Raw genomic sequence first — 115,343 nt, forward strand, 5'->3', positions numbered from 1 at the left:
GAGACTTGAACTCTCACACCTTGCGGCGCCAGAACCTAAATCTGGTGCGTCTACCAATTCCGCCACTTCCGCAACTTATTCTGTAGTTATCAAGGTAATTGGTAAAAACCTAAATAACGTTGTTCATGGTGGCTACGACGGGATTCGAACCTGTGACCCCATCATTATGAGTGATGTGCTCTAACCAGCTGAGCTACGTAGCCAAAACCATATTTTTTGTTCTCAACGCTTTGTTGCCTTGTCGTTGGGAACGGCGCGCATTATGCGAAGTTGAGTGAGATCCGTCAACAGTTTTTTTTAATAAATTTCGGAAAAAACCTCGTTCGCTTCCTTTTTAAACAAAGAGGCGTGTTTATGATCTAAAACTGGAAATAAATTAGCTTGCAGTTGCGTAATTTATTTTTGTTCATTTACTTAAGGTATTAAAAAAGCCAGCTTAACAGCTGGCTTTTAGTGTAAATGAAGTGTTTAGAATTCATTCATTTAATTAAACATTGAAGCGGAAGTGTACAACATCGCCATCTTTTACGATGTAGTCTTTACCTTCTAGACGCCATTTACCTGCGTCTTTTGCGCCATTTTCACCATTGAATTGGATGAAATCGTCGTAACCGACTACTTCTGCACGAATAAAGCCTTTCTCGAAGTCAGTGTGGATCTTACCTGCCGCCTGAGGCGCAGTTGCACCAACAGGGATTGTCCAAGCACGTACTTCTTTAACACCTGCTGTGAAGTAGGTGTGTAGAGTCAGTAGTTCGTAACCAGAGCGAATTACACGGTTCAGGCCCGGCTCTTCGATCCCCATATCTGCTAGGAATTCTTCGCGATCTTCATCTTCTAGTTCAGATAGTTCAGATTCGATAGCTGCACATACAGGTACAACGACATTGTTTTCTTTTTCTGCGAACTCACGAACCGCATCTAGATATGGGTTATTTTCGAAGCCATCTTCGTTTACGTTTGCAATGTACATAGTTGGCTTCAGTGTTAGGAAGTTTAGGTAGCCGATTGCTGCTAACTCTTCTTTAGATAGCTCAACTGTGCGTGCCATGCCGCCTTCAGTTAGTACTGGTAACAGTTTTTCTAGTACGGTTAGTTCAAATTTTGCGTCTTTATCGCCGCCTTTTGCCTTCTTCGCGTTACGTTGAATCGCTCGCTCACAAGAATCAAGGTCAGCCATTGCAAGTTCAAGGTTGATCACTTCGATATCTTCGATAGGTGAAACTTTACCTGAAACGTGAACAATGTTTTCGTTTTCAAAACAGCGTACAACGTGGCCAATCGCGTCTGTTTCACGGATGTTAGCTAGGAATTTGTTACCTAAACCTTCACCACGTGATGCACCAGCAACAAGACCAGCGATGTCCACGAACTCCATCGTCGTTGGAAGAACTCTCTGTGGGTTAACGATCTTAGCTAGTGCGTCTAGACGTAGATCTGGCACAGGAACCACACCAGTGTTTGGTTCAATGGTACAGAACGGGAAGTTTGCTGCTTCGATACCCGCTTTAGTTAGTGCGTTGAACAGAGTTGATTTACCTACGTTAGGTAGACCAACGATGCCACATTTAAAACCCATGATAGTAACCTTATTCAGCTTTGAACGTGTGGAGGCGATTTTGTGCTTTAGATAGGCCATCCTTAATCAGGATATCTAGACAACGAACAGCCTCATCAGCTGCTGCATCTAAAAGCTCTTGCTCTTTAGCTGGCGCTTTACCTAATACAAAACCCGCCACTTTATCTTTGTGTCCCGGATGACCAATGCCAATACGAAGACGATAAAAATCTTTGTTATTGCCCAGTTTGCTAATGGTGTCACGCAGACCGTTGTGTCCACCGTGACCCCCACCTTTTTTAAACTTAGCGACACCTGGCGGTAAGTCTAGCTCGTCATGAGCAACCATGATCTCTTCAGGTTTAATTTGATAAAATTTCGCAAGCGCTGCGATCGATTTACCTGATAGATTCATGAAGGTGGTTGGGATAAGCAAACGGAGATCCTGGCCATTGACCATAATGCGTCCTGTTAGACCAAAAAACTTTGGTTCGTTCTTCAGTGTAACGTTGTGAACGTGTGCTAATTCTTCTACAACCCAAGCGCCCGCATTGTGACGAGTTCTGGCGTATTCTGGTCCTGGATTAGCAAGACCAACAAGAAGTTTGATTTGTTGACTCAAGGTTAGGATCTCTCTGGAATCTCAAAAAGCGCAGTATGATAGCACAGAAAACTCGCGGTGGGCGACCAAGGGATTTTCTAGTTATCAGTACAAATAAAAAAACACCCCAAAGAGGGGTGCTTTTGAAATCAGTGTAACTGAAATGTTCGTATTAGTTGAACATTGCAGAGATTGACTCTTCGTTGCTGATACGACGAATCGCTTCAGCCAGCATGCGAGATAGGCTTAGTGTTGTCACTTTACCTGTTGCAGCCATCTCTTTAGACAGAGAGATAGAGTCAGTTACGATAACTTGGTCAAGAACTGAGTTCTTGATGTTATCCGCAGCGTTGCCTGAGAATACTGCGTGAGTAGCGTAAGCGAATACACGCTTAGCACCGCGCTCTTTTAGTGCTTCAGCTGCTTTACATAGTGTGCCACCTGTGTCGATCATGTCATCAACGATCACACAGTCACGACCTTCAACATCACCGATTAGGTTCATTACTTCAGAAACGTTTGCACGTGGACGACGCTTATCTACGATTGCGATGTCGATGTCGCCTAGTGCTTTTGCTGTTGCACGAGCACGAACAACGCCACCTAGGTCAGGAGATACCACTACAGGGTTATCTAGACCGCGAGCCTGCATATCTTCAAGTAGCACTGGCGTGCCGAAGATGTTGTCTACAGGTACATCGAAGAAGCCTTGAATTTGCTCTGCGTGTAGGTCGATAGTTAGAACGCGGTCAACACCAACGTTAGATAGGAAATCAGCAACAACTTTTGCAGTAATTGGCACACGCGCAGAACGTACACGACGGTCTTGGCGAGCGTAGCCGAAGTAAGGGATAACTGCAGTGATACGGCCTGCTGAAGCACGGCGCATTGCATCAATCATAACAACCAATTCCATTAGGTTGTCGTTAGTCGGTGCACAAGTGGATTGAATGATGAAAACATCGCTACCACGAACATTCTCATTGATTTGAACTGCAACTTCGCCATCAGAAAAGCGAGAAACAGATGCATCACCAAGAGAGATGTAAAGACGATCAGCAATACGTTGGGCTAGTTCAGGTGTTGCGTTACCAGCAAATAGCTTCATATCAGGCACGGTGGAAACCTCGGGTTTGCGTCCAGTTTAAATAGGTCGGTGTGAGGCTGATTGGTATTCAGCCAAAGTCTCTTTTAATGGCGAAATATTGCGCCCTTGAGCGATAAATGCCGAGACTTTATCAGAGAGTTGTGCAAGGATAGTTTCTGCTTCAGATTTGCTCGAAAATTCAGCAAAAACGCAAGATCCTGTCCCCGTCAATCTTGACGGCGCGTATTGTAGCAGCCAAGAAAGTTGCTTATCAACCTCTGGGTAGAGCATTCGTACAATTTTTTCGCAATCGTTTACGCTTGGCGTATTTAAAAGTGTTTCTAGATCTCGTTTTGGGGTGTTTCGCGTCAGATCTGGATGACAAAAAACGTCGACGGTTGCAATAGATACATTCGGTCTGACGACTAAATACCACTTTTCTTCGGGATAAGCAGGAGAGAGTTTTTCACCAACACCTTCAGCAAAAGCTGCAAATCCGCGCACAAATACGGGCACGTCTGCGCCTAGTTTTAAACCTATTTCAGCCAGTTCGTCGTCAGTTAGATTCAGTTGCCATAAGTAATTCAGTGCCACTAATGCTGTAGCTGCATTCGATGAGCCCCCACCAATGCCTCCACCCATAGGCAGCACTTTCTGTAGCTCAATATGCGCGCCAAAAGGGCAGTTTGAGTAAGTTTGAAGCGCGGTTGCTGCTTTCCAAATTAAATTGTCTTGAAGGGGCACACCTTCTATGTCTGGAGAAATCGTAATATCACCAGAATGGTTCGCTTGAATGGTGAGCTCATCGCCGTGATCGACGAATTGGAATAAGGTTTGTAACTCGTGGTAGCCATTCTCTGTACGGCCGTTGATATATAGAAAGAGATTCAATTTCGCTGGTGATGGCCAGCGTGTTGAAAGTTCAATCATTGGGTGATGTTCCATTTTGTGATCACTAGATTTATTTTGACATCAGCTGTGGTGAGTTTCAGCTTATTTGGCAGAGGGAGAGACTGTTCATGCCATTGAACGTCGCCATATCGTTGATAAGCAATACTCCAATCATTTAAACCAATTTGTTTGTTTAACGCTTGCAGTGTATTGGTTGGAGACAGTTGGAATTTGTCGGCATCGGTCGGTAGACCTAATAGCCAGTCAGGCATGTGATCGACGGGCATCATCAACCCTGTAAGACGGTAAATCAGCTGATTAGCACTGCGAGAAGAAAGGACCTGATCATCGTAAGTTTCTACTGTGGCGCCTTGTGGGGTGATGGTGAGCTTTAATGCCGTTTGTCCGAGAATCGTTGTTAAACGCAACTGGCTTAGTGCTGAAGAATGTTTCCAGTAGAAGTTTAAATTTTGTCTTTGGTCTGGGCCAATATAACCAAGTTTCCCCGTTGCTTGAAAATCTTGGATGGTTTCGAGTCGCTGCTCATGAGCTTGCCATTCAACGCTGGTAACACTTTCAGGAACGGACGAACAACCAGCGAGCAGTAAGCTCGACAAGAAAAAAAGAATAAAGGAGCGTAACGTCATGTTTGATGGCTTATTAATCAGTTTCATCGGGAATCGCTCACAACTATAGCATTGAAAAGTCGCACTTAGGAAAACAAATCCGGCTTACCCTTTCAATAAATGCGTGCTTACAGTAAAATTCTGGACCTATTTTATAACCTATCCCAGAGATACCACGTTAGATGTCCTTGCTTGCTATTGGAATTAATCACAATACAGCGTCTGTCGACTTGCGAGAGAAGGTGGCGTTTGGTCCGGATAAACTCGGCCCTGCACTCGAGCAACTTAGAGAGCACGAAGCGGTTAACGGCAGTGTGATTGTTTCAACCTGTAACCGAACTGAGTTGTACTGCGATGTTAAGCAAGGAGCGCGAAACAAGTTGATCGATTGGCTTGCTCAATTTCATCAAGTGAGCCGCGAAGATTTAATGCCGAGTTTGTATGTTCATGAAGAACAAGCTGCAATAAAGCATTTGATGCGCGTATCGTGCGGTCTTGACTCTCTGGTGTTGGGTGAGCCTCAAATTTTGGGGCAGGTAAAGCAAGCATTTTCTGACTCGCGAGATCATCAAGCTGTCGATGCCTCGATTGATAAACTGTTTCAAAAGACGTTCTCAGTCGCCAAACGGGTAAGAACAGAGACAGATATTGGTGGTAATGCCGTGTCCGTGGCTTATGCGGCATGTACACTGGCAAAACATATTTTTGAGTCGTTATCAGATTCAACCGTGCTTTTAGTTGGTGCGGGCGAGACGATTGAATTGGTCGCGAAGCATTTAGCGTCCAACGGTTGCACAAAAATGATTGTCGCGAACCGCACTAAAGAGCGCGCGCAAGGCTTAGCGGACCAATTTGGCGCAGAAGTGATCAGTTTGAACGAAATTCCTGAACATTTGGCGAAAGCGGACATTGTGATTAGCTCAACGGCGAGCCCATTGCCTATTATTGGCAAAGGTATGGTCGAAACGGCTCTAAAGCAGCGCCGACATCAACCTATCTTGTTAGTAGATATTGCGGTGCCGCGAGATGTAGAGTCGGAAGTCGGTGAACTGAACGACGCATATCTGTATTCTGTTGATGACTTGCAATCTATCATCGACAGCAACATTGAGCAGCGTAAAGTCGAAGCGATTCAAGCTGAAGCGATTGTTAGTGAAGAAAGCGCTGCATTTATGACATGGTTGCGTTCACTGCAAGCCGTCGATAGTATTCGCGACTATCGCAAATCAGCCAACGAAATTCGTGAAGAGTTACTGAGCAAAAGTTTGCAATCTTTAGCGGCAGGCGCAGATCCGGAGAAAGTGCTGCGCGAGCTGAGTAATAAACTCACCAACAAACTGATTCACGCTCCAACTCGCGCATTGCAAAGTGCAGCAGAGCAAGGCGAACCAGCAAAATTAACGATTATCCGCCAAACACTTGGCTTGGATGATCTATAACTCACGCTTTTTATTAAGAAAACGACACTATGAAAGCCTCTATTCTGACTAAGCTAGAAACGCTAGTAGAACGTTACGAAGAAGTTCAACATCTTCTTGGTGATCCTGATGTAATTGGAAATCAGGACAAATTCCGTGCTCTATCAAGAGAGTACTCTCAGCTAGAAGAAGTAACCAAGTGCTTCCAAGCTTATCAACAAGCACAAGAAGATCTTGTCGCCGCTGAAGAGATGGCAAACGAAGACGACGAAGAAATGCGTGAAATGGCGCAAGAAGAAATCAAAGAAGCGAAAGCGACGATTGAGCGTCTTACTGATGAGTTACAGATTCTTCTTCTGCCAAAAGATCCGAACGATGATCGTAACTGTTTCCTAGAAATTCGTGCAGGTGCGGGTGGCGACGAAGCGGGTATCTTCGCGGGTGATCTATTCCGTATGTACAGCAAGTACGCAGAAAAGCGTGGCTGGCGCATCGAAGTCATGTCTTCAAACGAGGCAGAGCACGGTGGTTACAAAGAGATGATCGCGAAAGTAAGCGGCGACGGTGCATACGGCGTGTTGAAATTTGAGTCAGGCGGTCACCGTGTACAGCGTGTTCCTGCAACTGAATCTCAAGGCCGTGTGCATACTTCTGCTTGTACAGTAGCAGTAATGGCGGAAATCCCTGAAGCGGATCTGCCTGAAATCAAAGCAGCAGACCTGAAAATCGATACGTTCCGTGCATCTGGCGCGGGTGGTCAGCACGTTAACACCACGGATTCTGCAATTCGTATTACCCACTTACCAACGGGTACGGTAGTAGAGTGTCAGGATGAGCGTTCACAGCACAAGAACAAAGCGAAAGCAATGGCGGTTCTTGCTGCTCGTATCGTTCAAGCGGAAGAAGAGCGTCGTGCCGCAGAAGTGTCTGATACACGTCGTAACCTTCTAGGTTCTGGTGACCGTAGTGACCGTATTCGTACATACAACTACCCACAAGGTCGTGTGTCTGATCACCGTATCAACCTGACCATCTATCGTTTGAACGAAGTGATGGAAGGTGACCTGCAGAGCTTGATTGATCCTGTGATTCAAGAGCACCAAGCAGACCAACTTGCGGCGCTCGCAGAGAACGGCTAATCGATGAGCCAAGTTCAATCGATTGAGCAAGCACTGAAAAGTGCGACGGCGAAACTGGCAGAAGGCGGCAAAGAGTCGCCTTCTCTCGATGCAGCTGTACTCCTTTGCCATGTCCTTGGCAAACCACGAACTTACCTGCTGACCTGGCCAGAAAAAGCATTAGAAGCAGAGCAAAAATCTCAGTTTGACGCTCTACTTGAACGACGTTTAACTGGTGAACCCGTCGCTTATATTATTGGTGAGCGAGAGTTTTGGTCTTTACCATTCAAAGTTTCTCCCTCTACCTTGATCCCAAGACCGGATACAGAACGTTTGGTCGAAGTTGCACTCGATAAGACCTACGAGCAGACTGGGCCTATTTTAGATCTTGGAACGGGGACGGGAGCTATCGCCATCGCGCTTGCATCTGAAATGCCAAAGCGTCAAGTGATGGGCGTAGACCTTAAGCAAGAAGCGAAAGCACTTGCAGAGTACAATGCTGAGCAGCTAAACATCAAAAATGTGACCTTTGCTCAAGGCAGTTGGTTTGAGCCTATTACAGAAGGTACGAAGTTTGCTTTAATTGTCTCCAACCCGCCATATATTGATGAAAAAGATCCACATTTATCCCAAGGCGATGTGCGCTTTGAGCCAAAATCTGCATTAGTTGCTAAAGAGAATGGCTTAGCTGATATTCGTCATATCTCGGATCTTGCTCGTCAGTATCTTGAAGTGGGCGGTTGGCTGGCATTTGAACATGGTTATGATCAAGGTGAGGCGGTGCGTGAGATAATGCGTGGCTTTGGTTACCAACAGGTCGCTACGGAAAAAGATTATGGCGGTAACGATCGAGTAACACTTGGTTGTCTGGCCAGTTAATCATGGAAGTCAGCAAACACTAACTAAAAAGAGAAGAAAAATGTACGTAGCTCTAAAACACATACACTTAGTGACGATCGCTCTCAGCGCGACGCTACTATCGATCCGATTCGTGTTAATGATGATGAACTCACCGAAGCGAAATAATCGCTTTTTGAAAGTGTTTCCCCACATCGTTGATACTGCATTGCTAGTGTCAGGTATCGCGCTTATTTTCATTACGGGTTTCATCCCGTTTACCGATGCCGCACCGTGGTTAACAAACAAAATCACCTGCGTACTGGCGTACATTGCGCTTGGATTCTTCTCATTGAAACTTGCGAAAAACAACCTACTGAAGATATTTGGCTTTTTCGGCGCATTAGGTTGGTTGGTCATGGCTGCAAACATTGCTGTGTCTAAGAGCCCTACGTTATTTGGATAGACGTCATGTTAGAGTTTTTTGACGAAGATTTTGACAATATACCGTTGGTGGAAGGTGCGCTTGAGCTAAACAAAGCGATTAACCCAGAAACCAAAGTACATTGGGCGAAACAAGAGTTAGAGCGTCTTTACAAAGATGCAGAAGCCACGCTTGTTCATGAAACCGATGAAGAGCAACGATTTGATGCATTCCTACGACTGTTTTTCCACGAGTGGGGGTTCAAAGGCGACGAGCAGGAATACTTTATTTCGGACAACAGCTTCATCGATAAAGTGTTGGAGCGCAGAAAAGGTATTCCTGTGAGCTTAGGTTCGATTTTGTTATACCTAGGCAAAAAGCTGGGGTTCCCGTTGAAGGGAGTTACTTTCCCTACTCAGTTCCTGTTAAAAGTCGATTGGATGCATAAGAAGCCAGACTACATCAACCCATTTAATGGTGAGTATGTAGGTGAAAGGATTCTTCAAGCTTGGCTTATTGGCCAGGAAGGACCGTTAGCTCAGCTAAAGCCTGAACATTTTGAGGAAGCTGACAACCCAACAATTATTGGTCGCTGGTTGGCATTGATTAAAAGTGCGATGTTGCGTGAAGAGCATTATACGCTGGCATTACGTTGTACAAATCTTGCTCTAACATTTGTGCCAGATGACCCATACGAAATTCGTGACCGTGGTTTTATTTTCCAACAGCTAGAGTGCCCTCAAGTAGCGGTATCAGATTTTCAGTACTTTATTGACCAATGCCCTGACGATCCGGCTTCCGAGCTACTAAAATCACAAGTTAATGTGATGAGTGAAACGCACGTCACACTTCACTAATTTTATCGATGTGCCGAACGGTGGCGTATCGTGGACAGAAAAAGAGAATCAAAATGGAACAGAAAATCGTTAATATCGGCGACATTCAGGTTGCTAACGACAAGCCATTCACCCTATTTGCAGGTATGAACGTTCTTGAGTCTCGTGATCTTGCGATGCAGATCTGTGAGCACTACGTAAAAGTAACGGAAAAACTTGGTATTCCTTACGTATTTAAGGCGTCGTTTGACAAAGCAAACCGCAGTTCTGTTCATTCATACCGTGGTCCAGGTCTGGAAGAAGGTATGAAAATCTTTCAGGAGCTGAAAGACACTTTTGGTGTAAAGATCATCACGGACGTTCACACTGAAGCGCAAGCTCAACCTGTCGCTGACGTGGTAGACGTTATTCAGCTTCCTGCATTCCTAGCTCGTCAAACTGACCTTGTTGAAGCTATGGCCAAAACAGGTGCGGTTATCAACGTGAAGAAACCTCAATTTATGAGCCCAGGTCAAGTGGGTAACATCGTTGAGAAGTTCGCAGAATGCGGTAACGACAAGATCATCCTATGTGAGCGCGGTTCTTGCCACGGTTACGATAACCTAGTTGTAGACATGCTTGGTTTTGGTGTGATGAAAAATGCTTCGAAAGGTAGCCCAATCATCTTTGACGTAACGCACTCACTACAAATGCGTGACCCATCAGGCGCAGCATCTGGCGGTCGTCGTGAGCAGACAGTTGAGCTTGCTAAAGCGGGTCTAGCGACAGGCATCGCAGGTCTATTTATCGAAGCGCACCCAAACCCAGACCAAGCGCGTTGTGATGGCCCATCTGCACTGCCTCTAGACAAGTTAGAGCCATTCTTAGCACAAATGAAATCGCTTGATGATCTGATCAAGAGCTTTGCAGATATCGATATCAAGTAAACGCCAGATGACTGGTGGTAACAAATACTATAGCCAACCGAGTGTTGGCTATTTTTTTATCTGAAAAGCCGTGAATTCTCAAACTTGTTACTGATGAATTTGTTATTGCTAAACAATGCATCATAATTATTAAATCAATGTGTTAGGGTGCACGTGGTTTTCAAATAGATCCAATGCTTAAAATGTGCATCAGTAATCCCAATAAGAAAAAGGTAAATAAATGAATCAGCGTCTGATGATCAAAACTGTTTTGAGTGCCGCTATCTTGGCCTCGTTAGCTGGGTGTGCTACGCAACCTGCACCAGAATGGAATGCCGATACAACCTATAAATTGACCGTATTGCACACTAACGATCATCATGGTCGCTTTTGGCAAAATCGATACGGTGAATATGGCATGGCGGCGCGTAAAACGTTAATCGATGATTTGCGCGAAGAAATACAGGCTGAGGGGGGGAGCGTGTTATTGCTTTCTGGTGGTGACATCAACACAGGAGTACCTGAGTCTGATTTACAAGATGCCGAGCCGGATTTCAAAGGCATGAGCAAAATTGGTTACGATGCGATGGCTCTAGGTAATCATGAGTTTGATAATCCATTGGACGTGCTATTCAAGCAGCAAGAGTGGGCAAACTTTCCGATGTTGTCTGCCAATATTTACGATAAAAATACTGGCAAGCGTTTATTCCAACCATACGCGATGTTTAAAAAGCAGGGCATTAAAATTGCGGTCATTGGTCTTACAACCGAAGACACTGCGAAACTTGGCAACCCTGAATTCATTGAACAAATTGACTTCCGTGACCCGAAAGAAGAAGCCAAGGAGTTGATTGCAGAACTGAAAGAGACAGAGTATCCAGATCTGATTTTTGCTGTCACGCATATGGGACACTATGAAAATGGTAATAGAGGCATCAATGCTCCTGGCGATGTGGCGTTAGCTCGTTATTTGAATGACGGCGATCTCGACATGATCGTTGGAGGACACTCACAAGAACCTGTGTGCATGGAAGGTCCAAACGTTATCAAAAAGAACTTTAAACCAGGTGATGAATGTCAGCCCGATAAACAAAATGGTACCTTTATTGTTCAGGCACATGAGTGGGGGAAATATGTGGGACGCGCCGATTACGAGTTTCGTAATGGCGAACTCTCGATGGTGAGCTACGATCTAATCCCTGTAAACTTGAAAAAGAAAGTTAAAGTTGATGGTCAGTCGCAACGAGTCTTGATCCAAGAAGAGATTAAACAAGACGAAATGATGCTTGAGTTTCTTCGTCCTTATCAAGAAAAAGGTCAGGGCAAACTAAACGTGAAGATTGCAGAATCTAACGGTAAGCTTGAGGGTGACCGCAATGTGGTTCGTTACCAGCAAACAAACTTAGGCCGATTAATTGCAACGGCTCACATGGAACGTGCGAAAGCAGATTTCGCCGTAATGAATTCTGGTGGTGTTCGAGATTCGATTGCTGCGGGTGATATTACTTATAAAGACGTGCTCACTGTTCAGCCATTTGGCAATATGGTTTCTTACGTTGATATGACGGGTAAAGAGGTATTAGATTATCTAAATGTCGTTGCAACTAAGCCTGTTGACTCTGGGGCTTATGCACAGTTTGCCGGCATTGCGATGAGTATCAATAATGGTGAGGTAACCAATGTGTTCATTGGTAATAAGCAACTTCGCTTAGATGGTAATTACCGCTTTACCGTACCAAGCTATAATGCTGCTGGTGGAGATGGTTACCCTAAAATCGACGATCATCCAGGGTATGTAAATACAGGTTTTACCGATGCTGAGGTTCTGAAGGATTATTTAGAAACACACAGCCCTATTGATGTTAATGAGTATGCCCCTTCAGGTGAAATCACGTATTTAGTTGATACGGCGATTGATCAGTAACCCAACAGAGAAAAAGCGATTGACTCAAACTCGCTGATATCATTAACTAAAAGCGCAGATCCAATTCAGTCTGCGCTTTTTGTTTTTATGAGGAGAATCTTGATGACTCCGGCCATTAATCTTGCGAAAAAGAAAAAAATTCCACACACGATTCATCAGTATGAGCATGACCCTAGAGCCGATAGTTATGGCTTGGAGGCTGCTGAAGTACTGGGGCAGGATCCGAAAACAGTATTTAAAACCTTGCTGTTCTGCTTGAACGGGGAGCCAAAGAACCTTGCGGTTGCGATTATCCCTGTTGATCAAAAGCTGAACCTAAAACTGGCGGCGAAAGCAGCGAAGGGCAAGAAGGCCGATATGGCTGATCCGGAAATCGCGCAAAAGACCACAGGTTATGTCGTTGGTGGAATTAGCCCACTAGGGCAGAAGAAAGCCTTACCTACTTTTTTGCACGAAAGCGCATTAGAGCAAGACACAATCTGTGTGAGTGCTGGTAAACGTGGTTTAGAAATTGAGTTAGCCCCGAGAGATTTGCTGAGCTTAACTCGCGGTCAGTTTGCACCTCTTTGTTTGTAAACTCATGACAAATAAAAAGGACGCTCATGAGCGTCCTTTTTTGATCTTGCCTGTCAGTGAAGCGTTACTTCTTCAGACTCAATGTACCACCAGTGCGTTTAGCTGGTTTACTTGGTTTCGCGGCATTTGGGTTCATGTAATGCTGCTTAGGCTTACTCGGTGATTGAGGCTTGTTTGCTGAATGCGTATTGCTCGATGCATCTGGTTTACGGTGTGATTTACCATGCTCGCCTTGCGGTCTGCTGCGTTCACCTTGTGGTTTCGCTTTGTAATGTTCTTTAGCTGGACGTCCGCCTTCATCATCACGCTGACGACGCTTTTGTTGACCTTTTTTCGAGTTTGGTGCATGACGGAATTCATCAGCATTGTTACCACGGAAAGTTCGTGTCTTCTGGTTACGACGAGCAGTAGAATCTTGGTTTTCTTCACGGCTATCAAACAGCTTCGCGTCGGTCGCTTTACGAATGTTGCGACCTCTAGAGTCTGTTTTTGATGCTTCTTCTGTACCTACCGAGCCTTCACACATTGCTAGGATCTCTGCCACTTCTTCGTCACTTAGATAACGCCATTTCCCATTGGGAATACCATCAAGAGAGATATTCATGATGCGTACGCGACGCAGCTTGAATACTTCATAGCCCAGCGCTTCACACATGCGACGGATCTGACGGTTAAGTCCTTGAGTGAGCACAATACGGAAAGAGAATTTAGTTTCTTTCGTTACCTTACAAGGTAGGGTGACTGTGTCGAGAATCTTAACGCCACTCGACATCTGTTTGAGAAACTCGCCTGTAATTGGCTTGTCCACGCGTACGACGTACTCTTTTTCGTGGCTGTTGCCTGCGCGAAGGATTTTGTTCACGATGTCGCCATCGTTGGTCAAAAAGATCAGACCATCAGAGGGTTTGTCTAAGCGGCCGATCGGAAAGATACGTTTTTGGTGGCCGATGAAATCAACGATGTTTCCGGGGACGTCTCTCTCAGTTGTACAGGTGATGCCTGTTGGTTTATTGAGAGCGATATAAATCGGCTTCTCTTTTGCTGCCACTGGCTTACCATCCACACAAACATCATCACCAGGTAGCACTTTTGTCCCCATTTCAGGTTTGTTGCCATTAATGGTGACACGGCCTTGCTCAATCAGTCTGTCTGCTTCACGGCGTGAGCAAAACCCCGTTTCACTGATGAATTTATTTAATCGTTTAGCGTTGTCTTGTGACATTTTTGTCTCCTAACGTTTCACAACGGCGAATGAAGCTCCCTTCCTTTAAGGGGAAGGAAGAATAAGGGCGGGCATTCTAGCATTAGGGTGAAATTTAGCCTAACCGTTTTTGGTGACGTTCGCGGGTTTCTAATTTCTTTTCCGCACTTTTTCTAAGTAGGACGTAAACGGCTCCAGTTCCACCGTGAAAGCGTTGCGCACTATGGATGCATTGGACTTCCTTTATTTGTCGTAGCCAACTGCTAACAAAGCTTTTCATCATTGCAGGTGGATTTGAGCGTTCTCCTCGGCCGTGGACAATAACGACCGTTCGTATGTCCATTGATAGGCACTGTTTTAAAAACTTTACGACTTCATCACGTGCTTCTTTCAATGTTTTACGGTGCAAATCCAAGCGAGCTTGGATTGGATACTTACCAAGGCGAAGTTTGCGGTAAACCCCGTCCTGTACACCATCACGTTTGAACTCAACAAAGTCCTCTGGCTTGAGCATTTCAGCGTGATCAAGTGATAGGTATTCTGGGTCATCTTCCGTTAACCAGATTGCTGCTTCGCGTTTTGCGAGCTGTGCTTCTGTTACTTGGTGTACTTTTTTGTGTTCGGTGGTGTCTTGAGTGATTGGCTTTACATCGCCCATCATCTGTTGAAATAGATCAAAATCGTCGTCGTGAGACATAGCAGTAATCTCATTAAGAACAGGGAAGAATAATAGGATTATATCAATGAGTGGTGCATTGAGATCAAATAAAAAACCGGAGTAGGCAAGTAACCGACTCCGGTGCAAAGCGTTTCTAGAGCTAAGCGAGATCTAGTGAGGAGATTTGTCGTTCATGATCTTGTATATGAAGAAACCGCCGTAAAATAACATCAGACCAATTGCCCCAAAAATTACTATCATTGACGATAGACCCACTGCATTACCAAATAGGAGATCAAGCCAAAAGTCCATACGTTTCCTCCAAGATGTTCCCGACAGGAATAAACTAAATGGCGGTGTCTTGTTGCACACTGATCTGGATCAATTATGTTGCTAAGGTTAATAAACTGTATTTTGTTGTGAGTTATCAGTCACATTTTACGTGCTAGTGTTCAGTTATTCATCAAACGAATTAAGACCTAAGGTTTTTTTGTAAAAAGCACTTGCGCCACAGTTCAGAATCCGTAATATACGCACTCGTTGACGGGGACAATTCCTCAGTTAAACATATCGGTGAATAGCGCAGCTTGGTAGCGCATCTGGTTTGGGACCAGAGGGTCGGGGGTTCGAATCCCTCTTCACCGACCATATTGAGAAAAAGGCTCTACAGAAATGTAGAGCCTTTTTCGTATTTGGTGATATTTATTTGGAACCAGAGGATCGGGGTCTGGAATGCCAGGCCTCTGGAAGCTCGGTCGCGTCGAATCCCTACTTCACCGACCACTTTTAGAAAGCCTGCTCAATGAGCAGGCTTTCGTCGTTTTTAGCGCTAGTAATTTTAGACTTCAATAGTATCGAATCAAATTGGGGTTCGCCTGATGTTCGAATATGGCACTTCACCGACACGTATTGAGAGGAAGGCTCTACAGAAATGTAGGGCCTTTTCATTTTTTAGAGTGAGTAAATTTATTACTTGATGTCACACGAGATAGTATTGATAGGAGTTTCAGAAGTAGTGAAGCAGACATAAGCGGTCTTTGGGTGATTTGGACCAATCTTGACGTAACCCGCTTTTAAATCGTCTTCATCAAACGTTACTGAGTGAGATTTGCTTGTATTTCCATCATAGTAAACCGCTTCAAAGCCTTGGTTCATCATATGTGCAACGCGATTTCGAGTGTGGGCTGTTGAAAACGTGATGTTCGCGCAACGCATCATTGGTTTTTCGGTAATAAGAAATTGACCACTCTCTTTATCTAAAACACCGCCTTTTACTTCCGGAGTTATATCAATAGCTTGAAAAGCTTCTACGTTGCATGGCGGTTTAGCATAAGACAGCGAAGAAGTGAGCATAATTCCAATCGTGTATAGGAATAAATATTTAAATTTCATATGAGTTGTTTTGTATCCACTTAGCTTAACGGCGTTTTATAAGAAAGTTTGAATGAATTTTAAATGGTTGTATTTAAATAATTGTATTTAAATGGCATTTTTCAAACAATCACTAGATATCACAATTTGCTTGGCGCGTCTTACCCAGTGGTTTGATGTTAAATCCCCGATTTTTAAGCAGTTCAATCAGGTTATCTTTACCTACTAAATGCAAGCCACCAACAACAACGGTGTAACGACCCGCTTGCTGAGGTAGAACACTGCCAGTGTCGAGTTTTTTAGCCCAATCTCGATTACGCTCGTATAAAAAGGCTTGGTTAAACTCTTCTGTTGTATGATCGGTCAAAGAGGCTTCGACCAACATGCTACCATCACCGCTCTTCCAACTCTCTATCAAGCATTGAACCAACTCTTCTCCGCCATCATATTCTTCAATTGACGAGAGAAGTATCTCTTTACCGCCTTCTGATTGACCTGCGATTAAATCGATTTGGAATTGCACGGACTCCAGTGGAATGACCGGGATTTGCTTTTTATCAGCGAGTCCTATTAAGTGCATGTCGACCCCTTTATCAGAGACATACCCCAGTTTGTTGACTAAAGCGAGTTGGATGGTGAATGCAGCCATCCAAGGTGGGGAATTTAGGAGTTGAGTTTCTGGCAAACCTAAATCTTGGGCAATTTCAATTAAGTGGCGACGTTGAGCTCTGTCTAAAACATCTTTAGAAAGAATGGTTGTTTGTGGGTAAACCAAGCCTTCAGAATTCCTGACGTCTGCTTCAATAATCAACCCTGCGCTTTGGCTTAAGTGCTGGATGACCGTTCTAGGGAGTGGGTACATCGTTTTATCCCCCACATGTACCGAGCCAATAATCATAAGTTCGGTTTCCCCTTTTTTCGCTAACCAATGCTGTGGCTCTGCATAAGAGGAAAAAGGAGTCAAAGTAACAAGTAGAGATGATATGAGCGTCAAGAGACGAAACATAGAGTGGCCCTCAGATAAGATACCTTTAAACTTTATACGCAAAATAGCGTGAGGTTAAGTGCAATTTCTCCAGTGGTGTATTCGACAAAATCGTCATTTCTAAAAATATTGACGAGTTTTGACGACGAATAAATGAGAGTCACTTCACGAAAGGTAAATAGGTAATTCGCTTACTAATGGTTCACAAAATAATTAGGCGTGATCCAAATCTTACAAAATCAGTCGTAACTCATGAATATAAGTGACCTAGATCGCAGCAAACTCGTCAAAACAAGTTGTTCGATTTTGACGTGTATTGTAACTCCATGAAAATTAGGTTTTTATTGTTGTTGCTGAGTGTCATTTTTTGAACTGGATCACTTCCTATTTCTATTTATTTTACGCTTAGAAATAACAGGTTGTATGTTGAATGTAACGGTTAGGTACCTCGCATTTGAGGGGCCGAGATTTTTATCATTGTCGTTTTGAACCACTGACTTTTTTGGGGAAGTAAGATGTTTAAACCTAGTCTGATTGCTGTTTCTGTTATCACTACATTAGCAGGTTGCTCTGCGCTGAAAAGCTCTGAACAACAAGTTGTAAATTCGTTGGCTAATAATCTTGATATTCAATACCAAGTGTTGACTAACCACGGTGCAAACGAAGGTCTTGCTTGTCAGGACTTAGGGGCTGAGTGGGCGTCTTGTAACAAGGTAAACATGACGCTGGTTAACCAAGGTGAAGCGGTTGACTCAAAAGATTGGGCTATTTACTTCCACAGCATTCGTCTGATTCTGGATGTTGAAAACGAACAGTTCAAAATCTCTCGCGTAACGGGTGATCTACACAAACTAGAACCAACAGATAAGTTTGATGGGTTTGCTGCGGGTGAAGAGGTTGTGCTTCCTCTTGTTGCTGAATACTGGCAGCTATTTGAAACTGACTTCATGCCAGGCGCTTTCGTTGCTGCACCAAATGCAGAGCCTAAGATGATCGCTTCTCTTAACACAGAAGACGTTGCATCTTTCGTGACTGGCCTTGAGGGTAACAACCTAAAACGTACGCCAGATGACAACAACGTATTTGCGAGCGCTGTGTCTCGTTTCGAGAAGAACGAAGATCTAGCAAAACAAGACGTATCAACCACGTTACTACCAACGCCAATGTCTGTTGAAGCAGGTAAAGGTACGGTAGATATCGCGGCGGGTATTGCGCTGCCTAAAGACGCATTCGATGCGACTCAATACGCAGCAATTCAAGGTCGTGCAGAAGTGGTAGGTGTGGATGTTCGTGGTGATCTTCCTGTAAGCATCACTGTTGTTCCTGCAGACTTCACCGGTGAATTGGCAAAATCTGGTGCTTACGAAATGAGCATCAAAGGCGACGGTATTGCGATTAAAGCGTTTGACCAAACAGGTGCTTTCTACGCAGTACAATCTATCTTTGGCCTGGTAGATAGCCAAAATGCTGATTCTCTACCACAACTGTCTATTAAAGATGCGCCGCGTTTTGATTACCGTGGTGTGATGGTGGACGTGGCTCGTAACTTCCACTCTAAAGACGCGATTCTTGCAACGCTTGACCAAATGGCCGCGTACAAGATGAACAAACTACACCTTCACCTAACGGATGATGAAGGCTGGCGTTTAGAAATCCCGGGTCTGCCAGAGCTGACTGAAGTGGGTGCTAACCGTTGTTTCGATTTGGAAGAGAAAAGCTGTTTACTGCCTCAGCTTGGCTCAGGTGCAACGACAGACAACTTTGGTTCTGGCTTCTTCAGCAAAGCAGACTACGTGGACATCTTGAAGTACGCGAAAGCGCGTAACATCGAAGTGATTCCTGAAATCGATATGCCAGCACACGCTCGTGCAGCAGTGGTATCAATGGAAGCACGTTACGACCGTCTAATGGAAGAAGGTAAAGAAGCAGAAGCGAACGAGTATCGCCTGATGGATCCTCAAGATACATCGAACGTAACGACGGTTCAGTTCTACAACAAGCAAAGCTTCATCAACCCATGTATGGAATCTTCAACTCGCTTTGTTGATAAAGTGATTTCAGAAGTAGCAGCAATGCACCAAGAAGCGGGCACGCCGCTAACAACATGGCACTTTGGTGGTGACGAAGCGAAGAACATCAAGCTAGGCGCTGGTCTGCAAGACATCAACGCAGAAGACAAAGTAAGCTGGAAGGGTAACATTGATTTGTCTAAGCAAGACAAGCCATTCGCACAGTCACCACAATGTCAGGCGTTAATTGCAGACGGTACGGTAAGCGATTTTGCTCATCTACCAAGCCACTTTGCAGAAGAAGTGTCGAAGATGGTGGCAGAGAAAGGCATTCCAAACTTCCAAGCTTGGCAAGATGGCCTTAAGTACAGTGAAGGTGAGAAAGCGTTCGCAACAGAAAACACGCGTGTTAACTTCTGGGACGTTCTTTACTGGGGTGGCACATCATCAGTGTACGAATGGTCTAAGAAAGGTTACGACGTTATCGTTTCTAACCCAGACTACGTATACATGGACATGCCGTACGAAGTTGACCCGAAAGAGCGTGGTTACTACTGGGCGACGCGTGCAACAGATACTCGTAAGATGTTTGGTTTTGCACCAGAGAACATGCCTCAGAACGCAGAAACCTCTGTAGACCGCGATGGTAACGGCTTCACTGGTAAAGGTGAAATCGAAGCGAAACCTTTCTATGGTCTATCAGCACAGCTGTGGTCTGAGACAGTACGTAACGACGAGCAATACGAGTACATGGTATTCCCTCGCGTACTAGCAGCCGCTGAGCGTGCATGGCACCGTGCTGATTGGGAAAACGACTACAAAGTGGGTGTTGAATACTCGCAAAACTCTAACCTAGTAGACAAAGTCGCGCTAAACCAAGACTACAACCGCTTTGCGAACGTACTTGGCCAACGTGAACTGGCTAAGCTAGAAAAATCAGGTATCGACTACCGCCTGCCTGTACCAGGTGCGAAAGTAGAAGATGGCAAGCTAGCAATGAACGTTCAGTTCCCAGGGGTGACGCTTCAATACTCTCTAGACGGCAAGAACTGGCTAACTTACGCAGATAATGCTCGTCCAAATGTGAAAGGTGAAGTGTTTATCCGTTCCGTGTCAGCAACCGGTGAGAAAGCAAGTCGAGTGACCAGCGTGAAATAACTCAATTCTTGTAAGTTAATTTTTTGGCAAAGCCTCAACATCATGTTGGGGCTTTCTTTATTTTTTAAGGAAATTAAGCGTGATCGATGTCTAATTATTTTTCATTGATAAATAAGTTTTGGGTTGTAATGGTCAAGGTTATTGTGAACTGGATCGACTTAATCTGCTAAATATCAATAAATTATCTGTTTACGATCACACTTCTATTTTTTGAATAATTTTATAAAAATACGATAAGTGCCTGTATTTTCCATGTTTTTATCAGGGTTGTTGAGCGTCGGTTTGAACAAGATCACTTTTTAAAATGTTTTATTTTCCATCGCGAATTAATTGAAACAATATTGCGAACGCCAAGGAGGCACATTCCAAAGTTTGCGATAAAAGGGAAGAGATGCCCTCTAAAACTATCGCATAACGTGAATAAATAAAGGCAGTAATTATGAAAAACATTTTTGCACTGAGTGCTCTTTCTCTCGCTTTCGCTTCTAGCGCTTTTGCTGGTTCTTCTTACGTAACAGGTAATGTTCAATTCCACGATGATGGTCGAATTCATGGTTCGGACGTTACGTCTACACTGGAAGCTGGTCATACTTTTGATAACCAATTCGGCGGCTTTACGGTTTACACCGAATTTGATGGTATTCAGTTGGGTAAACTGGAAACAGAAAACGGTGGCGCAGGTAACACAACACCAGCAATCACTGTGGGTGGTGAGCAGTCATTTAATATTACCGATCATTTATGGGTTGCCGCTGGTTACCAACACCTGTTCTCTGCTGGCGAGAATGTACAGTACCGTCCATTGGTTAAGATCGGTTACAACTTCGATAACGGCATCTCCTTAAGTAACCGTACTCGTGCGCACATTGATGCGACAGACGCAGATGCGGATACAGATTACCGCATGGACAACCGCATCGGTTACGTGATGAATGAGGATGTGACGCTAAGCTACAACAACGTCTACATGATTGAAGCGGAAACCATGGACCACGAGCTTCGTGCAACGTGGACTCGTAAAGGTGTTCAACCTTACTTTGAGTTCCGTAGTCAAGCACACGGTGCAGAAAACGCGAGTGGTGACAGCCTAGTGAATAACGCTTTTGTATTTGGTGCCTCTTACGGCTTCTAATTTTATATTTGTCTTAACTGTCCATTAAGAAAAAGCCCAGCGGTTTATCTCGCTGGGCTTTGTTTTTATTTTCAGCCCTAAACCACCTACTTCAGTAGGTGGTTATCATCCGCTTCGGCTTTGCCTGTAAAACTACTCATGCTAAATGCATCTTTGATTTTTCCAGAAGTCAAAGAGGACGAATAACATGAGTAGATACAATCAAGCTTCCCACGTACATTTAGTTGTAAAGGTTCCACCAAAGCTTTCGATATCCAAGTTGATGGGGGTATTGAAAGGCAAAATAGCCTTAAAGCTATTTAGCAAGTTTCCTCACCTTAGGAAGAACAGGCTTTGGGGTAATCACTTTTGGCAAAGAGGCTATTTTGTCGATAGTGTTGGAATCAATGAAGAAATAATACGCCGATATGTAAGACATCAAGAGAAACAAGAGCGAGTAGAGCAGCAGCAATTGGCGCTGGACTAAACAAAGGCCCCCTTTTAGGGGGCTCACACAAAGCCACCTTCTTTAGAAGGTGGTAATTTACTGGTCGTTGCCTTCGTGGTGGCTATATTCGAACACTTGGCCTTTTTCGTTAAAGGCGTAAACGGTGTAGCTGTCTTTTTTGTCGCCATATTCCATACCAGGGGAGCCCATTGGCATGCCCGGTACTGATAAGCCTTTTGCGTTACGTGGTGGATTTTTCAAAAACGCTTTAATGTCTTCGGCTGGAATGTGACCTTCAAACAGATAGCCGTTGATCTCTGCCGTGTGGCAAGAGTAAAGCTGTTCATTCTTGATGCCTAGATCGCGTTTGATGGCGTTCATGTCATCGTGCAATTTTTCTTCGACCGTAAAGCCGTTCTCTTCCATGTGTTTTGTCCATTCTCCACAACAGCCACAGTATGGCGATTTATGGTTAATGACATCGGCTGCCAATACGTTGGCGGACACGGTCGCAAGCATTGCAAAGGTCAATAGTTTCAACTTCATAATACCCTCAAAAAGAAGTGGTTATTTTACTGAAAACAGTCGTAGTCGATTTGCATTACTAACGACAGTAATTGAAGACAGTGCCATTGCCGCTCCTGCGACAACAGGACTGAGCAAAAATCCAAACGCTGGGTAAAGCACGCCAGCGGCAACTGGAATACCCAACGAGTTGTAAACAAAGGCACCAAATAGGTTTTGCTTCATGTTTTTAAGTGTAGCGCGAGAGAGTTCAATCGCATGTACTACCGCCATTGGTGACGTGTTCAGGATGGTCATTTGCGAACTTTCAATGGCGACATCACTGCCGCTACCCATGGCAATACCTAGGTTGGATAACGCGAGAGCAGGGGCGTCGTTAATGCCATCCCCCACCATTGCCACGACATGTCCTTGAGATTGAAGTTGCTCAATGTGCTGAGCTTTCTCATCTGGCATTACTTGGGCAATCACTTCATCAATACCAAGTTCTTGGCCGATAGCATTGGCAACGTGTTGGTTATCGCCCGTCAGCATTACCGTTTTGATGCCTTGCGATTTTAATGCAGAGAGCGCTTGCTTCGCATCTGATTTGATCGGGTCGGCAATGGCGATCAGACCGATCAGTTCGCCGTTCAATGCCACAGCTACCGGAGTCCACGCATTTTTTGCGCATTCATCGATGGCAGGTTTTAGTGCGCTGGTCTCGACGTTCTCTGCTTGCATAAATTGAAGCGAACCAATGAGCAGCGGTTTATCTTGATACGTCGCCAAAATGCCGCGTCCGCGAACGTTCTCAAACTTGTCTAATGAGACGTCTTTTGCGTCGTGTCGTTTGGCGTAATCACATACCGCTTTTGCCAGTGGGTGCTCAGACTGACGCTCTGCCGCATACGCTAAAGCCAATAGATCTTCTTGGCTGGTGGCGTGAGTAAACACTTGCTGAACGCTAGGTTTACCTTGGGTAAGTGTGCCAGTTTTGTCGAACACAACCGTGTCGACTTTGCTTGCCAATTGCAGGGCGTCGGCGTCTTTGATCAGAATGCCGAGCTCTGCGGCTTTACCCACTCCCACCGTGACAGAAAGTGGGGTTGCTAAGCCTAGGGCGCAAGGGCAGGCGATGATCAGGACGGTTGTGGTGACCACCAGCATATAACTCGCTTTTGGCTCTGGGCCAACGGCAAACCAAACGAGCGCGGCCAGTATTGCTATACCAACAACGACAGGGACAAACACCGATGAAATCTGGTCTGCCAGTTTCGCGATGGCTGGCTTACTGCTTTGCGCTGTGCGCACCATGCGGATGATACGAGCCAGCATGGTATTTGCGCCAATGCCCGTTGCCTCAATGACTAATCCACCATCGGTGTTTAATGTCCCGGCAGACACTTGAGCCTCTTGCGCTTTTAATACTGGTACTGGTTCACCAGTGAGCATCGACTCATCAATGTATGATTCACCTTGAATCACAACACCATCAACAGGCACTTTCTCGCCTGGTTTGATACGCAGTTTCATGCCTAACGTGATTTGCTCAACCGCGATTTGTTGGTCGCCTTGTTCCGTAATTACCGTAGCTTGCTGAGGTTGCAGGTTAATCAACGCTTGTAAGGAACGTGTTGTGTTTGCTTTGGCTTTTGCTTCTATATAGTGCCCAAGAGAAATTAAGCCGATGATCATTGCACTCGCTTCAAAGTACACGTGGCGTGAAGCAAGAGGGAACCAGTCTGGGAAAATCACCACAAGCATCGAATAGAACCACGCTGCGCCAGTACCGAGCGCGACTAACGTGTCCATGGTGGCGCGCTTGTGAGTAGCTGCTAACCAAGCGTTACTGAAGAAGTGTTTCCCTGCTGTGGCAAGAAGGAGTAAACATACGATACCGATCGCGCCCCAAGCTAATTGGTCGTTGGTGTTGCGAATCATCATATTGCCGCCAGCTACGCCCCAAATCATTAAAGGGGCACCGACGACAAGGCCAGCAATAGCATCCAGTTTAAAGCGTTTTTGTTGCTGACGTTGTTGCTGTGCTTGCTTTTCTTGCTGGGTTGCGGCGTCTTGTAGGATCTCTGCTTGGTAACCGGCTTGTTTTACCGATTCAACAATTGCGTTAAGGAGGTCATCAGAGTCTTGGCTTGCGAATACTAGTGCGCTTTGTTCTGCAAGGTTGACCTGTGCTTTCTCAACGCCTTCTACGTTAGTAAGTGCTTTCTCTACTGAAGATACGCAACTCGCACACGTCATGCCTTGAATCAGCATTTGCAATTGAATACTCGCTGGTGGCACCTGCGTATCTTTAATATTGCTTTGCTTTTCTACCGGCTCGGTCTCTGGTGAGCTTTCGTTCTCTACTTCAACAGAATCAAGGTTGGCGGTATAGCCGAGTGTTGCTATTAAGTCGATCACTTGTTGCTCGGAGAGGAGGGTACGAATCTCTAAGTGCGTTGTTGAAGCCTCAAAAGAAATAACGTCTTGATTAGATTCTAATAAAGATGAAAGTTTTTTGACGCAACCGCCACAGCTTAAGCCTGAAAGGTTTAGTTCGTAGTGATTTCCTGCTTGGTAACCAAGAGATTCAATCGACGAGACGAGCTCTTTAAGAGAAGACTCGGTTTTGACCTCTACTTGCGTCGGGGACAAATTGAGGATCTCCACATCGTGATTCGCATGTAAAGCATTCTCAACTTTTCTCGCACAGCCCATGCAGTTGAGCCCTGATAAAGGTATAACTAACTGATACATAATCTGCACCTCAATAGTAGTGATGCTATGAGCTTAAACCTTCCTGCAAGGGTAAGGTCAATACCCATTTGCTACTCACAACAATTTCGTCAAAATCTCTCGAATCCCACAAGTGCACGGTCATTTTACTTGCGAGTGATCTCAAGGTTTTTTCTCTTTGAATATAAAGTTCCGTTAAAACACCTAAAAGATGAATGAAGTCGCTCACGTTTTTTAGATGCTCTCAATGTCAGTTCAGTGTCAAAACGTACTTTTAACGTTTTTTATTTTTTATATTTGATGTTAACTAATTGTTTTTTATTGATTTATTTTATTTTTTATCTTCTCATTTTGAAGTCGCTCAGATTGCTGTAGGGAAAGTTTTTTAGTGCGAAAAAAGTTTGTCATATTTGCCCCGTCCAAACACTGTTTCAAGTTCCTGCCATGTCCTAGTTAGTGAATTTGAAAATGGAAAAAACTAAAAATATAGGGGTTTATAATGTCTTACCTAAAGAAAAGCCTACTTGCCACGGCAATTACCGGCATGATGTTCAGTGGTGTTGCATTTGCTGATGGTGCAAACAGTGACGCAGCAAAAGAGTTTCTAACCAAAGATTCATTTTCTTATGAAGTTTACGGGATCATCGCGATGCAGGCCGCGTACCGCGATTACGATTCTGGCAGCAAAGCAACGGACGATGACTTGGGTGGCATGCAGCTAAACAACGAATCTCGTATCGGTTTCCGTGGTAAGAAACAATTTGCTAACTTCGACCCTACTTTTATTTGGCAAATCGAAGGCGGTTATGTAGACCCTAGCTTTGGTGGCGAGGGCGCAGGTCTTGGTGAACGTGACACATTCGTCGGTTTTGAAAGTGCATCTTGGGGGCAAATTCGCCTGGGTCGCGTTTTGACACCTATGTACGAATTGGTTGACTGGCCAGCATCTAACCCTGGCCTGGGCGATGTATACGACTGGGGTGGTGCTATTGGTGGCGCCAAGTACCAAGACCGTCAATCAAACACTATCCGCTGGGACTCTCCAATGTTTGCTGACAAATTCTCCCTAGATATCGCAGCTGGTGCAGGTGATAAAGCAGGTCTAGGTGAAGGGGATGACTACTGGGGTGGTATCGCTGCACACTACAAAATTGGTCCTATCCAGTTAGATGCGGCATATGAAGGTAACCGTAATATCAAGATGGAAAGCCAAACGTGGGAAAACAACACGTACTTGGTAGGGGCACAAGGCTGGTTTGATAACGGAATCTCTTTCTTCGCGCAATACAAATACATGGAGGCGGACGCAAGCAATGGTGTGAGTGAAAAGCAAGATGCAATGTCTGCCGCTATCATGTACACCACGGGTGATTGGCAATACAAACTGGCTTACGCCGCTAACTTTGATCTAGAGCGTGATGGTAAGAAAATTAACGATACAGCGGATGATGTGTTATCAGCACAAGTTATGTATTTCGTAGACCCATCGGCAGTGCTGTACGTACGTGCTCGTACTCTAGACTTTGGCGACGGTGCGTCTCAATTAGATAAACCAACAGAAGCACGTTGGAAGTCTGCTGACTACGACGAGTTCTCTGTAGGTGTTGAATACTACTTCTAACTAAAGAAGCAGCTAAAAGGGCGGAAACGCCCTTTTTATCTTGATACTTATTCAAATAAGCCTTTGAAATGACTGGCCTGTAAATTTTAGAGGCTTATCTAAATTGGTATAAAGTGAGAAACCATGATGAAAAAAACAACGACACTTCTCGGACTTTGCGCAATGCTTTCGGCGCCAGCTTTTGCTGCTCAACTCACTCTGCAATCTGAATTAGTTCCTCGCGTTCTCAACGGCGAGTTCGTCTACCCTGAGTGGATATCCAAGAACAACAGCATCGAGTTAAAGGATGGGGAAAACCAATTGGCGGTAACGGTTGGACAAATCGTATTTGAAGATGGAAAGCGCCGTAAATTCGATTCGCAGCCGCTGGTATTAGAGTTTGATGCAGAAAAAGACACCGAGCTTTCTCTGACTTATCAAACATTCCGTACTATTGAAGAGGCGAGAGCCTTCGAACTCGATCCTAAAGTGGTATTGAAAGACAAAAACGGAAAAGAAGTGGCATTCTCTATGGTTCAACTTCGTAAAGGTGGTTTGCAAGGTTTTCGTGATTATGAACGAGAAGTTGCCGACTATAATAACGCAATGAATAAAGAATCGACTAAGGCAAGCATTGCGTCTTCTCCAGCGGAAACCAAAACAATCAAAGCATCGTTTAATGAATTGAGCCGTGAAGAGCAGCAAGAATTTATGCAATGGGCAATGCGTAACCTGAAGTAATTTTGTCTTGTGCTTTAACAGTAAATAGTAGGGCTGTGCCTTTTTGGTTCTGCCCTGTTTTTATTTCTGTTGTCAAACCGATTGTAGAATTGACTTACGGTGGTAAAATGTCGCCACTTTTATCCTTGACATTACAACGAGAGATCTCTCGTTGCTCATTACCCCTAAGGAACTCAAATGACGGTTAAAACTCGTTTTGCTCCTAGCCCAACTGGCTATCTACACGTTGGTGGTGCGCGTACTGCACTTTACTCTTGGCTATACGCTAAAAACCAAGGTGGTGAATTCGTTCTACGTATCGAAGATACAGACCTTGAGCGTAACTCTCAGGAAGCGGTTGATGCAATTCTTGAAGGCATGGAATGGCTAGGCTTGGAGTGGGATGAAGGTCCTTACTACCAAACTCAACGTTTTGACCGTTACAACGAAATGGTTGATAAGCTTCTTGCTGAAGACAAAGCTTACAAATGTTACGCGTCTAAAGAGCTGCTAGATGAAATCCGTGCAGAGCAAGAAGCAAATAAAGAAATGCCTCGCTACGATGCTAACCATCCAAAAATCAAAGCAGCAAACGAAGCGGCAAAAGATGGCGATCCATGTGTTATCCGTTTCCGTAACCCGAAAGAAGGCAGCGTAGTATTTGATGATCAAATCCGTGGTCGCATTGAAATCCGCAACGATCAAATGGATGACCTAATCATTCGTCGTACAGACGGTTCACCTACTTACAACTTCTGTGTAGTAGTGGATGACTGGGACATGGGTATCACTCACGTTGTTCGTGGCGAAGACCACATCAACAACACGCCTCGTCAAATCAACATCTACGAAGCACTAGGTGCGCCAGTACCTACATTTGCACACTGTGCAATGATCCTGGGTGATGACGGCGCGAAACTGTCTAAACGTCACGGCGCTGTATCAGTCATGCAATACCGCGATATGGGCTACCTGCCTGCGGCACTAAACAACTACCTAGTGCGCCTTGGTTGGTCTCATGGGGACCAAGAAATCTTCTCTCAAGAAGAGATGATCAATCTATTTAGCCTAAACGCAGTATCTAAGTCAGCGTCTGCTTTTAACACTGACAAACTGCAATGGTTGAACAACCACTACATCAAGAACTCAGATCCTGCGTACGTTGCTGAGCATCTACAATGGCATCTAGATCAACAAAAACTAGACGTAACGAATGGTCCTGCTATCACTGACGTGATCAAGCTAGTGGGTGAGCGTTGCAACACACTAGTTGAGCTAGCTGAGCAAATCCGTTACTTCTATGAAGATTTCTCTGAGTTTGAAGCGGGCGCAGCGAAGAAACACCTACGTGGCGTGGCTAAAGAGCCTCTAGAACTTGCATTAGCGAAAGTGGAAGCACTAACTGAGTGGACGACAGCGAACATCAAAGATGGCGTTATCGCAGCAGTATGTGAAGAGTTGGAAATCGGCATGGGCAAAATCGGTATGCCATTACGTGTTGCTGTAACAGGAGGCGGTCAGTCTCCTTCTGTCGATGCAGTAATGGAGCTGGTTGGAAAAGAGCGTTGTATTGCTCGCATTAAGATGGCGCTTGAGTTCATTGCTGAGCGTGAAGCAAACGCATAATTGCTTTGAACTGAACGTTCTTTTGAATAAATAGTCACAAAGCCGCGGTGAGCAACCGCGGCTTTTTTGTATCTTCAATTTAGATAACGAGAAACTTTCTCTCATATTGGTGAATGAAGAGATGGTTTCACCTGTAATTTACCTCAATATGGATAAGATTTTTTAATCCAAATATCGTTGGCATGAATAAAAAACGAGCGATTATATATCAAATATCTGATTGATTTTTATCCATGTTCCTTAAAGTTCCATTGTGTTTGTCTCATTTTTAAGAAAAACCTTTGCTTTAGCTATGTTGTTTCAAAAAATAAAGCAAACGTTTGCGTCGTGATTGCGTGGGGATTTTTTTGCTTAAGATCACATGTTTTCGAGATTTTTGATGACAATAAATTGACAGAATTGGGATTTTTCTCGCGATTTCTTAGCGTTATAGTTCATCCCGTCAGCGATACCGAGATGGCGATATGTATCACTGAACAGGAAATATACGTAAGTTGCTTCCATAAAAAAAATGCATGTGCATAAAAAGAAGCTGACTAAGTATCTCACTCAAGGAATGAATAAAAAGAATTGAAATACAACGTCAGTCAGACGGCGCATTTCGGCATCTAACAAAAGAACTTCTTTAGAGGAATCAATAATGAAAAAATTAGCAGCGGTAATTTCAGCGTCTCTACTTATGGCTTCAGCAGCACAAGCAGAAGTATACGTTGGTGGTAAGATGGGTAAGTCATGGATGGAAGACGCGTGTGTAGCGGGCCAGGCTTGTGACAAAGACGATTCTACTCTTGGCGCTTTTGTTGGTTACGAAATGAATAAATACTTCGCAGTAGAAGCGGGTTTCGACAACATCGGTGATTTTAACCAAACTTCTTTCGGTGGCCACGTAGAAGCGATCACTCTTGCTCCTAAATTTAGCCTACCAATCACTGAAGACATCGCACTTTACGGTAAAGTGGGTGGCGCTTACGTAATGTTTGATGGCAAAGATGATTACTCTTACCTAGGCGCGGCTGGTCTTGAATTCAACCTAAGCCAAAACGTAACAGCTCGTGCGGAATACCAAACACTAACTGACATCAGCAACGATGTAACTCGTGCGACAGGTAACACTGCAACACTAGGTGTTTCTTTCAAATTCGGCGGCAACGATGAGCCAGTAATCGTAGAAGAGCCAGTTGTTGTTGAAGAAGTGGTTGTAGAAGAAGTGGTAGAAGAGCCAGTTGTAGTTACGAAAACATTCGAAACTCAAACAATTGGTACAGGTAGCTTCGATCTAAACAGCACAACTCTAAAACCAGAGAGCGCTGCAAAACTTGATAACCTAGTTGCTTTCCTAAACGAGCACCCACAAGCGAACGTTGAAGTTGTAGGTTACACAGATACGTCTGGTCCAGCAGCTTACAACCTAAAAGTTTCTGAAAAACGTGCTGAGTCTGTTGCTAACGCACTCGTTGAAAAAGGTATTGATTCATCACGTATCCAAGCTCGTGGCGAAGGTGAAAACAACCCAATCGCTTCAAACGACACTCGTGAAGGTCGTCAACAAAACCGTCGCGTAGAAGTCGTTGTTCCAGAATTTGAATACCAAGTTCAGCAATAAGCTCCTATTCGACCGTAGTATAGAAGACTGAAGCTGAAAGCCCCAAAGAGTTCGCTCTTTGGGGCTTTTTATTTCTCTTCAAAAAACTGACTGAAATGTTCAAAGTGGCCAGGTATTACTTAAGATCAATGCTGTTTAAACGCCCCATAAATGTCAGGATCTCCAAGTTATCTTTATGTGCTTCTAACAACGCTTTTTTGGTTTGCATGTAGGCGGCAAGTTTGCCGTACTTACTAATAGAGCGAACCACCGTTTTATATTTATACTCACCGTCATCATTGAACTCTCGCCACTTGGCGATGTAACACGTATCTCGGTTGTCAGGGTTTTCAAGAGTAGGGTTAGGCTTGTGAACGATTTTAGGCTCAACGCTATGTGGAAGCCTAGTCATTAGGTAAGGGTCTTTCAAAAGACGTCGCCAGAATTTGCCCCACATTTGCCGGCCTAACTCGTTTCTCAGCTTAATGGCTTTTTGTAAGCCTTTCTTTTCTCCAATACGAACAAATCCTACCGAGCGGTGTAGTACCGTATCCTCGGGGGTATGGATATGTATCTTAAAGGCTGTCTTGCCTTTAGAAATAAAGCGGTGTCCAGTGTTAGTTATTAAATTGCTTTTAGACATAGTGCTAACTAATAATTTTATTAATAGCTAAAAGGGTAAGCAAAACTCATAGATAATTAAAGTAATAAAGTACAAAACTGTAAATAGGGCTTGTTGAAATGATTTCAAGGGGAAGAAGTCAGATCAGTAGAAGGGTTTATCCCGTAACCGAAACACCCGATCCGATCATATTGATTACTGGGAAGATTATCTAACACGGTGTACTAGGGGGAGCAGTGCGAGGCTTGAAATTGAAGATACAAAAAAGCCTTAGCTCAAGTGGGAGCTAAGGCTATGATATGGCGCCCCCAGTAGGATTCGAACCTACGACCTGTCCCTTAGGAGGGGACTGCGCTATCCAGCTGTGCCATGGGGGCGTAATACCAATAGTTGCAGTTCATTGCACTGTTTTACTGAGTTCAAATCTAGCAATCTACCAGATCTGTATCAGCATCACGTTGAACGATTCGCTACGGTCATTGGTATAATCAAATAAGATGCGCTGCCTATGATATTCAAAAGTGAGCATATCTCAAGACTTAATGTTTGCTTTTATAGGATCTTGTTCATTACGTCGCCAATTTGAACGCTAGATGCTAAATTTGGCTGATCAATCGTCAGTTCCGCTTCGTGTTCGTATATGCGTGATACCGTTAATGTAATTTCGCTTTGCGAGACTTTGTTTCTTGGCAATCCATTTTGGTCGATAAACGACGCGGTGTGCCAAAGCTGCAATTTGTCTCCCTCTTTTACGCCGTGCATACGGCCGAGATCCATCGTTACGGTATTACCGAAGACTGCCACAACCTCTGGCAGTGTAATTTTGCAAGATAGCTCCGACTCCAGATCCAACATAATATTGCGACTAACGCGAAGCATCATCTCGCCATAGGTCGATGCCCAAAAACGTGCACTACGAGTGTCCACTTGACTCGTCTTAGCAAATGGCCAACGCGCGACCTCACGGTAGGCTTTGTTGAAGATTTCATGGCCAGTTTTACCATCAAATACTTTCATTTCTAACGCAAACTGACGATTGATGATGTCATCTTGCAATAGTTGAGATTCGACCGTTGCAGTGAGATCGGTAATGACCCCTCCAATGATGTATTGTGCGCCATTGTCTTGCGCGATCATTTGAGTGCGAGCAGGATAGTTGCTGCTTATTGAGTAGTCCGTTGTACCAACAGACACAAAGCTGCGTGAGGTTTGATCAAGTTGACGGTTCACTACGTGGCTAAAATCGTCACCAACTTGATAAATTTGTCCCATCACTGCTTGTTGTGGTGATGCGACCTCAATATTGCCGACCAGCATTGTCTTTTTGTATTGATCGGTGTGGCAACCCGTTGCCGATGGATAAATATCAACGCGGATTTTTACCTCGACTTTACCGCGACGTTTGCGTTCAGACTCGACCAAAATGTAACGGACTTCATGATTGGTAAACTGGTATTCGTTGCGGCTTTCTTCTAATAGCGGCATCAAGTTGCTAATACTGCCAATATCTGCGCCCGAAAAATTGACGGCTTTGAACAGCGCGTCTTCCAACGCATGGAGCCTTGCCGTCTCTTCTGAAGAAACGATGGTGGCAACGCCTGTGACTTCATACCAAGATGCCATTACCTTAAAAGGCACAAGCATCGCTAAAGTGATTGAAAACAGACTGTTTAATATTTTTTTCATTGGTTACAACCGTTCGGGTATAAATATTGCTTTAACAAATTCAGTGAAGTTTGGTGGGTTTTTCTTCGTTAGGCAAACAAAGAAAAGCAAAGACTGTTCCAATATTCACTTTCTTGGAAAGGAATTAATAAAGAACGGTATCACCTAAGATTATCTGGAGAATCAAACCATGAAAAAGTGGCTTGTCGCCGCATCGATGATGACGCTTCTGACATCGTGCGCGTACTCACCGATTTACAACGGTAAAGAACCGTACTCGGGAAGCCAGTTCATGCTGATGGATAGTCCGCGTCATACGATGGACTTTTTCATTGAGAGCATGACAGAAGACCTGATGGTTTCTAATGTGGCAGTATCAGCGCGGACACCGATTGCGATTACCTCGTTTGTTGATCTACAAAATATGGATGCAACAAACTGGTTAGGTAACTCGGTCTCTGAAGGTTTTATCCATCAGTTTCAGCGCCGAGGGTTTAAAGTGGTTGATTTCAAAACTACGGGCTCTATTCAAGTGACGCAGCAGGGCGATTTTGCTTTAAGTCGTGATTGGCAAGATTTAGCTCAAGAGCAGCAAATTCAGTATGTACTGACCGGAACGATGCTGCGCCAAGAGGGCGGAGTGCTTGTCAATGCACGCGTGGTTGGCATGCAAAGCCGTGTAGTTGTAGCGACAGCGCAAGGTTTCCTTCCGGCTGACCGTATTGGGCGTGACTTAGATACGTTAAATAGCATCCGCACACAAGATGGTGTGTTGATTCGTTCTGACCCTACCATTCGTCAGCCGTACACTGTGATTCTCCGTCCATAGGATAGAAGCATGAAGAAGTTATTATTTATTGTTGCCACACTGATATTGGTGGGGTGTCAGCCATTACAACAGATGCGTCAAGATGAAATCTTAGTGGCGGTGGGTTACGCCAGCGTCAGTGAGCAAACAGGTCGCACAGTTGAAGAAAAGCGTGTACGAGCAATGCGCGCATCAAAAATTGATGCTTATCGTGAGCTAGCAGAGCAAGTTTATGGCATGCGTGTTAGTGGACGTGCAGAGCTGCAAGACCAGCGTTTGGGTATTGAGAGCACCACTGGTGCCGTCGATGGTGTAATTCGTGGTGCAGAAGTTGTGCGTAGTTATCTTGTTGAAGACAGTTATGTGACTGAGCTGCGTCTGGATATCCGTAAGATGGATAAGCTACGTGATTATGGAGAAGTTCAGCAGGTGCCTGAGAAGCGTCAGCAAACCTTGTTTTAAACCATTTCACTAGACAGATAATCTTTTTGAGCGGCTTATTGGTAACAATGAGTCGCTTTTTTATATCTACGTGAGCGCGGGAATTGAGGGTAGGAGTGACGTTTAAGCTTTTATATTGGTGCCAAGCGTCGAGATGGTGTGGGTTTTTCCGCCCGCATTGTAGGTCATGCCAACTTTGCCATGAGTTCGCTGAAGCATGTTGTTGAGTTTATTGAAGCTCAGCTGTGCGCGACTAAGCGATTCGCCATTTACTTGGTTAACTTGTTGACAGTCTAGGACGATCGATTGGATTTGAGCAACAACCTGACTTAGGTGCTCATCTTCAGTAAGTTGATTGACGTGCGGGTGAGAGGCGATTCGCTGATCAGTTGTTCTGAGCTGATCAATGAGCGTCATCTTCTGTTTGGCAATGTTCTCAATCTCGGTAGAGACACGCGCCGTGATTGCTTGTGTTTCTTGGCGTAAAACAGCGGAAAGTGCCTTAGCATTTTCTAGCTGGAAATTAACGAGATCGACTAATGCTGCCATAAAATACTTACCTTCGGCCTAAGTCAGTTAGCTTTTGCCTTGCAATTCGTTTTCAAACTTAATCATGTTGTCAGCCAATTTTTCAGGATCGACTTTGTATGAACCGTTTGTGATAGCTTCTTTGATTGCTGCAACTTTGGCGCTGTCATATGCCGGAGAAGCTGTCATATCCTTCTGGAGTTTACTGACGGCTTTACTTTGCTGGCTGAGTGATACTGCGTCTTGTTGCGCTGGCGCCTTTTTTGATTCTGTCGTGCTGGTAGCATTGGAATCGTTACGTGCAGGTGCGCGACTTGTTGTCGTCATCATTTGCCCTGAACGTATATTATCTATACCTGCCATGTTTAACCTTTGCCTTGTATCGTAATACTGGTATCCAGACTATCGACCAGCGCAAAAATAACTTTAGTCATTTTTTGCATTTTTATTGATCAGTTTAAACACGCTACCAGTGGGTATTAAAAATTAACAGTGATTTCCGCAATGTCAGTCACTATGCCTTCTATTATACGTTGTGACTTATCATTTTTCACTCTTACTTGATCGCCAGCTGAACCATCCTGCAATGCTGTGCCTTGCGTTGTGATCGTCATGCCAGAATTCACCGCTTTGATAATGACCTTTTCATTTCGGCATACCACACAAACATCATTTCTCTCTACGACATCGCCTAAACGAACATTACGCTTTAGCTTTGCCCCAACCACTTGATCGTAGCTAGAAAATCCATCTTTACGAAAGCGCTGTAGCTCGATCATGGAAGTGGTAACATCCGATGCGCTGACGATTTCTCCTCTCCCTAATGTTCGTGTCGCGACGATCATTGGTACTGATACCGAGATCCTCACAGGGACATAGACTTTCCAGTCATCCGGTTGGCATTCCACTAACACATTGATGTTACTTCTCGTGCTGCTGGTGGAAGAGGCAGATGTATCTAACGGAACAGGGCAATCCGTTGCTTTTATTCTCGAGTCGATCTCTGCCGCATTAACAGATAGCTCGCCACCATCAGGCTGATCAACCGTAGCAAGAATATGTTGTTCTGCTGCTGTTTTTATTTGCTCGATCTGATTATCTGAAGCTGAATGAACAAAAAAGCTAAACATACTGAGCAAAATGCCGATAGACTTAGCGTACTTTGTAATTAGCGCTCTACATATTGTCATAGTCAATGGTGTCGAAGTGAAAGTGAAATACGCCATACTGTCTCCCTGGTATCGTGCTTGCCAGTGGTAGAGTATCATTTAAAAACAAAAAGTTTGAGATGGAGATGAGCATATGACGGGGATTCTTGACTCGGTGAATCAGCGTACGCAACTCGTCGGTCAGAACCGATTGGAATTATTGACCTTTCGACTGATGGGCCGACAGCGCTACGGCATTAACGTATTCAAAGTGAAAGAAGTACTACAGTGCCCTAAGCTGACTTCAATGCCAAATCTACACCCTCTGGTTAAAGGTATCGCTCATATCCGCGGCCATACCGTGTCCGTTATTGATTTGAGCCTGGCAATTGGTGGCCGCCCAACCACTGATTTAGATAAATGTTTTGTTGTTATTGCAGAATTTAACCGTACGATCCAAGCATTTTTGGTATCATCGGTTGAGCGTATTATCAATATGCATTGGGAAGCGATTTTGCCACCGCCAGACGGCGCAGGTAAAGCGCACTACTTGACTGCCGTGACAAACATTGACAATGAGCTGGTTGAAATCCTTGACGTTGAAAAAATCCTGGCAGAAATTGCGCCAGTTGATGAAACGATGGATTCCGCTATTGGCGAAGAAATCGCACAAGCAGAACAAGAAAAGCCTATTGTACGCCGCATACTGATTGCTGATGACTCGACGGTCGCGCGTAAACAGGTAGAGCGTGCGATTACATCCATCGGTTTTGAGGTCGTATCTGTCAAAGACGGCAAAGAAGCGTACAATAAGTTGATTGAAATGGCTCAAGAAGGCAATATCTACGATCAAATTTCGTTGGTTATTTCCGATATTGAAATGCCAGAAATGGACGGCTATACCTTAACGGCTGAAATTCGCAGACATGCCGATTTGAAAGACCTTTATGTTATCCTCCATTCTTCATTAAGTGGTGTATTCAACCAAGCTATGGTTGAGCGTGTAGGTGCCAACACCTTCATTGCGAAATTTAACCCAGATGAGTTGGGTAACGCGGTTAAATCTGCATTAACACAATAAAAGAGACATTAATGACTGCTATTACAATCAGTGATCAAGAGTATCGTGACTTTAGCCGTTTTCTAGAATCGCAATGTGGCATCGTGTTAGGTGATAGCAAGCAATACCTCGTGCGTAGCCGACTGAGTCCTTTAGTGACGAAGTTTAAGCTCGCATCGTTATCAGATTTGCTACGTGATGTTGTTACAGGGCGTAATCGAGAATTACGAGTCGCCGCTGTGGATGCGATGACGACTAACGAAACCTTGTGGTTTCGAGATACTTATCCGTTCACGGTTTTAGCTGACAAATTATTGCCAGAAGTAGCGGCAAGCAAGCGCCCAATTAAGATCTGGTCTGCTGCCAGTTCATCGGGCCAAGAACCGTATTCTATTGCAATGACGATCCTGGAAACGCAACAGCGCAAGCCGGGCTTGTTACCAAACGTGTCCATTACAGCCACAGATATTTCGGCAAGTATGCTCGAGATGTGTCGTGCAGGGGTGTACGACAACTTGGCTTTGGGTCGCGGGCTTTCACCAGAACGTCGTCGCACCTTCTTTGAAAATGCGGACGGTGGTCGCATGAAAGTCAAAGATAACGTCAAGCGTTTAGTGAACTTTCGTCCACAAAACTTGATGGACAGTTACGCACTGATGGGTAAGTTCGACATCATTTTCTGTCGTAACGTATTGATTTACTTTTCTCCAGAAATGAAGTCTAAAGTGCTTAACCAAATGGCGAGCAGTTTAAACCCTGGTGGCTACTTGCTGTTAGGGGCATCAGAGTCGCTAACTGGTCTGACTGATAAATTTGAAATGGTGCGCTGTAATCCGGGCATCATTTACAAGCTTAAATAGCGGTATCTCTTCATTGATAGAAAAGCCTGACTTCGTGTCAGGCTTTTTTGTTTGTTACCTTTCTGCGCCGAGCGTTTCATGTATCACTCAATTAGTTGAAGCGCGTTTTTGCCTTGTGCCCTCAACACGGTGTATCTTTATTAAGTGAACAAAGTGATACGACATGACATTCCAGTTACTTTGGCTCACTTATTGCTATTTCAATTCACGGTAACCACTAGGTTGGTGTAATGCTTTAGGTTTTGGCATGCTAATTGCTTTTTGGTTATCAATCACGGTCAGTTCTTAATTGTAGAGGCAAACATGGCTATATCTTTTGACAATGCACTAGGCATCCACCAGCACACGGTGGGCGTACGTGAGCGCAATGCAGAGGTGATTTCCACCAACATCGCACAAGCAAACACGCCTGGTTACAAAGCAAGAGGTTTAGACTTTGCGAAGGAATTGCAAGCGGCAACATCTGGGGCAAGCATTGGTCTTAGTCGCACAGATGGTCGGCATATTCCTGCCACTACAACGTTGGTTGGGGACAAGTTATATCGTCTTCCTACGCAACCAGATACGGGAGATGGCAACACGGTAGACTTGGATTTAGAGCGTAACTTGTTTATGCAAAACCAAATCAGACACCAAGCATCACTCGACTTTCTAGGCAGCAAATTCAAGAACTTAACCAAAGCAATCAAAGGGGAATAATTTAGATGAGCTTATTTAACGTTTTCAATGTGACAGGTTCCGCAATGAGCGCTGAATCCGTTCGTCTGAATACTACCTCAAGCAACTTGGCAAACGCCGACAGTGTCAGTAGCTCTGCGAAAGACACTTACAAAGCGCGTCATGCAGTGTTTGGTGCAGAGTTAAGTAACGCCATGCGTGGCGGTGATACGGTGCCAGTGAAAGTGATGGGTATTGTAGAAAGTGATAAACCGCTGAGTGCGGAGTACAACCCAGACCATCCCCTTGCAAACGAAGAAGGCTACATCTACAAGCCTAACGTCAATGTAATGGAAGAAATGGCAAACATGATTTCAGCTTCTCGTGCATACCAAACTAATGTACAGGTCGCTGATTCTAGTAAACAAATGCTGCTGCGTACGCTGCAGATGGGTCAATAAGGATAAGGGGGTAGCGTATGGCCGGAATTAACAACGTTGGTCAAAGCGGCTTGTCCTATATCGACCAGCTTAAAAGTCTACAAGAGAGTAACAAGAAAGCGGAAGAGAGCACGGGTAAGCAGGACCTAAAACAGGAAGACTTCTTATCATTGCTCACGAAGCAACTGTCTCAGCAAGACCCTTTTAAGCCGGTAAGTAATGACCAGATGATTGCGCAAATGGCTTCATTTGCGACCGTTGATGGCATTGGCAAGATGAACACTCAGTTTGAGAGTTTGAATTCGTCAATGACATCAAATCAAGCGTTACAAGCTTCCTCTTTGGTAGGGCGTGACGTATTGGTCCCAGGAGCAGCAGGTGTGAAGCAGGACGACGCGCCAATGGCGGCAATGGTTAAGCTTTCACAATCTATCGATAATCTGTTTGTTCGTGTAGAGGATGAAGCTGGCCAACTGGTTCGTACCTTTGAGGTAGGGGCGAAACCAGCCGGCGACACGCGTGTGCTTTGGGACGGTAAAGATGAAAGCGGAAATCCACTGCCAGCTGGCAAATACAAAGTGAAAGCGTCTGGCTTAGTTGAAGGGGAGTCGCAAGAGTTCCCAGTATCGACGTATGCCAACGTAAACAGCGTATTGCTTGGCAAAGGTGACGGAAACGTATTACTCAATCTGGCTGGTTTTGAATCGCCAGTTCGACTTGCAGAAGTATTGGAAGTCGGCAAAGCGTAGTCATAGCTCGCTAGATTAGGAGATTTTGGAATGTCATATGTATCTTTAAGCGGTTTGTCCGCCGCCCAACTGGATTTGAATACCACCAGTAACAACATTGCGAACGCCAACACTTACGGCTTTAAAGAGTCCCGTGCTGAGTTTGCTGATGTCTACTCTAACTCTTTATTTACTAACGCAAAAACCACACCGGGTGGTGGTGCGCAAGCAAGCCAAGTGGCACAGCAGTTCCATGAAGGCTCTAGCATTTACACCAACAACCCAATGGATTTGCGTGTTTCGGGGACAGGTTTTTTCGCTGTAGCGAAAGAGCGTCTAACTCCACAACAGAATGAACTGACACGTAATGGTGCATTTCACTTAAATAAAGAAAACTACATGGTGACCGCGAACGACGAGTTCTTATTAGGTTACCAAGTGGACCCAAGCTCTGGTGAGGTTTCTTCATACGAGCCACAACCCATCAATATTCCTGCTGAATTTGGTAAGCCAAAACAAACAGCAAACATTGAAGTGGGTGTGAACTTGCCAGCGAACGGCGATTTGAAAGATCCAACGCAGTTTGATTTTTCAGACCCAGATACATACAACCGTTCAACCTCTTCGACAATTTATGACTCGATGGGTCAGTCTTACAAGCTAACGACGTATTACTTGAAAGATCAGACTCAGCCAAATACATGGAACACTTACTACACCGTGACAGATAAAGAAGGTGAAAAGCCTTTAAATGTTGCGGCTGGTGATGCGCAAACGCCAACAGGTCATGTGGGGCATACCATGAAGTTCAACAACGATGGTACGTTGGCGAGCTTGAACAATGGTCAGCCAATCACTTCTGTTGCTCTGGGTGATCCGGCGACGAACACGACACCAGTCGATATGAATGGTGCCGATCCTGCGCAGACGCTTAACTTCGGCTTAGGCTCAGCAACACAGTTTGCGGCTCCGTTCGAACTGACTAAGTTTGACGAAGACGGTGCAACAACGGGCTTCCTAACCAAAGTTGACTTCGATGAAAACGGCAGCGTATTGGGAACTTACTCAAACGGTGAAAACGTTACATTGGGTCGTGTTGCTCTCGTACGTGTTCCAAACGAGCAAGGTCTGGATAAGAAAGGCGGCACTCAATGGGATTCAACGCAGTTCTCTGGTGACAAGATCTGGGGTGAATCAAACAAAGGCTCTTTCGGTACTATCAACAACGGTATGCTAGAGCAATCAAACATTGATATGACTCAGGAGCTGGTGGATCTGATCTCTGCTCAGCGTAACTTCCAAGCAAACTCACGTTCGCTAGAAGTACACAACCAACTACAACAGAATATCTTACAGATCCGCTAGAGCACTAGCTGGGTCATTCGATACTCTGCTTGAGTAAGCAATGGCGTGTGATTGCTTCTTAGTAATTACCGCTTTGTTCACTTTCATCATGACATTCATCTGATGCTTAGCCTGAATACACCTCACTCAGGCTAAGCATGCTTTGATCTACGATTTGCCGCTGTTGCCGCCGTATGGATCAAAACCTTGCCTCTCGTTACAGTTTTCTGCCTCTATTGACCTCTTTTCATTGTTGATTCTTAATTCAAAGTATTGATTTATAAGTTTGTTTTTGTTTTGGCATAACTATTGCTTTTACTCCGTGTACAGAGAGATTTTTTGGAGTAATTTATGGATCGCGCACTGTTTCTCGCAATGAGTGGCGCCAAGCAAAATATGCAGGCACTACAATTGCGCGCTAATAACTTGGCTAACGTAAGCACGACCGGATTTCGGGCTGATTTAGCACAGGCTCGCTCAATGCAGGCTTATGGTGAAGGCCATCCTTCACGTGTATTCAGCATGACAGAGCGTCCAGGGCATAACTTTGCTCAAGGTAGCGTGATTACAACAGGGCGTGATCTGGATGTGACGATTGAAGGCAGCGGTTGGATATCGGTACTCGATCACACAGGGAAAGAAGGGTTGACCCGTAACGGCAACCTAAAAGTCGATCAAAATGGCATGCTTACCAACGCAAGTGGTCATTTGGTGCTGGGTGAAAACGACGCGCCGATTACTTTGCCTATCCCTCTCTCCAAAATTGAAATCGGTCGGGATGGCACCATCTCTGTACTTCCTCAAGGTGCCCCGGCAGAAGAATTCCAAGCGGTTGATCGCATTAAGCTTGTTAAGCCTAATGATCAAAGCTTGTTTAAAGACACCAATGGCTTATTTCGCCATAAAACTCCAAACCAACCTTACGAAGCAGACGCGACTGTGAGTCTCCAGACGGGAGCGATAGAAGGCAGTAACGTGAATGCCGTAGGTGAAATGACCGCATTGATTGACTTACAACGTCAGTTTGAAATGCAAGTCAAGATGATGAGCACAGCTGAAGAAATGGATAAATCTTCAGATTCACTGCTTCGTATGAGTTAACAGAGTTAGAGGTTCACTATGCATCCAGCACTATGGGTAAGTAAAACAGGTCTAGACGCCCAACAAACCAACATTGCCACGATTTCGAACAACTTGGCGAACGCCTCTACTGTCGGCTACAAAAAGAGCCGTGCAGTATTCGAAGATTTGTTCTATCAGAACATCAACCAGCCTGGCGGCCAGTCATCTCAGAACACGGAACTGCCAAGTGGCTTGATGCTAGGTGCGGGTTCTAAAGTGGTTGCGACGCAAAAAGTGCACACGCACGGTAATGCACAGACAACGACCAACGCACTGGACATGATGGTGGAAGGCGACGGTTTTTTCCAAGTGACATTGCCGGACGGCAACATCGGTTATACCCGTAACGGTCAGTTCACGCTAAATGGTGAAGGCACGTTAGTCACGTCGGGTTCTGGCTACCCTGTAGAGCCTGAAATTGTGATTCCAGAAGATGCGATTTCTATTACTGTCGGTACGGATGGTGAAGTGTCGGTTCGCGTCCGAGGTCAGCAAGACAACCAAGTCGTTGGTCAGCTAACCATTACAGACTTTGTTAACCCGGGTGGCCTAGAGCCAATTGGTCAGAACCTTTACTTACCAACGGGTGCCAGTGGCGATCCACAAGAGGGTGTTCCTGGTTTGGACGGTTTGGGGGAAATTCGTCAATCCATGCTGGAAGCGTCCAACGTGAATGTAACAGAAGAGTTGGTCAATATGATCGAAGCCCAGCGCGTTTACGAAATGAACTCAAAAGTGATCTCGTCAGTCGATAAGATGATGAGCTTCGTTAACCAGCAATTGTAACGATTAAGAGCAAGATTTGAGGAGCTCACGATGAAACGTATTTGCCTACTCGCTTTGATTGCTACGATGTCGGGCTGTGCCATGTTGGAACCGATTGAAACGGATGAAGTGACACAAGCAACCACTGTGGTCGACGCAGTAGAAGGTGATAAATCGAAAGAAGAGAGCAGCGGTATTGTAGATACTTTACGTGGTAGAAGCGATCCGGTTGCTGGCGACCCTGCTTGGGCTCCAATTCATCCGAAAAACAAACCTGAGCATTACGCTGCTGCAACAGGTTCGTTGTTTAGCGCCGAGCACATTACCGATCTCTACGACGATTCTAAACCACGTGGTATTGGCGACATTATTACCGTAACACTTGATGAGACAACCAGTGCGACGAAAAGCGCAAATGCCGATTTATCGAAAACCAATGAAGCGCAAATGGACCCGCTTCAAGTGGGCGGAGAAGAGCTGAAAATTGGCGGAAAATATAATTTCTCTTATGACTTAAACAACTCCAACTCATTTGCAGGTGACTCTTCTGCAAAGCAGAGCAACAGCATCAGTGGTTACATCACTGTTGAGGTGATCGAAGTACTGGCAAACGGCAACCTCGTGATCCGCGGTGAGAAGTGGATGACGCTAAATACGGGTGATGAGTACATACGTTTAAGTGGCACTATTCGTCCGGATGATATTAATTTCGACAACACCATTGCATCAAATCGTGTTTCTAACGCAAGAATTCAATACTCAGGGACTGGTTTGCAACAAGATATGCAAGAGCCAGGCTTCTTGGCACGATTCTTTAATGTAGCGCTATAACAGGCCGTGCTGACGGCAATTTGACTGCAAGAGATAAGTAAGCATGAAAAAACTCCTTTTAGTACTGATGAGCGTTGCTCTGTTTTCTACCGTAGCCCAAGCCGCACGTATCAAAGACGTCGCGCAAGTGGCAGGTGTACGAAGCAACCAACTCGTGGGTTATGGTTTGGTTTCAGGCTTACCTGGTACGGGTGAAGCGAACCCGTTTACAGAGCAAAGTTTCGCCGCCATGCTGCAAAACTTCGGCATTCAGATGCCGCCGGGCACAAAGCCAAAAATTAAAAACGTTGCCGCAGTCATGGTTACGGCAGAGTTGCCGCCTTTCTCTAAACCGGGTCAGCAAGTGGACGTGACTGTCTCTTCCATCGGAAGTGCTAAAAGTTTGCGTGGTGGTACGCTACTACAAACGTTCCTCAAAGGTCTCGACGGTCAAGTTTACGCGGTTGCTCAAGGTAACTTAGTGGTGAGCGGCTTCAGTGCTGAAGGCGCTGACGGTTCTAAAATCGTAGGTAACAATCCAACCGTTGGTCTTATCTCTAGTGGTGCGACAGTAGAGCGAGAAATTCCAAACCCATTTGGTCGTGGTGATTACATCACGTTCAACTTGCTTGAGTCAGATTTCACAACGGCTCAACGTATGGCGGATGCTGTAAACAACTTCCTTGGCCCACAAATGGCGAGCGCTGTTGACGCGACATCAGTGCGCGTGCGTGCTCCTCGTGACGTCAGCCAGCGTGTTGCGTTCTTATCGGCAATCGAAAACCTAGAGTTCGACCCAGCAGATGGTGCAGCCAAAATCATCGTTAACTCTCGCACGGGCACCATCGTAGTTGGTAAGCATGTGCGTCTTAAACCAGCAGCAGTAACGCACGGCGGCATGACGGTTGCGATCAAAGAAAACCTGAATGTTAGCCAACCTAACGGCTTTTCTGGTGGGCAAACCGTAGTCGTACCAGACTCGGATATCGAAGTCAGCGAAGAGCAAGGCAAAATGTTTAAGTTCGAACCAGGCTTAACGTTGGATGATTTGGTCCGTGCCGTGAACCAAGTCGGGGCTGCGCCTTCGGACTTGATGGCAATTTTACAAGCATTGAAGCAAGCTGGTGCCATTGAAGGCCAGTTGATCATCATTTAATGGTTAGGAGGTAGGTATAATGAACAATCCTAACGACATTGGTTTTATCCATGACATCAGTTCTCTGGATACTCTGCGTCAAAAAGCAGTGAAAGAGGGAAAAGATGGCGAGCAAGAAGCATTGCATGCGGCTGCTCGTCAGTTCGAATCGATCTTCACCTCCATGATGTTGAAATCCATGCGTGAAGCCAATGAGGGCTTTGAGTCCAACATGATGAACAGCCAAAACGAGAAGTTCTACCGACAAATGTTGGATGAACAGATGGCGAGTGAATTGAGTTCGTCTGGTTCAATGGGACTGGCCGATATGATTGTTAAGCAATTAACGGCTGGGCAAGGGAACGACAAAAAAGAAACGGCTATGCGTGATGCGGCAAACAATGCTGCGGAATATCGTCGTGTTGACCCGAAAAAAGCGCGCGAGATTGAACAGCGCTTGATTGAGTCTGGTCAGCTATCTCGACCAAGCAATGAACCCATTCGATTCGATTCACCAGAATCCTTTGTTAACTCGATGAAGCCATACGCGGAGAAAGCTGCGAAAGCCTTAGGTGTCGAGCCATCTCTGCTACTTGCGCAAGCCGCTTTGGAAACGGGGTGGGGACAAAAGGTCGTGAAGAACGCGCGTGGCAGCAGCAACAACTTATTTAATATCAAAGCAGATCGAAGCTGGCAGGGTGACAAAGTGACGACTCAAACTTTAGAGTTCCACGATAACACGCCAGTGAAAGAGACGGCAGCGTTTCGCTCCTACTCAAGTTACGAAGACAGCTTTAATGACTTTGTACGATTTTTGAATGACAACCCACGTTACGAGACAGCATTGCAGCAACGCGGGAATTCAGAGTTGTTTATTCGCGGTATCCACAGTGCGGGTTACGCGACCGATCCGAATTACGCAGATAAAGTCCTGCAGGTGAAGGATAAAATCGAAAGTATGTAATGTCTCTGCGACAATTTATGACGTTCTCGAAGGCTTGCCATAGTGCAAGCCTTCACTTTATCTGAACATCTACGCCTTTCTATCACTTGGCACATCTTTTGCTTTTAATGTGTCTAGGTGATCGGTTTTGCCGACTTATATTTCGTTTTCGGGGGCATGTATGGCGTCAGATCTTCTGAATGTAGGTACTCAAAGTGTGCTTACTGCTCAGAGACAATTAAACACCACTGGTCATAACATTTCTAATGTTAATACAGAGGGTTATAGCCGTCAGTCTGTTATCCAAGGCACGAATGATCCGCGCATGTTTGGTGGTTCTACCTACGGCATGGGTGTGCATGTGGAAAATGTTCGCCGCTCGTGGGATCAGTTTGCCGTGAATGAACTGAACCTGTCGTCGACCAACAATGCCAACAAAACGGATACCCAAGACAATCTTGATATGCTCTCTAGCATGTTGAGTTCAGTGGCATCGAAGAAAATTCCCGAGAACCTGAATGAGTGGTTCGATGCGGTAAAAACCATGGCAGATACCCCGAACGATTTAGGGGCACGAAAAGTGGTATTGGAAAAGGCGAAAATCTTCTCTGATACATTAAATGATTTCCACGAAACCGTGCGAATGCAATCTGATGTCACCAATAAAAAATTGGATATGGGCATTGAGCGCGTTAACCAACTTGCGTTGGAAATTCGCGATATTCATCGACTGATGATGCGTACTCCCGGTCCACATAATGACCTGATGGATCAGCATGAAAAGCTGGTTACTGAGCTGTCAGAGTACACCAAAGTTACCGTAACCCCACGCAAAAATGCGGAAGGGTTTAATGTTCATATCGGCAATGGACACACTCTTGTTTCTGGCACGGAAGCAAGCCAGCTCAAAATGATCGATGGCTATCCGGATGTTCATCAAAGACGATTAGCAATGGTGGAAGGGAATGGCATTAAAGCGATCAAGTCTGATGATATGGATGGCAAAATCGGCGCTTTACTTGAAATGCGCGACAAACACATCCCACAACTGCAAGATGAAATGGGCCGTTTAGCGACGGGCTTTTCCTACAAAATTAATCAGCTGCAATCTCAAGGTCTGGATCTCAACGGTAAGATAGGTAAAGACGTATTTACCGACGTGAACTCTGAGCTAGTGGCAAAATCTCGAGTTTTTGCTGCGCCTGACTCCCAAGCTGATGTTGCGGTTTACATCGAGGACATTTCCGCGATCAAAGGTGGTGAATATTCGCTGCGTTATGATGGCGATCAATACAGCGTGACAACACCGAAAGGTGAGCAAATGTCGTTGAACATCGACCGTTCGGATTCGTCATTTGTTCTGGATGGTATGAAAGTGCAAATTGGTGAAGGCCTTGCCGCCGGTGAGCGCGTATTGCTCCGCCCAACGAGAAGTGGTGCAGCCATCATAAAGATGGAAACCAATGATGCAAAAGCTATTGCCGCACAAAGTTATGAAGCCTCAACCACTTTTGCACAAGGTAACGCCAAGTTTAAAATTCGTGAGGCGGGGGATGTTAAAGAGTTTGAGGTTACCGTACAACCAGCCGACGAGAAGCATGATAAGCCGTGGTTAAAGATCACGGATAACAAGGGTAATTTACTATCGGACAAATACTCATACCCGTTAGATGAAGATAACCCGATGATTGAAATCTCAGTGCCGAAAAGCCATCCGCTGTATAAAAACGGCGATGCAACCGTGTTTGAGTTGAGCGAAGGCGCACTGATGAATGATAAATTCACCGCAAACTTGGTGCCTTCTGAAGGTGGTAACGGCAACTTGAGAAAAATGCAGAAGATCCAAACAGACAAGATGATGGATGGAAAATCCAGTACCTTGATCGATGTTTATCATAACCTCAATACTGAAGTTGGACTGAAATCTTCTACAGCAAACCGTTTAGCCTCCGTCGCTCGTTTAGAGCATGAAGCGGCGCAAGAGCGCGTTGCTTCTATTTCTGGCGTTAACCTCGATGAAGAAGCGGCCAACATGATGAAGTTTCAACAAGCGTACATGGCTTCATCACGTGTGATGCAAGCGGCGAATGATACCTTCAATACCATTTTACAACTGAGGTAAGGAGAAGAGATAAGTGCTAACCCGAATTTCTAGTTTCCATAACTATCAGTCCGTACAAAATGATCTGCGTCGTCAAGAGAATAAGGTTCACCACAACCAAGAGCAACTTGCTTCAGGGAAAAAGTTACTGAAACCTAGTGACGACCCCCTCGCTGCGCATTACATCCAAAACATTAGTCAGCAACAAGAACAGCTACAACAATATCTTAGCTCGATAGTGTTGGTGCGTAATCGTCTAGAAAACCACGAAGTTAATATCGCCAATGCGGAGAATTTTGCCGACGAGTCGAAGCGCTTAACGATGGAGATGATTAACGGTGCCTTTTCTGCTGAAGACCGACAAGCAAAGAAGCGTGAGCTAGAAGAGATTGCGAACAACTTCCTTAACTTGGTGAACTCGCAAGATGAATCTGGTAACTACGTGTTTGCTGGCACTAAGCCAAAAAGCCAACCATTTTATCGCGATAAAGATGGTAGCGTGCAATACGCTGGGGACGATTATCAGCGCAAAATGAAAGTCTCCAGCATGCTTGAGATGCCAATGAACGATCCCGGCAGCAAGCTGTTTATGGAGATACCTAACCCATTTGGCGACTATCAGCCGAATTACGATCTACAAAACGGCTCTGAGCTGTTGCTAAACAAAGCTACTAACGTTGACGCTAAGGATGATGCGGCGTATCGCGTGACATTTGTCGATATGAACAACGGCAAATTTGGTTACCAATTAGAGCGTAACGGCAAAGTAGTGGATGCCGATGAGTTTTCACCAGAGAAAGGGATTGAATACAAAGGCCTGAAAGTGCACGTAAAAGGCCAAATTACGCCTGGTGACAGCATTGAGATCGAAAAGCGGGCAGAGTTCAGCATTTTCGATACCTTCAAGGATGCAATGGCATGGTCAGACAAATCGGTTTCGGATACGTCGGCGACTGCTAAATTGCACCAAATGACAGAAGAATTCCACGCTGCTTTTATCCATTTGAATAAAGCGCGTACAGATGCCGGTGCTCGATTGAGTACGCTGGATATCCAAGAGCAAAATCATGAAGACTTTAATTTGTCTCTGGCAAAAGCGAAGAGCAACTTTGAGGACTTGGATTACTCCAAAGCCGTGATCGAGTTCAGTGAAAACTCGCGAGCGTTACAGGCATCGCAACAAGCATTCGGTAAGACCAAAGATCTAACGTTGTTTAACTACATCTAGTATGACACTCATACACATTGTCTGATTTTGATGCCTTATGTGCAAAGCCTTAAGCGCGATAAGTCGACGTAACCTGAGAGTCTGAGATGTCATGCGGCACGATTTTACCCAAAGCGGCAATGATGCGGGAGGCAAGTCGGGCGGCAACAGGGCAGCGTTCAATACCCTTGGGCTAAGATGAGTCTGACAAACCGGAAATAGCTTAATGATAAAGCTAACTTATTGTTTATTTGATTCTTTTAAAAGTAGTTAAATAATTTACGCAAGTTGGCACACAAATTGTATTGAAAATATCAGAACAGATTTAGAGATTCTAAACCCTGCGTTTAAGGCAGATTTAGCAAGTAACTTTTACGGTCAGTGCTTATCCAAATGAGAGTAAAGCTGGCCGCTTCGCAAAAGCTTGCGAACTCAACAGGAGAGCAAAATGGCTGTAACAGTTAGTACTAACGTCTCCGCGATGACCGCGCAGCGTTACCTAAACAAAGCGACTGATGAATTAAACACGTCGATGGAGCGCTTATCTTCAGGACATAAGATTAACAGTGCAAAAGATGATGCGGCAGGTCTACAGATCTCTAACCGCTTAACTGCACAGTCTCGTGGCCTAGATGTCGCAATGCGTAACGCGAACGATGGTATCTCGATTGCACAAACCGCTGAAGGTGCGATGAATGAGGCAACCTCTGTCATGCAACGAATGCGTGACCTTGCGATTCAATCATCGAACGGTACTAACTCTCCAGCTGAGCGTCAGGCGATCAACGAAGAGTCAATGGCATTGATTGACGAGCTAAACCGTATTGCAGAAACCACTTCATTTGGTGGTCGTCGTCTATTGAACGGCTCATTCGGTGAAGCAGCATTCCAGATTGGTGCGAGCTCAGGTGAAGCCATGATCATGGGACTCACCAGCATTCGTGCGGACGATACTCGCATGGGCGGTGTGACCTTCTTATCTGAGAACGGTAAAGATAAAAACTGGAGCGTTGACCCAGCTAAATCTGACTTGAAGATCACGCTACCAGGTATGGGTGAAGACGAAGACGGCAATGTTGATGATCTAGAAATCAACATTAATGCCAAAGCGGGCGACGACATCGAAGAGCTTGCCACTTACATTAATGGTCAGTCTGATATGATTAATGCGTCTGTAAGTGAAGATGGCAAGCTGCAAGTTTTTGTCGCGCACCCAAACGTTCAGGGCGAGATTTCCATTTCTGGTGGATTAGCATCTGAGCTTGGCCTGAGTGATGAACCTATCAGAACGTCAGTACAAGATATTGATATGACCACGGTACAAGGTTCTCAAAACGCGATTTCTGTGCTGGATTCGGCACTGAAATACGTAGACTCGCAACGTGCAGACTTAGGTGCGAAGCAAAACCGTTTGAGTCACAGCATCAACAACTTGGCGAATATCCAAGAAAACGTTGACGCATCGAACAGCCGAATTAAAGATACAGATTTTGCGAAAGAAACCACGCAAATGACCAAAGCACAAATTTTGCAACAAGCAGGTACATCGATTCTTGCTCAAGCGAAACAGTTGCCAAACTCTGCAATGTCACTATTGCAGTAGTTTACTTAGCCTGTACTCAATACATTCAGACGTGGATGGGAATGCAGGCTTTTGGCAAGCAACTTTACAATAGAATGAGCGGCTCTCTCATCTCTCACCTGCCAATCATTTTCAATGTAAAGTTGCACTCGGTATGCCGGAAATGTGTTCATTTCTCTTGATCTCCACATAGGCTCTGGCGACCAACCTAGCCCCAGTTCTCTCAAAGGAAAAGGGGCTTTTTCTTTTCTAGTTTTCACGTCTATCGTCTGCGAACTTACCTTTAATTGTTTCCTTTTGCTGGTTTTCTATACAATTTAGCCCTCTCGGCTCGATTTGTGGAAACTTGAGCACTTTTTCTTACTTTTCTTCAATTTTATTAGCTAAATCTCGCAATGTTATTTTTTTAAACTTTTTTCTAAAGCTTCTGAATTTGGTGTCGTTAATAGAGGTAACTTTGAGAGAACTACTTGGTTTTCCGAGACGTCGGAAGCCGCTACACCGGAAAATCAATTGGAGAAATCACCATGGCAGTGAATGTAAACACTAACGTATCAGCGATGACCGCTCAGCGTTACCTAAACAACGCAAACTCAGCTCAACAAACTTCTATGGAGCGTTTGTCTTCGGGTTTCAAAATCAACAGCGCAAAAGATGACGCTGCGGGTCTGCAAATCTCGAACCGTTTGAACGTACAAAGCCGTGGTTTGGATGTAGCGGTTCGCAACGCGAACGACGGTATCTCGATTGCACAAACTGCTGAAGGTGCAATGAATGAGACCACTAACATTCTTCAACGTATGCGTGACTTGTCTCTGCAATCAGCAAACGGTTCAAACTCGAAAGCAGAACGTGTTGCGATTCAAGAAGAAGTGACCGCACTCAACGACGAACTAAACCGCATCGCAGAAACAACCTCTTTCGGTGGTAACAAGCTGCTAAACGGTACCCACGGCGCGAAATCGTTCCAAATCGGTGCGGATAACGGCGAAGCGGTAATGCTTGAGCTAAAAGACATGCGCTCAGACAACAAAATGATGGGCGGTGTAAGCTACCAAGCAGAAAGCGGTAAAGGTAAAGATTGGAACGTTGCCCAAGGCAAGAATGACCTAAAAATCAACCTAACGGACAGCTACGGCCAAGAGCAAGAAATCAACATCAGCGCAAAAGCGGGTGACGATATCGAAGAGCTTGCGACTTACATTAACGGCCAAACTGACCTAGTGAAAGCCTCAGTAGACCAAGACGGTAAACTGCAAATCTTCGCTGGCAACAACAAAGTTGAGGGCGAGGTCGAGTTTTCAGGCGGTCTATCTGGTGAACTAGGCTTAGGCGAAGGCAAAAAAGTAACAGTAGATACTATCGACGTAACCTCAGTTGGTGGCGCACAAGAATCTGTTGCTATCATCGATGCGGCACTGAAATACGTAGACAGCCACCGCGCAGAGCTAGGTGCATTCCAGAACCGTTTCAACCACGCAATCAGCAACTTGGACAACATTAACGAGAACGTGAATGCGTCGAAGAGCCGTATCAAAGATACAGATTTCGCGAAAGAAACGACGGCAATGACCAAATCACAAATTCTATCGCAAGCGTCAAGCTCAATCCTTGCGCAAGCGAAACAAGCGCCTAACTCAGCGCTAAGTCTGCTAGGTTAATCAATTAAACAAAGCAAGAAACCAAAGCCAGGCTCATCCCTGGCTTTTTGCTTATTGGCTATAACGATTCAGATGTGTCCTGACATTATGTTCGATAAGGCATTCATATCGATTAGATGATCTCTTTAAATTCCAATGTTTCTGCGATGGTGGCGCAGAGACACCTGAGTCAAGCAGCTGCGCAAAATGTTGAGTCACAACGCAACCTAACTTCGGGGTTTCGAATCAACTCGGCGAGCGATGATGCGGCAGGTTTACAGATATCGAATACTCTCCATGTACAAACGAGAGGGCTTGATGTCGCCTTAAGAAATGCGCACGACGCTTTTTCTGTTGCTCAAACAGCGGAGGGAGCATTGCACGAAAGCAGTGACATATTGCAACGCTTACGCTCTCTGGGGCTTCAAGCAGCAAACGGCAGTTATGACTCAAGTGATCGGCAAAGTATTCAATATGAGGTCGTAGCGCTGCAAGATGAGCTTGATCGTGTCGCGATCACGACAACATTTGCGGATAAAAACCTGTTTGATGGATCTTACGGTTCACAAAGTTTCCATATTGGCGCGAACGCTAATTCAATCTCTTTGACGTTACGTAACATGCGTAGCCATATCCCAGAGATGGGAGGGCAGCATTATGTTGGTGATGCGGTCGATAAAGATTGGCGAGTCACTAAAGATAACCAAACCCTAAAAGTCGAATACCAAGACAGTAAAGGGCAAACCCAAACGGAATCGATTGGACTCAAATTGGGTGACCGTATAGAACAGGTCGCCACTTACATCAATGCTCAACAATCGATAGTGAATGCTTCAGTAACGGAAAACAACGAACTGCAATTCTTCGCTTCTACGATGAAGGCGCCAGAGGGTGTGGTTCTCGAAGGGAGTTTAGCGGATGAGCTTGATGTGAGCGCTGGTCAATTAGTCACAATGGATGACATTGATATGTCGACGGCAGGTAAGGCTCAGCTTTCAGTTGGAGTGATTGATGCAGCAATTAAGTACGTTGATTCGCACCGAAGTGAAATTGGCAGCTTTCAGAACCGTGTAAACGGCTCGATGGATAACTTAAATACTGTGAATCGGAGTGTTACAGAGTCCAAGAGTCGAATAAGAGATACAGACTTCGCAAGAGAATCTACAGAAATGGTGCGTTCTCAAGTGCTCCAAGATGCGACAACTGCATTACTCGCTCAAGCGAAGCAAAGGCCGAGCTCAGCACTAGGCTTGCTCAGTTGAACGTGTTTCAGCGATGCACATCGCTCAGAAAAAAGTCAGATAATAAAAAACGCTGCCATTGGCAGCGTTTTTTTCGTGTTCGATTAAGTAAAAATTACTTAGTTACACGTAGAACTGGAGTTTCACCAACAGTTACAGAACCAGAAAGCTTGTTTAGCTCTTTGATTTCGTCCATGTTAGAGATAACAACTGGAGTTAGCGTTGACTTCGCTTTCTCTTCTAGAAGAGCTAGATCGAATTCAATTACAGTGTCGCCAGCTTTAACAGTTTGACCTTCTTCAGCGATACGCGTGAAGCCTTCGCCTTTTAGTTCAACTGTGTCGATACCGAAGTGAACGAAAAGCTCAACACCGTCGTCAGACTCGATAGAGAACGCGTGATTAGTTTCGAAGATCTTACCGATAGTACCGTTTACAGGAGCTACCATTTTGTTGCCTGCTGGCTTGATAGCAATACCGTCACCAACGATTTTCTCAGCGAAAACAACATCTGGCACGTCTTCGATGTTTACAATCTCACCAGAAAGTGGCGCGATGATTTCGATAGCACCAGCGTCAGCGCTGTCATCAGATACAAGCTTCTTAAGTTTGTCAAACAGACCCATTGTGTCATGCTCCTAAGGTTTGGTTTTATTCTGTCGAATTATAGTATACCAATATAGCTCATTAGACGACTTTTTTCGCCGTCTAATGGCCATTAAGTATTGAATTACTTGGTACTACCGATTACTGAGCTTTCTCAGCAATAAACTTTTCTACCACGGCTTCGATTTCTTCTGCTGTCGGTAGAGAAAGGGCTTCTTCAGCCATTGCTTTCACTTCTGCGAAGTTAGAGTTACGAACTACTTTCTTCACTTTAGGGATTGAAATGCCGCTCATTGAGAACTCGTCCAGACCCATACCTAGAAGTAGAAGTGTTGCACGCTCGTCACCTGCAAGTTCACCACACATACCAGTCCATTTACCTTCTGCGTGAGAAGCGTCGATAACTTGCTTGATCACTGTAAGTACAGCTGGTGATAGTGGGTTGTATAGGTGAGAAATCATCTCGTTACCACGGTCAACCGCTAGCGTGTACTGAGTTAGGTCGTTTGTACCGATAGAGAAGAAAGACACTTCCTTCGCTAAGTGGTGTGCGATCGCAGCAGCAGCAGGAGTTTCAACCATAACACCGATTTCGATGTTTTCGTCGAACGCGTGGCCTTCAGCGCGTAGCTCTTCTTTGTACTCTTCGATCGCTTTCTTAAGCTCACGGATTTCTTCGACAGAGATGATCATTGGGAACATGATACGCAGTTTGCCGTGTGCAGAAGCACGTAGAATGCCACGTAGCTGATCACGAAGGATTTCACGACGATCTAGACTGATACGTACAGCGCGCCAGCCTAGGAATGGGTTCATCTCTTTTGGAAGATCCATGTATGGGAGATCTTTATCGCCGCCGATATCCATAGTACGGATGATCACAGCTTGACCGTTCATTGCTTCCGCAACTTCTTTGTACGCTTGGTACTGTTCTTCTTCAGTTGGTAGCGCAGTACGGTCCATAAATAGGAATTCAGTACGGTACAGACCAACACCTTCACCGCCGTTACGAAGGATACCGTCACAATCTTTCACTGTACCGATGTTACCGCAAACTTCTACACGGTGACCGTCAGTCGTTTCTGCGTGTAGGTCTTTCAGTTTCGCTAGCTCTTCTTTTTCAGCTAGGAATGCTGCTTTAACCGCTTTCGCTTCTTCTAGCTCAGCTTCTGATGGGTTGACAACAATCTTGTTGTTCATTGCGTCAAGAATCAGCATGTCGCCATTCTTAACTTTCTTCGTGATGTCGTTAGTACCAACGATAGCTGGAAGCTCAAGTGAGCGAGCCATGATTGAAGTGTGAGATGTACGACCGCCGATGTCACAAGCAAAACCAAGCACGTAGTCTAGGTTAATTTGTGCAGTTTCAGATGGCGTTAGGTCGTAAGCAACAAGAATTACTTCTTCGTTGATATCGCTAAGCGAAACAATGTTGATGCCTAGTGCGTTCTTAACAAAACGAGAACCGATATCGCGGATGTCAGTTGCACGCTCTTTTAAGTATTCGTCGTCTAGAGACTCAAGAGCACATGCTTGCTCTTCGATCACTGAGTGGATAGCGTGATCAGCAGTCATCTTGTCGTTTTTGATAAGTGCTAGGATTTCCTCTTCTAGCTCTTCGTCTTCAAGAAGCATGATGTGACCTTCAAAGATCGCTTCTTTTTCTTCGCCAAACGTTTCAAGCGCTTTTTGCTTGATAGTTTCTAGCTGAGCTGCAGATTTGTTACGAGCGTCAAAGAAACGCTGAACTTCAGCTTCTACTTGATCGTCAGAAATAGTGTTTGTGTTTAGGACAATTTCATCTTCTTGAAGTAGTAGTGCTTTACCGATTGCAATACCAGGAGATGCTAGGATGCCTGAAATCATAGCCTTACCTTAAGTTTGGTCAACTTTATAAAACGGGAGAATAATGGGTGCGCTAACGAATAGTTTTAGCTTAGTTTTGAGCCTATTTCCAACGAAGCCATTTTGCTTTCACAAAATGGCTTCTGGAGTAGGAGACCGGATTAGTGTAGTTGGTCCATTAGAGCAACTAGGTGGTCAACTGCTTGCTGAGCTTGTGGGCCTTCAGCAGAAATAGTAACTTGAGTACCTTTCACTAGGCCTAGTGTTTGTAGTTTGAACAGGCTCTTAGCGCTAGCGCTTTTACCGTTAGAAGTCACAGTGATGTCTGCGTCGAATGCTTTTGCTTCTTTAACAAACTGTGCAGCTGGACGAGTGTGAAGGCCGTTTTCTGCTGTGATTTCTACTTGCTTCTCGTACATGTGATATACCCCAATAAATGTATTTTTTTGTTAGTTTGTGACCAGATTTTAGCTTAACTGCTTTACATCTTGTGCGCTAGCACGGGAAGAGTTCAAAGCGCGTCAGTTCTGATACTAGTCAAAAGTTTGGTAACTACGCAACTGTTTGCGTGCGTAATCACTTTGAAACCTTTTTGTGTTCTGCTTCTTTATTTTGAAGCTAGAAATAAAACACCCTGATATTACCAAAGGTAGGGCAGGGATCAACAAAAAAGCCCCTAAACGGGGCTTTTTTAAACTAAAAATTGATTTGAACACATATTATTGTTGGTTCTCTTTTTCGGTAAAGATACCTGCAAAGAGTGCTGTACTTAGGTAACGCTCACCGGAACTTGGCAAGACAGTTACAATTGTTTTTCCTTCAAATTCAGGTAGTTCCGCAAGTCGGTTCGCTGCAACAACCGCTGCACCAGATGAGATACCAGCTAGGATACCTTCCTCTTCCATTAGGCGACGAGCCATCTCAATCGCTTCTTCTGAGGTAACTTGCTCAACACGGTCAATAATGTCTAAATCGAGGTTACCAGGGATGAAACCAGCACCGATACCTTGAATTTTGTGTGGGGCAGGCTGGATTTCTTCGCCAGCAAGTGCTTGTGCAATAACCGGAGACTCTGCTGGCTCAACTGCAACAGAAGTGATGGCTTTGCCTTTTTCACCTTTGATGTAACGGCTAGTACCTGTAATAGTACCGCCCGTACCAACACCAGCAACGAATACGTCGATTTCACCGTCTGTCGCTTCCCAAATCTCAGGGCCCGTAGTCTTTTCGTGGATTTCTGGGTTCGCTGGGTTGTCAAATTGTTGAAGAAGTAGGTACTTCTCAGGGTTGCTTGCTACGATTTCTTCTGCTTTAGCAATCGCCCCTTTCATGCCTTTCGCCGCTTCAGTCAGCTCAAGGTTCGCGCCTAGTGCTTTTAGTAGCTTACGGCGTTCTAGGCTCATTGATTCAGGCATGGTCAATGTTAGCTTGTAACCGCGAGCAGCCGCTACGAATGCTAGAGCAACACCAGTGTTACCACTGGTAGGTTCTACAAGCTCTACACCTGGCTTAAGAAGGCCCGCTTTCTCTGCTTCCCAAATCATGTTTGCACCGATACGGCACTTAACACTGAAGCTAGGGTTACGCGCTTCAATTTTTGCGAGAACTTTGCCTTTACTTACTTTGTTTAGACGAACGAGAGGTGTATTACCAATAGTAAGAGAGTTATCTTCGTAGATTTTGCTCATAGTGATGTTCCTTCATTACACGTTGTGTGAATATGGATAGAAGAATATGCGGTATGAAAAAAAGGGAAAAGGATTAAAAAGTTATATCTTATTAGGTTGGCCCAGAACTTGATAAAAGAAAAGGGAAAAGCTGGCGCTGATCCCTTTCCTTAATCTCTAATCGACTATCGTTGGTGCTTAAACTCCGCGACCCACATAGCGGTTGCACCACATATTGCTACAGGCATGACAATGAGGTTCAAAATTGGGATCGTCGTAAACACAGACACCAATACCCCAAAGCCATAGGCCTTACCTTGCTTTTGTTTCAATTTGTAACGCATGTCGTTAAATGGGATTTTATGGTTATCAAACGGGTAGTCACAATATTGAATCGCGAGCATCCAGGCGGTAAAGATAAACCATAAAAATGGGCCTACTGTTTGTCCAAGGGCAGGGATGAGCAATAATAGGAATAGGCCTATTGCTTTAGGTAAAATGTAAAGGAGCTTTCTCCACTCACGAGCTAAAACGCGAGGAACATCTTTCAGGACGGCAGTGAAACCATCATCATTTACTTTTTGTCCCGTTAAGTACTCTTCCACTTTTTCAGCCAAGAGGCCATTGAATGGCGCGGCGATAAAGTTCGCGAGCGTGCTGAAAAAATAGGAGAAGGTAGCGAGTATCGTCAGAGCGAGTAAAGGCCAAAGAATGTAAGTTAACCAGGATAAAAACTCAGGCAGCTGCCCAATCCAGCCTTCTATCCATATATTAAGGTTTGAAAATAGATAGAAGATGGCACCACCTACAAGCAAGATATTTGCAAGTAGAGGTAAGATGACAAAGCGCCTGATTTTAGGGGCAAGTGCCAATTGTATCCCGTATAGAAAATAACCGAACCCGGTTCTCTGCTGATTGTTTTGCTTCATGTCTATTTTGGCTTCGTGTAAATGAAAACTCATTGTACCTGTGAGGACTTTTCTTTCAATGCCCTGACAAATGACGTCTTGTTAAGTGGAATCGTGGCAAGAATCACAACAAAAAACGGAACTTCTTGCATTAAGTTGTTCTAAATCTACATATAGTTTTGGTAAAGTAAACGTATCATTCAGATTTATTGCACTTGGGTTGCTGCTCAAGGAACTGCGAGTAGTAAAAACAAGTATATTGAGAGTAAATAATGCAGGAATTGCGATTCGTACTCATTGTTGTTGGCGCATTAGCCATCGCGGCATTACTGTTTCATGGTTTATGGAGCAGTAAAAAAGAAGGCAAAGCAAAGTTTGGTAACAAGCCACTTGGTAAGCTGGATGTTGACCAAGAAGACAAAAATGATCTTGTTGAGAAAGAACGAGACTTCGCTCCCGCTCCTGAAGATGACTTTGAGATCATTCGCAAAGATCGCAAAGAACCAGATTTTGGGATGGCGAATTCTTTCGACAACAAGTTTGAATCTGACCCGTTATTCGGTGGCCCATCTGAAGTCAAACAGACGCAGCAAGAGCCGGATGACATCCCTTCATTTGTTGCAGAAAAAGATAAAGAAGAGGACGTTGAGCCTGTTGTTCAAGCAACAGTAGCTGAAGAGCCATTCCAGCCCGCTGTGGAAGAAGACGCTATTCCCGCCGCGTTTGATATTACGGAGAAAGAACAGCAAGTCGAAACGGTTAGTGAGCCTGTCGTTGCAGAGCCTAAGGAAGAGCCAAAGCTAGAACCTGAAATGCAAGTGATTGTATTGAATGTGCACTGTGCTGGTGAAGAGCCATTTGTTGGTACTGCTTTATTTGAAAGTATGCAACAAAACGGTCTAATTTATGGCGAGATGGATATTTTCCACCGTCATGTCGACTTGTCCGGTAACGGCAAAGTGCTGTTTAGCGTCGCTAATATGATGCACCCTGGTACGTTTGAACATGCTGATCCTGCTGAGTTTACAACGAAGGGTATTTCATTCTTCATGACATTGCCTTGTTATGGCGAGGCTGAACAGAACTTCAACTTAATGCTCCGAACTGCGCAGCAAATTGCTGATGATTTAGGTGGTAACGTACTTGATGACCAGCGCAACTTAATGACGCCAGATCGTTTAGCATCTTATCGACGTCAAATAGTTGAGTTTAATGCCGCTAACGCATAATCTTAACAGCAAATAATAATAGGGCTCCGGATGGAGCCCTTTTTCTTGGATTTCCCAACCTCACCGATTGAAAATACACGGGGCTTTACTATGTCTGAATCAGTACTTCAGCGACTAGAAGAACTAAAAGAGTCGTTGCATTACCACGCTGTGCGTTACTACGTGGAAGATAACCCAGAGATCCCTGATGCCGAGTACGACCGTTTAATGCGAGAGTTACTGGATATTGAATCTGAGAACCCTGACTTAATAACCGTAGACTCGCCAAGCCAACGTGTCGGTGGACAGCCTCTCTCTGCGTTTAGCCAAGTGACACATGAAGTACCGATGCTTTCGCTTGATAACGCGTTTGATGATAGTGAACTCGATAGTTTCCACAAGCGCGCACAAGAGCGCGTGGGCAGCCAGAGTGTGAAAGAATACTGTTGTGAGCCTAAATTGGATGGACTCGCCGTAAGTTTGTTATATGAGAATGGCGTGTTAGTTCAGGCGGCCACTCGAGGCGATGGTACTACGGGTGAAAACATCACAGAGAATGTGCGTACGATTAAAGCTATTCCTTTAAAACTCAGGGGTAATGACTGGCCAAATCGTCTTGAAGTTCGTGGTGAAGTCTTTATGCCGAAAGCTGGGTTTGAAAAGCTCAATGAATTAGCAAGGAAGAAAGGCGAGAAAATCTTTGTGAATCCACGTAACGCTGCGGCAGGTAGCTTACGACAATTGGATTCACGTATTACGGCTTCTCGTCCGCTTAGCTTCTATGCATACAGTGTAGGCGTGGTGCAAGGCGCAGAATTGGCAGCAAGTCATTACGAACGCTTTTTGCAAATCAAATCTTGGGGACTGCCAATGTGTCCGGAAACTAAGCGAGTTGAAAGCTTGGCGGATGTAAAAGCTTACTACCAAGATATATTGCAGCGTCGTGATGCCCTCCCTTATGAGATCGATGGTGTCGTTATTAAAATTGACGATATTGCCGTGCAAGAGCGTCTGGGGTTTGTTGCTCGCGCTCCACGTTGGGCGATTGCCTACAAATTTCCAGCACAGGAAGAAATGACGACACTGAATGAAGTGGAGTTCCAAGTCGGTCGCACTGGTGCGATTACACCTGTTGCTAAGCTAGAGCCTGTATTTGTTGGCGGGGTAACGGTAAGTAATGCGACGCTTCATAACGCAGATGAGATAGAACGTCTACAGGTCAAGATTGGTGATCACGTTGTGATCCGCCGTGCTGGCGATGTTATTCCGCAAGTCGTATCTGTCATCAAAGAGCGTCGACCAGAAACAGCTCGAGATATTGTTTTCCCAACTCAGTGTCCTGTTTGTGGTTCGCATGTTGAGCGGATCGAAGGAGAAGCGGTAACACGTTGTATGGGGGGCTTAGTTTGCCAAGCCCAACGCAAACAAGCGCTAAAACACTTTGTTTCTCGTAAAGCGTTAGACGTTGACGGTTTAGGCGATAAAGTGATCGAGCAGCTTGTTGATCGTGAGATGGTGAAAACTCCTGCTGACTTGTTTAAGTTATCAGCGGGGATTTTAACCGTACTAGATCGCATGGGGCCAAAGTCTGCGCAGAATATTGTGAATGCGTTAGAAAAATCCAAAGAGACAACTTTACCCCGGTTTTTGTATTCACTGGGGATCCGTGAAGTTGGCGAGGCAACCGCAGCAAACTTAGCAATGCACTTTAAAACGTTGGGAGCGATCCAAAATGCTACCGAAGAGCAGTTGATTGAAGTGCAAGACATCGGTGCTGTGGTTGCTCAACATATTACGACTTTCTTTAGTGAAGAACAGAACCAAGCGGTGGTTAAAGATTTGCTTGAACAAGGAATTCATTGGCCAGAGATTAATACTACTGAGCAGGTGGGGGAATTACCATTAGAAGGTAAAACAGTAGTATTAACGGGAACACTTTCTCAACTGGGGCGTACAGAAGCCAAAGAAGCCCTCCAAGCACTGGGGGCTAAAGTGACGGGTAGTGTTTCTAAGAAAACCGATATTTTGTTTGCTGGTGAAAATGCAGGTTCGAAGCTCGCAAAGGCACAAGAACTGGGTATCGAAATTAAAACAGAACAAGACTTACTCGAACTGATGAATTAAGTCTTCTCAAAAAAGCTAAAAAATAACTAAAAGCCCCGTATGGTAAGCATGCGGGGCTTTTTCTTGTTCACAATTAAGTGTTTTTTTATTGAGTAATTGATGCCTTTGTTCTTTTCAGTGATCAAGATCGAACCTTGGGTTATTGGTTTTTTTGGCTTTTTAGTCTGCGAGTGACTTCAAGTTGATACTTTTAAGTTAAATTTAAATGTTTGATTTTAAATGATATTTTATTGCGTTGTGTTGGTGTTGTTAAAAATAAGATCTGGATCAATAAGTTATATGGAACTTTGGAGTGGCTCATATTTTTTTAGAAAAAAAATAAGTTCCATTTGGATGTTTTTAGCTGCGAAGTTAGTCTTAATCACGTGGATACACGGTGTGTATGCAGGAACTAAAAAAAAGCCAAATTAGAAATAATGAGGTTTGATCAGGAATTTACTTCTCTCCTTCGGCGGCCAACTAAAGGTGAGATAGAAAAATACAGCTATATCCATTTTTAGGAGTTTTTCCATGGACAAATTTTTTAAGGTTTCAGCGTTAACCGCAGCAATGTTTGGTGTTGTTGCTGTCGCTCCAGCTACAGCGTCTACTGAAAGTGCAGCAGGTGGCGAGTACGTAGAGAAAGTGAACGAATTTATGCAAGACTCAAGTCTGAATGCATTATTCATAGTTGATACTCGTTCACGAACTCGTACAACAGGTAAGCCCGGCGGTGAAAATGGTGACCGTTGGAGTCGTCTAAACTACTCTTCTTACAACGCAATTTTAGACTTCACTTCTGGCTACCACGATGGTTGGGTGGGCGCAGATGTTGCGGCTTACTACTCTGGCGATCTTTACAACGATAGTCTTTACAATTCAAACGAAGGCTACCTATGTAACGAAATCTCAACTTGTAACAACCTAGACTGGGGTGCAGGTGATGGTCAGCAGCTTAAAGTTTACAAAGCAGCGCTGAAATTCAAAGCAAACGAAAACTTTAATGCTCGTTTCGGTATGTTACAGGCTGGTGGTAACGGTACAATCGGTAACGTTTGGAGCTTTGTACCTGGTACTTACCGTGGTTTCGAACTAAACGCTAAACTTGGGGATTTCAACCTAAGCTACTTTGGCGCAGACCAATTTACAGCACCTTGGCTGCTTCACGAAGATGATTACGCACCAGCGCTTTGGTCTGACACGTCATGGAGCTACCTACACTCTCTAGGCCTAAATGGTAACCTAACTGACAGCCTGTTTATGCAACTTGGCCTAGGCCAAGCAACTGGCGTTCAATATGCAAATGGTGTTGACTGGGGTGCAGGTCAAGTGACTAGCTACCACAACGAGACTGATAACACATCTTACAAAGCGTATTTGAAGTACACAGTGAGCGATCGTACAACTCTAGCATTTGATTTCTACGGTGTTGATGACGATGTGAAATACGATGGTCTAGGTTTCCACACTGGTCTATCTTTGAATCAATCTTTCGGTAAGCTAGCTTGGATGTCTGAGTTGCGCTACACAGACACAGATAACCGTGCGGACTTCGTTCCTCGTACTATTCATACATATGGTATGAACAATGGTACTTGGTCTCAGTGGTGGGACGCGCTATCTGACTGGAACAAAGCGGGTGAGCTAGCATGGTACAACCGTCTATCTTACAATCAAGGTAACGGCTGGAACTACTACCTAGGCTTTGGTTACGGTACTGGCGCTGACTCTGCAGCAAGCGGAGCATCAGGTGACTGGGATTACGAAAGCGAATACGCAGTTAACGCAACAGTATCTTACTCACTACAAAGTGGTGCGCTTAAAGGTTCTACCATTCGTTTACACGGTACAATCCTAGAACGTGATGAGTACGCAGGTGCTGGCGATGCGGATGAAACAGACTTACGTCTACAAGTTCTTATCCCTTACAGCTTCCACTAATACTTAATGAGATAATAAAAGGAGCCGCTAGGCTCCTTTTCTATTTCACTTCTCGGCCGTCGTATATTTTGCAATATAACGGTGGCAACATATGTACATTACCGTTTGGCAACTCACACTTTATCTCTGGACCTAACGTACGACCACCGGATGCACCATTAGCATGAGTGGTTAACGGAATTATGGCAAAAGATATTACTAATAGACCAGATAAAAATCTCATAATAATCACCTTAATATAAACTTTAAATATCTACGTGCTTGTATAAACCGTGACTACGCAGAAAGGCAAGGTTGAATAGGGCTCTTATATCAAACTAAGCTCTTACTTCTTTACTATTCCCATTCCCCACCTCTAAATCGACACATTTCACTTGGAATATTCGTAACGTCGCCACTTGGCATCTTACATTCGACTATAGGTCCCAAATTAGTTGTACCGCCGTTTCCGTTGTTGTAGGCAAAGGAAGAAAAAGAAAAAATACCGCACAACATTAAAAAGAGAAGCTTATTCATAGTACATCCTCTTACTTACCAAATAAAAAGCACTCAACTTAAATGCTTATGCGTTAAGTATGTATCCGAGGATAAAAAGATCAAAAAATAATTCAATAAAGTTTTATTTTTTAAAATAAATTTAGATCGATAATTTACCTATATATATTTCTATCTTATTGATTGTCGTGTGTTGAATAATTAAATAATAGGAAATGTGAGGTAGGGTATTAATAATATTACTAATACTTATTTTTTTCTCGATTTTAATTAAGGTAATGAAATGAAAGCAGTTGTTTAGATTAAAGTAATGGAGCATGATTTGCCCCATTACTTTGGCATAAATTAATTAGAATCAGGCTCAATGATTAAAATAATACCTTCAACATCGGTGATTCTTACGCGGGTACCGGCTGGAAGTGCTTGATCCGATTGTGCGGACCATGTGGTATCGGCTACCTTGATGCGATTGAGCCCGACGGAAAAGTCTTCTTCAAGGATAAGAGTACGCCCAATTAACTGCTTGTACTTTTGGTTCAGATCTCTTTCTTGGTCTTCTTGCTTGTCTTTAGACCATTGTCGTCGCCACCAAAGCCAGGTGGTGATTAAGCTGAAGCTTGCAAAGCAAAGCCATTGCAATTGCCAGCTCATTGGCAAAACGGTCATGATTGCTCCAACGATAAGTGCAGACATCCCGAGCCAGAGAAAATACCCTGCGGTACCAAGTAGCTCAACTGCTAAAAGAGCAAAGCCAAACGCTAGCCAATGCCAGAAAGAGATACCTTCCAACAAACTAAAAAAGTCCATAAATTATTCTTTATCTTGCTGTTTAAACATTTCTGCTATCCCTGCAACCGAGCCCATTAGTCCGGTTGCTTCTAATGGAAGCATAATGATTTTACCATTTTCGGCTTGACCAATGCTCTTGATCGCTTCGGTATAACCCTGTGCAATGAAGTAATTGACGGCTTGCATGTCACCTTTTGCAATGGCTTCGGAAACCATGTAAGTCGCTTTTGCTTCTGCTTGTGCGGCACGCTCACGTGCTTCTGCATGGAGAATAGCAGACTGCTTTTCGCCTTCAGCTTTTAATATCTCTGATTGTTTATGACCTTCGGCCTTTAATATCTCAGCTTGGCGAACCCCTTCTGCTTCAAGAATTTCCGCACGCTTATTACGCTCGGCTTTCATTTGCGCATTCATTGCAGCGGTCAGATCGGCTGGTGGCTGGACATCTTTAATCTCAATTCGTGTGACTTTTACGCCCCAAGGGTTTGTTGCTTGGTCAACAATCGCCAACAGCTTAGAGTTGATCATGTCGCGTTGGCTCAGCATTTCGTCCAGTTCCATTGAACCTAAAACGGTACGAATGTTGGTAAGGGTCAAGTTTCTAATAGCGTGTTCTAAGTCGTTGACTTCATAAGCCGCTTTGGCAGCATCGATCACTTGAACAAATCCGACAGCGTCAATAACCACGTTAGCGTTATCTTTTGAAATGACCTCTTGCGCAGGAATATCGAGAACGCGCTCCATCATATTTACTTTTTGACCAACTTTATCAACGAATGGAATGATCAAGTTTAAACCCGGCTTTAATGTGTGGGTGTAGCGTCCGAAGCGTTCAACTGTCCAGTTGTTTCCTTGCGGAACCGTTTTAATGGCTGAAGATAAGATAACGACAGCAAGAACGACGAAAATACCGATGGTGATCAGTGAATCAATTGGCATGAGTTATTCCCTTAAGTGCATAATGTTCGATCCATTTTTACCTATTTATAGACAATAGACAATTGAAGTTCTGAGACCTTTGAGAGGTTATTGGTTTTTTATATGACAAAGGCCGGAAACACCGGCCTTTGTCATTGCATGGTTTTACTCTCGCTATTTCGCGGGGTATTCAATCCAACTTGAACCATCAAGAGAAACATAATACTTCCCTTGTACTTCAATCACAGTAGAGCCTGAGTTCTGCGCGACAATTCGTGTTTCTGGTAGGTTCTCTGTCAATATTGAAGGGCTAAACGTCTTACTTTGATAAATGTTTTTATCCAGGATATTCGAAACGAGCTGCGACAATGCCAGATAGCTAGATGGCTCGCTTACGTGTTCGGTGTCGCCCTGACGCTGAATTCCTTCTCCGAAGATTTTAATTCCTACCGGTGTATGAATGATTGTCGGTGCAGGAATTTCTCGCATACCTGAAATTTGCATGCGGTCTCCTCGCATACCACCACCATGTTCTGGTACCAAAGCGACAACGATGTTGCGTTTTGAGGACTCTAAGGTTTTAAAGAACGCGTGGAGGTCATCAAGCAAATTCTTAAGGCGCATTTTGTAGCTAGCAATAGATGTGCTTGAGTTCGTATTGATGATCCTGTTGCCATCATGTAGTGAAATTGAGTTGTAGAGTGCCACGACTTTGTCGTCACTACTGTTAAGTCTTTGCTGCCACCAGTTATCCAATACTTGCTTATCGCGGAAGATCGAAGAGCCATCAAAAGATTTTTGGTAAGGAGTTAAGCCTTCTTGAGACATAAGAGCCCCTTGTAAGTCGCCGTCTTTTTTGATCAATTCAAGGAAGCTATCAAAGACACCATTGTGGTTCATCAGTAAATTTTCTGTGAAGCCTAGTTCTTTCAAACTTTCGAACAAGTAGCACTGCTTTGATGGTGCTGGCTGGAACAGTTGACTGTGTTCTTGTTGACCACAATTGGCTCGTAGCAGACGAATGACAGCAGGCCCACTGTATGACGTAGCGGAGCTAAAATTGTCGAACATGATGTCAAACTCTTTGAACAGAGGATGATCAGCCAGTCCTGCAATTTCGATGTCATCCCACGCGACCGAACAAATACTCAAGAACAGCAAATCAAAAGGAGCATCCATTGCGCTGTTGGTATCGAATGTCACATGTCGGGAAGCTTCTTTAGAAAAGAAATCTGCAGTTAACGTGTTGAGACTGGCATCATTAATTTCCGTTATTTGAGGTTGTTTGCTAGCAGTAACCTCGGTTGTTGGCTGTTGTTGGGCTACTTCTGCAGCCACTGTTGTCTGAGGTTCAGTCGTCATAGGAATACTTATATAGACCATCGCAATAACCACAAAGACTGAAACCCTAACAAACTTGCTCAAAATAAAGTACGCACCACACAAAGCGAGCAATCCGAGTATTGCTTGGAATGATAAAAATCGTCCCAAAAGCTCGACCAGATAACTCGATTCAAACTGCATTAACTGTCCCGCTTGAGCCCAAAGACGGTTTAGAGGAGGTAGGTAAGAATCGTAATGCAAGAGCCACGCTGCGGCGACAAATGAAACGATATGGCGCACCGCATTTAGGCTTTTCATCGAGATAGGAAGCAGGATGAAGATCAACAGCGCAAAGTTTTCCATTGGATGGAAATCGATGATTCCTTGAAAATAGAGCGCTGTTTTTGCGATAAAGTAAATGTTCCACCAGCCCAATCCTATAGTGAGGGGGGTAGAGTCATGAGAATGCGATGTCATTACTTAAGCTTCTTGGTGTTAGTGGCTGATGTATCTAGCTCAAAATAGCGCGAGCGTTTTAAGTGTTTGTGGTAAAAGCGTCGGGTAGCGTTTACTAGGTCACGTAGAAAGTATCCTAGGAGTAGGCCAATACCTGAACTGATACACACGGTCAGTAAAAAATCGTTAATATTCATGAACGTTCCTTGAGCTCAATGGTTTTTTTCACAGCAAACAAAGGAGGAACATCAACCATAGAATTAATGGTGTTATGGAACATTTTCCTCTCTGTCGCCAGAGCTGAAACGTCGTCGGATATGACGGCTTCATCTTGAACGATGAATTTTAACTCTGTTTCGATATCTAATTGAGTATCAAACGTGTGAGTTGAGTGAAATAAGTCTCTCACTGGGAACTCAAATATATTGTTGAGTGCAATGTCAATATCGCTATGTCGAATAGCACTGAACAAGACATACAGAGCTTTGTTGCAGGCTGTCACAACGTCGCCATCTCTTCGAATATGGCAAAGACGTAAACATTCCTCTCCCGTCATGCCTGGTAATAAGTTCAGCTTGATAAGCGCAAAGTTCACATTTGAGTGTGTTGAGTGGGAAATGACGTCAATACAGTATTGGCTAAAGTCCTGGTTTTGTAAGTAGCCTTTGCTACCAAACTTAAGGTCATACTTTAAGAGCGCCTCTAAACTGTCAGGAATTGGACGCGTAAGCATCTGGCCTTGAATTGCTTCAACCTGAGTCATAAAGCGCATTGGGGGGATTTGCGCGTGAGAAATGAAGTTTGCCCCCGAGCGAAGTAAGAACTTTTCATCTGCATATCTCAGACATTGTTGGGTCTCCCTGACAATAATCTTTAGCTGACGGCCATACGCGGACCTTAAACGGTAGCAATCTAACGCGATCTGTTGAACTTCGCTTTGGTTATCACAGCTGAAAACAATAGTTGAAGAGCGAGGGTTGTTTAACATCGCTATGAGCTCTTGATTACTCTCAGCCATACTCATCCCTTTTGGGGCTTTCTCGCTTTCTCTGAAGGCTCCTCTGCTGATATATATTCTATCACTATCCGATTTGTCTTCCTGTATGGCACGAGGCTGATGCGTTTCGTAAGACGTTGCTTTTAGCTTCTTATCTTTAGTGTTAGAGAGAAGGTATTCGTCTTGGGAAATTACACCGTGTTTATTGGACCAAAAATCCACAAGATAGCAGTAGCGAGCATCATCTAATGATGTCATGGTCGCCAAACCGGCGATGTATCTATTATGAGAAATAAGAATGGGTTTTAATATTGAAGTCGTCAGATGCCCATATATACAAACACTAATAGTGAGTTTTTTATTATTTGCTAGTTCATTTAAGTTTCGTAGGAAAATACTTACAAAATAATCATCACTTGATGATAGTAGTGAATCTGGAACTACTAATATATATGTGGAGAGTTTCTTTATATTTGTTTGGCGAATGTCTTTCACAAGATTTATAGCGTTCGGCGCTTTATTTGTGAATTTGTTGCTAAGAAAGAAACACTGTTCAATATGGAGTGTGGATAACTCATTGAATTTGCATAAGGCTTCATCATTCAATGCAGACAAAAAAGTTTCCTTGTCTGTAAAGCTTGTAAGTGAAGTGTTGTTATTTTCTGGTAGCGTACTGAACAAATAATCAATGATCATTTGCTTATGTGTAAACAAGTTTACATAAACAGAACTTATCTCTTTTTCAGAAGTAATAGCGGATAACCCGGAGATTGCTGACATCAAAAGGCCTTATATTCAATAGTTTACTGTCATTGTGCGTTGTGGCTTACAATCCGCTGTATGCTAATCGTTACAATGTTAACTTTTCTTGGCGACAAGAAAATGACGCCAAGATATTAAACGAAATTGATCAAAAATTAAAATAGTTATAGCATTGCTTCATATGATGTTTATAAGTTTAAATTCAATAATTTTCAAGCCTATGATTTTGCTGTAAATTATTTATTTCACTTATATGTCGTAAATGGATAATTACAATTCACCTTCATAACCCCTGTTTCTGAAGTCAAACATCATTTAGGGATTTATTAATTATGTGAACTAATAAACAGCCCTGTTCACATTCATTAGCATTCTGTAAATATGAGACGCATAGTTCGATGCGTCAATTTTTTAACAATGGAATTTATACTGCAAAGAGTAATTGGCGGGATTGCCATTACCGCAGTTTAAACACCGTTATATTGTGAAAAAAATGTTGTGACTGAGTCTGCAAAAGATATTAATTCGATCTACTCTTCTTATAACTTAACTCAACATAAGTATATTGAAACAACAGAAAACGAGTCTTACGTGCAAGCTAAAAATAAGTGGTTGGTCTTTCAAGCCAACGGTGCTCGTAATGCTCTGTTTCAAGTGCGTATTAAGCAGACAGGTTTAGAGACTGAAGCGATATGAAACGCCTTCTTTTTGTTAGTTTAAAAGGTGGTTGTGGCTCAACGACCGTCGCTGCGAACTTGGCACAAGCATTAGTTAAGATAAACAAACAGGTACTGGCCATTGAGGTGGTGCCTAACAGTTTACTGCAAACTCATCTTGGCTTGCCGCAGGAAGAGAAAGATGGCTGGGCGAAACAACTTCTTTCAGATAAACCTTGGACCCAGGCTGGTTATGAAAGCCCACAAGGTGCACTTTTTTTACCGTTTGGCCATCTGAATTCTGAGCAGTTAAAAGCGTTTTTTAACGAGCGTTCTCACTACCTGTCAATGCTAGGTGAAATGACGTTGCAAGTGAGCGAAAACCGTGGTGAGCAGTGGCTGCTTTTTCACGCCGACTTAGCAGAGCTTACTGATCCTGAAGTGCGATCTTTTGTCGACTCAATGGATATGATTGTGGTGGTGGTAACGGCAGACGCCCTGAGTTATCTCACTCTTCAATCTTGGCTACAACATGAAGAGCTATCGAGATTGCTTCGCTCTGACAAATTACGTTTTTTGGTGAATAAGTATCAGCCAGAAACCGAAATTGGTCGTGATTTCATGTTGGTGCTGAAAAAGGAACTTAGCGAATCCTTGATTCCTGTTTCGATTCATCGAGATACGGCATTGCTTGAATGTGTGGCAAACCTGACGACCGTTCAACACTATTCGCCATCGAGCCAAGCCGCAAAAGATTTTCAGTCTTTTGCTTTTTGGTGTGTATCAGCGTTATCAAGCGCTCAGGACCAAAGCTAATTTATGCGAAGTCTTAATCTGATTTTCCAACGTTGGGTAGTGGACCAATTCAGACTGCAGAAGAACGCTTACGAGCAAGCCTGGAATTGCAAAACAAACTGGGTTGGTGAGTGTGCTTTGTCTTTTTGGTTTTCATTGAGTTTTGTATTTTTAAAGCCGGCTATTTCGGGTGTTCCCTCATGGAAACTGCCTTTGGTTTACTATCCAAACGTTAATTTTGCTGCGCCAAGATGGTTTGATCCTGTACGTTTTATTATCCAAAGCGTGTGGTTGCTTTGCTTCAAGCAAAACGTAAATACAGCATGGTCCAAAAAAACCAGCAGCTTAGCGATGACTTTAGCCGAACAAATTCGCAATGCGTTCTACTTGCCATTTGAATTGGTTGCAAAAAGCGTCCGCTGGTTAGAACAGACAGCGAACAACATCAAAGATCCACAAGTTCGAGAGCGTATTAAAGCAAGTAAGTCAGCGATGGCGTTGAACTACACCTTGCTGTTTTTCGTGGTGTTAATCGCTTTGCTGTGTTTTACGGTGCCATTTGGTTATCAGGCTCAGACTGTCTTTGTGTTGTTACTCTGGGCATTAGCGATGATGGTTCGTCGCATGCCGGGTCGTTTTCCTACCATGCTTTTGATCATCTTGTCGGTTACGGCCTCATGTCGATACTTGTGGTGGCGTTATTCGTCTACCCTGAACTGGGACGATCCTGTTGCTTTGTTTCTAGGGGGCGTTTTACTTCTAGCTGAGACGTATTCTTGGATTGTGCTGATGCTTGGCTATTTCCAAAATATCTGGCCATTGAATCGCAAACCAGTATCGATGCCACCGGATCAGTCAACTTGGCCAACTATTGACTTGATGATCCCTACTTACAACGAAGATCTTGATGTCGTGAAAGCGACGGTTTATGCCTCGTTAGGTGTCGATTGGCCGAAAGACAAACTCAACATCCACATTCTGGATGACGGCAAGCGTGATAGCTTCCGAGATTTCGCCAAAAGTGTAGGGGTGAACTACATCCGCCGCCCAACGAATGAACATGCGAAAGCCGGTAACATTAACTATGCGTTGAAGCAGACCAGCGGTGAGTTTGTTGCGATTTTTGACTGTGACCATATTCCTACACGAGCATTTTTTCAGCTCACAATGGGGATGTTCCTGAAAGATCCAAAGTTGGCGCTTATTCAGACGCCGCACCATTTTTTCTCACCGGATCCTTTTGAGCGTAACTTATCGAACTTTCGTAACGTGCCAAACGAAGGCAACTTGTTTTACGGCCTGATTCAAGATGGTAACGACTTATGGGATGCGACTTTCTTCTGTGGCTCGTGCGCTATTTTACGTCGAGAGCCTTTAGAGGAAGTCGGTGGTATTGCAGTCGAAACTGTGACGGAAGATGCGCACACGTCTCTGCGCATGCACCGTTTAGGCTATCGTTCTGCATATCTTAAGCAGCCGATTTCTGCTGGTTTGGCGACAGAAACATTGTCTGCACATGTTGGGCAACGCATTCGTTGGGCTCGCGGGATGGCGCAGATATTTAGGGTAGATAATCCATTGACTGGAAAGGGGCTTAAGCTCTCTCAACGGCTTTGTTACGTCAATGCCATGCTGCACTTTCTATCTGGTATCCCAAGGATTGTATTCCTGATCGCACCATTGGCTTATTTGTTGCTGCATTCCTACGTGATTTATGCGCCAGCGCTGGCGATCATTTTGTACGTATTGCCCCATATGATCCACGCGAGCATGACCAACTCTCGTATGCAGGGTGACTACCGTTATTCGTTCTGGGGTGAGGTATACGAAACCGTGCTTGCTTGGTATATCGCAAGGCCAACAACGGTGGCTTTGTTTGCACCCCATAAAGGGACATTCAACGTAACGGCAAAAGGCGGTTTGGTTGAAAAATCTCACTACGATTGGGTGATCTCCCGACCATATTTGGTTTTGGTTGCACTCAACATTCTGGGCTTTGCTGTAGGGATTTACCGAATGGGGTGGGGGCCTCAAGACGAAATCGGTACAGTTATCGTGAACCTCGTTTGGACGATGTACAACTTGTTGATTTTAGGTGCTGCTGTCGCCGTTGCGGTAGAAGCCAAACAAGTGCGAAAAGATCACCGAGTAGAGGTAGCGACTCCTGTCGCGGTAAGGCTTCACTCAGGACACTTGATTCAAGCGCAGATGAAGGATTTCTCTTTGGGTGGCGTGCGCATTGAAATAGACGGAGTCGATGAACCAACCTGTGCGTACCTACTTGGCCAAACCTTAGAAGTGATCCTCAATCGCGGTGGTCAAGAATTCGTGTTCCCGATGACGGTTGCCTATGCTCATAAGGGGATATTTGGTTTACAACTCAACGAATTGTCTCATCAACAACAAATCCAATACGTCCAATGTACATTTGCACGTGCAGATACGTGGGCGAAATGGCAACAAGGTTATCAATCAGATAAGCCTCTATCGAGTATGCAGGCTGTACTGCAAGTCGGCTTTAATGGATACAAACGCTTGCTGCAACATTGTCCTAAGTTTGTTCAGGCCAGTGTGGATGCACTTTTATTTTGTATCGAATTTATTTGGTCACTAAGACCTCGTTATGTCCCAATCAGGACCTCAAGTCATGCTAAATAATAAAAAACTAACGGCGTTGACGACGGCTATCACTCTCATGTGTATGTCGGGCAGTCTCGCGGCACAAGAAGTAAGTCAGCAACAACCAACGCCTTTGGCACAGCAAGATGCTGAAAATTCGACCGTATTTAAGCGTGTCATTCCATTTAGTCAATTGGGTTACAGTGGTTCAATTGCTATTCAAGGTAGTGAGGCCAGTGCTTATATTGGTTTCGGTTCGCGACTCGATGAGGTGGTGTCTAAAGCCACGTTGTACTTTGACATCACACCTTCACCAGCGTTGCTCTCTTTGGTTTCTCACGTCAAAGTGTATTTGAACAATGAGCTTATGGGAGTGGCGTCAATCGTCGATGGTCAGCAAGGTAAAAAATTGAGCTTATCGATGCCGCTGGATACTCGTTACTTCAGTAACTACAACCAAATTCGCTTTGAGTTGATTGGGAATACTCAGAAAGAGTGTGCCAATCCAAATGACTCGAGCATTTGGGCTGAGATCAGCCAAAGCAGTCGAATTGAAATGTTCGCCCAAAAGACAATGCTGGAAAGTGACTTGAGCTTGTTGCCAGCGCCGTTTTTTGATGTCCGTGATTTCAGCCAGTTAAATCTGCCTGTCGTTATGGGCGGCAAATACGATCTGGATGATGTCAAAGCTGCCGGTGTCTTGAGCTCTTACTTTGGTGCTCTTGCGGGTTGGCGTGGCGCTCAATTCCCTTTTAGTGTCGACACGTTACCTAAGCGCAACGCCATTGTCTTTGTTACTAATGACAACAAACCTGAGTTTCTGAGAGATTTTCCAGACACGGATGGGCCTCGTCTTCAAGTCATCACTCACCCAACTGACCCGTACGTGAAGCTTCTTCTAGTGATAGGCCGTGACAGTAAGGATCTTAACGTTGCGGTGCAAGGTTTGGCGTTGGGAAACCAACTTCTTACTGGGCCAATCGCGAAGATTAATGAAGTCAAACAAATCAAACCACGAGTCCCGTACGATGCGCCAAACTGGGTGAGTACGGCTCGTCCCGTTGCATTATCTGAATTAGTCGAACAAAAAAGCATGTTGCAAGTGGAAGGTCGAACGCCTCCTCCAATCAATGTGAGTTTGCGCTTACCACCCGATCTCTTTACCTGGCAGAGCCGTGGTATACCGATGGATCTTAACTATAGGTATTCGCCACCAGCTGCGGATCATTCTGGTTCTCGCCTGACTTTGAGCATCAATGACCAGTTCATTGAGGCGTTTAACTTAACCACAAAAGGCCAAGGTGGTGAGTCTAACCGTGTGCGTGTTCCTCTGTTAGATGACAGTATTCTGAGTGGTGATGCGCTTGTTCGTATTCCGGCCTTTAAAGTTGGCAGTAAAAACCAAATCGAGTTTGAGTTTGGCTTTGCGTCGGTGACTGATGGGCAATGTCAGGTGACGCAACCAAGTAAGCAATACGCGGTCATTGATGGTGACTCTACGGTTGATTTTAGTGGTTTCCCTCACTACATCGAAATGCCAAATATGCGCGCTTTTGCTACTTCTGGCTTCCCTTACACGCGCATGGCCGATTTGTCAGAAACTGCGATTGTTGTTCCAGAGAGAGCACCAAAAGAAGTGTTGCAGACCTTCTTAAACGTCATGGGGTCGTTAGGAAGTGATTCTGGGTACCCAGGTATTCAGGTGCTTTTGACAGATAAATGGCATGCTGAGCAACTAAAAAATAAAGACATCCTGACGATTGGTGTTGTGGATGCACTAGAAGAAGCCGCTAATAACCCTGACCAAGTTAACTTAGTGGTTAAAGAAGGTCAGAGACAAATTCGCCTGCCAAGCAAAAATGAAAAGCAGCTCGGAATGAACTGGATGAGTCCAAGTGATGCTCGTCAAGTCGCCGCAGATTATGTTTCTGTCGAGGCGGAAGGCTCTTTTGCTGCTATTTATGGTGCAGAATCGCCATTTACGAAAAAACGCAGTGTCATTTCTATTATGGCGGCTCACCCGTCAGATTTTGCGTCGGTTGATCGCGCGTTGGCTGACTCCGGTAAAGTGGAGCACATGTTTGGCTCGGTGGTGACGTTGAGAAATAACGAAGTAGCAAGCTACAACGTGGGTTCGCACTACTATGTCGGTAAGCTTCCTGTGTGGCAGCTCGTTTGGTATCACTTCTCTAATCACCCAGTCATCGTTGCGTGCTTTGCCGCCTTGCTAGTGGTGATCGTAACCATTGTGCTTTGGCGCGTATTACGTCAAGTCGCGTCTAGACGTTTAGAAAAAACTGAGGAAGAGGAATAATGAAAAAACTCATCTCATTCCTTATGTTGTTCGTGTCTCCTTACTTGTGGGCTAACACCTGCGAGTGGCCACAATGGGAAACATTTAAGTCTGTATACATGGAGCAAGGCCGAGTCGTTGATGGCAGTGACGAGCGTATGATTACAACCTCGGAAGGTCAATCTTACGCATTGTTTTTTGCCTTGGTTGCCAATGACCCTAAAACCTTCGATCAGGTTTTAAAATGGACTCAATCACATTTAGCTGGTGGGGACTTGACGGCAAGGCTTCCTGCTTGGTTGTGGGGAAGAAAAGAAAATGGTCAGTTCGGAGTGTTGGATTCTAACCCAGCGTCAGATTCTGATTTGTGGATAGCTTACTCTCTTGTTGAGGCGGGGAGATTATGGAATAACTACTACTATCAGACCCTTGGACATCTGATCGCGAGTCGTATTTTACGTGAAGAAACCGTCAACATAGCGGGAGTTGGAACGGTATTGTTGCCAGCTCCAACGGGCTTTGATGCCGACGGCCAGTACCGTGTGAATCCGAGTTATGTTCCGTTACAACTGATTGCTCGTATGCAGTCGCTGTACCCGCAATACAACTGGGACTCAATGTATAAGGCAAGTGTTCACATGCTAGAGAAAACGATGCCAGCAGGCTTTAGCCCAGACTGGGCAGTATTGAGAAATGGTCGTTATAGCTCAGATGTGGTTACAGGGTCGATGGGCAGTTACAACGCCATCCGCACTTATCTTTGGGCGGGTATGCTAAATGACCGAGTTTCAGAAAAAGCAGTATTAGTACAAAAAATGCAGCCGTTTGTCGCGGCAACCAAAGCCCTTGGTGCGCCAGCGAGAGAAGTAAATACTGAAACGGGTAAATATACCCAAGCAGGAAGCGCAGGTTTTTCTGCTGCGGCTCTTCCGTTACTCTCGGCTTCTGGTGAATCTACGCTGTTGGAGACGCAGTTTCGTCGTGCTCAAAATGAACTTGTGGTGGACAAAAACGATCATTATTACGACAACGTATTAAGTCTATTTGGGCTTGGTTGGCATGAAGAACGTTACCGTTTTGGTGTGCAAGGTGAATTGCTTCCTGTATGGAGCGAGAGATGTCAGTAACAGGACGCGTGTTATGGTGGATTCCACTGGTTGCTTTGGCGGCTGGTGGCGTCGGCACTGTGCATGCAGAAAGCTTTAGCTCAACACCTCTGACAAAGTCGCAGCTCGCACAGGTCTACAAGCCTATCGAGCTGGTTCAATTTTCCACATCATTAGCACGAGTTGACTCGGTTGAGTGGTTGGTTGAGCAGCTAAAACTGGCGGATGCGATTGGCCGAGATGATATTGTCGAGAGTACTCTGGAGAGGCTGTTCGCGATTGAAGAAAGCAATCCAACGGGGCTTTTCTATCAAGCGAATATGTATCTGAAACGTAAGCAGCCAGAATTAGCAAAACTGGTATTTGAGCGCTTAATCAGACAGGCGCCTCATTCGACTCAAGCGAAAAACTTGTCATCGATTATGGCTATTCAGGGAGAGAAAAGAGCGGATTATCAGCGCGCTCAGTTGCTTGCAAAATCTGGTCGTTACGATGAAGCGATTCAAGCTTACAAAGCCCTTTTCCCAAATGGAATGCCATCACCAGCGTTACAACTAGAGTTCCTACAGTTGCAAAGTAATTTGCCTGGCAGTTGGAGCTCGGTAAAACAGGGACTGGAACGTATAAATGCAAATTATCCTAGTGTTCCGTCTTTTCAACTCGCGTTAGCCAACCACATTCGCAAAGAGAATCCTGCCGATCCATGGATTCTCGATACCTATAAAAAGTTAGCGCTTGCTCCTTCGGTTGGAACAAATGCGGCAACGTCGTGGTTGCGTGCATTGGATCAATTGCCTATTTCAGATCAAGTTGTTCAGCAATATGCCATCTTAGCTAGCTACTACCCGTCTGACATGGAGATACAAAGAGCGAATCAAAGCGCGAAAGATCGCTGGAAAAAGGAAAAGGAACTACGCAAAGACCCCACTTATCTCGCCAAGCTCAAAGGGTTAGCGTTGCTCGAGGAAGATAAAACCGACCAAGCAGAAGCTCAGCTGCGTTATGCGTTGACGACTCGTCCGCAAGATCCTGAATTGCTTGGTGCTATGGGTAAGGTTTATCTACGTAGAGGGCAGCAACAAAAAGCGCTCGGATACTTTAAACAGGCTCAGCACTTAGATCATAATCCTGACTCGGCCTCAAAATGGGCAGCGCTAATCGAGACTTCTCAATATTGGGCGTATCTTGATCAAGGTGACGCCTTGGTCGAAAAAGGCCAGTTTAAGCAAGCAGAAAGCGCTTATCAAAAAGCGATTCAAGTAGATAAATCCCAACCTTATGCTTATTCATCATTAGGCTCTTTGTATCTGGTACAAGAAAATTATGCCGCGGCAGAGAAGGTTTTCAAACAAGCTTTGCAACTGGATAGCAGCAATAGCTCTGCATTGCGTGGTCGCTTAGATGTTCGTATTCAGCAGCAAGATTGGTCTGGCGCGGAAGCACTCGCGCGCAGTTACTCAGCCCCACAGCAGAAAGTGGTCGCTGAAAAAATAGCGAGCATCAAGTCGGAAGTTATTTTGACTCGTCTGCGGATCGCAATCGCTCAAAATGATCAGGCAACGATGAAAGCGTCCGTAGAGGAATTGATTGCGCTACAGCCAACCTCCCCATGGTTAAGGCTTGATATTGCTGACGTGGTTCATTCAATGGGCGACAAAGTACGCGCGGATACGCTGATGTCCGATTGGGCTACATCTAGTAATGACCCTGAAATGAAATTTGCTTACGCGCTTTATCTCGCGCAGGACTTCAACGTGAATGAGGCCATCGCTGAGCTAGAGAGTATCGCACAACATGATATGACAGACGCAATGCAGCGCAATTTAACCCGCTTGAAGCTTGATGCTCAGTTGAGAGACATTCAAACGCGTTACTTAGCTTCTCCCGAATCAGTAATGGCGACATTACGTGCGCTAGAGTCGGATTATCAAGGTCAAATTCAACCGCTCGCTCGTCTAGTGAGTGCGTGGTTAGACATTGATGAAGTTAAGGAAGCTGAGAGGATTTTCCAAAACATTTCGCTTTCAGAAGATTGGTCAACCGATGACAAACTGGCTTACGGCAGCATGATGGTAAGCTTGAATCACTTTGAAGATTTTGATCGTTGGTACGCGGACTTAGCATTAAATTCCGCAACACAAGATTTAAGTGCTTCGGAAGCATTACAGCTTGATGAACTCAAAACCCGTCGACTGTTGAGTCAAGCGGATCTGATGCTGGTTAATCAACAGCCTAAGCTTGCGTTGGATTTGTATGAACAAGTTTCTTTAAAGCCTGAGCCATTTAAAACTCAAGCAGAAATTGGCATGTTGCAAGCCAGTGCTTTGACTGGATATGAAGCGACGTATCACGACATGCACCTCATTTTGAATAAAAAGCGCGATAGCTTAACTGCGGCACAGTTGATGACAGTGGCCGCGGTGTTTAATCAACAAGGCTATCGAAATGACGCTAATGCGCTAAATCAGTTGTTGGATGCGATGCCTGATGCTGACGCATTAGCATTTCGCAATAGCATGTCTATAGCAATGGAAAATCAACAGTGGGCGTTAGCTGAAACACGCGCCTATCAAGCCTTAAATCGTGACCGAATGGATAAAAATCGTGAACCTGAAGAGGCGAAAAAAGAACCCCTAAGCTTACGCGAGCTATATGATACTGCTGACGACTACTGGTTGACTCGTAACGTCAAATCGGACATCGATAAACTGCATGATCGGAGTGATGGGCATGTCATGATTGGCTGGGATTACAGTGCACGAGATGGCCGTAATACTTCGAATCAAGTGCCCATAGAAGCCCGAATCCCGATAGAGAGCTGGGATGGGCACCTATTGCTAAAAGCCGATTATGTTTCTATCGATTCAGGTCAGTTGGACTATTATGAAAAAACCACCGATTCTGACAGCACTTCGTTCCAAAATGACGCATCAGGTATGGCATTTGGAGTGGGCTGGCAGGCTGAAGATTGGTTGGTCGATATCGGCACGACACCAATTGGTTTCGACCATACCACATGGGTTGGTGGTGTGCGCATCAATGGGGACCTGGGTGAGTTCGGTTGGACGGCAGAAGCTTCGCGTCGCCCAGAGACCAGTAGCGCGCTTTCTTATGCTGGAATGTCTGTCCCTAGCGGCACGACTGACCCTCAAGGGACTAAATGGGGCGGAGTTGCTCGTACTGGTGTGAAGTTGAGCTCAAGTTGGGACATTGGTGGCCCTTACGGTTTTTGGAGTAGCTTGCAGTATCATGTTTTGACTGGTGAAAAGGTTGAGGACAACACTCGTTTAGGCGTGCTAGGTGGAGCGTACTACAAGTTAATTGCAACGGATGACCAGCGTTTAAGTATAGGTACGAACTTAATGTACCTTGATTACGACAAAAATCTGGGTGAGTACACGCTAGGTCACGGTGGCTACTACAGCCCGCAAAGTTACTTCTCGGTGTCTTTACCTATCAACTTTTATGGCCGATACAACAGTTCTTGGTCATATCAATTGAGTGCATCCGTCTCTAACTCTTGGACTAAGGAAGACGCGCCATACTTATCGACAGTAGCGGAGTCAGACAAAGGTGGTGGTTTTGGTACGTCGTTGCAAGCGGCGGTGGAAAAGCGAGTCAGCAAACGTTGGTATCTTGGTGCGTTAGTCGATGTACAACGTTCTGAGTTTTATACACCAAACCATTTCATGCTTTATGCCAAGTACACCTTTAATGATCGTTGGCAACCAATAGAGTATCCGCCAGCAGCACCAACGTTGTATAGCGACTTCTAACAAAAAACAAAGGCCGGAAATCCCGGCCTTTGTTGTCTTATTCCTAGAAGAATGCGGCGCTTAGTACAAAATTGAGTAAAGCTGGCGACGATATTTGCTTGCTAATGCGTTACCTTGACCTAGCGCACTGAGAATATCCATAAAAGTCTTCTTCACGTCACCGTCTTGGGCGCCCAAGTCTTTTTTAAGAATATTCCACAGCAGTTCCAACGCTTCTTCATCCCGACCAACTTGGTTGTATTGTACCGCCAATTCACAAGCGAGTTCGAAGTTTGCCATGTCTGCTGCGTATGCTTGTTCTAGTCGCTGTAACTCAGGGCTATCTGCAGCCTGCAAATGCAGCTCGAGCTTGGCTATTAGGCTCTTGTAGTAGTTATCTTGATACTCGAGAGGGATAGCGTTCAGTAGTTCTTGGGCAATATCAAATTGTTTGGTTTCTAGCAAACAATCAGCCATCGCGAGTTTCACATCACCACGCTCTTGCAGCTCTGGCGGCAAAGTGTGGATGATGCTCAAAGCCTGAGCATGCTCACCTTGCTGAAGAAGTTCACTGACTTGTTTTAATAGTTGTTCATCTGGGCTTGGCAAATGCTTTTGTAGCATGGTAGCAATGGCATCAATTGGCTGGGGGCCTCCCAGACCATCGACGGCTTGACCATTTATAAACAGCGCGATAGTTGGCAATACTTGCACGCCAAATTGAGACGCTAAAGCGGGCTGATCTTCACAATTTAGTAGAGCAAGCGTAAATGCACCGTTGTACTGTTGAGCAAGAGATTGCAACTCAGGGAGTATCTGTGCGCTTTCTGGCTGAGCGTTGGCCCAAAAGTGGATCAAAACGGGCGTGTTCATTGATCCTTCAAGCGTTTCGCGAAAGTTCTGTTCTGTTATCTCAACGATAAATGGGGATTGCATCAGAGTATCCTTGCCTTGTGTCTTGTCGTTGATATTCGATATGGAGTTGATTTAGGTGAAATTCAAGCGACATTCACCATCAATAATGAATCATTCTATTTTGAGAAAACGTGAGGTAATAGAGTGAGGTTATTGCTGCTCAGGTGTTAGATAAAAAGAAAACGCTGCCGAAGCAGCGCAATTCTAATGCTATTTGTTAGTGCGGTATCAAAATAGGATGAACATGGTCAACACTACACCCACACTAAGCCAGTTAAGCTGATTTAATGTCATTGTTGCCTCGCAGTAGTATAAACATTGCTACAAAACGTAATGGGTGGCGATACCAAATCTAAGCAACTCAATCACTTTGGGCGAAAGAATCCCCGCTGAATTGCGTAGAAATTGATTCGTTTAGTTGAGGTTTTTTTAACCTACATGTTCATAATGACATCACATTGTTACGGTGAAATTACATTTCGACAAAACTTTTTTATGCAGCCTGTCGCAAAATTTTATCAAGTACACGGGTTGGTAATAGTCTTTTCAAGACTGCGAATAATTTAGTCGGTGTAGTAATTCGATAACGAATTTTCGGTGAAACGCTAGTTAATGCATGAAGAACTGGTGCGATGCAAGACTCTGCAGGCAAAACAAATCGATTATTAGACTTGTCGTTGTTGAGTCGCTCTCTTTGTCCTTCATAAGCATGACGATGGGGGCTAGATTCAATATCAACCCACTTCTCAAAGGCTCGTAATGCATTGTTTCTAAATTGAGTTTCGATCGGTCCTGGTTCTATCAATGCCACTTTGATATTCGTATCCGCAAGCTCTAGCCTAAGCGTATCTGTCCAGCCTTCTAAGGCAAATTTTGATGCATTATAGGCACCACGGTATTTCATTGCGGCAAAACCAAGAACAGAGCTGTTTTGTATGATGCGTCCTTCGCCTTGCTGGCGCATATGAGGAAGCACTTCTCTGACCAACTGGTGCCAACCAAAAAAGTTGGTCTGAAATTGATCTTGAAGAGCATCGGTGGGTAAGTCTTCCAGTGCTCCGGGCTGACCATAGGCACCATTATTGAACACTGCGTAAAGCTTACCTTCTGCTAATTCTAGCGCTTGCATCACGCCCGAAGAAATGCTTTCTGGGCTATTTAGGTCTAGATTGATGCAGGTTAGCCCTTCATTAATTAGGCGCTGGACATCTTGTTCTTTCCTGCAAGATGCAATGACATTAAATCCCTTGTTTTGTAGGGCGTGAGCACACACGTAACCGATGCCGGTTGAACAACCCGTAATAAGAATCGACTTTTTCATAATTTAATTTAAGACTCAGAAGCATTGATTGGAGCCATCATTCATCAGCTCCGGTCATGAAGCAAGTGCTTGAGTGCTGGCTCTATTCTGGAGTAGCTAAATTTAAAGCCCAGTTCGGTGAGTTTTTTGGGTTTGGCTCTCATGCTATCAAACAATAAGCAGGAAGATTCTCCCATTAGGAGTTCCATCGCCCATTTAGGCGTGAACAAGATATGCGGACGTTTTAGCGTTTTAGCTAGTGTGCCGCTGAATATACGATTAGTCACAGGATGGGGGGCGCACATATTGAATGCACCGTGGGCATGTGGTGTTTCAAGCAAGTACATGATGGCGCGGACCATATCTAGGATGTGAATCCAAGGCATGTACTGATTACCGTTCCCAAGTGGGCCGCCTACGCCAAGCTTGTAAGGTAATAGCATCTTTGCCAACGCACCACCATTAAGGCCGAGTACCACGCCAGTTCTCATTAGACAAACCCGAGTTTGCTCCGACTCTGCGCGCTTGGCTATTTGCTCCCACTTTGCACAAACCTCGTGAGGAAAGTCGTCGCTATTAACATGTAAGCACTCATCAAACGGATGGTCTTGTTGATCACCATAGTAGCCAACTGCCGAGCCACTAATAAAAACAGAGGGAGGTTCGGTACTTGCGTGGATCAGCTCAACAATTTGTTCGGTAATTTTCCAACGACTTTTGCAGATTTTTTCTTTTTGCTCGCTGGTCCACCTTTTATCCGCAATAGGCTCACCTGCAAGATTAATGACGGCATCAACGTGATTGAGATCGGCGAACGACTCGAGCGAGTCAAGGTATTCGATATTACCCAGATCAGCATGCTGTAGGCGTTGTTTTGCTCGCTCTGGAGAGCGTGTAAGTAGCATAACCTGGTGAGTTGATAGCAGCTTGAGCAACTCCGAGCCAATAAACCCAGTGCCACCTGTGAGTAATATCTTCATGTTATCTCTTTGAATGTACACGTATTAGAACATTATAGTCGTTTTGTGCTTAGCTTGATCATCTCAACACCATTATTTCTGGGATAGTGACAAGCTGGCAGAGATACTATTAACTTCACATATTATAAAATATGTAACTAAATGTTATAGATGGCGCTGGTGCATTCACGGTAGAAGAGTGAAATCTATGCCAGACTAGAAGTTATCGCTCATTGGAACGAGCGTAATCAGTTTGCACAATCAAGGAGGATAGGCATGGAAGCATTCGTTGCGCTTTTTCGAGCGCTCCTCAATAGTGCTCGTGACTTATTACCCATCATCATTGTTATCACTTTTTTCCAATTAGTCGTTTTGCAAGAGCCGCTGCCCAACCTGGTCTCCATTCTTTTTGGCTTGTTGCTTGTCGTTTTAGGATTAACCTTTTTTATCTTTGGCCTAGAACTTGGTCTTTTTCCTATCGGAGAGAGTATGGCTCAAGCCTTTGCAAAAAAAGGCAGCGTGTTTTGGTTATTAGTCTTTGCGTTTTGTTTGGGGTTTGGCACCACGATAGCTGAACCTGCATTGACCGCGGTAGCGGAAGAAGCCTCAGAAGTTGCGGCAGAGGGCGGAATGATCGCTAACTCAGAGCAGTCCATGCAGGATTACGGAGAAGGACTTCGAGTAACAGTAGCTCTCTCAGTGGGGATAGCCATCGTTATCGGCGTTTTGCGTATCTTAAAAGGGTGGCCGATTCATTACATGATCATTGGTGGCTATGTAGGCGTTGTAATACTGACGTGGTTTGCACCTGAAGCCATTATTGGTGTTGCTTACGATTCCGGAGGTGTAACCACGTCCACCATAACAGTACCTCTGGTCACTGCACTGGGCGTCGGTTTAGCGTCTTCTATTAAAGGGCGTAACCCTATGGTGGATGGCTTTGGTTTAATCGCTTTTGCCTCGCTGTTACCGATGATGTTTGTGATGGTTTACGGAATGGTCGTAACATGATTTCAATTGATCATTTCCTAGACACTTTATTATCGACCGTTCGAGACGTCGTTCCCATCGCCAGCATTATTTTTGGTTTTCAGTTAGCGGTGTTAAGGCGTCCTGTTAGCAACCTTAAGAAAGTTTTGCTTGGGTTCGTTTATGTGATTTTCGGGCTAGCTCTTTTTTTACTTGGATTAGAAATGGCGTTGTTTCCACTTGGGGAGACGATGGCTGTGCAATTAACGGCGCCGGAGTTTTTACAAGAGTTCAAAGTATCGGTAGGGAAAGCCTTAATGTGGGTCGACTATTATTGGGTTTACACCTTCGCCTTTTTTATAGGCTTTAGTACCACGATTGCAGAGCCTTCTTTAATCGCTGTAGCGATAAAAGCAAACCAAGTCTCTGGAGGCAGTATCAGTATTAACGGCTTGCGCGTAGCCGTTGCGTTTGGGGTGGCAATTGGTATTGCATTAGGGAGTTACCGGATTGTCGTGGGCGATCCCATTCATTATTACATCATCGCGGGTTACATCGTCGTTGTGATTCAAACGTTTTACGCTCCTAAGCTTATTGTTCCACTCGCCTACGATTCTGGAGGCGTAACAACTTCTACCGTCACTGTCCCACTTGTAACTGCATTAGGGTTAGGGCTTGCTTCGACCGTCCCTGGAAGAAACCCAATGATTGATGGCTTTGGCTTGATCGCGTTTGCCAGTCTATTTCCTATGATCTCTGTGATGGGCTATGCGCAAATAACCCAGTGGCTGAATAAAAACGTCTCGGAGGAAGAAGAAAATGCGCTTTAAATTGATACTTGCGTTTGTTGAAGACAGCAAAACAGACAAGGTGTTGGACGCTGCACGCGATGCTGGTGCGACCGGTGCAACAGTGATTAACAATGCTCGCGGGCAAGGTTTAAATCAAAAGCGAACGTTTTTTGGTTTAACGCTAGAAGTGCAAAAAGATGTGCTGCTGTTTGTGGTCGAGGAACATCTATCTCGACACATATTAGAGACCATTAATGAGGTTGGTGAATTTGACAGAGAGTCGGGACAGGGGATTGCTGTTCAGATCGATATTGAAGATGCAGTCGGTGTCGCGCATCAAGTCGAGACATTGAGCAAAGTAGTCGAGGATGAATTATGAGTGATCAAACGATAATTAGAGTTCGAGATGTTATGGCGGCAACGTATGTAATGGTTGATGGACTGATGACCGTATACGAAGGCATAACGCTAGCGAAAAAATACCAAGTCAAAGCGCTGGTGGTGAAAAAGCGAGATGATAATGATGAATATGGCATCGTGTTGATGAATGATATCGCCAAAAAGGTGCTGGCGAATAATCGTTCTCCTCAGCGCACAAATATTTATGAAATCATGACCAAGCCCGCTTTGTGTGTCGAACCAGATATGAACGTAAAATATTGTGCACGTTTGTTTGAGCGATTTGGCATAAGCAGAGCGCCGGTCATTGAAAGTGGCGAGGTCATTGGGATGGTGAGTTATAACAATATTGTCATCAACGGTATGGTGCGAGAAGAAGTGTAATAGGTTGATATAAATGAAAAATCAACGAATTTTTTCTCAAGTCAGCGACTGTTACAAAGAACTAAAATATTTAATATATGTTAGGTTGCATATGTGTTAATTCACCATTATTCTTTGCGCCCTAAGCCTAATGTCGAGGAATCTGTATCATGCCTTTAGTCTCTTGCCCCGTGTGTGAGAAACAAATCTCAAAACGCGCTCATGCATGTCCAGGATGCGGAGAGCCCGATCCGCTGCACCATCTAGCCAAATCAAAATTTATGTCGATGGTGTTTTGGATACTGGTGTTGGTTGGAACAGCGTATGCAGCATGGTTCTATGTTTTGCCTATGGTCATTGAATCATTGCGCTATCAGTAGTATTCAAACCGTCGTAGGTTGAGCTGCTAAAAAAATGCCGTAGAATGACCTCATACTTTTTGAGGAGACAATGTCGTGAAACTATTTTTTGCCTCAGACCTGCATGGCTCTTTGCCAGCAACTAAAGAAACCATTGAGCTATTTCTGGCCTCTGGTGCGCACCACATGATTTTGCTAGGAGATACGCTAAACCATGGGCCGCGAAACCCTATTCCGGAAGGCTACAACCCTCCACAGGTAGCAGACTTATTGAACCAATACAGTGATCAAATTATTTCTGTACGTGGCAACTGTGATAGTGAAGTGGACCAAATGCTATTGAAGTTTCCAATGATGATGGATTACTCATGGGTGCTACTTGAATCTGGCAAGAGAATCTTTTTGACTCATGGTCACTTGTACAACTCTGAAAAACGGCCGCCACTGCGCGAAGGTGATATCATCGCCCACGGGCATACACATGTTCCCGTCGCAGAGATGCAAGATGGAGCCATTATATTCAACCCAGGCTCGATGACATTCCCACGTAATGGCTTACCGAGAAGCTTTGGTACTCTAGAAGACAATAAGCTAACGGTAAAAACGCCAGAAGGCGAAGTATTAGCACAAACCATGATTTAACGGTTTTACTAAGTAAAAAAATAGGGAGCGAATTGCTCCCTATTTTGTGTCTGAATGTCCTAAATCGCGTTCTGGGTCGATAATGTCTCTAACGCGCTGTTTTAGCACCTTGGCTTCAGGAAAGCCGCTGTGTTTTTTCCGTTCCCAAATTTGCTGGCCATTACAGAAAATTTCGAAGCGACCACCTGTGTCTGGGTGTAAGCTGATTGTTTCTATTTCTTCACTAAAAGTATGCAGTAATTCTTGTGATAGCCAAGTTGAACGCAACATCCAGTTGCACTGGCGGCAGTAATAAATATCAATGATTGCTTTATCCATGAAACTTTCCTTTTAATCTTTTTAAACCAGCAACTTGATGCCCACGGCAAACGTGAGAATTTCGAATGCAACTTTAATCACTCTGTTACTGTATCGAGTCGCGGCCCATGCGCCTAAACTGCCGCCTAGAAATGAGCTTAACAATAAAACAGGCATCCAAGCCCAGTGAATAGAGGCCCCTGCCTGTACGACGGCAATGCCTCCAATGCCATTCCAAAACAGGCCGACACAAATCATGGTGTAAGCAACGGCTTGTTTGTAGTCGTAACCAAACCAGCGCACCAAAAATAGTGTCACGAGCAAACCAGAACCTGCGGTAAGAGATCCGTTAATGATGCCGATAGACAGTAAGCCAATTCCACCAATAACCCAACCAATAGGATGACGGTTGCGTATTACTTCAGCTTGGCCTAGCGATGTCTTAAACCGCGAGTAGATACCCAGCGCTAGGATCATCGTGCCGAGCATCTTTTCCGCGATACCATCAGGGATCTGTACAATTAAGTTAGCCCCTAAAATCACGCCAATACTGCCGGACAAGATAAGATAGAGCGCGATTTTCCATTTAATAGTGCCTGATCTCAAATGCGTGCTTGCTGCGCCTAAGCCTAAAGCGACCGAAGCCACCTTATGTGTGCCTAGCGCAACGGAGAACGGTAAGCCGAGAAAGATGAGTAAAGGGAATTGAAGCAAGCCTGCTCCGCCACCAGAAAGTGAAGCCAGCGTGTTGGCGATTAGTGAACCGAAAAAAAGGGTAAGGGTATCTAGCCAATCCATAAGCAAAACAAAGGGGGCGTCTTGCCCCCTTATCATCCAATCAAAATTAGTTTTTAAACAGTACCGAAGAACCGTGGTTCAAGCTAGTGAGCAATAGTGTTTTTTCGTTCACGACGTCAATACGACGACTTTGCTCCGCATCTAGCTTAAAAATTTGAGTAATTAAACGTAGCTGTGCTTCGGAAAAGTCTTTTGATTGAGAAGATGAAATATCTTTAAACTCCGAAGGCGAGACCAACAAATAGTTGTCACTTACTTCCCAGCGGCCTTTTTCCGAGATATTTATCGTTGATTCTGCGGTTGAACCTTGAGCGAATAGTTTTATATTTGCTACGCGAATATAGTCACCATTAGGGAGATATTTCACGTTTGATTCAACATTAACTCGGCGTAGTGGGCCGACAGTATCGTCAGGCAAGCTGTCTGTAATGACTGTCACCATGGTCGACTGCCATTCGTTTGCTGTGAGGAGCTGCTCCACTTTTAGGTCACTTCCCCAATACAACCAACTACTGAAAAGAACGGATACGGCCAAAACCGCAGATGCTAATTTAATCTTCATATTGGCCTCCTTTATTTGCAGATGTCTGTTGGATCGTTTTGACCTGCGAAAATACGCAGTGTTACGTTCTCGTAAGAGTGGTTACTGTCATGAATATAGTTCAGAATCAGCTGGTTATTTTGTCCACCAGTGGCAATCACTTCAACTGGCAACGAGTCTTCTGCATGGTGCTTCACGTAGCGCTCAATGCATTGCTCTATTGAGGGCAACCAGTTGTTGATTTGAGGGTGATTTACAGGTGTCATCACTGGTACATTTTGATACTCACCAATCTGACGAAATTGGGATTCCGCAGGGTTCGTGAATAACAATACGCAAACAGGAAGCAGCAGAGACAAAAAGATAATGACACGCGGTAGCCAGTTAATCGTGTTAGATGCTGGCTTCGGCTGAGTTTTAGTCGGCTCTACTAGAGGCTCAAGATCAGCAGTAGTATCGGTCACTACCTCTGTTGGTGGCATATCGCTCGCTTCTAACTCCACTGCTGGCGCTTCTTGTTCAGAAGCGGTTTCTTCAACGTCAGTGTTAGAGTCAGTAGAAAATGGGCTCAAGCGTTCCACTGAACAAATGAGTTGGTAGCCACGTTTAGGTACCGTTTTAACAAACTCTGGAGATTTTGTTGAATCCTTCAACATCTTACGCAGAGTAGAAATCGCTTGAGTCAGGCTTGAGTCATCCACCTCAAAACCTTGCTCACGCCAAACAAACTCGTGAAGCTCGTTACGGGTTAAAACTTCGTTTGGTCTCTCTGCCAACATCAGAAGTATACGGCTTTCGTTGCTTCCTAATCGTACAACGTCGTTGCCGTTTTGTTGGTCAGCGAGCGAATTACTATTTGGATCAAAGGTGAACCTTTGAGCAAGTAGAAATTTGGTGCCAATGTTAGTCATTTAGTTCTTCTTAGATGGATGATGTTGTAATTATGGTGATTTATGTCACAAAATTACCGGGGCGCTTGGAGTGCGCACGACATTTTAGATGCTTTTAGACGGGTAGGATAATTAAAATTTTCTAAAAAAACACCGTTTTTAGCAATATTGACCTTGAATTTACATTTGTCAGCCACATGTTAAATGACATCTCGGTAAGGTGATTTCAAGGGGAAAGTCACAAACTTGTCCCTATGAAAAAGCCAATTAGTTTAGATGTTATGGAGCACACATGAGCGAAACCGTATCTCAAAATAAAGAAACTCGTGGTTTTCAATCAGAAGTAAAACAACTACTGCATTTAATGATCCATTCTCTTTATTCAAATAAAGAGATCTTTTTGCGCGAGCTGATCTCTAACGCATCAGATGCATCAGACAAACTGCGCTTTCAGGCGTTATCTAACCCAGATCTATACGAAGGTAATGCAGACCTTTGCGTGAAACTGTCGTTTGATGAAAGCGCAAATACCTTAACCATTTCTGATAACGGTATCGGTATGAGCCGTGATGATGTGATTGAGCACTTAGGAACAATCGCAAAATCTGGTACAGCTGAGTTTTTCTCAAAGCTATCTGAAGAGCAGAGCAAAGACTCTCAGCTTATTGGTCAGTTTGGTGTTGGTTTCTACTCGGCATTTATCGTTGCTGACGCCGTTACCGTGCGCACTCGCGCTGCGGGTCTAGCCGCTGATGAAGCGGTACAATGGCACTCAGCGGGTGAAGGTGAGTACACCATCGAAAACATTACCAAAGAGTCACGTGGTACCGACATCATTCTTCATATGCGTGAAGAGGGTAAAGAGTTTTTGAATGAGTGGCGTCTACGTGACGTTATCAGTAAGTACTCTGATCACATCGGCATTCCTGTTTCAATCCAAACTGTCGTTCGTGATGACGAAGGCAAGGAAACAGATGAGAAGAAGTGGGAGCAAATCAACAAAGCCCAAGCACTGTGGACGCGTAACAAATCTGACATTTCAGAAGAAGAGTATCAAGAGTTCTACAAGCACGTATCACATGACTTTGCCGATCCATTGGTCTGGAGTCATAACCGTGTAGAAGGTAAAAACGACTACACGAGCTTACTATACATCCCATCGAAAGCACCTTGGGATATGATGAACCGCGACCACAAATCAGGCTTGAAACTGTACGTACAGCGCGTATTCATTATGGACGATGCAGAGCAATTTATGCCGTCATACTTACGCTTCGTACGTGGTTTAATAGACTCAAACGATTTACCGCTAAACGTATCGCGTGAGATCTTACAAGACAATAAAGTGACTCAGTCTCTACGTAATGCTTGTACTAAGCGCGTGCTAACGATGCTCGAGCGTATGGCCAAGAATGACGAAGAGAAATACCAATCATTCTGGAAAGAGTTTGGTCTTGTGATGAAAGAGGGCCCTGCGGAGGACTTTGCAAACAAAGAGAAAGTTGCAGGTTTATTGCGCTTTGCTTCAACTGAAGTGGACTCTTCTGAGCAAACTGTGGGCTTGGCGTCTTACGTTGAGCGCATGAAAGAAGGTCAAGATAAGATCTACTACTTGACGGCAGACAGCTATGCAGCTGCGAAAAACAGCCCTCACTTAGAACAGTTCAAAGCGAAAGGCATTGAAGTTATCTTGATGTACGACCGCATTGATGAGTGGCTGATAAACTACTTAACTGAGTTTGATGGTAAACAGTTCCAGTCAATCACTAAAGCTGGGCTTGATCTAAGTCAGTTTGAAGATGAAGCAGAAAAAGAGAAGCAAAAAGAAACCGAAGAAGAGTTCAAGTCGGTTGTAGAGCGCACGAAGTCTTACCTAGGCGATCGTGTGAAAGAAGTTCGTACGACCTTCAAACTCGCATCTACGCCTGCTGTTGTGGTAACGGACGATTACGAAATGGGCACTCAAATGGCGAAGCTTCTTGCGGCAGCTGGTCAAGCTGTGCCGGAAGTGAAATACATCTTTGAGCTAAACCCTGAGCACGAATTGGTTAAGCGTATGGCTGACGAAGCCGATGAAGAAGCGTTTGGTCGCTGGGTTGAAGTTCTGCTTGGTCAGGCAATGCTAGCGGAGCGAGGCTCTATTGAGGATCCAACAGAGTTCTTAGGAGCCGTTAATCAACTTTTGACTAAGGTGTAATAACCTCTGCAAATCAAAAAGCTCGCATTTCGCGAGCTTTTTGTTTGTTGTCGCAAAATTTTGCATCTCAAGTGCTGAGTTAATAATCAATAGGGCGTGAAAGAGGGTACTGTTAACATTCTTTAGTCTTAATACACTCTTTGCTCAGAGAACCTGTGATAGAATCTGCGACTTGAATGTGAGTAATAAGGCGTGTATTTTTGCTCGCCTATATACGTTATACCGAAACTTATCGTTGCAGGTGCTTCTCAGGTTTGATGTCTAAGAGGTCAGCTATTGTGAGCTTCGGTATAAATCTTAAATATTAAAGAGGATAAATCATGCGCATCATTCTTCTAGGTGCTCCAGGTGCAGGTAAAGGCACACAAGCAAACTTCATCATGGAAAAATACGGTATTCCACAAATCTCTACTGGTGATATGCTTCGTGCTGCTATCAAAGCAGGTACAGAGCTTGGTAAACAAGCCAAAGCTGTTATTGACGCTGGTCAGCTAGTTTCTGATGAAATCATCCTTGGTCTTATCAAAGAGCGCATCGCTCAAGAAGACTGTGCAAACGGTTTCCTACTAGATGGTTTCCCACGTACTATCCCTCAAGCTGACGGCCTAAAAGAAATGGGCGTAGACGTAGACTACGTTATCGAATTTGACGTTGCAGACGATGTAATTGTTGAGCGTATGGCTGGTCGTCGTGCTCACCTTCCTTCTGGTCGCACTTACCACGTGGTTTACAACCCGCCTAAAGTGGAAGGTAAAGATGATGTAACTGGTGAAGATCTTGTTGTTCGTGATGACGACAAAGAAGAAACAGTACGTGCTCGTCTAGGTGTTTACCACGAGCAAACTGCACCGCTAATCAACTACTACGGCAAAGAAGCTGAAGCAGGCAAGACTAAGTACCTTAAGTTTGATGGTACTAAGCAAGTAGCTGAAGTTAGTGCGGATATCGAGAAAGCACTATCTTAATTTGCTGAAGTCAAAAATTTAATATTTTGATATATTGAAAGCGGCCCAAGTGGTCGCTTTTTTTAGTTTACTCGTAAACATATATCTAATTAACTTCAGCTCGGCTATTCGTTACTTCGAGGTTACTTAAATATATGAACCAAGCCGTTTACCATGAATAGGATGTTATGAAAGAGAATAATAAACAGGGTGTACTCCTAGTTAACCTGGGAACTCCTGACGCACCAACCGCTCCTGCCGTAAAGCGCTTTTTAAGTCAGTTTCTTCATGATCACCGAGTGGTAGACATGACTCGATGGCTTTGGTGTCCACTATTGCACGGCGTTATCCTTCCTATCCGAGCTCCTAAAGTTGCCAAACTCTATCAATCAGTATGGATGGAAGAGGGCTCGCCGTTGATGGTGTACTCTAAACGCCAAACGGAAAAGTTAGCACAAAAGCTTGATATACCTGTAGATCTTGGTATGACGTATGGTAACCCAAGTTTGCAATCAGGCTTTGAAGCCCTATTGGCGCAAGGCGTTGATGAAGTCATTGTTTTACCGTTGTATCCGCAATACTCGGGCACAACAACGGCAGCGGTTTCTGACGGAATCACTAAAGCATTTAAGAACCTGCCTGTGATGCCAGGCTTTAGCTTTATTCGTGATTATTACAATCACCCGAAATATATTGAAGCGTTAGCGCATTCAGTTCGTGAACATTGGCAAAAGAATGGTCAGGGAGATTACCTGCTGTGTTCTTATCATGGTATTCCAAAACGTTATGCTGACAATGGTGATGTTTACCCACAGCATTGTGAAGAGACGACTCGCTTGCTTGGGAAAGCGTTAGGTTTAAGCGAACAACAAATTGGCATGACGTATCAGTCCCGATTTGGGAGAGAAGAGTGGCTTCAACCTTATACCGATAAGACCCTAGAGGCACTTCCTGCAAAGGGTGTGAAAAATATTAATGTTGTGACCCCTGCATTTTCTTCAGATTGTTTAGAGACGTTGGAAGAGATCTCGGAAGAGTGTAAAGAGATTTTCCTTGAAGCAGGTGGTGAAAACTTTACCTACATCCCTTGTTTGAACGATAGTGAACTTCATATCGAGATGATGGTTGAGTTAGTTCAATCTAAACTTTAGATACAAAAAAGGGTCGCAATAGCGACCCTTTCTACGTTTAGTTGAGCGATCAAGCAACTTGTACTTGCTGCTCTTCTACTTGCTCTGCCGTGCTGTGCGTATTTTCAGCGCCATGCATCCAGCGAACGAGTGTATTAGAGAATAGGAGCAAAATTACGCCACTTACGGTTGCGCTGACCGCAATACCACTAAAGATAGCCATAGCGCCTAACTCGCCTACGTGAGAACCCACATAGCCCGCAACATAGTTAGCAATCGCATTACAGCCAAACCATGCACCCATCATAAGTGAAGCTAAGCGAAGCGGTGCTAATTTAGTCACCAATGAAAGACCAATTGGAGATAAACACAGCTCGCCTAATGTGTGGAAGAAGAAAGCGCCGACCAACCATAACATCGATGTTTTTACTGTTGTATCTCCACCTTGTTCTAGCACTGCGCCAACCATACAAAGGAAACCAATCGCTAAGAAAAATAGTGCCATTGCAAATTTCACTGGCGAAGTGGGTTCACGTTTACCCAATTTTACCCAAAGGACAGCCAGAACTGGCGCTAGAGTAATAATGAAAAATGGGTTTAGTGATTGGAACCACGCAGCAGGAACTTCAAAACCACCAATCATGCGATCAGTATATTGTTGAGTGTAGATGTTCATCAGGCCACCTGCTTGTTCAAAGCCTGCCCAGAAGACAATAGTGAATAAGCTCATGACCAGAATTACTTTTAGTCGATTCACTTCTTCTTTGGTGAGTGGCTGCTTCGTGGTGGCGTTTTTGTTATTTAGATCTCGTTTCGCCGCTGGTTCGCGGCCAATATCACCAAGCCATGATTGAGCCAGTACCATTTGCATCACTAGGCTAACCAGCATACCCACACCAGCGGCAACAAAGCCAGCTTTCCAACCGTAAGAGGTTGTCACAGAGCCAGAAACGACGCCGGCAAGTAATGCACCTAAGTTGATACCCATATAAAAGATAGTGAATGCGCCGTCACGACGGTTGTCACCTTCTTGATAAAGGTCGCCAACCATGGTTGAGATATTTGGCTTAAAGAGACCGTTACCAGTGATAAGTAGGCCAAGACCTAAATAGAAACTGTGTAGCGAACCAATACCTAAAGCATCAGCAGGAAGTGCAAGAGTAAACTGGCCGATGGCCATTAACGCGCCACCAAGCAAAATTGAGCGACGTTGACCTAAATAGTTATCTGCTAGGTAACCACCGATAAGAGGCGTGATATACACAAGCCCTGTGTATATGCCGTATAGGTCTAATGCGTCTTTGGTTGACCAGCCAAGGCCGCCGTTCATTGTTGTATCGGTGAGGTAAAGCACGAGAATGGCACGCATTGCGTAGTAAGAAAAGCGTTCCCACAGTTCAGTACCGAACAATAAGAACAGGCCACGTGGATGACCAAAATATTGATGTTGGTTTGACATAAGCTCTTCTAATAATAGTTATTACATTTTTTAACGACTTCTACGTATACAATGCAATTCAACGAGTGACAAATAATAAAATTTTGCCATTCAACTATTTTTGTTTGTTAAGTGGCTGTTTTTGATTAGATTTGCAGATTATATGATGGTGTATTGGTTGTATTACAAACTTAATTTCCATTTTTGCCTATGGACTTCTTTATCGTAAGTTGCTGAAAAATGTCGTTAATGCGAGCGATGTATAATCATACTTTTATAGATAAACTGAATATCAATGACTCAACTTTGGCTTAATGCTAGGATAAAAACAAAATAGAATTGGCTAGTAAAAAGATGAAACGTTGGTATCTACTTTATTGTAAACGTGGGGAGCAGGTTAGGGCGAAACAACACCTTGAAAACCAAGGTGTAGAATGCTTTTATCCAACTGTAGAAGTTGAGAAGATTTTGCGCGGTAAAAGACAAAAAGTCGAGGAGCCGCTGTTTCCTTGTTACGTATTCGCTTACTTTGATTATGAGCAAGGGCCAAACTTCACCTCAGTCCGCTCTACTCGAGGTGTTGTTGACTTTGTGCGTTTTGGTGCTCAACCGAAAGAAGTTCAAGGTGACTTGGTCTTCGAATTGATGCAGCTAGAAAAGTGTTGTAATGACAATACCGTTTCTGAATGTATGCCAAAACCAGGCGATCAAATTAGAGTTAAAAGCGGTCAATTTGCGGGCATAGATGCCATCTTCCAAGAACAAGATGGTGAGAAACGCTCAATTATGCTAGTTCAGATGATCACCAAGCGTGTGCCTGTCAGCATAGACAATAGTGATTTAGATTTAAAATAGCCTAATTCCATCAAACATAAAAAGAGGTGCAAAAGCACCTCTTTTTGATCGTATCTAATTTTCTGTCTGTTTTAAAAGGGTTGGACGAACCGACCCTTATCTTTATCGTAGAGAATTAGTATGAGTCGTTGTGAACGGTCTGTACTGCACGACCTGATGGGTCAACACAGTTTTGGAACGATTCATCCCATTCAATCGCCTTCGCTGAAGAACACGCTACTGAAGGGCCTCCTGGTACACACTCTGCTGCTGATGGAAGTGGGAATAACTCTTCAAAGATTTCACGGTACACGTAGCCTTCTTTTGTCGTTGGCGTGTTGTATGGGAATCGATATTGAGCTGTTTCCATCTGCTGGTCTGTCACTTTCTGTTCCGCGACTTCTTTCAGCGTATCGATCCAGCTGTAGCCAACGCCATCAGAGAATTGCTCTTTTTGACGCCATGCGATCGATTCTGGCAGGTAGTGCTCGAAGCACTCACGAAGGATGTGTTTCTCCATTTTACCGTTGCCACACATCTTGTCTGCTGGGTTCAAGCGCATTGCTACATCAATGAACTCTTTATCTAGGAAAGGTACGCGTCCTTCAACTCCCCATGCTGCCAGCGACTTGTTAGCACGAGCACAGTCGAACATGTTCAGAGCAAGCAGTTTACGCACTGTCTCCTCGTGGAACTCTTTCGCGTTTGGCGCTTTGTGGAAGTACAGGTAGCCACCAAAAATTTCGTCAGCGCCCTCACCAGACAATACCATCTTGATACCCATCGCTTTGATCTTACGACCCATTAAGAACATAGGTGTTGATGCGCGGATAGTCGTCACGTCATACGTTTCAATGTGGTAAATCACGTCACGAATCGCGTCCAAACCTTCTTGAATCGTGTACGTCATTTCGTGGTGAACGGTACCAATTTGGTCGGCAACTTCGCGAGCGGCTTTCAGGTCAGGCGCGCCTTCTAGGCCAACAGCAAAAGAGTGCAGTTGAGGCCACCAAGCTTCAGACTTTTCATCATCTTCAATACGCATCGCTGCAAAGCGTTTTGCTACCGCAGATGTAATAGAAGAATCTAGACCACCTGAAAGAAGCACACCGTAAGGCACGTCAGTCATTAGTTGGCGTTTAACAGCCGCTTCTAGCGCTTCCGTCAATTCTTCTTTGCTAGTGCTGTTACCTTGTACTGCTGCGTACTCGTTCCAGTCACGAACATAGTAACGTGTTGGCTGAGTATCTTTAGAGCTGTAGTAGCTACCAGGAGGGAATTCACTTACTGTTTTACATACTGGAACAAGAGCCTTCATCTCTGATGCCACATAGTAGTTACCATGCTCATCGTGACCTTGATAAAGAGGGATAATACCAATATGGTCACGGCCGACTAAATACTCATCTTTTTCTTCGTCGTATAGCACAAAAGCGAAAATACCGTTTAGTTCTTCAAGGAGATCTGCACCCATATCTTGGTAAAGTGCAAGAATGACTTCACAGTCTGAATCGGTTTGAAATTCGTACTTTCCTTCGTAACGAGCACGAATTTCTTTATGGTTGTAGATTTCACCATTGACGGCAAGGATGAGCTTCTTATCAGGGCTGTATAGCGGCTGTGCACCACTATTTAGACCAACAATCGCCAAGCGCTCGTGCGCTAAAATAGCACGCTCTGAAGAGTAAATCCCAGACCAGTCTGGGCCACGGTGACGAAGTTTTTTCGACATCTCTAATGCGATAGGGCGCAATGCGGCTGCATCGCTTTTAATGTCTAAAATGCCAAATACTGAACACATACTACATCCTTACTAAACTAAACAATTTCTAATCGGTATGGTTTAAATTTGCCATTACTAATAAAAAAAGCAACGTTTTGTGATTAAAAAAATGATAAAAGGCCTTGTTGCATGGAAAATATTTAACTCAACCGTTGTTTTGGTGAATGAGATCAAGGTTTGGTATAAAAACTATACAAAAAAGGCTTTCTATCAATAGAAAGCCTTCCGAAAAATATCAGTGCTGTTGCTTATTTAATTGGTGTGAATTTAGGTTGAAGTTGTTTACAGACGTGTCGAGCAAAACCGCTACCAGCTTCACTATAAATATTGAATGCTGCGTCAACGCCATTTTCAAGTAAGCCTTCCAATTGATCTGGGTATTCGGCGATAGCGGCAATTTGCCCCTTATATTTTCTGCGTTTAAGCTGCTCAAGTGCTGTTTGGTTACCTTGATGATGTGGCATTGCAAGCAGAACCAGTTTTACATGACCTGTATCTAAAATTCGCTCCCAGAAATCCGGGTCGGTGGCATCACCAGAAATCACATTTCTTCCCTCTGAACGATGATGATGTGCAGCGTCTTCACGAATTTCTATACCCAATGAAATTTTGCCATAGCGTGAACGTAGCTCATCATAAGCGCCGGTTCCAATACGCCCCATACCTAAGATCAATACTTGGGCATGACCTGGGTTGATGAGTTGGTCGCGTTGATTGAGCTTTTCTACCGCTGTCTCTTGCAGCCACTTACCTGAATGTTGATAAATTTTATGGCTAAGGCGGTTAAGTGGCGCGGAAATTACAAAGGATACCGACACCGCAACCGCAATCGCAGCAAGCATATCACTTGGCATCCAGCCCATTTTATAGGCCAACCCTGCAACAATAAGACCAAACTCACTGTAGTTAAATAGTGATAAAGAGGCGAGCAAAGAGGTACGTACTCGAAACTTAAAATGATTAATAGTGACGAAGTACAAGAGTCCTTTGATTGGTAGCAGTAAGATAAATAGCAGGGCGAGAACGACGCCATTCACGCTCAATGAGGCGGATAAACCAATGTTTAAAAAGAAGCAGACTAAAAAGAGCTCCTTCATATTGAATAATGACTTGGATAGTTCTGAGGCTTTTGGGTGACCTGCGAGTAGCATGCCTAAAATTAGCGCGCCCAAGTCTGGTTTCATCCCGACCAACTCGAATAGCCCAGCACCGATAACAAGCGCGAAGAAAATACCGAATAGCACTAGCATTTCGCCGTGGCCAACTTTATCGAGCAGCTTATAGAATAGAGGACGAAGGAAAGGCAGTGCGAACAAACCGATGGCATACCATTCTGGGACTTTTCCGGTTGAAGCAGTCAGGAATACTACGGCAAAAATATCTTGCATAACCAAGATACCGATCGCGAGTGTGCCGTAGGTCGCGTTCATTTCGCCTTTTTCTTGCAATGCTTTTACGGCAAAAACGGTACTAGAGAACGATAGTGCAAAAGCTAAAAGCAGGATTTGGCTGCCGTCCATACTGGCTAGCGAAGTCAAGCCCAGTAGTTTTAAGCCGGATAACGCTAGGGCAAAAAAAGCGGTAGAGAGTATGTTGTGGGCGGTTGCCCCTCCCCATATTTCTTTGGACAGCAGGGTTTTTACATCGAGTTTGAGTCCAATAGTAAACAGAAGAAGAGTAACACCAAGATCTGCGAGAGTGACGATAACGTCATTGCTTTGGTAACCAAATGCATGCAAGCCAAATCCAGCTAGTAGAAAACCAACGAGGGGAGGGAGGCTGCATTTAAGCGCAATAAAACCAGCTAAAAAAGCGGCTGTAATTAGAATAATTTCCATACTGTTAAGCTGTATTCCTGATATACAAAAACGGGCTGTGAAAACACAGCCCGAGATTGTAACTCAATTGGTTGTATAAACTTAGTCTTCCAGTAACTTTTGTAACAAAACTCCGTTCAGCATAGCGCGTTTAATCATCGCAAATGCGCCCATCGTTGGCTGCTTATCAATGTGAGAAGCCACGATAGGGAGGTCGTTATGGAAAGTTTTAAGAGATTGATTCTCTACATTGCGTTGAATTGCAGGGAAAACAATATCTTGTGCTGCAGTAATATCGCCAGCAATTACAATTTTCTGTGGATTAAATAAGTTAACCGTAATCGCAATCGCTTTACCTAGCTGGTTGCCCACTCGCACTAAACTCTGTTTCGCAAGTTCATCACCATTCATTGCGTGCTGACATACCGCTTCAATTGTGATGTTTTCAAGGTCGGTTAAGCTTGATTCGTATCCTTGAGTAATCAGTTGCTTCACTCGTTGAATAATCGCTGGGTTTGCAGCTACGGTTTCTAAACAGCCAAAGTTTCCACATTGGCATTGCTCACCAAGCGGGTCAATTTGGATATGACCAATTTCACCGACGTTGCGGTTAAAACCAAGAAAAACCTGGCCGTTAACGATAATACCTGCGCCAGTACCGCGGTGGACGCTAACCAAAATAGAATCCTGGCAGTCTTGGCTTGCTCCAAAGTAGTGCTCAGCCAACGCCATGCCACGTACGTCGTTGCCAACAAAGCATGCTGTATTAAACTTCTCTCCAACAATTTCACCGAGAGCAAGATTATCGATATCGGTATTAGGCATGTATTCGACCACGCCAGTTGTTGGGTTAACAAGGCCCGGTAAAGTGATGCCGATAGCGATGAGTTGATCAATTTTGTCTTCGCAACGGCTTACGAAATCTTTTAATAAATCGATAAGTCCTGCGATTAAGTCTGCTTGGTTAGTGTAGTGCAGTTCATGCTGATCTTCTGCCAGCGCGGTGCCACCTAAATCGTATAAACTGAACTGTACGTAATCTCGACCTAAGCGAACGGCAATCGAATGAAAAGGTTTGACTTCAGTAGTCAAAGAGATCGCACGACGACCACCAGTTGAAGCTTGTTGGGCGACCTCCTTAATAAGGCCGCGCTCTAAAAGTTGGCGGGTTATTTTGGTAACACTAGCAGGCGCGAGCTGACTCACGTCCGCGACTTGAATACGGGAGATAGGACCTTGCTGATCAATCAGCCTATATACCGCAGCGCTGTTAAGCTGTTTTACTAAATCTACATTACCAATCTGTCCGCCATTCATGCTTAATTTTGCTCGTATTGTCCGTTAACAACCGTCGCTTTTACTTTAAAGTCACGATCGAAAATAGTCAGGTTTGCAACCATCCCTTTTCGAACTCGGCCAAGGCGATCCTCAACACCAATTGCTGTTGCTGGGTATAACGTGGCCATTCGTAGAGCTTCGTCTAAAGCGATCCCCGCGTGCTCAACTGAATTCTGAACTGCTTCAATCATTGTCAAAGCTGAGCCGCCTAGCGTGCCATTTTCATCAACACACTTACCATCTCGGTAATATACTTTCTTACCGACAAAAATAAAGTGATCAATGTTAGCACCTGCTGGAGCTGTGGCATCCGTCACCAAAACAAGCTTTTCACCTTTGATTTTATGAGCAATTCGGATGTTTGCGTAGTCGACGTGAAAACCATCAGCAATAATGCCAGCATATACGTCAGGAGTATCGTAAATTGCACCAACAACTCCTGGTTCACGACCAACCATTGGTGTCATTGCATTAAAGAGGTGTGTAGCAAAAGTAATGCCTGCTTCAAAGCTTTTACGTGCTTCGGCGTAGGTTGCATTTGTGTGGCCAATTGAAACCACGATGCCAGCAGCCTTTAATCGCGCAATATGCTCTGGGTCGTTATGCTCAGGTGCTAGTGTTACTTTCGCTACGATATCGGCGTTTGCGCAGATAAGGTCGATCATGCTTTCGTCTGATGGGCGAATAAAATCGACGTTATGGATGCCTTTTTTCGCGACGTTAAGGTAAGGACCTTCGAGGTGTAAACCAAGCGATTGATTTTGATACTTGTTGTGGTACTCACGAGCTGCGGCAATTGCAGTTCGCATATCTTCATCAGATGACGTAATGAGTGTTGGCAGGAAGCTAGTACAGCCAGATTTGAGGTTTGCCTGGTGCATGATTTGCATGGTTTCAGGGGTAATTGCATCGTTTAGCATTACACCGCCACAACCGTTCAACTGCAGATCGATAAAGCCTGGACTTAGATTAGCGCCTGCAAGGTCTTTTACTTCGATGCTTTGAGGTAGCTCAGAAACCGGCACAATAGATTGAATAAGATCGTTTTCGATGATGACCGCATGATCGGTAAGAACATCACTACCGGTATAAATTTTACAGTTACTTAGCGCGTACATAGTCAGCTAGTCCTTATAGATGAGAATTCAATTTCTATATCGTTATCTAAGTAGAGACTGCTTCAGTCATATGGGTACTTAGTTTGTATCACTGAATTAGATAACGAGTCACATACAGCAAGTCGCGTTTTATCGATGTTATTGTCATAGTAACTAACTGAAAAGTAATAATTGTATGGTTTTTTATGATTCTTTTTCAGAGCAAAGTTACAGTGATTTACCCGCCTAGATACCAAAATAACACTGATTCTGCCTTGCATAAAGTGCGAGAATATTATCTTTAAAACGCCATTTTTTCGTATAATAAAATAAGTTTTATGATCTCGCTAGCAAAAACCTTCCGAAAGGGCAAATTGTGGTGATTATGATCACAAACGGTGAGCTTTTAATTTGCGGAGCAAAATTAATATCATAAACTTAGGATGACTAAATTGGACGGCTGAAATAAGTCATTCAACATAACATCTAATCCTATAGGGGGAACTTAAGGTGAACATTCTCGGATACTTCCAGAAGGTGGGTAAGGCGCTTATGGTGCCGGTTGCCACACTTCCTGCAGCAGCAATACTCATGGGTATTGGCTACTGGATCGACCCAAATGGCTGGGGCGCAAACAGTGCACTTGCTGCATTTCTTATTAAAGCTGGTGCAGCGATCATTGACAATATGTCAGTATTGTTCGCTGTTGGTGTTGCTTATGGAATGTCTAAAGACAAAGATGGCGCCGCTGCACTTTCAGGTTTCGTGGGCTTCTTAGTTGTCACAACGCTTTTGGCCCCTGGTGCAGTATCACAAATTCAAGGCATTGACCCAAGTGAAGTACCTGCTGCATTTGGTAAAATCAATAACCAGTTCGTAGGTATCTTGGTTGGTATTGTTTCTGCTGAGTTGTACAACCGTTTTTCTCACGTAGAGCTGCACAAAGCACTGGCGTTTTTCTCTGGCAAGCGTCTTGTACCGATCCTAACGTCTTTTGCTGGTATCGTTATTGCGTTCATCCTGATGTACGTTTGGCCATCAGTTTACGGCGGTCTGGTCAGTTTTGGCGAAAGCATTCAAGGTATGGGTGAAGCAGGTGCAGGTGTTTACGCATTCTTCAACCGTCTTCTAATTCCTGTTGGTCTGCACCATGCACTAAACTCAGTGTTCTGGTTTGATGTTGCTGGTATTAATGACATTCCAAACTTCCTTGGCGGTGCGAAATCATTAGCTGAAGGCACGGCAACGGTAGGTGTTACGGGGATGTACCAAGCGGGCTTCTTCCCAATCATGATGTTTGGTTTACCAGGCGCTGCTCTAGCGATGTACCATACTGCGAAATCAAAGAATAAAGAGAAAGTGGCATCTATCATGATTGCGGCTGCGTTTGCTTCATTCTTTACAGGTGTAACAGAACCACTTGAATTTGCATTCATGTTCCTTGCTCCAGGACTGTACGTTCTTCACGCAGCGCTGACTGGTCTATCAGTTTATATCGCGGCATCAATGCAGTGGATTGCAGGTTTCGGTTTCTCTGCTGGTTTAGTCGACTTAGTATTGTCAACTCGTAACCCGCTAGCGGTAAACTGGTACATGCTCATTGTACAAGGTCTTGGTTTCTTTGCGGTTTACTACTTCGTGTTCCGTACCGTGATTGTTAAGTTTGGCCTTAAAACACCGGGACGTGAAGATGATGAAGAAGCTTCATCTAACGTGGCTGGATCAAGCAATTCTTCTGAGCTTGCTCGTCAGTACTTGAAAGCACTTGGCGGTCATGACAACCTAAGTTCTATCGATGCCTGTATTACTCGTTTGCGCCTTTCTGTGAAAGATATGAGCGTTATCAATGAGAAAACTCTGAAAGATCTTGGAGCTATGGGAGTTGTGAAGCTAGGTACAAACAACCTACAAGTTATCCTTGGTCCACTAGCAGAGATTGTTGCTGGTGAGATGAAGAATGTATCTAAAGATGAAGACTTAAGTGGTGTTCAGTTACCAGCTTAACTGTTTAATAGTGGTGCGATTGTTTGTTATTGGTATTGCAAACAATTGATACTACAACATCGCAAAAGGCCTCCGCAGGAGGCCTTTTTTCGTTTAGGCCCTTTGAATCTGCTTTGCTTTCACGCCAACTCGATAAATATTGTCGTTTTAGAGCGAGTTCTTGTTGTCTAATTGCTTAGAATTGTGGATCATTAGGAACAATGTACTCTGTGAAACCATACTTGGATACAGGGTTCCGTTTTCTCTGACAATACTAATATTTTTGAGGTGCTATAGATGAGTGAAGCTGATGCTCGTCCATCAAACTTTATTCGCCAGATCATTGATAAAGATCTAGCGGATGGTAAACACACTAGCGTGCATACTCGATTCCCGCCGGAGCCAAATGGCTACCTGCATATCGGTCATGCTAAGTCTATCTGTTTGAACTTCGGTATTGCTCAGGACTACCAGGGTCAATGTAATCTGCGTTTCGACGATACAAACCCTGAAAAAGAAGACATCGAATACGTTGAGTCTATCAAGAAAGATGTAAACTGGTTGGGCTTTGAGTGGAGTGGTGAAGTATGTTACTCATCAAACTACTTCGATAAGCTTTACGAATATGCAATTGAATTGATTAACAAAGGCTTAGCGTATGTAGATGAGCTAAGTCCAGAGCAAATTCGTGAATACCGCGGCACACTAAAGGCGCCAGGTAAACCAAGTCCATACCGTGACCGTTCTGTTGAAGAGAACTTGGCGTTGTTTGAAAAAATGCGCGCTGGTGAATTTGAAGAAGGTAAAGCGTGTCTTCGTGCTAAAATCGACATGGGTTCTTCATTCATGGTCATGCGCGATCCAGTTTTATACCGTGTGCGTTTTGCTACGCACCACCAAACTGGTGATAAGTGGTGCATTTACCCAATGTACGACTTTACGCACTGTATTTCTGATGCATTAGAAGGCATTACGCACTCTATTTGTACGCTTGAATTCATGGATAACCGTCGTCTGTACGATTGGGTTCTAGACAACATCACGATCGAAAGCCGTCCACATCAATACGAGTTCAGTCGTTTAAACCTTGAATACACAGTGATGTCTAAGCGTAAGCTTAACCAGCTAGTTACTGAAAAACTGGTTAATGGTTGGGATGATCCACGTATGCCGACTGTCTCAGGTCTGCGTCGTCGTGGCTTCACACCTGCATCTATTCGTGAGTTTTGTAAGCGTATTGGTGTAACGAAGCAAGAAAATATGATCGAGTTTAGTTCATTAGAATCTTGTATTCGTGATGACCTAAACGAGAACGCTCCGCGTGCAATGGCTGTACTGGATCCTGTTAAAGTTGTTATCGAAAACTTTGAAGCAGGCGCAGTAGAAAACTTGACAGTTGCCAACCACCCAAATAAACCTGAAATGGGCGTGCGTGAAGTGCCATTCACGCGTGAATTGTGGATTGAGCGTGAAGACTTCCGTGAAGAAGCGAACAAAAAGTACAAGCGTTTAGTGCTAGGTAAAGAAGTTCGTTTACGTGGTGCTTACGTGATCAAAGCTGAGCGCGTTGAAAAAGATGCCGAAGGCAACATCACAACGATCTTCTGTTCTTACGATGCAGATACGCTAGGTAAAAACCCAGCAGATGGTCGTAAAGTGAAAGGCGTTATTCATTGGGTGTCAGCTGATAAAGCTCTTCCAGCGGAAATTCGTCTGTACGATCGTTTATTTACGGTGCCAAACCCAGGCGCAGCGGAAGATTTTGCTTCTACTATCAACCCTGAATCATTAGTTGTGATCAATGGCTTTGTCGAGCCTAGCCTAGCTTCTGCAGAAGCAGAAAAAGGTTACCAGTTTGAACGTATGGGTTACTTCTGTGCAGACTCGAAAGACTCTTCAGCAGATAATCTAGTATTCAACCGCACGGTCGGTCTACGTGATACCTGGGCAAAAATTGAGAATCAATAATCTCGATTAATGCTGAGAATGATGAAAAAATGCCAGCAAACGCTGGCATTTTTTATACCTACTCCCACAGAGCGCTATATAGATGTGCAAGACTGTGGAGAAAAAGATGGGCGTTTAGTAGCTTTTGTTCTGTAACCAAAGTGCTGACGTCTAAGGTACTGACTTCTAGAAACAAAAAACGCCAGCATGTGCTGACGTTTACTTTTTAAATTAACAAACCCTTATTTTTTCGGTTTGTGTGCATCTGGATTGTCTTTACAACCACCATCGCTACACTTGCCGTACAAGTATAAGCTGTGGTTTGTTAGTGTGACATTGTACTTAGCTGCAATCTCTTTTTGACGTTCTTCAATAAGATCGTCAGAAAATTCAATTACCTCACCACAGTCTAGGCACACTAGGTGGTCGTGGTGATGTTGAGTCGATAATTCGAAGACTGACTTTCCACCTTCAAAGTGGTGACGAGTTACAATACCAGCATCGTCGAACTGGTTTAGAACTCGGTAAACAGTTGCTAGGCCAATTTCTTCACCTAGATCAATCAACTTTTTGTACAAATCTTCAGCACTGATGTGCTGGCAGTCTGGCTGCTGAAGTACTTCTAGAATTTTTAGCCTCGGAAGGGTTACTTTTAAACCCGCATCCTTCAGCGCCTGATTATTATCTGACATATACTTTCCCGTTGGATCATCTGCAGCGATTTAACAGAATTCAATCTTCCTACCATTATAGGATAAGCGTTCGGAACATTAAACCACGAACTTCAAAGGGTTAATAGAATCTTTTTGTAAATTAGAAACAGGTCCATTATATTACAGCTCTGACCAGTTACAATTGTGTAACATTAAGCTTGGAGAGGGCAGGGATAGCGATGAATAGGCGACTAGCGAAGATATACAAACCAGGAATTGTAAAGTTCGCACTCAATATTTGGCCTCCTTTTTGGGGGGCGGGTATTAAAATCTTACATATTTCTCAAGACTTCCGTACTGTAAAGGTACGTTTAAAGCTTCGCTGGTGGAATAAAAATGCCAATCGCACCCAATATGGCGGCAGTATTTTCTCTTTAACTGATCCTATTTACTCGTTGATGCTGATGGGGATTCTACGAGAGGAATATTATGTGTGGGATAAAGAGGCAAGCATTAACTTTATTAAGCCGGGGCAAAGTGATTTGTTTGCAGAATTTGAGGTCACTGAAGGGATGCTGGAAAACATTTATCAAATGACACGGAATGGAGAAAAGTGTTTTCCTGAGTTTATTACTCATGTAAAAGATAAACAGGGGAATGTGGTTTCAGAGGTTCAACGCAAGCTTTATGTAAGAAAGAAACCTCAGTATCGCGAAGAGGAAGTACTTACCGATGCTGTGTGACAATACATACAAAAAGACCTCCAAGTGGAGGTCTTTGCATCATTCAATTTGATTAGCCTTCTAGCTCAGCTAAACACATCTCTTCATAGATCTGTTTAACCCAGCTTTCAACACGCTCGTCAGTCAATTCTGGTTGGCGGTCTTCATCAATACATAGACCTACGAATTGGCTTTCGTCACCTTCAACAAGTGCTTTAGACGCTTCAAATTCGTAGCCTTCTGTCGAGGTATGGCCAAGAATTGTGCCGCCTTTAGACTCAACGATATCACGGACTGTGCCCATCGCGTCACAGAAGTATTCTGCGTAGTCTTCTTGGTCGCCACAGCCAAAGATAGCCACTAGCTTAGTAGAGAAGTCGATTTGCTCAAGTTCAGGGAAGAAGTCATCCCAATCACATTGTGCTTCGCCGTAGTACCAAGTTGGGATACCTAGAAGAAGAAGATCGAAGTTATCAATGTCTTCTTTGCTGCTTTTCGCGATGTCTTGAACGTGAACTAGATGTTTACCTAGTTGCTTTTGAATCATCTTTGCAACGGCTTCAGTATTACCTGTGTCGCTACCGAAGAAGATACCTACACTTGCCATAGAGTCTATACCTTTACATTGTTTGTTATTGGCGATGCTACTAAGGGTTTAACCTAACCCTGAGCCTTCCCAAGTTAGCTGAATTACACCTTTTGCAATAAAGCCAGCACAGCCTAGGAAAAGGACTAACCACACAATACGACGACCAAAAACAGGTACATTGCCTTGCTTTAGCACATCTTTTATCGCCATCCCGATGAAAAAAAAGATAGCAGCAAAAAGAAGATCGAGCCCAATAGACTCGAGCATATCCATATAGTCGTAAAGCATTTTAGCCCTTCATGCCGAAAAATCTTGGGCGCACTATACCACTGTTAAACGGTAAAGTTAATGCACTACAAGAAGGGTTATTTCAATAATCTAGTGTTGCTTTTCGAATTTGTTAACTCGAAATGTATTTTCGAATGACTCTCATTACTTCTGTCGGTTTCTCGGCGTGTAACCAGTGACCAGTGCCAGCGATAATGTGTGCTTTAGCATGGTTAAATTGTCGCTTCACTGCCGGCTGATGTTCTGGCATTAAGTACTCAGAGTCGCCGCCTTTGATAAATAAAGTTGGGATATCTGTTGGTGTGATTTCTTGCCAGCCAATAATTTGGTCATAATTCTCAAAAAGGCTCGGTACGTTAAACCGCCAATCCATCTTATCGCCATTTTTGTACAGTGATTTAGAGAGAAATTGTCTTACACCATCGAGTTCAATATGTTGAGCTAGGATATCCATGGCTTGCTGTCGATTTGCTGGTTTTTCATTAATAACAGCATGTAAGCCGTTAAAAACATTATCGTGACGGTTCGTAGTGTAGGCAACAGGCGCCATGTCGAGAACGACTAACTGCTTGACTACATTTGGCGCAATGTCCACAAGAGCCATCGCGACTTTTCCGCCCATGGAGTGACCAATAACAATAGATGGCTCAACGTTTAAGTGCTGAAGGAGCTGAGCCACATCTTTTGCCATATCGGTATAGTTATGGACTTCGGAGTGGAAAGAGAGGCCGTGATTTCTCAGATCAATACTGATCACCGTGTGATCTTTAATAAGATCGCGGGCGAGTAGACCCAGATTACTTAAACTACCAAACAATCCGTGAATCAAAACAACTGTTTGGCCTTGGCCTTCCTGCTTATAGTTGAGTAATGCTGACATTTTATCTTATTCGTGATGGGTTTAACGTGGAGTATCCGCGTGGATCTCGTTATAATCCCCCAGAGTTTAAACATTGAGAATGTGAAAAGCGAATGAAAACAATTGAGGTTGATGAGGATCTATACCGTTATATAGCTAGTCAAACTAAGCATATCGGTGAAAGCGCCTCGGATATTTTGCGACGCCTTTTAAACCTTGATGGTCAGTTGCAGGAAGCTAAAGCCGCGCCTGTAGTAGAGAAGCCACAAGGGATTGTAGTAAGTAAAGATGCGGGTAAAACGGAATCTGTTGATGTAGTGAAAGAAATGCGTTCGCTGCTTATTTCTGATGAGTTTGCCGGTCTAAAAAAAGCGATTGATCGCTTTATGTTGGTATTATCGACCTTACATAAATTGAATCCAGAAGGTTTCGCCCAGGCTACGAATGTAAAAGGACGCAAACGCGTGTACTTTGCAGATAATGAAGAAACCTTGCTAGCAAACGGTAATACGACCAAGCCAAAAGCCATTCCTGGCACACCGTTTTGGGTTATCACGAATAACAATACAAGTCGTAAAAGACAGATGGTTGAACAAGTGATGGCACACATGGGGTTCCAACCTGACTTAATAGAAAAAGTAACAGGTTCAATCTAAGAAACCTGATAGAAGCCTCATAATGCGTCGCAGTGAGCGGATATTATGAGGCTTTTTTAATTTTATTTGTATTTAAAGAAAGGATGTCAAACATGGCTATGCACCCTCGTGCTGGGCAAAAAGCGCAGCAGGAAGATCTTCACAATATCCCAGCACTCGTTGCTAACTACTTCTTACTTCAACCAGACGCGGCAAACGCAGAACACAAAGTTCAATTTGGTACTTCTGGCCACCGCGGTACTGCAGACAAGCACACTTTTAACGAAAACCACATTTTAGCGATCGCTCAAGCGGTAGCAGAAGTTCGTGCTGAGCAAGGCACAATTGGCCCGTTGTTTGTGGGTAAAGACACGCATGCGCTATCTGAGCCTGCTTTTTCAAGTGTGATTGAAGTATTGATTGCAAATGGTGTGAAAGTGATTGTCCAACAAGACAACGGTTACACGCCAACACCGGGTATTTCACACGCGATTCTGACTTACAACATCAAACACGATGAAAAAGCAGACGGTATCGTTATTACCCCATCACATAACCCACCACAAGACGGCGGTATCAAATACAATCCGACACATGGTGGTCCTGCAGAAGCAGAGTTGACTCAAGCTATCGAAGATCGTGCGAACGAACTGATTGCTGAAGGTTTACAAGGTGTGAAACGCCTACCACTAGCAGAAGCAAAAGCATCGGATCTGTTTGTAGAGATGGACTTGGTGAAGCCATACATCGATGACCTGGTGAACGTTATCGATATGGAAGCAATCCAAAAAGCGAACCTGAAGATTGGTGTAGATCCATTGGGTGGCAGCGGTATCGATTACTGGCGTCAAATTGGTCAGGCATACAACCTAGACCTAACGCTAGTAAGTGAATCGATCGATCCTTCTTTCCAATTCATGTCGCTAGATAAAGACGGCGTTGTGCGTATGGACTGTTCTTCTCCTTACGCAATGGCGGGTCTATTGGCACTGAAAGACGAATACGATTTAGCATTTGGTAACGATCCTGACTACGACCGTCACGGTATCGTTACGCCAAAAGGTTTGATGAACCCGAACCACTTCTTAGCCGTTTGTATTGACTACTTGTACCGTCATCGTGACGAGTGGGGTAAAGATGTCGCTGTTGGTAAAACACTAGTTTCAAGTGCGCTGATTGACCGTGTTGTTGCGGATCTAGGTCGTGAGCTATGTGAAGTGCCTGTTGGTTTCAAATGGTTTGTAGACGGTCTGTACACTGGTAAGTTTGGTTTCGGCGGCGAAGAAAGTGCTGGTGCGTCATTCCTTCGTAAAGATGGCACGCCTTGGTCAACAGACAAAGATGGCATCTTGCTATGCCTTCTAGCAGCAGAGATCACTGCGGTAACGGGTAAGAACCCTCAAGATTACTATGAAGAGCTAGCGGCGAAGCACGGTGAGTCGAAGTACAACCGTATTCAAGCTGTAGCAAATGGCCCACAAAAAGACGTATTGAAGAAGTTGTCACCAGAAATGGTTGCGGCTGAAACTCTAGCAGGTGATGCGATCACTGCTCGTCTAACGCATGCACCAGGCAATGGTGCTGCGATTGGTGGCCTTAAAGTAACGACAGCTAACGGTTGGTTCGCTGCTCGTCCATCAGGTACAGAAGATATCTACAAGATTTACTGTGAAAGCTTCAAAGGTGAAGAACATCTGAAACAAATCGAAGCTGAAGCACAAGAAATAGTTAATCAAGTATTTGCAGCCGCTGGTTTGTAAAACATCCAATGGTCAATGTATCTAGCAAAGGGTTGATGTGAAAACATCAACCCTTTCATGTTTAAGTGCCCCGAACAGCTTTATCTCCGGGCCATGAATCTGGTACCACAAACCAGAATTGACCGTCTTCCGTTTGTGCGTGTATGAATCGATCTAAAGGCTTTTCAATAGGTTGAGAGAAATCGTCTGTACCGATCGCCCAGCATGGTTTATGTAAATGATAAAGTGGTTTACCAATTAAATCCCATTGACTTTGATAGCACCAGTAACCACTAATCTGACTTGGATTTAATTCATAACCCAAGCACTCCTTAGGAGTTGGCTCTGGAGTAAACGGATTAATATAGAGTCGTCCTTGCATCATTAGGCGCTCTTCTGGAGAGTCGTTTAAAGGAATTATTTTTTGAAATTCCGGGCGATCGCTCATTTTCAGCTGATGCGTGAGCATTCTATCCAATTTTGCATGTAACTGGTCGTGAGCATTCGGGCCATACCAAATGCCGTTGTAAAGAAGATAAAACTTAATCGCCACTTCCCAATGTTCTATCTGATTTGATTCTGTATTCCTCAACACCAAATCGACAGCACCAATGGTCTTACCTTCCGCGTCGTTTAACTGAATTTCTTCGGCAATAATCTGATATCGTTCTGAATTAGAAAGAGCCGCAGTGCATAGGTGCTGATATAAAAAACCCAGCCTAGGATTACCATTGTATTGTTCTGAGCTATTCAAAGGTTTGACCGAGACATCTTCTAAGGTTGCAAACGGAGGGGTTAACTTGAAAAGCGGAGGTGAAGTGGCGATCCATTGGTAAAAGCGTTGCAGTTGGTTCATCCGTATCCCTAAATTTATGGTGAGGCGACAAGCTTTGTTATTGTAACTAAATTTGCTTTTGAGGGTAGGGTGGCTAGCATCGATATTAGGGTTCGAGATACACTTTAAAGACCTAAATGATATCAAGGTGCCAGATGTCAAAACGTTGTTGTATCAACTAGGTTGCACTCTTTCGTCTGATTCCATCGAGAGGTTATTTAGGTTTACATGCGCTAGAAATTGGAAGTAATAATGAATAACTTAAAGCTAGAACAGATTCTTAATGACAAACTGTCACCGCAGTTAATTAAAGATTACGCACCAAATGGGTTACAGGTAGAAGGGAAATCAGCGGTAAAGCGTGTTATCACTGGCGTAACCGCCTCTCAAGCCTTAATCGATAAAGCGATTGAGCTTAATGCAGACGCATTGCTTGTTCATCATGGCTATTTTTGGAAAGGTGAGCCTGAGCCAATTCGTGGCATGAAAGGTAAACGAATTCGTAGCCTGATCAAAAATGATATCAACTTATATGGTTATCACCTTCCTCTAGATATACATCCAGAGCTAGGCAACAACGCTGAATTAGCTCGCTTACTTGAAATCGAAGTAGAAGGTGGGCTTGAAGGGCACCCTCAGTCAGTTGCTATGTTTGGGCGCTTGAAAAAGCCGATGTCTGGTGTTGAATTTGCGAGTAAGATCAACCAAGTTCTTGAAAGAGAGCCTCTGCATATCGCTCCAGAGAATACTGATAAGATGATTGAGACAGTCGGCTGGTGTACTGGTGGAGGGCAGGATTTCATTGAACTTGCTGTACAGCACGGGCTGGATGCATTTATCTCTGGAGAAATTTCAGAGCGCACCACTTATACTGCTCGTGAAATGGACATTCATTACTTTGCTGCAGGTCATCATGCTACTGAGCGTTATGGTGTTCAGGCCTTAGGCAAATGGCTAGCGGATGAATACGGCCTACATGTGGAGTTTATCGATATTGATAATCCGGTTTAACGTTCGCTATTAGTAACGTTAAGCGCTGAAAAGGAAAAGGGTTGAGACGAAAATCTCAACCCTTTTGTTTGTCTATCTTCGTACTAAAAGATCATTCACGTTCGTGAAGTGGAGAAAACTCACGTTGTGTTTCGCCAGTGTATAGCTGACGAGGACGACCGATGCGGTTCAGTGGATCGCTGTGCATTTCGTTCCAGTGAGCAATCCAGCCGATGGTACGAGAAATCGCGAAGATAACCGTAAACATAGAAACTGGAATACCAATCGCTTTAAGAATGATACCTGAGTAGAAGTCTACGTTCGGGTACAGCTTCTTAGACACGAAGTACTCATCAGAAAGCGCAATGCGCTCAAGTTCCATTGCAACGTCTAGCAGAGGGTCTTGAATGTTTAGCTCTTTGAGAACTTCATGACACGTTTCTCGCATTACTGTCGCACGTGGATCGTAGTTCTTGTAAACGCGGTGACCAAAGCCCATTAAGCGGAATGGGTCATCTTTGTCTTTCGCGCGGTCTACATATTCAGGGATGTTATCGACGCTGCCAATCTCTTCTAGCATTCTCAAGCAGGCTTCGTTTGCACCACCGTGAGCAGGCCCCCAAAGGGATGCAATACCAGCGGCAATACATGCAAATGGGTTCGCACCAGAAGAGCCAGCTAGGCGTACAGTTGATGTCGACGCATTCTGTTCGTGATCCGCGTGTAGAGTGAAAATCTTATCCATCGCACGGGCAACCACAGGATTTACTTCATACTCTTCGCAAGGGTTTGCGAACATCATATGCAAGAAGTTCTCAGCGTAGCTAAGGTCGTTACGAGGGTAAATAAATGGCTGACCGATAGAGTATTTGTAACACATCGCCGCCAGCGTTGGCATTTTTGACAGCAGACGGTACGCTGCAATTTCGCGGTGTTCGTCGTTGTTAATGTCAAGAGAGTCGTGATAGAAGGCTGCAAGTGCTCCAACTACACCACACATTACCGCCATTGGATGAGCATCGCGTCGGAAGCCATGGAAAAAGCTTGCGATTTGCTCGTGTACCATTGTGTGACGAGTAACGGTCGTTTTGAATTGCTCGTATTGTTCTCGGGTAGGGGCTTCACCATAAAGAAGGATGTAACATACTTCTAAGTAATCTGCGTTATTGGCTAATTGATCAATCGGGAAACCGCGGTGCAAAAGAATACCTTTGCCGCCATCGATGTACGTGATTGATGATTCACAAGATGCAGTGGCAAGAAAACCTGGGTCAAAAGTAAAGTAACCATTGGCTCCCAGCTTACGAACGTCAATTACAGGTGTACCTAGCGTACCGTCCATAATTGGCAGTTCGATTGGCGCTTGACCTTCAACATGAAGGGTCGCTTTCTTATCCGCCATAACAATCTCCTTTGTTTATTATTTAATCCGTCCAGGATGTTTATGTGCCATTTTTGTACTGTTGTTAAAGCTTAAAGTCAATTTTTCTCCATCTTTGTGTGCACTTGTTATGATTTTTCTCATGAAAATCGTTAAAAATCTGTTCTATGTAGCATAATTTGTTACACCAATTGTATTAGAATGTTGCTCGCCGTATATTGGCAAAGAAAATTTTAGTTAAATCCTTATAAATTCGGGGCTAGAAACAAAGAGTGAGGTTTGTTGCTGGATTCCGTTTGTTAACAACTTGTTTACAATTA

Annotated in this window: 104 protein-coding genes, 3 tRNA genes and 1 pseudogene; 59 read left to right on the forward strand and 49 right to left on the reverse strand. The window is 44.4% G+C overall.

All coding sequences use genetic code 11. The features are described from left to right. Positions 1–126: 126 nt before the first annotated feature. The 6 genes from R7P64_RS15960 to lolB all read right to left on the reverse strand — a co-directional run bounded on the left by R7P64_RS15960 (position 127) and on the right by lolB (position 4,811). Positions 127–203: transfer RNA gene (locus R7P64_RS15960), tRNA-Met, on the reverse strand. A 284-nt stretch (positions 204–487) separates the two neighbouring features. Beyond that, positions 488–1,579 (reverse strand): redox-regulated ATPase YchF, encoded by a 1,092-nt coding sequence (ychF, locus tag R7P64_RS15965; RefSeq protein WP_005393178.1) that lies wholly within the window; start codon positions 1,577–1,579, stop codon positions 488–490. Between the two features lie 10 nt (positions 1,580–1,589). Further along, a complete protein-coding gene (pth, locus tag R7P64_RS15970) occupies positions 1,590–2,180 on the reverse strand; it encodes an aminoacyl-tRNA hydrolase (protein WP_104978865.1) in 591 nt (196 codons plus the stop codon). 151 nt (positions 2,181–2,331) lie between these two features. Continuing rightward, a complete protein-coding gene (locus R7P64_RS15975) occupies positions 2,332–3,276 on the reverse strand; it encodes a ribose-phosphate pyrophosphokinase (RefSeq protein ID WP_005393176.1) in 945 nt (314 codons plus the stop codon). 27 nt (positions 3,277–3,303) lie between these two features. After that, the gene (ispE, locus tag R7P64_RS15980) at positions 3,304–4,176 is read right to left on the reverse strand and encodes a 4-(cytidine 5'-diphospho)-2-C-methyl-D-erythritol kinase (RefSeq protein WP_064369040.1); all 873 of its coding nucleotides are present in this window, start codon (positions 4,174–4,176) and stop codon (positions 3,304–3,306) included. Further along, positions 4,173–4,811 (reverse strand): lipoprotein insertase outer membrane protein LolB, encoded by a 639-nt coding sequence (lolB, locus tag R7P64_RS15985; protein ID WP_017634843.1) that lies wholly within the window; start codon positions 4,809–4,811, stop codon positions 4,173–4,175. The genes ispE and lolB overlap by 4 nt, the downstream gene beginning before the upstream one ends. 134 nt (positions 4,812–4,945) lie before the next feature. On the opposite strand from lolB, the gene hemA reads away from it, so the two are divergent. From hemA to ybaK, 8 genes are all read left to right on the forward strand, one after another. Further along, on the forward strand, positions 4,946–6,202 hold the full coding sequence (hemA, locus tag R7P64_RS15990) for a glutamyl-tRNA reductase (RefSeq protein ID WP_005384104.1): 1,257 nt from the start codon (positions 4,946–4,948) through the stop codon (positions 6,200–6,202). A gap of 29 nt (positions 6,203–6,231) precedes the next feature. After that, on the forward strand, positions 6,232–7,320 hold the full coding sequence (prfA, locus tag R7P64_RS15995; protein WP_005382222.1) for a peptide chain release factor 1: 1,089 nt from the start codon (positions 6,232–6,234) through the stop codon (positions 7,318–7,320). A 3-nt stretch (positions 7,321–7,323) separates the two neighbouring features. Continuing rightward, complete coding sequence (gene prmC, locus R7P64_RS16000) at positions 7,324–8,178, forward strand: peptide chain release factor N(5)-glutamine methyltransferase (RefSeq protein WP_017634841.1); 855 nt, start codon at positions 7,324–7,326, stop codon at positions 8,176–8,178. Positions 8,179–8,218: 40 nt separating this feature from the next. Further along, positions 8,219–8,602, forward strand: a complete 384-nt coding sequence (locus R7P64_RS16005) for a SirB2 family protein (RefSeq protein ID WP_005382225.1) — start codon at positions 8,219–8,221, stop codon at positions 8,600–8,602. Between the two features lie 5 nt (positions 8,603–8,607). Further along, complete coding sequence (locus tag R7P64_RS16010) at positions 8,608–9,417, forward strand: SirB1 family protein (protein WP_005384098.1); 810 nt, start codon at positions 8,608–8,610, stop codon at positions 9,415–9,417. A 53-nt stretch (positions 9,418–9,470) separates the two neighbouring features. Continuing rightward, positions 9,471–10,322 carry a 3-deoxy-8-phosphooctulonate synthase gene (gene kdsA, locus R7P64_RS16015; RefSeq protein WP_005384095.1) on the forward strand — a complete coding sequence of 284 codons (852 nt, stop codon included), beginning with the start codon at positions 9,471–9,473 and terminating at the stop codon, positions 10,320–10,322. A gap of 220 nt (positions 10,323–10,542) precedes the next feature. After that, the gene (gene ushA, locus R7P64_RS16020; RefSeq protein WP_262635237.1) at positions 10,543–12,225 is read left to right on the forward strand and encodes a bifunctional UDP-sugar hydrolase/5'-nucleotidase UshA; all 1,683 of its coding nucleotides are present in this window, start codon (positions 10,543–10,545) and stop codon (positions 12,223–12,225) included. A 102-nt stretch (positions 12,226–12,327) separates the two neighbouring features. Next, a complete protein-coding gene (gene ybaK, locus R7P64_RS16025; RefSeq protein ID WP_262635238.1) occupies positions 12,328–12,801 on the forward strand; it encodes a Cys-tRNA(Pro) deacylase in 474 nt (157 codons plus the stop codon). A gap of 64 nt (positions 12,802–12,865) precedes the next feature. Here ybaK and rluF read toward each other — a convergent pair whose 3' ends face one another. The 3 genes from rluF to R7P64_RS16040 all read right to left on the reverse strand — a co-directional run bounded on the left by rluF (position 12,866) and on the right by R7P64_RS16040 (position 14,972). Beyond that, positions 12,866–14,023, reverse strand: coding sequence for a 23S rRNA pseudouridine(2604) synthase RluF (gene rluF / locus R7P64_RS16030; protein ID WP_064377052.1), 1,158 nt, complete (start codon positions 14,021–14,023; stop codon positions 12,866–12,868). 94 nt (positions 14,024–14,117) lie between these two features. Next, positions 14,118–14,699 carry a DNA endonuclease SmrA gene (smrA, locus tag R7P64_RS16035; RefSeq protein ID WP_213894378.1) on the reverse strand — a complete coding sequence of 194 codons (582 nt, stop codon included), beginning with the start codon at positions 14,697–14,699 and terminating at the stop codon, positions 14,118–14,120. A 132-nt stretch (positions 14,700–14,831) separates the two neighbouring features. After that, the gene (locus tag R7P64_RS16040; protein WP_005382236.1) at positions 14,832–14,972 is read right to left on the reverse strand and encodes a DUF3149 domain-containing protein; all 141 of its coding nucleotides are present in this window, start codon (positions 14,970–14,972) and stop codon (positions 14,832–14,834) included. A 259-nt stretch (positions 14,973–15,231) separates the two neighbouring features. Here R7P64_RS16040 and R7P64_RS16045 point away from each other — a divergent pair. Then, positions 15,232–15,308: transfer RNA gene (locus R7P64_RS16045), tRNA-Pro, on the forward strand. Positions 15,309–15,629: 321 nt separating this feature from the next. Here R7P64_RS16045 and R7P64_RS16050 read toward each other — a convergent pair. Both R7P64_RS16050 and R7P64_RS16055 read right to left on the reverse strand, forming a co-directional pair. Then, a complete protein-coding gene (locus R7P64_RS16050; protein WP_005384085.1) occupies positions 15,630–16,013 on the reverse strand; it encodes a hypothetical protein in 384 nt (127 codons plus the stop codon). 151 nt (positions 16,014–16,164) lie between these two features. Beyond that, positions 16,165–17,037 (reverse strand): TraB/GumN family protein, encoded by an 873-nt coding sequence (locus R7P64_RS16055; RefSeq protein ID WP_213901877.1) that lies wholly within the window; start codon positions 17,035–17,037, stop codon positions 16,165–16,167. A gap of 494 nt (positions 17,038–17,531) precedes the next feature. On the opposite strand from R7P64_RS16055, the gene R7P64_RS16060 reads away from it, so the two are divergent. From R7P64_RS16060 to tnpA, 3 genes and pseudogenes are all read left to right on the forward strand, one after another. Next, positions 17,532–20,183 carry a beta-N-acetylhexosaminidase gene (locus R7P64_RS16060; RefSeq protein WP_253657013.1) on the forward strand — a complete coding sequence of 884 codons (2,652 nt, stop codon included), beginning with the start codon at positions 17,532–17,534 and terminating at the stop codon, positions 20,181–20,183. 439 nt (positions 20,184–20,622) lie between these two features. After that, the gene (locus R7P64_RS16065; RefSeq protein ID WP_005382004.1) at positions 20,623–21,315 is read left to right on the forward strand and encodes an oligogalacturonate-specific porin KdgM family protein; all 693 of its coding nucleotides are present in this window, start codon (positions 20,623–20,625) and stop codon (positions 21,313–21,315) included. Between the two features lie 202 nt (positions 21,316–21,517). Beyond that, a pseudogene (tnpA, locus tag R7P64_RS16070) lies at positions 21,518–21,781 on the forward strand (IS200/IS605 family transposase); the annotation flags it as partial. 57 nt (positions 21,782–21,838) lie between these two features. Here tnpA and R7P64_RS16075 read toward each other — a convergent pair. Both R7P64_RS16075 and R7P64_RS16080 read right to left on the reverse strand, forming a co-directional pair. Further along, complete coding sequence (locus R7P64_RS16075; protein ID WP_005382005.1) at positions 21,839–22,288, reverse strand: DUF411 domain-containing protein; 450 nt, start codon at positions 22,286–22,288, stop codon at positions 21,839–21,841. Positions 22,289–22,309: 21 nt separating this feature from the next. Continuing rightward, a complete protein-coding gene (locus tag R7P64_RS16080) occupies positions 22,310–25,006 on the reverse strand; it encodes a heavy metal translocating P-type ATPase (RefSeq protein ID WP_017819979.1) in 2,697 nt (898 codons plus the stop codon). Positions 25,007–25,484: 478 nt separating this feature from the next. Here R7P64_RS16080 and chiP point away from each other — a divergent pair, with 478 nt between their 5' ends. From chiP to R7P64_RS16100, 4 genes are all read left to right on the forward strand, one after another. Continuing rightward, on the forward strand, positions 25,485–26,606 hold the full coding sequence (gene chiP, locus R7P64_RS16085; RefSeq protein WP_017819978.1) for a chitoporin: 1,122 nt from the start codon (positions 25,485–25,487) through the stop codon (positions 26,604–26,606). 123 nt (positions 26,607–26,729) lie between these two features. Further along, on the forward strand, positions 26,730–27,326 hold the full coding sequence (locus R7P64_RS16090) for a DUF2057 domain-containing protein (RefSeq protein WP_005382008.1): 597 nt from the start codon (positions 26,730–26,732) through the stop codon (positions 27,324–27,326). A 177-nt stretch (positions 27,327–27,503) separates the two neighbouring features. Then, positions 27,504–28,931 carry a glutamate--tRNA ligase gene (gene gltX, locus R7P64_RS16095; protein WP_005384075.1) on the forward strand — a complete coding sequence of 476 codons (1,428 nt, stop codon included), beginning with the start codon at positions 27,504–27,506 and terminating at the stop codon, positions 28,929–28,931. A gap of 640 nt (positions 28,932–29,571) precedes the next feature. Beyond that, on the forward strand, positions 29,572–30,534 hold the full coding sequence (locus R7P64_RS16100; protein ID WP_005382010.1) for an OmpA family protein: 963 nt from the start codon (positions 29,572–29,574) through the stop codon (positions 30,532–30,534). A 115-nt stretch (positions 30,535–30,649) separates the two neighbouring features. On the opposite strand, the gene R7P64_RS16105 is transcribed toward R7P64_RS16100, so the two are convergent. The 3 genes from R7P64_RS16105 to R7P64_RS16115 form a co-directional block, all read right to left on the reverse strand. Continuing rightward, complete coding sequence (locus R7P64_RS16105; RefSeq protein WP_005382011.1) at positions 30,650–31,156, reverse strand: hypothetical protein; 507 nt, start codon at positions 31,154–31,156, stop codon at positions 30,650–30,652. A gap of 279 nt (positions 31,157–31,435) precedes the next feature. After that, a tRNA-Arg gene (locus tag R7P64_RS16110) sits at positions 31,436–31,512 on the reverse strand. 175 nt (positions 31,513–31,687) lie between these two features. Continuing rightward, entirely contained in the window at positions 31,688–32,821 is a 1,134-nt protein-coding gene (locus tag R7P64_RS16115) for a flagellar assembly protein FlgT (RefSeq protein ID WP_017634835.1), read from the reverse strand. Between the two features lie 169 nt (positions 32,822–32,990). On the opposite strand from R7P64_RS16115, the gene R7P64_RS16120 reads away from it, so the two are divergent. Further along, a complete protein-coding gene (locus R7P64_RS16120) occupies positions 32,991–33,629 on the forward strand; it encodes a FlgO family outer membrane protein (RefSeq protein ID WP_005382013.1) in 639 nt (212 codons plus the stop codon). A gap of 9 nt (positions 33,630–33,638) precedes the next feature. Continuing rightward, entirely contained in the window at positions 33,639–34,070 is a 432-nt protein-coding gene (gene flgP / locus R7P64_RS16125) for a flagellar assembly lipoprotein FlgP (protein WP_005382014.1), read from the forward strand. Between the two features lie 102 nt (positions 34,071–34,172). Here the strand turns inward: flgP and R7P64_RS16130 are convergent, their stop codons facing one another. From R7P64_RS16130 to flgA, 3 genes are all read right to left on the reverse strand, one after another. Then, on the reverse strand, positions 34,173–34,598 hold the full coding sequence (locus R7P64_RS16130; protein ID WP_005382015.1) for a flagella synthesis protein FlgN: 426 nt from the start codon (positions 34,596–34,598) through the stop codon (positions 34,173–34,175). A gap of 27 nt (positions 34,599–34,625) precedes the next feature. Further along, complete coding sequence (flgM, locus tag R7P64_RS16135; RefSeq protein WP_318123696.1) at positions 34,626–34,940, reverse strand: flagellar biosynthesis anti-sigma factor FlgM; 315 nt, start codon at positions 34,938–34,940, stop codon at positions 34,626–34,628. A 116-nt stretch (positions 34,941–35,056) separates the two neighbouring features. Beyond that, on the reverse strand, positions 35,057–35,803 hold the full coding sequence (gene flgA, locus R7P64_RS16140) for a flagellar basal body P-ring formation chaperone FlgA (RefSeq protein WP_005382020.1): 747 nt from the start codon (positions 35,801–35,803) through the stop codon (positions 35,057–35,059). A gap of 76 nt (positions 35,804–35,879) precedes the next feature. Here flgA and R7P64_RS16145 point away from each other — a divergent pair, with 76 nt between their 5' ends. The 16 genes from R7P64_RS16145 (at position 35,880) to R7P64_RS16220 (ending at position 53,381) form a co-directional block, all read left to right on the forward strand. Continuing rightward, on the forward strand, positions 35,880–36,806 hold the full coding sequence (locus R7P64_RS16145; RefSeq protein ID WP_005382022.1) for a chemotaxis protein CheV: 927 nt from the start codon (positions 35,880–35,882) through the stop codon (positions 36,804–36,806). Between the two features lie 11 nt (positions 36,807–36,817). Continuing rightward, positions 36,818–37,645 (forward strand): CheR family methyltransferase, encoded by an 828-nt coding sequence (locus R7P64_RS16150; RefSeq protein WP_005382024.1) that lies wholly within the window; start codon positions 36,818–36,820, stop codon positions 37,643–37,645. A 303-nt stretch (positions 37,646–37,948) separates the two neighbouring features. Continuing rightward, entirely contained in the window at positions 37,949–38,344 is a 396-nt protein-coding gene (flgB, locus tag R7P64_RS16155; protein WP_005382026.1) for a flagellar basal body rod protein FlgB, read from the forward strand. Positions 38,345–38,349: 5 nt separating this feature from the next. Continuing rightward, positions 38,350–38,763, forward strand: a complete 414-nt coding sequence (gene flgC / locus R7P64_RS16160; protein WP_005393132.1) for a flagellar basal body rod protein FlgC — start codon at positions 38,350–38,352, stop codon at positions 38,761–38,763. Positions 38,764–38,780: 17 nt separating this feature from the next. Next, complete coding sequence (gene flgD / locus R7P64_RS16165; RefSeq protein WP_005382029.1) at positions 38,781–39,491, forward strand: flagellar hook assembly protein FlgD; 711 nt, start codon at positions 38,781–38,783, stop codon at positions 39,489–39,491. 30 nt (positions 39,492–39,521) lie between these two features. Further along, on the forward strand, positions 39,522–40,835 hold the full coding sequence (gene flgE, locus R7P64_RS16170; protein ID WP_005382030.1) for a flagellar hook protein FlgE: 1,314 nt from the start codon (positions 39,522–39,524) through the stop codon (positions 40,833–40,835). 330 nt (positions 40,836–41,165) lie between these two features. Further along, positions 41,166–41,915: a flagellar basal-body rod protein FlgF gene (flgF, locus tag R7P64_RS16175; protein ID WP_005382031.1), complete on the forward strand. Its 750-nt coding sequence runs from the start codon at positions 41,166–41,168 to the stop codon at positions 41,913–41,915. Positions 41,916–41,933: 18 nt separating this feature from the next. Next, positions 41,934–42,722 carry a flagellar basal-body rod protein FlgG gene (flgG, locus tag R7P64_RS16180; protein ID WP_005382032.1) on the forward strand — a complete coding sequence of 263 codons (789 nt, stop codon included), beginning with the start codon at positions 41,934–41,936 and terminating at the stop codon, positions 42,720–42,722. 30 nt (positions 42,723–42,752) lie between these two features. Further along, the gene (gene flgH, locus R7P64_RS16185) at positions 42,753–43,532 is read left to right on the forward strand and encodes a flagellar basal body L-ring protein FlgH (protein WP_017634834.1); all 780 of its coding nucleotides are present in this window, start codon (positions 42,753–42,755) and stop codon (positions 43,530–43,532) included. A gap of 43 nt (positions 43,533–43,575) precedes the next feature. Then, on the forward strand, positions 43,576–44,667 hold the full coding sequence (locus R7P64_RS16190; protein ID WP_005393118.1) for a flagellar basal body P-ring protein FlgI: 1,092 nt from the start codon (positions 43,576–43,578) through the stop codon (positions 44,665–44,667). Positions 44,668–44,683: 16 nt separating this feature from the next. After that, a complete protein-coding gene (gene flgJ, locus R7P64_RS16195) occupies positions 44,684–45,610 on the forward strand; it encodes a flagellar assembly peptidoglycan hydrolase FlgJ (RefSeq protein ID WP_318123734.1) in 927 nt (308 codons plus the stop codon). Between the two features lie 160 nt (positions 45,611–45,770). Then, a complete protein-coding gene (flgK, locus tag R7P64_RS16200) occupies positions 45,771–47,711 on the forward strand; it encodes a flagellar hook-associated protein FlgK (RefSeq protein ID WP_132937036.1) in 1,941 nt (646 codons plus the stop codon). 13 nt (positions 47,712–47,724) lie between these two features. Continuing rightward, positions 47,725–48,918, forward strand: a complete 1,194-nt coding sequence (flgL, locus tag R7P64_RS16205; RefSeq protein WP_005382037.1) for a flagellar hook-associated protein FlgL — start codon at positions 47,725–47,727, stop codon at positions 48,916–48,918. Between the two features lie 427 nt (positions 48,919–49,345). Then, positions 49,346–50,500 carry a flagellin gene (locus R7P64_RS16210; protein WP_005382038.1) on the forward strand — a complete coding sequence of 385 codons (1,155 nt, stop codon included), beginning with the start codon at positions 49,346–49,348 and terminating at the stop codon, positions 50,498–50,500. A 506-nt stretch (positions 50,501–51,006) separates the two neighbouring features. After that, positions 51,007–52,140, forward strand: coding sequence for a flagellin (locus R7P64_RS16215; protein ID WP_005382039.1), 1,134 nt, complete (start codon positions 51,007–51,009; stop codon positions 52,138–52,140). Positions 52,141–52,256: 116 nt separating this feature from the next. Then, positions 52,257–53,381: a flagellin gene (locus R7P64_RS16220; RefSeq protein WP_137281775.1), complete on the forward strand. Its 1,125-nt coding sequence runs from the start codon at positions 52,257–52,259 to the stop codon at positions 53,379–53,381. Between the two features lie 94 nt (positions 53,382–53,475). On the opposite strand, the gene crr is transcribed toward R7P64_RS16220, so the two are convergent. From crr to cysZ, 5 genes are all read right to left on the reverse strand, one after another. Then, the gene (gene crr, locus R7P64_RS16225) at positions 53,476–53,985 is read right to left on the reverse strand and encodes a PTS glucose transporter subunit IIA (RefSeq protein ID WP_005382041.1); all 510 of its coding nucleotides are present in this window, start codon (positions 53,983–53,985) and stop codon (positions 53,476–53,478) included. Positions 53,986–54,106: 121 nt separating this feature from the next. After that, complete coding sequence (gene ptsI / locus R7P64_RS16230; protein ID WP_005389298.1) at positions 54,107–55,831, reverse strand: phosphoenolpyruvate-protein phosphotransferase PtsI; 1,725 nt, start codon at positions 55,829–55,831, stop codon at positions 54,107–54,109. Positions 55,832–55,971: 140 nt separating this feature from the next. After that, on the reverse strand, positions 55,972–56,229 hold the full coding sequence (locus R7P64_RS16235; protein WP_005382043.1) for an HPr family phosphocarrier protein: 258 nt from the start codon (positions 56,227–56,229) through the stop codon (positions 55,972–55,974). A gap of 300 nt (positions 56,230–56,529) precedes the next feature. Beyond that, complete coding sequence (cysK, locus tag R7P64_RS16240; RefSeq protein ID WP_005382045.1) at positions 56,530–57,498, reverse strand: cysteine synthase A; 969 nt, start codon at positions 57,496–57,498, stop codon at positions 56,530–56,532. Positions 57,499–57,662: 164 nt separating this feature from the next. Then, positions 57,663–58,406: a sulfate transporter CysZ gene (gene cysZ, locus R7P64_RS16245; protein WP_025998633.1), complete on the reverse strand. Its 744-nt coding sequence runs from the start codon at positions 58,404–58,406 to the stop codon at positions 57,663–57,665. 251 nt (positions 58,407–58,657) lie between these two features. Between cysZ and zipA the strand changes: the two genes are divergently transcribed. The 3 genes from zipA to R7P64_RS16260 all read left to right on the forward strand — a co-directional run bounded on the left by zipA (position 58,658) and on the right by R7P64_RS16260 (position 63,637). After that, positions 58,658–59,614 carry a cell division protein ZipA gene (zipA, locus tag R7P64_RS16250; protein ID WP_137281777.1) on the forward strand — a complete coding sequence of 319 codons (957 nt, stop codon included), beginning with the start codon at positions 58,658–58,660 and terminating at the stop codon, positions 59,612–59,614. Positions 59,615–59,704: 90 nt separating this feature from the next. After that, the gene (gene ligA, locus R7P64_RS16255) at positions 59,705–61,717 is read left to right on the forward strand and encodes an NAD-dependent DNA ligase LigA (protein WP_065274253.1); all 2,013 of its coding nucleotides are present in this window, start codon (positions 59,705–59,707) and stop codon (positions 61,715–61,717) included. A 510-nt stretch (positions 61,718–62,227) separates the two neighbouring features. Beyond that, positions 62,228–63,637, forward strand: a complete 1,410-nt coding sequence (locus R7P64_RS16260) for a hypothetical protein (RefSeq protein WP_005382055.1) — start codon at positions 62,228–62,230, stop codon at positions 63,635–63,637. Positions 63,638–63,677: 40 nt separating this feature from the next. Here R7P64_RS16260 and R7P64_RS16265 read toward each other — a convergent pair whose 3' ends face one another. The 7 genes from R7P64_RS16265 to bcsE all read right to left on the reverse strand — a co-directional run bounded on the left by R7P64_RS16265 (position 63,678) and on the right by bcsE (position 69,395). Continuing rightward, positions 63,678–63,860, reverse strand: coding sequence for a hypothetical protein (locus R7P64_RS16265; protein ID WP_021707681.1), 183 nt, complete (start codon positions 63,858–63,860; stop codon positions 63,678–63,680). 113 nt (positions 63,861–63,973) lie between these two features. Next, positions 63,974–64,153, reverse strand: a complete 180-nt coding sequence (locus R7P64_RS16270) for a hypothetical protein (RefSeq protein WP_021707680.1) — start codon at positions 64,151–64,153, stop codon at positions 63,974–63,976. 324 nt (positions 64,154–64,477) lie between these two features. Then, positions 64,478–64,939, reverse strand: a complete 462-nt coding sequence (locus R7P64_RS16275) for an NfeD family protein (protein WP_005382058.1) — start codon at positions 64,937–64,939, stop codon at positions 64,478–64,480. A gap of 3 nt (positions 64,940–64,942) precedes the next feature. Next, entirely contained in the window at positions 64,943–65,860 is a 918-nt protein-coding gene (locus tag R7P64_RS16280; RefSeq protein ID WP_005382060.1) for an SPFH domain-containing protein, read from the reverse strand. Positions 65,861–66,013: 153 nt separating this feature from the next. Then, the gene (bcsG, locus tag R7P64_RS16285; RefSeq protein ID WP_213893628.1) at positions 66,014–67,639 is read right to left on the reverse strand and encodes a cellulose biosynthesis protein BcsG; all 1,626 of its coding nucleotides are present in this window, start codon (positions 67,637–67,639) and stop codon (positions 66,014–66,016) included. Further along, the gene (locus R7P64_RS16290) at positions 67,639–67,815 is read right to left on the reverse strand and encodes a hypothetical protein (RefSeq protein WP_172797322.1); all 177 of its coding nucleotides are present in this window, start codon (positions 67,813–67,815) and stop codon (positions 67,639–67,641) included. The genes bcsG and R7P64_RS16290 overlap by 1 nt, the downstream gene beginning before the upstream one ends. Then, entirely contained in the window at positions 67,812–69,395 is a 1,584-nt protein-coding gene (gene bcsE, locus R7P64_RS16295; RefSeq protein ID WP_318123701.1) for a cellulose biosynthesis protein BcsE, read from the reverse strand. Before bcsE ends, R7P64_RS16290 begins: the two co-directional genes overlap by 4 nt. Positions 69,396–69,875: 480 nt before the next feature. Between bcsE and R7P64_RS16300 the strand changes: the two genes are divergently transcribed. The 6 genes from R7P64_RS16300 to R7P64_RS16325 are packed head-to-tail and all read left to right on the forward strand — an operon-like array spanning position 69,876 to position 80,622. Further along, positions 69,876–70,073, forward strand: coding sequence for a hypothetical protein (locus tag R7P64_RS16300; RefSeq protein ID WP_031781222.1), 198 nt, complete (start codon positions 69,876–69,878; stop codon positions 70,071–70,073). Continuing rightward, positions 70,070–70,849 (forward strand): cellulose biosynthesis protein BcsQ, encoded by a 780-nt coding sequence (gene bcsQ / locus R7P64_RS16305; protein ID WP_021484815.1) that lies wholly within the window; start codon positions 70,070–70,072, stop codon positions 70,847–70,849. Before R7P64_RS16300 ends, bcsQ begins: the two co-directional genes overlap by 4 nt. A gap of 3 nt (positions 70,850–70,852) precedes the next feature. After that, complete coding sequence (bcsA, locus tag R7P64_RS16310) at positions 70,853–73,486, forward strand: UDP-forming cellulose synthase catalytic subunit (protein WP_262602015.1); 2,634 nt, start codon at positions 70,853–70,855, stop codon at positions 73,484–73,486. After that, positions 73,476–75,761, forward strand: coding sequence for a cellulose biosynthesis cyclic di-GMP-binding regulatory protein BcsB (gene bcsB, locus R7P64_RS16315; RefSeq protein ID WP_213886807.1), 2,286 nt, complete (start codon positions 73,476–73,478; stop codon positions 75,759–75,761). Before bcsA ends, bcsB begins: the two co-directional genes overlap by 11 nt. Next, positions 75,761–76,867, forward strand: coding sequence for a cellulose synthase complex periplasmic endoglucanase BcsZ (bcsZ, locus tag R7P64_RS16320; RefSeq protein WP_318123704.1), 1,107 nt, complete (start codon positions 75,761–75,763; stop codon positions 76,865–76,867). The genes bcsB and bcsZ overlap by 1 nt, the downstream gene beginning before the upstream one ends. Beyond that, on the forward strand, positions 76,858–80,622 hold the full coding sequence (locus R7P64_RS16325; protein WP_318123706.1) for a cellulose synthase subunit BcsC-related outer membrane protein: 3,765 nt from the start codon (positions 76,858–76,860) through the stop codon (positions 80,620–80,622). Before bcsZ ends, R7P64_RS16325 begins: the two co-directional genes overlap by 10 nt. 60 nt (positions 80,623–80,682) lie before the next feature. On the opposite strand, the gene R7P64_RS16330 is transcribed toward R7P64_RS16325, so the two are convergent. From R7P64_RS16330 to R7P64_RS16340, 3 genes are all read right to left on the reverse strand, one after another. Further along, positions 80,683–81,537, reverse strand: a complete 855-nt coding sequence (locus R7P64_RS16330; RefSeq protein ID WP_005388628.1) for a co-chaperone YbbN — start codon at positions 81,535–81,537, stop codon at positions 80,683–80,685. Between the two features lie 472 nt (positions 81,538–82,009). Continuing rightward, complete coding sequence (locus R7P64_RS16335; RefSeq protein WP_318123708.1) at positions 82,010–82,837, reverse strand: SDR family oxidoreductase; 828 nt, start codon at positions 82,835–82,837, stop codon at positions 82,010–82,012. Between the two features lie 44 nt (positions 82,838–82,881). Further along, the gene (locus R7P64_RS16340) at positions 82,882–83,796 is read right to left on the reverse strand and encodes a TIGR01777 family oxidoreductase (protein ID WP_047102894.1); all 915 of its coding nucleotides are present in this window, start codon (positions 83,794–83,796) and stop codon (positions 82,882–82,884) included. A gap of 255 nt (positions 83,797–84,051) precedes the next feature. Between R7P64_RS16340 and R7P64_RS16345 the strand changes: the two genes are divergently transcribed. The 6 genes from R7P64_RS16345 (at position 84,052) to yfcE (ending at position 87,298) form a co-directional block, all read left to right on the forward strand. Next, positions 84,052–84,786: a DUF1538 domain-containing protein gene (locus R7P64_RS16345; protein WP_005382077.1), complete on the forward strand. Its 735-nt coding sequence runs from the start codon at positions 84,052–84,054 to the stop codon at positions 84,784–84,786. Next, the gene (locus R7P64_RS16350; protein ID WP_005382078.1) at positions 84,783–85,574 is read left to right on the forward strand and encodes a DUF1538 domain-containing protein; all 792 of its coding nucleotides are present in this window, start codon (positions 84,783–84,785) and stop codon (positions 85,572–85,574) included. The genes R7P64_RS16345 and R7P64_RS16350 overlap by 4 nt, the downstream gene beginning before the upstream one ends. Then, complete coding sequence (locus tag R7P64_RS16355) at positions 85,564–85,914, forward strand: P-II family nitrogen regulator (RefSeq protein WP_213973127.1); 351 nt, start codon at positions 85,564–85,566, stop codon at positions 85,912–85,914. Before R7P64_RS16350 ends, R7P64_RS16355 begins: the two co-directional genes overlap by 11 nt. After that, on the forward strand, positions 85,911–86,318 hold the full coding sequence (locus tag R7P64_RS16360; RefSeq protein WP_005382085.1) for a CBS domain-containing protein: 408 nt from the start codon (positions 85,911–85,913) through the stop codon (positions 86,316–86,318). Before R7P64_RS16355 ends, R7P64_RS16360 begins: the two co-directional genes overlap by 4 nt. 149 nt (positions 86,319–86,467) lie before the next feature. Beyond that, positions 86,468–86,677 (forward strand): hypothetical protein, encoded by a 210-nt coding sequence (locus R7P64_RS16365; RefSeq protein WP_005382086.1) that lies wholly within the window; start codon positions 86,468–86,470, stop codon positions 86,675–86,677. A 75-nt stretch (positions 86,678–86,752) separates the two neighbouring features. Then, a complete protein-coding gene (yfcE, locus tag R7P64_RS16370; RefSeq protein WP_138939153.1) occupies positions 86,753–87,298 on the forward strand; it encodes a phosphodiesterase in 546 nt (181 codons plus the stop codon). 39 nt (positions 87,299–87,337) lie between these two features. Here the strand turns inward: yfcE and R7P64_RS16375 are convergent, their stop codons facing one another. The 4 genes from R7P64_RS16375 to R7P64_RS16390 are packed head-to-tail and all read right to left on the reverse strand — an operon-like array spanning position 87,338 to position 89,845. Continuing rightward, positions 87,338–87,616 (reverse strand): SelT/SelW/SelH family protein, encoded by a 279-nt coding sequence (locus tag R7P64_RS16375; protein WP_213973128.1) that lies wholly within the window; start codon positions 87,614–87,616, stop codon positions 87,338–87,340. Positions 87,617–87,637: 21 nt separating this feature from the next. Then, positions 87,638–88,393 (reverse strand): sulfite exporter TauE/SafE family protein, encoded by a 756-nt coding sequence (locus R7P64_RS16380; protein ID WP_213973129.1) that lies wholly within the window; start codon positions 88,391–88,393, stop codon positions 87,638–87,640. 46 nt (positions 88,394–88,439) lie between these two features. After that, a complete protein-coding gene (gene toxS, locus R7P64_RS16385) occupies positions 88,440–88,955 on the reverse strand; it encodes a transmembrane regulator ToxS (RefSeq protein WP_005382091.1) in 516 nt (171 codons plus the stop codon). 11 nt (positions 88,956–88,966) lie between these two features. Next, entirely contained in the window at positions 88,967–89,845 is an 879-nt protein-coding gene (locus tag R7P64_RS16390; protein ID WP_213899493.1) for a transcriptional regulator, read from the reverse strand. A 271-nt stretch (positions 89,846–90,116) separates the two neighbouring features. Here R7P64_RS16390 and htpG point away from each other — a divergent pair, with 271 nt between their 5' ends. The 3 genes from htpG to hemH all read left to right on the forward strand — a co-directional run bounded on the left by htpG (position 90,117) and on the right by hemH (position 94,116). Next, complete coding sequence (gene htpG / locus R7P64_RS16395) at positions 90,117–92,021, forward strand: molecular chaperone HtpG (RefSeq protein WP_318123712.1); 1,905 nt, start codon at positions 90,117–90,119, stop codon at positions 92,019–92,021. Between the two features lie 320 nt (positions 92,022–92,341). Then, complete coding sequence (gene adk / locus R7P64_RS16400) at positions 92,342–92,986, forward strand: adenylate kinase (RefSeq protein ID WP_005382094.1); 645 nt, start codon at positions 92,342–92,344, stop codon at positions 92,984–92,986. Between the two features lie 167 nt (positions 92,987–93,153). Continuing rightward, the gene (gene hemH, locus R7P64_RS16405; RefSeq protein WP_213973130.1) at positions 93,154–94,116 is read left to right on the forward strand and encodes a ferrochelatase; all 963 of its coding nucleotides are present in this window, start codon (positions 93,154–93,156) and stop codon (positions 94,114–94,116) included. Between the two features lie 49 nt (positions 94,117–94,165). Here hemH and R7P64_RS16410 read toward each other — a convergent pair whose 3' ends face one another. Further along, positions 94,166–95,554, reverse strand: coding sequence for a peptide MFS transporter (locus R7P64_RS16410; RefSeq protein ID WP_005382097.1), 1,389 nt, complete (start codon positions 95,552–95,554; stop codon positions 94,166–94,168). 333 nt (positions 95,555–95,887) lie between these two features. On the opposite strand from R7P64_RS16410, the gene rfaH reads away from it, so the two are divergent. Next, on the forward strand, positions 95,888–96,388 hold the full coding sequence (gene rfaH / locus R7P64_RS16415; protein ID WP_005382098.1) for a transcription/translation regulatory transformer protein RfaH: 501 nt from the start codon (positions 95,888–95,890) through the stop codon (positions 96,386–96,388). 115 nt (positions 96,389–96,503) lie between these two features. On the opposite strand, the gene asnB is transcribed toward rfaH, so the two are convergent. The 4 genes from asnB to nagA all read right to left on the reverse strand — a co-directional run bounded on the left by asnB (position 96,504) and on the right by nagA (position 102,423). Continuing rightward, complete coding sequence (gene asnB / locus R7P64_RS16420) at positions 96,504–98,168, reverse strand: asparagine synthase B (protein ID WP_005382100.1); 1,665 nt, start codon at positions 98,166–98,168, stop codon at positions 96,504–96,506. Positions 98,169–98,398: 230 nt separating this feature from the next. Next, entirely contained in the window at positions 98,399–99,988 is a 1,590-nt protein-coding gene (locus tag R7P64_RS16425; RefSeq protein ID WP_047102890.1) for a cation:proton antiporter family protein, read from the reverse strand. Between the two features lie 81 nt (positions 99,989–100,069). Beyond that, complete coding sequence (gene nagC, locus R7P64_RS16430; RefSeq protein WP_005382105.1) at positions 100,070–101,284, reverse strand: DNA-binding transcriptional regulator NagC; 1,215 nt, start codon at positions 101,282–101,284, stop codon at positions 100,070–100,072. A gap of 2 nt (positions 101,285–101,286) precedes the next feature. Beyond that, complete coding sequence (gene nagA, locus R7P64_RS16435; RefSeq protein ID WP_005384983.1) at positions 101,287–102,423, reverse strand: N-acetylglucosamine-6-phosphate deacetylase; 1,137 nt, start codon at positions 102,421–102,423, stop codon at positions 101,287–101,289. A gap of 489 nt (positions 102,424–102,912) precedes the next feature. Here nagA and nagE point away from each other — a divergent pair, with 489 nt between their 5' ends. Together nagE and glnS are read left to right on the forward strand one after the other, a co-directional pair. After that, positions 102,913–104,406 (forward strand): N-acetylglucosamine-specific PTS transporter subunit IIBC, encoded by a 1,494-nt coding sequence (gene nagE, locus R7P64_RS16440; protein ID WP_005384985.1) that lies wholly within the window; start codon positions 102,913–102,915, stop codon positions 104,404–104,406. 276 nt (positions 104,407–104,682) lie between these two features. Continuing rightward, a complete protein-coding gene (glnS, locus tag R7P64_RS16445; RefSeq protein WP_005382124.1) occupies positions 104,683–106,353 on the forward strand; it encodes a glutamine--tRNA ligase in 1,671 nt (556 codons plus the stop codon). Between the two features lie 221 nt (positions 106,354–106,574). Here glnS and fcrX read toward each other — a convergent pair whose 3' ends face one another. After that, complete coding sequence (gene fcrX / locus R7P64_RS16450; RefSeq protein ID WP_005382141.1) at positions 106,575–107,024, reverse strand: ferric iron uptake transcriptional regulator FcrX; 450 nt, start codon at positions 107,022–107,024, stop codon at positions 106,575–106,577. Positions 107,025–107,224: 200 nt separating this feature from the next. Here fcrX and R7P64_RS16455 point away from each other — a divergent pair, with 200 nt between their 5' ends. Further along, positions 107,225–107,728, forward strand: a complete 504-nt coding sequence (locus R7P64_RS16455) for a DUF4442 domain-containing protein (protein ID WP_005382144.1) — start codon at positions 107,225–107,227, stop codon at positions 107,726–107,728. 52 nt (positions 107,729–107,780) lie between these two features. On the opposite strand, the gene fldA is transcribed toward R7P64_RS16455, so the two are convergent. The 3 genes from fldA to R7P64_RS16470 all read right to left on the reverse strand — a co-directional run bounded on the left by fldA (position 107,781) and on the right by R7P64_RS16470 (position 109,464). Beyond that, the gene (fldA, locus tag R7P64_RS16460) at positions 107,781–108,314 is read right to left on the reverse strand and encodes a flavodoxin FldA (RefSeq protein ID WP_005382146.1); all 534 of its coding nucleotides are present in this window, start codon (positions 108,312–108,314) and stop codon (positions 107,781–107,783) included. Positions 108,315–108,362: 48 nt separating this feature from the next. Beyond that, positions 108,363–108,584, reverse strand: coding sequence for a DUF2788 domain-containing protein (locus R7P64_RS16465; protein ID WP_005393038.1), 222 nt, complete (start codon positions 108,582–108,584; stop codon positions 108,363–108,365). Between the two features lie 112 nt (positions 108,585–108,696). Then, complete coding sequence (locus R7P64_RS16470; RefSeq protein WP_182039198.1) at positions 108,697–109,464, reverse strand: alpha/beta fold hydrolase; 768 nt, start codon at positions 109,462–109,464, stop codon at positions 108,697–108,699. 92 nt (positions 109,465–109,556) lie between these two features. Between R7P64_RS16470 and seqA the strand changes: the two genes are divergently transcribed. Further along, the gene (gene seqA / locus R7P64_RS16475; RefSeq protein ID WP_005382149.1) at positions 109,557–110,099 is read left to right on the forward strand and encodes a replication initiation negative regulator SeqA; all 543 of its coding nucleotides are present in this window, start codon (positions 109,557–109,559) and stop codon (positions 110,097–110,099) included. A gap of 92 nt (positions 110,100–110,191) precedes the next feature. After that, the gene (gene pgm / locus R7P64_RS16480) at positions 110,192–111,838 is read left to right on the forward strand and encodes a phosphoglucomutase (alpha-D-glucose-1,6-bisphosphate-dependent) (protein WP_017634813.1); all 1,647 of its coding nucleotides are present in this window, start codon (positions 110,192–110,194) and stop codon (positions 111,836–111,838) included. A gap of 61 nt (positions 111,839–111,899) precedes the next feature. Here the strand turns inward: pgm and R7P64_RS16485 are convergent, their stop codons facing one another. Next, positions 111,900–112,673 (reverse strand): DUF1853 family protein, encoded by a 774-nt coding sequence (locus tag R7P64_RS16485; RefSeq protein ID WP_213960385.1) that lies wholly within the window; start codon positions 112,671–112,673, stop codon positions 111,900–111,902. A 231-nt stretch (positions 112,674–112,904) separates the two neighbouring features. Between R7P64_RS16485 and R7P64_RS16490 the strand changes: the two genes are divergently transcribed. Beyond that, positions 112,905–113,663 (forward strand): Nif3-like dinuclear metal center hexameric protein, encoded by a 759-nt coding sequence (locus R7P64_RS16490; RefSeq protein WP_005382162.1) that lies wholly within the window; start codon positions 112,905–112,907, stop codon positions 113,661–113,663. Positions 113,664–113,754: 91 nt separating this feature from the next. Here R7P64_RS16490 and R7P64_RS16495 read toward each other — a convergent pair whose 3' ends face one another. Next, positions 113,755–115,044: a citrate synthase gene (locus R7P64_RS16495; protein ID WP_005382163.1), complete on the reverse strand. Its 1,290-nt coding sequence runs from the start codon at positions 115,042–115,044 to the stop codon at positions 113,755–113,757. Between the last annotated feature and the right edge of the window lie 299 nt (positions 115,045–115,343).

Source organism: Vibrio sp. 2304 (assembly GCF_033339475.1).
In the GTDB taxonomy this organism is placed as follows: domain Bacteria; phylum Pseudomonadota; class Gammaproteobacteria; order Enterobacterales; family Vibrionaceae; genus Vibrio; species Vibrio alginolyticus.

What these genes read in the sequence shown, in the direction of transcription:
- ychF (WP_005393178.1), bottom strand. Translation starts at nt 1,579, where the DNA reads ATGGGTTTTAAATGTGGCATCGTTGGTCTACCTAACGTAGGTAAATCA.
- ispE (WP_064369040.1), bottom strand. Translation starts at nt 4,176, where the DNA reads ATGATTGAACTTTCAACACGCTGGCCATCACCAGCGAAATTGAATCTC.
- lolB (WP_017634843.1), bottom strand. Translation starts at nt 4,811, where the DNA reads ATGAAACTGATTAATAAGCCATCAAACATGACGTTACGCTCCTTTATT.
- hemA (WP_005384104.1), top strand. Translation starts at nt 4,946, where the DNA reads ATGTCCTTGCTTGCTATTGGAATTAATCACAATACAGCGTCTGTCGAC.
- prfA (WP_005382222.1), top strand. Translation starts at nt 6,232, where the DNA reads ATGAAAGCCTCTATTCTGACTAAGCTAGAAACGCTAGTAGAACGTTAC.
- prmC (WP_017634841.1), top strand. Translation starts at nt 7,324, where the DNA reads ATGAGCCAAGTTCAATCGATTGAGCAAGCACTGAAAAGTGCGACGGCG.
- R7P64_RS16005 (WP_005382225.1), top strand. Translation starts at nt 8,219, where the DNA reads ATGTACGTAGCTCTAAAACACATACACTTAGTGACGATCGCTCTCAGC.
- R7P64_RS16010 (WP_005384098.1), top strand. Translation starts at nt 8,608, where the DNA reads ATGTTAGAGTTTTTTGACGAAGATTTTGACAATATACCGTTGGTGGAA.
- kdsA (WP_005384095.1), top strand. Translation starts at nt 9,471, where the DNA reads ATGGAACAGAAAATCGTTAATATCGGCGACATTCAGGTTGCTAACGAC.
- ushA (WP_262635237.1), top strand. Translation starts at nt 10,543, where the DNA reads ATGAATCAGCGTCTGATGATCAAAACTGTTTTGAGTGCCGCTATCTTG.
- ybaK (WP_262635238.1), top strand. Translation starts at nt 12,328, where the DNA reads ATGACTCCGGCCATTAATCTTGCGAAAAAGAAAAAAATTCCACACACG.
- rluF (WP_064377052.1), bottom strand. Translation starts at nt 14,023, where the DNA reads ATGTCACAAGACAACGCTAAACGATTAAATAAATTCATCAGTGAAACG.
- smrA (WP_213894378.1), bottom strand. Translation starts at nt 14,699, where the DNA reads ATGTCTCACGACGACGATTTTGATCTATTTCAACAGATGATGGGCGAT.
- R7P64_RS16040 (WP_005382236.1), bottom strand. Translation starts at nt 14,972, where the DNA reads ATGGACTTTTGGCTTGATCTCCTATTTGGTAATGCAGTGGGTCTATCG.
- R7P64_RS16050 (WP_005384085.1), bottom strand. Translation starts at nt 16,013, where the DNA reads ATGCTCACTTCTTCGCTGTCTTATGCTAAACCGCCATGCAACGTAGAA.
- R7P64_RS16055 (WP_213901877.1), bottom strand. Translation starts at nt 17,037, where the DNA reads ATGTTTCGTCTCTTGACGCTCATATCATCTCTACTTGTTACTTTGACT.
- R7P64_RS16060 (WP_253657013.1), top strand. Translation starts at nt 17,532, where the DNA reads ATGTTTAAACCTAGTCTGATTGCTGTTTCTGTTATCACTACATTAGCA.
- R7P64_RS16065 (WP_005382004.1), top strand. Translation starts at nt 20,623, where the DNA reads ATGAAAAACATTTTTGCACTGAGTGCTCTTTCTCTCGCTTTCGCTTCT.
- R7P64_RS16075 (WP_005382005.1), bottom strand. Translation starts at nt 22,288, where the DNA reads ATGAAGTTGAAACTATTGACCTTTGCAATGCTTGCGACCGTGTCCGCC.
- R7P64_RS16080 (WP_017819979.1), bottom strand. Translation starts at nt 25,006, where the DNA reads ATGTATCAGTTAGTTATACCTTTATCAGGGCTCAACTGCATGGGCTGT.
- chiP (WP_017819978.1), top strand. Translation starts at nt 25,485, where the DNA reads ATGTCTTACCTAAAGAAAAGCCTACTTGCCACGGCAATTACCGGCATG.
- R7P64_RS16090 (WP_005382008.1), top strand. Translation starts at nt 26,730, where the DNA reads ATGATGAAAAAAACAACGACACTTCTCGGACTTTGCGCAATGCTTTCG.
- gltX (WP_005384075.1), top strand. Translation starts at nt 27,504, where the DNA reads ATGACGGTTAAAACTCGTTTTGCTCCTAGCCCAACTGGCTATCTACAC.
- R7P64_RS16100 (WP_005382010.1), top strand. Translation starts at nt 29,572, where the DNA reads ATGAAAAAATTAGCAGCGGTAATTTCAGCGTCTCTACTTATGGCTTCA.
- R7P64_RS16105 (WP_005382011.1), bottom strand. Translation starts at nt 31,156, where the DNA reads ATGTCTAAAAGCAATTTAATAACTAACACTGGACACCGCTTTATTTCT.
- R7P64_RS16115 (WP_017634835.1), bottom strand. Translation starts at nt 32,821, where the DNA reads ATGAAAAAAATATTAAACAGTCTGTTTTCAATCACTTTAGCGATGCTT.
- R7P64_RS16120 (WP_005382013.1), top strand. Translation starts at nt 32,991, where the DNA reads ATGAAAAAGTGGCTTGTCGCCGCATCGATGATGACGCTTCTGACATCG.
- flgP (WP_005382014.1), top strand. Translation starts at nt 33,639, where the DNA reads ATGAAGAAGTTATTATTTATTGTTGCCACACTGATATTGGTGGGGTGT.
- R7P64_RS16130 (WP_005382015.1), bottom strand. Translation starts at nt 34,598, where the DNA reads ATGGCAGCATTAGTCGATCTCGTTAATTTCCAGCTAGAAAATGCTAAG.
- flgM (WP_318123696.1), bottom strand. Translation starts at nt 34,940, where the DNA reads ATGGCAGGTATAGATAATATACGTTCAGGGCAAATGATGACGACAACA.
- flgA (WP_005382020.1), bottom strand. Translation starts at nt 35,803, where the DNA reads ATGGCGTATTTCACTTTCACTTCGACACCATTGACTATGACAATATGT.
- R7P64_RS16145 (WP_005382022.1), top strand. Translation starts at nt 35,880, where the DNA reads ATGACGGGGATTCTTGACTCGGTGAATCAGCGTACGCAACTCGTCGGT.
- R7P64_RS16150 (WP_005382024.1), top strand. Translation starts at nt 36,818, where the DNA reads ATGACTGCTATTACAATCAGTGATCAAGAGTATCGTGACTTTAGCCGT.
- flgB (WP_005382026.1), top strand. Translation starts at nt 37,949, where the DNA reads ATGGCTATATCTTTTGACAATGCACTAGGCATCCACCAGCACACGGTG.
- flgC (WP_005393132.1), top strand. Translation starts at nt 38,350, where the DNA reads ATGAGCTTATTTAACGTTTTCAATGTGACAGGTTCCGCAATGAGCGCT.
- flgD (WP_005382029.1), top strand. Translation starts at nt 38,781, where the DNA reads ATGGCCGGAATTAACAACGTTGGTCAAAGCGGCTTGTCCTATATCGAC.
- flgE (WP_005382030.1), top strand. Translation starts at nt 39,522, where the DNA reads ATGTCATATGTATCTTTAAGCGGTTTGTCCGCCGCCCAACTGGATTTG.
- flgF (WP_005382031.1), top strand. Translation starts at nt 41,166, where the DNA reads ATGGATCGCGCACTGTTTCTCGCAATGAGTGGCGCCAAGCAAAATATG.
- flgG (WP_005382032.1), top strand. Translation starts at nt 41,934, where the DNA reads ATGCATCCAGCACTATGGGTAAGTAAAACAGGTCTAGACGCCCAACAA.
- flgH (WP_017634834.1), top strand. Translation starts at nt 42,753, where the DNA reads ATGAAACGTATTTGCCTACTCGCTTTGATTGCTACGATGTCGGGCTGT.
- R7P64_RS16190 (WP_005393118.1), top strand. Translation starts at nt 43,576, where the DNA reads ATGAAAAAACTCCTTTTAGTACTGATGAGCGTTGCTCTGTTTTCTACC.
- flgK (WP_132937036.1), top strand. Translation starts at nt 45,771, where the DNA reads ATGGCGTCAGATCTTCTGAATGTAGGTACTCAAAGTGTGCTTACTGCT.
- R7P64_RS16210 (WP_005382038.1), top strand. Translation starts at nt 49,346, where the DNA reads ATGGCTGTAACAGTTAGTACTAACGTCTCCGCGATGACCGCGCAGCGT.
- R7P64_RS16215 (WP_005382039.1), top strand. Translation starts at nt 51,007, where the DNA reads ATGGCAGTGAATGTAAACACTAACGTATCAGCGATGACCGCTCAGCGT.
- R7P64_RS16220 (WP_137281775.1), top strand. Translation starts at nt 52,257, where the DNA reads ATGATCTCTTTAAATTCCAATGTTTCTGCGATGGTGGCGCAGAGACAC.
- crr (WP_005382041.1), bottom strand. Translation starts at nt 53,985, where the DNA reads ATGGGTCTGTTTGACAAACTTAAGAAGCTTGTATCTGATGACAGCGCT.
- ptsI (WP_005389298.1), bottom strand. Translation starts at nt 55,831, where the DNA reads ATGATTTCAGGCATCCTAGCATCTCCTGGTATTGCAATCGGTAAAGCA.
- R7P64_RS16235 (WP_005382043.1), bottom strand. Translation starts at nt 56,229, where the DNA reads ATGTACGAGAAGCAAGTAGAAATCACAGCAGAAAACGGCCTTCACACT.
- cysK (WP_005382045.1), bottom strand. Translation starts at nt 57,498, where the DNA reads ATGAGCAAAATCTACGAAGATAACTCTCTTACTATTGGTAATACACCT.
- cysZ (WP_025998633.1), bottom strand. Translation starts at nt 58,406, where the DNA reads ATGAAGCAAAACAATCAGCAGAGAACCGGGTTCGGTTATTTTCTATAC.
- zipA (WP_137281777.1), top strand. Translation starts at nt 58,658, where the DNA reads ATGCAGGAATTGCGATTCGTACTCATTGTTGTTGGCGCATTAGCCATC.
- ligA (WP_065274253.1), top strand. Translation starts at nt 59,705, where the DNA reads ATGTCTGAATCAGTACTTCAGCGACTAGAAGAACTAAAAGAGTCGTTG.
- R7P64_RS16260 (WP_005382055.1), top strand. Translation starts at nt 62,228, where the DNA reads ATGGACAAATTTTTTAAGGTTTCAGCGTTAACCGCAGCAATGTTTGGT.
- R7P64_RS16265 (WP_021707681.1), bottom strand. Translation starts at nt 63,860, where the DNA reads ATGAGATTTTTATCTGGTCTATTAGTAATATCTTTTGCCATAATTCCG.
- R7P64_RS16270 (WP_021707680.1), bottom strand. Translation starts at nt 64,153, where the DNA reads ATGAATAAGCTTCTCTTTTTAATGTTGTGCGGTATTTTTTCTTTTTCT.
- R7P64_RS16275 (WP_005382058.1), bottom strand. Translation starts at nt 64,939, where the DNA reads ATGGACTTTTTTAGTTTGTTGGAAGGTATCTCTTTCTGGCATTGGCTA.
- R7P64_RS16280 (WP_005382060.1), bottom strand. Translation starts at nt 65,860, where the DNA reads ATGCCAATTGATTCACTGATCACCATCGGTATTTTCGTCGTTCTTGCT.
- bcsG (WP_213893628.1), bottom strand. Translation starts at nt 67,639, where the DNA reads ATGACATCGCATTCTCATGACTCTACCCCCCTCACTATAGGATTGGGC.
- R7P64_RS16290 (WP_172797322.1), bottom strand. Translation starts at nt 67,815, where the DNA reads ATGAATATTAACGATTTTTTACTGACCGTGTGTATCAGTTCAGGTATT.
- bcsE (WP_318123701.1), bottom strand. Translation starts at nt 69,395, where the DNA reads ATGTCAGCAATCTCCGGGTTATCCGCTATTACTTCTGAAAAAGAGATA.
- bcsQ (WP_021484815.1), top strand. Translation starts at nt 70,070, where the DNA reads ATGAAACGCCTTCTTTTTGTTAGTTTAAAAGGTGGTTGTGGCTCAACG.
- bcsA (WP_262602015.1), top strand. Translation starts at nt 70,853, where the DNA reads ATGCGAAGTCTTAATCTGATTTTCCAACGTTGGGTAGTGGACCAATTC.
- bcsB (WP_213886807.1), top strand. Translation starts at nt 73,476, where the DNA reads ATGCTAAATAATAAAAAACTAACGGCGTTGACGACGGCTATCACTCTC.
- bcsZ (WP_318123704.1), top strand. Translation starts at nt 75,761, where the DNA reads ATGAAAAAACTCATCTCATTCCTTATGTTGTTCGTGTCTCCTTACTTG.
- R7P64_RS16325 (WP_318123706.1), top strand. Translation starts at nt 76,858, where the DNA reads ATGTCAGTAACAGGACGCGTGTTATGGTGGATTCCACTGGTTGCTTTG.
- R7P64_RS16330 (WP_005388628.1), bottom strand. Translation starts at nt 81,537, where the DNA reads ATGCAATCCCCATTTATCGTTGAGATAACAGAACAGAACTTTCGCGAA.
- R7P64_RS16335 (WP_318123708.1), bottom strand. Translation starts at nt 82,837, where the DNA reads ATGAAAAAGTCGATTCTTATTACGGGTTGTTCAACCGGCATCGGTTAC.
- R7P64_RS16340 (WP_047102894.1), bottom strand. Translation starts at nt 83,796, where the DNA reads ATGAAGATATTACTCACAGGTGGCACTGGGTTTATTGGCTCGGAGTTG.
- R7P64_RS16345 (WP_005382077.1), top strand. Translation starts at nt 84,052, where the DNA reads ATGGAAGCATTCGTTGCGCTTTTTCGAGCGCTCCTCAATAGTGCTCGT.
- R7P64_RS16350 (WP_005382078.1), top strand. Translation starts at nt 84,783, where the DNA reads ATGATTTCAATTGATCATTTCCTAGACACTTTATTATCGACCGTTCGA.
- R7P64_RS16355 (WP_213973127.1), top strand. Translation starts at nt 85,564, where the DNA reads ATGCGCTTTAAATTGATACTTGCGTTTGTTGAAGACAGCAAAACAGAC.
- R7P64_RS16360 (WP_005382085.1), top strand. Translation starts at nt 85,911, where the DNA reads ATGAGTGATCAAACGATAATTAGAGTTCGAGATGTTATGGCGGCAACG.
- R7P64_RS16365 (WP_005382086.1), top strand. Translation starts at nt 86,468, where the DNA reads ATGCCTTTAGTCTCTTGCCCCGTGTGTGAGAAACAAATCTCAAAACGC.
- R7P64_RS16375 (WP_213973128.1), bottom strand. Translation starts at nt 87,616, where the DNA reads ATGGATAAAGCAATCATTGATATTTATTACTGCCGCCAGTGCAACTGG.
- R7P64_RS16380 (WP_213973129.1), bottom strand. Translation starts at nt 88,393, where the DNA reads ATGGATTGGCTAGATACCCTTACCCTTTTTTTCGGTTCACTAATCGCC.
- toxS (WP_005382091.1), bottom strand. Translation starts at nt 88,955, where the DNA reads ATGAAGATTAAATTAGCATCTGCGGTTTTGGCCGTATCCGTTCTTTTC.
- R7P64_RS16390 (WP_213899493.1), bottom strand. Translation starts at nt 89,845, where the DNA reads ATGACTAACATTGGCACCAAATTTCTACTTGCTCAAAGGTTCACCTTT.
- htpG (WP_318123712.1), top strand. Translation starts at nt 90,117, where the DNA reads ATGAGCGAAACCGTATCTCAAAATAAAGAAACTCGTGGTTTTCAATCA.
- adk (WP_005382094.1), top strand. Translation starts at nt 92,342, where the DNA reads ATGCGCATCATTCTTCTAGGTGCTCCAGGTGCAGGTAAAGGCACACAA.
- hemH (WP_213973130.1), top strand. Translation starts at nt 93,154, where the DNA reads ATGAAAGAGAATAATAAACAGGGTGTACTCCTAGTTAACCTGGGAACT.
- R7P64_RS16410 (WP_005382097.1), bottom strand. Translation starts at nt 95,554, where the DNA reads ATGTCAAACCAACATCAATATTTTGGTCATCCACGTGGCCTGTTCTTA.
- rfaH (WP_005382098.1), top strand. Translation starts at nt 95,888, where the DNA reads ATGAAACGTTGGTATCTACTTTATTGTAAACGTGGGGAGCAGGTTAGG.
- asnB (WP_005382100.1), bottom strand. Translation starts at nt 98,168, where the DNA reads ATGTGTTCAGTATTTGGCATTTTAGACATTAAAAGCGATGCAGCCGCA.
- R7P64_RS16425 (WP_047102890.1), bottom strand. Translation starts at nt 99,988, where the DNA reads ATGGAAATTATTCTAATTACAGCCGCTTTTTTAGCTGGTTTTATTGCG.
- nagC (WP_005382105.1), bottom strand. Translation starts at nt 101,284, where the DNA reads ATGAATGGCGGACAGATTGGTAATGTAGATTTAGTAAAACAGCTTAAC.
- nagA (WP_005384983.1), bottom strand. Translation starts at nt 102,423, where the DNA reads ATGTACGCGCTAAGTAACTGTAAAATTTATACCGGTAGTGATGTTCTT.
- glnS (WP_005382124.1), top strand. Translation starts at nt 104,683, where the DNA reads ATGAGTGAAGCTGATGCTCGTCCATCAAACTTTATTCGCCAGATCATT.
- fcrX (WP_005382141.1), bottom strand. Translation starts at nt 107,024, where the DNA reads ATGTCAGATAATAATCAGGCGCTGAAGGATGCGGGTTTAAAAGTAACC.
- R7P64_RS16455 (WP_005382144.1), top strand. Translation starts at nt 107,225, where the DNA reads ATGAATAGGCGACTAGCGAAGATATACAAACCAGGAATTGTAAAGTTC.
- fldA (WP_005382146.1), bottom strand. Translation starts at nt 108,314, where the DNA reads ATGGCAAGTGTAGGTATCTTCTTCGGTAGCGACACAGGTAATACTGAA.
- R7P64_RS16465 (WP_005393038.1), bottom strand. Translation starts at nt 108,584, where the DNA reads ATGCTTTACGACTATATGGATATGCTCGAGTCTATTGGGCTCGATCTT.
- R7P64_RS16470 (WP_182039198.1), bottom strand. Translation starts at nt 109,464, where the DNA reads ATGTCAGCATTACTCAACTATAAGCAGGAAGGCCAAGGCCAAACAGTT.
- seqA (WP_005382149.1), top strand. Translation starts at nt 109,557, where the DNA reads ATGAAAACAATTGAGGTTGATGAGGATCTATACCGTTATATAGCTAGT.
- pgm (WP_017634813.1), top strand. Translation starts at nt 110,192, where the DNA reads ATGGCTATGCACCCTCGTGCTGGGCAAAAAGCGCAGCAGGAAGATCTT.
- R7P64_RS16485 (WP_213960385.1), bottom strand. Translation starts at nt 112,673, where the DNA reads ATGAACCAACTGCAACGCTTTTACCAATGGATCGCCACTTCACCTCCG.
- R7P64_RS16490 (WP_005382162.1), top strand. Translation starts at nt 112,905, where the DNA reads ATGAATAACTTAAAGCTAGAACAGATTCTTAATGACAAACTGTCACCG.
- R7P64_RS16495 (WP_005382163.1), bottom strand. Translation starts at nt 115,044, where the DNA reads ATGGCGGATAAGAAAGCGACCCTTCATGTTGAAGGTCAAGCGCCAATC.